Origin of the sequence: Kitasatospora sp. NPDC059160 (assembly GCF_042755465.1) — a bacterium.
Classification (GTDB): Bacteria; Actinomycetota; Actinomycetes; order Streptomycetales; family Streptomycetaceae; genus Kitasatospora.
The window spans coordinates 1-85824 of the sequence record NZ_JBHZCN010000032.1 but is presented as its reverse complement, the minus strand read 5'-3'; the positions used below and the strand labels follow the sequence as shown (position 1 = coordinate 85824).

79 protein-coding genes are annotated in these 85824 nt (G+C 74.0%); 36 read left to right on the top strand and 43 right to left on the bottom strand.

Translation table 11 applies throughout. The annotated features are described in order from the left end of the window. Window positions 1-109: 109 nt before the first annotated feature. The gene (locus ACFXOZ_RS16225; RefSeq protein WP_380528496.1) at window positions 110-331 is read right to left on the bottom strand and encodes a DUF397 domain-containing protein; all 222 of its coding nucleotides are present in this window, start codon (window positions 329-331) and stop codon (window positions 110-112) included. Next, window positions 328-1173, bottom strand: a complete 846-nt coding sequence (locus ACFXOZ_RS16220) for a helix-turn-helix domain-containing protein (protein WP_380528497.1) — start codon at window positions 1171-1173, stop codon at window positions 328-330. Before ACFXOZ_RS16220 ends, ACFXOZ_RS16225 begins: the two co-directional genes overlap by 4 nt. 312 nt (window positions 1174-1485) lie before the next feature. Between ACFXOZ_RS16220 and ACFXOZ_RS16215 the strand changes: the two genes are divergently transcribed. Genes ACFXOZ_RS16215 through ACFXOZ_RS16200 form a run of 4 tightly spaced genes read left to right on the top strand, consistent with a single transcriptional unit; the run spans window position 1486 to window position 3050 of the window. After that, window positions 1486-1878, top strand: coding sequence for an ATP-binding protein (locus tag ACFXOZ_RS16215; RefSeq protein WP_380590887.1), 393 nt, complete (start codon window positions 1486-1488; stop codon window positions 1876-1878). After that, on the top strand, window positions 1875-2051 hold the full coding sequence (locus ACFXOZ_RS16210) for a hypothetical protein (RefSeq protein WP_375890084.1): 177 nt from the start codon (window positions 1875-1877) through the stop codon (window positions 2049-2051). Before ACFXOZ_RS16215 ends, ACFXOZ_RS16210 begins: the two co-directional genes overlap by 4 nt. 55 nt (window positions 2052-2106) lie before the next feature. Then, complete coding sequence (locus ACFXOZ_RS16205) at window positions 2107-2547, top strand: hypothetical protein (protein ID WP_380590884.1); 441 nt, start codon at window positions 2107-2109, stop codon at window positions 2545-2547. 56 nt (window positions 2548-2603) lie between these two features. After that, window positions 2604-3050 carry a hypothetical protein gene (locus tag ACFXOZ_RS16200; RefSeq protein WP_380590881.1) on the top strand — a complete coding sequence of 149 codons (447 nt, stop codon included), beginning with the start codon at window positions 2604-2606 and terminating at the stop codon, window positions 3048-3050. Between the two features lie 6 nt (window positions 3051-3056). Here ACFXOZ_RS16200 and ACFXOZ_RS16195 read toward each other — a convergent pair whose 3' ends face one another. Both ACFXOZ_RS16195 and ACFXOZ_RS16190 read right to left on the bottom strand, forming a co-directional pair. Beyond that, window positions 3057-3479, bottom strand: coding sequence for a tautomerase family protein (locus ACFXOZ_RS16195; RefSeq protein WP_380590878.1), 423 nt, complete (start codon window positions 3477-3479; stop codon window positions 3057-3059). Window positions 3480-3514: 35 nt separating this feature from the next. Further along, window positions 3515-4216 (bottom strand): SDR family oxidoreductase, encoded by a 702-nt coding sequence (locus ACFXOZ_RS16190; protein WP_380528507.1) that lies wholly within the window; start codon window positions 4214-4216, stop codon window positions 3515-3517. 180 nt (window positions 4217-4396) lie between these two features. Here ACFXOZ_RS16190 and ACFXOZ_RS16185 point away from each other — a divergent pair, with 180 nt between their 5' ends. Further along, window positions 4397-5008 carry a TetR/AcrR family transcriptional regulator gene (locus tag ACFXOZ_RS16185; protein WP_380590875.1) on the top strand — a complete coding sequence of 204 codons (612 nt, stop codon included), beginning with the start codon at window positions 4397-4399 and terminating at the stop codon, window positions 5006-5008. Between the two features lie 85 nt (window positions 5009-5093). On the opposite strand, the gene ACFXOZ_RS16180 is transcribed toward ACFXOZ_RS16185, so the two are convergent. Then, on the bottom strand, window positions 5094-5516 hold the full coding sequence (locus ACFXOZ_RS16180) for an SRPBCC family protein (protein WP_380529344.1): 423 nt from the start codon (window positions 5514-5516) through the stop codon (window positions 5094-5096). A 98-nt stretch (window positions 5517-5614) separates the two neighbouring features. Continuing rightward, window positions 5615-6097: an SRPBCC family protein gene (locus ACFXOZ_RS16175; RefSeq protein ID WP_380590872.1), complete on the bottom strand. Its 483-nt coding sequence runs from the start codon at window positions 6095-6097 to the stop codon at window positions 5615-5617. 61 nt (window positions 6098-6158) lie between these two features. Between ACFXOZ_RS16175 and ACFXOZ_RS16170 the strand changes: the two genes are divergently transcribed. The 3 genes from ACFXOZ_RS16170 (at window position 6159) to ACFXOZ_RS16160 (ending at window position 8037) form a co-directional block, all read left to right on the top strand. Then, entirely contained in the window at window positions 6159-6758 is a 600-nt protein-coding gene (locus tag ACFXOZ_RS16170) for a TetR/AcrR family transcriptional regulator (protein ID WP_380529340.1), read from the top strand. Between the two features lie 65 nt (window positions 6759-6823). After that, window positions 6824-7480, top strand: coding sequence for a formylglycine-generating enzyme family protein (locus ACFXOZ_RS16165; RefSeq protein WP_380529338.1), 657 nt, complete (start codon window positions 6824-6826; stop codon window positions 7478-7480). Window positions 7481-7515: 35 nt separating this feature from the next. After that, window positions 7516-8037, top strand: a complete 522-nt coding sequence (locus tag ACFXOZ_RS16160) for a GNAT family N-acetyltransferase (protein WP_375890100.1) — start codon at window positions 7516-7518, stop codon at window positions 8035-8037. Here the strand turns inward: ACFXOZ_RS16160 and ACFXOZ_RS16155 are convergent. Beyond that, window positions 8034-8957, bottom strand: coding sequence for an aminoglycoside phosphotransferase family protein (locus tag ACFXOZ_RS16155; RefSeq protein WP_380590869.1), 924 nt, complete (start codon window positions 8955-8957; stop codon window positions 8034-8036). The genes ACFXOZ_RS16160 and ACFXOZ_RS16155 overlap by 4 nt on opposite strands. A gap of 43 nt (window positions 8958-9000) precedes the next feature. Then, the gene (gene soxR, locus ACFXOZ_RS16150) at window positions 9001-9582 is read right to left on the bottom strand and encodes a redox-sensitive transcriptional activator SoxR (protein ID WP_380590866.1); all 582 of its coding nucleotides are present in this window, start codon (window positions 9580-9582) and stop codon (window positions 9001-9003) included. A gap of 56 nt (window positions 9583-9638) precedes the next feature. On the opposite strand from soxR, the gene ACFXOZ_RS16145 reads away from it, so the two are divergent. Together ACFXOZ_RS16145 and ACFXOZ_RS16140 are read left to right on the top strand one after the other, a co-directional pair. After that, complete coding sequence (locus ACFXOZ_RS16145; RefSeq protein ID WP_380590863.1) at window positions 9639-10349, top strand: transketolase; 711 nt, start codon at window positions 9639-9641, stop codon at window positions 10347-10349. Between the two features lie 73 nt (window positions 10350-10422). Continuing rightward, on the top strand, window positions 10423-11316 hold the full coding sequence (locus ACFXOZ_RS16140) for a transketolase family protein (RefSeq protein WP_380529332.1): 894 nt from the start codon (window positions 10423-10425) through the stop codon (window positions 11314-11316). 1 nt (window position 11317) lies between these two features. Here the strand turns inward: ACFXOZ_RS16140 and treZ are convergent, their stop codons facing one another. The 3 genes from treZ to glgX all read right to left on the bottom strand — a co-directional run bounded on the left by treZ (window position 11318) and on the right by glgX (window position 17800). Beyond that, entirely contained in the window at window positions 11318-13054 is a 1737-nt protein-coding gene (treZ, locus tag ACFXOZ_RS16135; protein ID WP_380590890.1) for a malto-oligosyltrehalose trehalohydrolase, read from the bottom strand. Continuing rightward, window positions 13054-15516, bottom strand: a complete 2463-nt coding sequence (gene treY / locus ACFXOZ_RS16130) for a malto-oligosyltrehalose synthase (RefSeq protein ID WP_380590860.1) — start codon at window positions 15514-15516, stop codon at window positions 13054-13056. Before treY ends, treZ begins: the two co-directional genes overlap by 1 nt. Before the next feature lie 136 nt (window positions 15517-15652). Then, complete coding sequence (gene glgX, locus ACFXOZ_RS16125; protein ID WP_375890108.1) at window positions 15653-17800, bottom strand: glycogen debranching protein GlgX; 2148 nt, start codon at window positions 17798-17800, stop codon at window positions 15653-15655. Window positions 17801-18213: 413 nt separating this feature from the next. Here glgX and ACFXOZ_RS16120 point away from each other — a divergent pair, with 413 nt between their 5' ends. From ACFXOZ_RS16120 to ACFXOZ_RS16095, 6 genes are all read left to right on the top strand, one after another. Beyond that, window positions 18214-19488 (top strand): SAV2148 family HEPN domain-containing protein, encoded by a 1275-nt coding sequence (locus ACFXOZ_RS16120; RefSeq protein ID WP_375890110.1) that lies wholly within the window; start codon window positions 18214-18216, stop codon window positions 19486-19488. A 46-nt stretch (window positions 19489-19534) separates the two neighbouring features. Then, window positions 19535-19990 carry a GNAT family N-acetyltransferase gene (locus ACFXOZ_RS16115; protein ID WP_380590857.1) on the top strand — a complete coding sequence of 152 codons (456 nt, stop codon included), beginning with the start codon at window positions 19535-19537 and terminating at the stop codon, window positions 19988-19990. Between the two features lie 109 nt (window positions 19991-20099). Further along, window positions 20100-20858 carry an ABC transporter ATP-binding protein gene (locus ACFXOZ_RS16110; RefSeq protein ID WP_375890114.1) on the top strand — a complete coding sequence of 253 codons (759 nt, stop codon included), beginning with the start codon at window positions 20100-20102 and terminating at the stop codon, window positions 20856-20858. Then, window positions 20855-22801 (top strand): FtsX-like permease family protein, encoded by a 1947-nt coding sequence (locus ACFXOZ_RS16105; protein ID WP_380590854.1) that lies wholly within the window; start codon window positions 20855-20857, stop codon window positions 22799-22801. Before ACFXOZ_RS16110 ends, ACFXOZ_RS16105 begins: the two co-directional genes overlap by 4 nt. 330 nt (window positions 22802-23131) lie before the next feature. Further along, on the top strand, window positions 23132-23842 hold the full coding sequence (locus tag ACFXOZ_RS16100) for an exonuclease domain-containing protein (RefSeq protein ID WP_375890118.1): 711 nt from the start codon (window positions 23132-23134) through the stop codon (window positions 23840-23842). 53 nt (window positions 23843-23895) lie between these two features. Then, window positions 23896-24372: a GNAT family N-acetyltransferase gene (locus ACFXOZ_RS16095; RefSeq protein ID WP_380529323.1), complete on the top strand. Its 477-nt coding sequence runs from the start codon at window positions 23896-23898 to the stop codon at window positions 24370-24372. 78 nt (window positions 24373-24450) lie between these two features. Here ACFXOZ_RS16095 and ACFXOZ_RS16090 read toward each other — a convergent pair whose 3' ends face one another. From ACFXOZ_RS16090 to ACFXOZ_RS16080, 3 genes are all read right to left on the bottom strand, one after another. Continuing rightward, window positions 24451-24780 carry a hypothetical protein gene (locus ACFXOZ_RS16090; protein ID WP_380590852.1) on the bottom strand — a complete coding sequence of 110 codons (330 nt, stop codon included), beginning with the start codon at window positions 24778-24780 and terminating at the stop codon, window positions 24451-24453. Between the two features lie 464 nt (window positions 24781-25244). Continuing rightward, window positions 25245-26192, bottom strand: coding sequence for a polysaccharide deacetylase family protein (locus tag ACFXOZ_RS16085; protein ID WP_380590850.1), 948 nt, complete (start codon window positions 26190-26192; stop codon window positions 25245-25247). A gap of 219 nt (window positions 26193-26411) precedes the next feature. Continuing rightward, window positions 26412-27305 (bottom strand): phosphotransferase enzyme family protein, encoded by an 894-nt coding sequence (locus ACFXOZ_RS16080; RefSeq protein WP_380529318.1) that lies wholly within the window; start codon window positions 27303-27305, stop codon window positions 26412-26414. Window positions 27306-27858: 553 nt separating this feature from the next. On the opposite strand from ACFXOZ_RS16080, the gene ACFXOZ_RS16075 reads away from it, so the two are divergent. The 5 genes from ACFXOZ_RS16075 (at window position 27859) to ACFXOZ_RS16055 (ending at window position 34179) form a co-directional block, all read left to right on the top strand. Continuing rightward, a complete protein-coding gene (locus ACFXOZ_RS16075; RefSeq protein WP_380590847.1) occupies window positions 27859-29994 on the top strand; it encodes an MMPL family transporter in 2136 nt (711 codons plus the stop codon). Between the two features lie 305 nt (window positions 29995-30299). Continuing rightward, complete coding sequence (locus ACFXOZ_RS16070) at window positions 30300-30506, top strand: cold-shock protein (protein WP_196949043.1); 207 nt, start codon at window positions 30300-30302, stop codon at window positions 30504-30506. 170 nt (window positions 30507-30676) lie between these two features. Further along, window positions 30677-32428, top strand: coding sequence for a DEAD/DEAH box helicase (locus tag ACFXOZ_RS16065; RefSeq protein ID WP_380590844.1), 1752 nt, complete (start codon window positions 30677-30679; stop codon window positions 32426-32428). A 298-nt stretch (window positions 32429-32726) separates the two neighbouring features. After that, window positions 32727-33440, top strand: coding sequence for a ricin-type beta-trefoil lectin domain protein (locus ACFXOZ_RS16060; RefSeq protein WP_380529311.1), 714 nt, complete (start codon window positions 32727-32729; stop codon window positions 33438-33440). A 352-nt stretch (window positions 33441-33792) separates the two neighbouring features. Then, window positions 33793-34179: a hypothetical protein gene (locus ACFXOZ_RS16055; protein ID WP_380590841.1), complete on the top strand. Its 387-nt coding sequence runs from the start codon at window positions 33793-33795 to the stop codon at window positions 34177-34179. 13 nt (window positions 34180-34192) lie between these two features. Here ACFXOZ_RS16055 and ACFXOZ_RS16050 read toward each other — a convergent pair whose 3' ends face one another. From ACFXOZ_RS16050 to ACFXOZ_RS16000, 11 genes are all read right to left on the bottom strand, one after another. Next, the gene (locus ACFXOZ_RS16050) at window positions 34193-34939 is read right to left on the bottom strand and encodes a sirohydrochlorin chelatase (RefSeq protein ID WP_380522782.1); all 747 of its coding nucleotides are present in this window, start codon (window positions 34937-34939) and stop codon (window positions 34193-34195) included. Between the two features lie 11 nt (window positions 34940-34950). Next, window positions 34951-35868 (bottom strand): ABC transporter permease, encoded by a 918-nt coding sequence (locus ACFXOZ_RS16045; RefSeq protein WP_380590838.1) that lies wholly within the window; start codon window positions 35866-35868, stop codon window positions 34951-34953. After that, a complete protein-coding gene (locus ACFXOZ_RS16040) occupies window positions 35855-36658 on the bottom strand; it encodes an ABC transporter ATP-binding protein (RefSeq protein ID WP_375890137.1) in 804 nt (267 codons plus the stop codon). Before ACFXOZ_RS16040 ends, ACFXOZ_RS16045 begins: the two co-directional genes overlap by 14 nt. Window positions 36659-36821: 163 nt before the next feature. Then, window positions 36822-37991 carry an aliphatic sulfonate ABC transporter substrate-binding protein gene (locus tag ACFXOZ_RS16035; protein ID WP_375890139.1) on the bottom strand — a complete coding sequence of 390 codons (1170 nt, stop codon included), beginning with the start codon at window positions 37989-37991 and terminating at the stop codon, window positions 36822-36824. Window positions 37992-38231: 240 nt separating this feature from the next. After that, a complete protein-coding gene (locus tag ACFXOZ_RS16030) occupies window positions 38232-39569 on the bottom strand; it encodes a sulfate adenylyltransferase subunit 1 (protein WP_380590834.1) in 1338 nt (445 codons plus the stop codon). Next, complete coding sequence (gene cysD / locus ACFXOZ_RS16025; protein ID WP_375890142.1) at window positions 39569-40525, bottom strand: sulfate adenylyltransferase subunit CysD; 957 nt, start codon at window positions 40523-40525, stop codon at window positions 39569-39571. Before cysD ends, ACFXOZ_RS16030 begins: the two co-directional genes overlap by 1 nt. Then, entirely contained in the window at window positions 40522-41118 is a 597-nt protein-coding gene (cysC, locus tag ACFXOZ_RS16020; RefSeq protein WP_375890144.1) for an adenylyl-sulfate kinase, read from the bottom strand. Before cysC ends, cysD begins: the two co-directional genes overlap by 4 nt. Window positions 41119-41167: 49 nt before the next feature. Beyond that, complete coding sequence (locus ACFXOZ_RS16015) at window positions 41168-41872, bottom strand: phosphoadenylyl-sulfate reductase (RefSeq protein WP_375890145.1); 705 nt, start codon at window positions 41870-41872, stop codon at window positions 41168-41170. Further along, window positions 41850-42032, bottom strand: coding sequence for a hypothetical protein (locus ACFXOZ_RS16010; protein WP_375890147.1), 183 nt, complete (start codon window positions 42030-42032; stop codon window positions 41850-41852). The genes ACFXOZ_RS16015 and ACFXOZ_RS16010 overlap by 23 nt, the downstream gene beginning before the upstream one ends. A 72-nt stretch (window positions 42033-42104) precedes the next feature. Continuing rightward, complete coding sequence (locus tag ACFXOZ_RS16005; protein ID WP_375890149.1) at window positions 42105-43829, bottom strand: nitrite/sulfite reductase; 1725 nt, start codon at window positions 43827-43829, stop codon at window positions 42105-42107. Window positions 43830-44028: 199 nt separating this feature from the next. Next, window positions 44029-44112, bottom strand: coding sequence for a putative leader peptide (locus ACFXOZ_RS16000; RefSeq protein ID WP_310593185.1), 84 nt, complete (start codon window positions 44110-44112; stop codon window positions 44029-44031). A 259-nt stretch (window positions 44113-44371) separates the two neighbouring features. Here ACFXOZ_RS16000 and ACFXOZ_RS15995 point away from each other — a divergent pair, with 259 nt between their 5' ends. Continuing rightward, window positions 44372-45730, top strand: coding sequence for a YihY/virulence factor BrkB family protein (locus ACFXOZ_RS15995; protein WP_380590831.1), 1359 nt, complete (start codon window positions 44372-44374; stop codon window positions 45728-45730). A gap of 260 nt (window positions 45731-45990) precedes the next feature. On the opposite strand, the gene ACFXOZ_RS15990 is transcribed toward ACFXOZ_RS15995, so the two are convergent. Then, window positions 45991-47814, bottom strand: coding sequence for an FtsW/RodA/SpoVE family cell cycle protein (locus tag ACFXOZ_RS15990; RefSeq protein WP_380590828.1), 1824 nt, complete (start codon window positions 47812-47814; stop codon window positions 45991-45993). Between the two features lie 263 nt (window positions 47815-48077). Between ACFXOZ_RS15990 and ACFXOZ_RS15985 the strand changes: the two genes are divergently transcribed. The 4 genes from ACFXOZ_RS15985 to ACFXOZ_RS15970 all read left to right on the top strand — a co-directional run bounded on the left by ACFXOZ_RS15985 (window position 48078) and on the right by ACFXOZ_RS15970 (window position 53010). Next, window positions 48078-49109: a cytochrome c oxidase assembly protein gene (locus ACFXOZ_RS15985; RefSeq protein WP_375890154.1), complete on the top strand. Its 1032-nt coding sequence runs from the start codon at window positions 48078-48080 to the stop codon at window positions 49107-49109. A gap of 383 nt (window positions 49110-49492) precedes the next feature. Continuing rightward, window positions 49493-50614, top strand: a complete 1122-nt coding sequence (rsgA, locus tag ACFXOZ_RS15980; protein WP_380522774.1) for a ribosome small subunit-dependent GTPase A — start codon at window positions 49493-49495, stop codon at window positions 50612-50614. A 270-nt stretch (window positions 50615-50884) separates the two neighbouring features. Then, window positions 50885-52504: a DNA-3-methyladenine glycosylase 2 family protein gene (locus ACFXOZ_RS15975; RefSeq protein WP_380522773.1), complete on the top strand. Its 1620-nt coding sequence runs from the start codon at window positions 50885-50887 to the stop codon at window positions 52502-52504. Next, a complete protein-coding gene (locus ACFXOZ_RS15970; RefSeq protein ID WP_380398302.1) occupies window positions 52501-53010 on the top strand; it encodes a methylated-DNA--[protein]-cysteine S-methyltransferase in 510 nt (169 codons plus the stop codon). The genes ACFXOZ_RS15975 and ACFXOZ_RS15970 overlap by 4 nt, the downstream gene beginning before the upstream one ends. 66 nt (window positions 53011-53076) lie before the next feature. On the opposite strand, the gene ACFXOZ_RS15965 is transcribed toward ACFXOZ_RS15970, so the two are convergent. After that, a complete protein-coding gene (locus tag ACFXOZ_RS15965; protein ID WP_380590825.1) occupies window positions 53077-53586 on the bottom strand; it encodes a GNAT family N-acetyltransferase in 510 nt (169 codons plus the stop codon). A gap of 44 nt (window positions 53587-53630) precedes the next feature. After that, entirely contained in the window at window positions 53631-54149 is a 519-nt protein-coding gene (locus ACFXOZ_RS15960; RefSeq protein WP_380590822.1) for a MarR family winged helix-turn-helix transcriptional regulator, read from the bottom strand. A 144-nt stretch (window positions 54150-54293) separates the two neighbouring features. Here ACFXOZ_RS15960 and ACFXOZ_RS15955 point away from each other — a divergent pair, with 144 nt between their 5' ends. Next, on the top strand, window positions 54294-55850 hold the full coding sequence (locus ACFXOZ_RS15955; RefSeq protein ID WP_380590819.1) for an MFS transporter: 1557 nt from the start codon (window positions 54294-54296) through the stop codon (window positions 55848-55850). On the opposite strand, the gene pth is transcribed toward ACFXOZ_RS15955, so the two are convergent. From pth to ACFXOZ_RS15935, 4 genes are all read right to left on the bottom strand, one after another. Then, window positions 55837-56421, bottom strand: a complete 585-nt coding sequence (gene pth / locus ACFXOZ_RS15950) for an aminoacyl-tRNA hydrolase (RefSeq protein ID WP_380590816.1) — start codon at window positions 56419-56421, stop codon at window positions 55837-55839. The genes ACFXOZ_RS15955 and pth overlap by 14 nt on opposite strands. Before the next feature lie 173 nt (window positions 56422-56594). Further along, window positions 56595-57227 (bottom strand): DUF305 domain-containing protein, encoded by a 633-nt coding sequence (locus tag ACFXOZ_RS15945; RefSeq protein WP_375890287.1) that lies wholly within the window; start codon window positions 57225-57227, stop codon window positions 56595-56597. Window positions 57228-57355: 128 nt separating this feature from the next. Beyond that, a complete protein-coding gene (locus ACFXOZ_RS15940) occupies window positions 57356-58018 on the bottom strand; it encodes a DUF3105 domain-containing protein (RefSeq protein WP_375890169.1) in 663 nt (220 codons plus the stop codon). Window positions 58019-58118: 100 nt separating this feature from the next. Beyond that, a complete protein-coding gene (locus ACFXOZ_RS15935) occupies window positions 58119-58658 on the bottom strand; it encodes a hypothetical protein (protein WP_380522767.1) in 540 nt (179 codons plus the stop codon). 327 nt (window positions 58659-58985) lie between these two features. On the opposite strand from ACFXOZ_RS15935, the gene ACFXOZ_RS15930 reads away from it, so the two are divergent. Next, complete coding sequence (locus ACFXOZ_RS15930; protein ID WP_380590813.1) at window positions 58986-60563, top strand: hypothetical protein; 1578 nt, start codon at window positions 58986-58988, stop codon at window positions 60561-60563. 756 nt (window positions 60564-61319) lie between these two features. Here the strand turns inward: ACFXOZ_RS15930 and ACFXOZ_RS15925 are convergent. The 4 genes from ACFXOZ_RS15925 to ureA form a co-directional block, all read right to left on the bottom strand. After that, a complete protein-coding gene (locus tag ACFXOZ_RS15925; RefSeq protein WP_375890175.1) occupies window positions 61320-61919 on the bottom strand; it encodes a TetR/AcrR family transcriptional regulator in 600 nt (199 codons plus the stop codon). A 121-nt stretch (window positions 61920-62040) separates the two neighbouring features. Beyond that, window positions 62041-63087 carry an agmatine/peptidylarginine deiminase gene (locus tag ACFXOZ_RS15920; RefSeq protein WP_375890176.1) on the bottom strand — a complete coding sequence of 349 codons (1047 nt, stop codon included), beginning with the start codon at window positions 63085-63087 and terminating at the stop codon, window positions 62041-62043. Window positions 63088-63118: 31 nt separating this feature from the next. Then, entirely contained in the window at window positions 63119-64840 is a 1722-nt protein-coding gene (locus ACFXOZ_RS15915; RefSeq protein WP_380590810.1) for an urease subunit alpha, read from the bottom strand. Continuing rightward, window positions 64837-65547 (bottom strand): urease subunit gamma, encoded by a 711-nt coding sequence (gene ureA, locus ACFXOZ_RS15910; protein ID WP_380590807.1) that lies wholly within the window; start codon window positions 65545-65547, stop codon window positions 64837-64839. Before ureA ends, ACFXOZ_RS15915 begins: the two co-directional genes overlap by 4 nt. A 577-nt stretch (window positions 65548-66124) precedes the next feature. On the opposite strand from ureA, the gene ACFXOZ_RS15905 reads away from it, so the two are divergent. After that, window positions 66125-66640 carry an ATP-binding protein gene (locus tag ACFXOZ_RS15905; protein WP_375890181.1) on the top strand — a complete coding sequence of 172 codons (516 nt, stop codon included), beginning with the start codon at window positions 66125-66127 and terminating at the stop codon, window positions 66638-66640. Window positions 66641-67018: 378 nt separating this feature from the next. After that, window positions 67019-69295, top strand: coding sequence for a SpoIIE family protein phosphatase (locus ACFXOZ_RS15900; protein WP_375890183.1), 2277 nt, complete (start codon window positions 67019-67021; stop codon window positions 69293-69295). Between the two features lie 79 nt (window positions 69296-69374). Here the strand turns inward: ACFXOZ_RS15900 and ACFXOZ_RS15895 are convergent, their stop codons facing one another. The 5 genes from ACFXOZ_RS15895 to ACFXOZ_RS15875 all read right to left on the bottom strand — a co-directional run bounded on the left by ACFXOZ_RS15895 (window position 69375) and on the right by ACFXOZ_RS15875 (window position 74593). Further along, a complete protein-coding gene (locus ACFXOZ_RS15895) occupies window positions 69375-70490 on the bottom strand; it encodes a DUF2637 domain-containing protein (protein ID WP_380590804.1) in 1116 nt (371 codons plus the stop codon). Between the two features lie 230 nt (window positions 70491-70720). Next, complete coding sequence (locus ACFXOZ_RS15890) at window positions 70721-71671, bottom strand: (2Fe-2S)-binding protein (RefSeq protein ID WP_380590801.1); 951 nt, start codon at window positions 71669-71671, stop codon at window positions 70721-70723. A gap of 168 nt (window positions 71672-71839) precedes the next feature. After that, window positions 71840-72676, bottom strand: coding sequence for a hypothetical protein (locus tag ACFXOZ_RS15885; protein ID WP_375890188.1), 837 nt, complete (start codon window positions 72674-72676; stop codon window positions 71840-71842). A gap of 266 nt (window positions 72677-72942) precedes the next feature. Next, window positions 72943-73803, bottom strand: coding sequence for a hypothetical protein (locus ACFXOZ_RS15880; protein WP_375890190.1), 861 nt, complete (start codon window positions 73801-73803; stop codon window positions 72943-72945). A 175-nt stretch (window positions 73804-73978) separates the two neighbouring features. Continuing rightward, window positions 73979-74593, bottom strand: a complete 615-nt coding sequence (locus tag ACFXOZ_RS15875) for an NTP transferase domain-containing protein (RefSeq protein WP_380590798.1) — start codon at window positions 74591-74593, stop codon at window positions 73979-73981. A 141-nt stretch (window positions 74594-74734) separates the two neighbouring features. Between ACFXOZ_RS15875 and moaA the strand changes: the two genes are divergently transcribed. From moaA to ACFXOZ_RS15860, 3 genes are all read left to right on the top strand, one after another. Beyond that, window positions 74735-75730 carry a GTP 3',8-cyclase MoaA gene (gene moaA, locus ACFXOZ_RS15870; protein WP_380522759.1) on the top strand — a complete coding sequence of 332 codons (996 nt, stop codon included), beginning with the start codon at window positions 74735-74737 and terminating at the stop codon, window positions 75728-75730. A gap of 241 nt (window positions 75731-75971) precedes the next feature. Next, window positions 75972-76688: an HNH endonuclease family protein gene (locus ACFXOZ_RS15865; protein WP_380522786.1), complete on the top strand. Its 717-nt coding sequence runs from the start codon at window positions 75972-75974 to the stop codon at window positions 76686-76688. A 166-nt stretch (window positions 76689-76854) separates the two neighbouring features. Continuing rightward, window positions 76855-78438: an alpha/beta hydrolase gene (locus tag ACFXOZ_RS15860; protein WP_380590795.1), complete on the top strand. Its 1584-nt coding sequence runs from the start codon at window positions 76855-76857 to the stop codon at window positions 78436-78438. Between the two features lie 187 nt (window positions 78439-78625). Here ACFXOZ_RS15860 and ACFXOZ_RS15855 read toward each other — a convergent pair whose 3' ends face one another. Beyond that, entirely contained in the window at window positions 78626-81097 is a 2472-nt protein-coding gene (locus tag ACFXOZ_RS15855; RefSeq protein ID WP_380590792.1) for an ArnT family glycosyltransferase, read from the bottom strand. 152 nt (window positions 81098-81249) lie between these two features. Continuing rightward, window positions 81250-82371, bottom strand: coding sequence for an alpha/beta hydrolase (locus ACFXOZ_RS15850; protein WP_375890200.1), 1122 nt, complete (start codon window positions 82369-82371; stop codon window positions 81250-81252). Between the two features lie 160 nt (window positions 82372-82531). On the opposite strand from ACFXOZ_RS15850, the gene ACFXOZ_RS15845 reads away from it, so the two are divergent. From ACFXOZ_RS15845 to ACFXOZ_RS15835, 3 genes are all read left to right on the top strand, one after another. Continuing rightward, window positions 82532-83425, top strand: a complete 894-nt coding sequence (locus ACFXOZ_RS15845; protein WP_375890201.1) for a hypothetical protein — start codon at window positions 82532-82534, stop codon at window positions 83423-83425. 141 nt (window positions 83426-83566) lie between these two features. After that, window positions 83567-84463 carry a hypothetical protein gene (locus ACFXOZ_RS15840; protein WP_380522754.1) on the top strand — a complete coding sequence of 299 codons (897 nt, stop codon included), beginning with the start codon at window positions 83567-83569 and terminating at the stop codon, window positions 84461-84463. 186 nt (window positions 84464-84649) lie between these two features. Further along, window positions 84650-85824 (top strand): putative Ig domain-containing protein (locus ACFXOZ_RS15835; RefSeq protein ID WP_380590789.1); only part of this gene is annotated, 1175 nt, incomplete at its 3' end.

Here is an 85824-nt window from a genome sequence, read left to right as displayed (position 1 = left end):
TTGTTTCGTTCTCTCGGTTCCGGGCCGTCGGTCAGCCTCTCGCGCCCCCCCGCGCCGCGGGGGGCCCCGGGGGCCCCGGGGGGGCGCCCCGCCCCCCGCCCGGGGTGATTCAGGGGGTGGCGGGGAAGTCGTCGGAGCGGATGCCGGCGATGAAGGACTGCCACCCGTCGGGGGAGAAGGCGAGCGCCGGGCCGTGGGGGTCCTTGCTGTCGCGGACCGGGACGATGTCCGTGATGGCATCGGCTACTTCGACGCAGTTGTCGTTGGGGTTGCTGGCGCTTGCCTTCCTCCACTGGATGGGGAGCGCGGAGGCGACAGGGAAATGGGTCACTTGAGCATGTCTCTCTTCTGTGCGATGAGGCTACGAGACTGGTCGAGGTCCAGGGCGGTTGCCATGATCTCGTCGAACGCCGCTCGATAGATATCGACTTGGCCCGGGTCTTCAACCCAATCGCTGCTGAGCATGCCGCTGAGCAGAACCAGGTCGAGATCTCGTTGCCGGAACTCCAGGAGTGCGAACGAGCCGGTCATGCCAGGGTGCGGCGGAGCCATGGACGGCATGATCTGAATTCTGATGTTGGGGAGCTGACTGAACTGCAGCAGCTTGTCCAACTGGTCTGTCATGACCCCTGGGGCGGCGCCCATGGTCAGGGCTGCCTCGTGGATCACGGCCCACAGTTTCAGTGGGTTCTCGGACCGTGTGAGGACGGATTGCCGGTTGATCCGGACTTCCACCCGCTCTTCGACGCTGGGCTTGTTTATCACGCCGCTGGCGATGATGGCGTGGGCGTACTGGCGCGTCTGGAGGAGGCCGGGGATGTAGGCAGACTCGTACGACTTGTTGCCAACAGCCGTTTCTTCGAGCCGGATCAAGTCCGTGTAGAGCGGGTTCAGTTGCTCGTAGCCCGCCATCCAGCCCGGGCGGCGTTTGTCCCGGAGGATCTCGACGAGGACCTCCTTGAGCTCCTCGTCGCACTCGTAGAAGTCGAGCAGGGCGCGGACGACATCCGGCTTGAGCTGGACCCGGGCGTTCTCGTACCGGCTGAGCTTCACCAGGTTGATGCCGTCGACCTGGGCGGCGACCTCTTCGGCGGAGAGGCTCTTCAACTCGCGAAGCCTTCTCAGCTCGGCGGCGATGCGTCGGTACCGCACTGCTGGCACTGCGACTGCCATCTACGTAACCCCTCCATGACGTTCAAGGACCAGTGTGCATGCGAGTGGTGACGGTTCGCCACCATCGGCAACAGCCTAGAGGGCGCGCCTAGCCATCAGATCTGAAAGTTTTCATATTTCATCGACTTGCCTTGCGATCATTCGCGGCGATGCTCCATGCTGTGCGTGACGAAGTGCTGCCTGTGCGTGACATGCATGGCGTAAGGCTGTAGCGCACCCTCGTGAGGCGCTTCGTGTTGGACGCCTACGGGCGGCCGTCGTGGTCGCCCGGCCTTCTCCACTCATGTCATGTGCCTGGAAGGTGACTTCGCCATGTCTCGAACCTCCTCCACCATCTGGCTCCCGCGCAGCCGCCGCTCGCCCGCGATGGCCCGCCAGCGGCTCGCGGCCCTCCTCTCCTCCACCCCGTACGGCGAGTGCTTCCTCGACTCCGGGCTCGTCATCACCACCGAGTTCGTGACCAACGCCGTCCTGCACGGCACCCCGATCGGCCACCTCATCTACTTCTCCCTCGACGTCGACCCCACCCGCCTCCGTATCGAGGTCCACGACGCCCGGGGTGACCGGGTCCCCTCCCTCTCCTCGCCCGGTCTCGACGGCGAGACCGGGCGAGGCCTCCAGCTCGTCGACTCCCTCGCCAAGCGCTGGGGCTGCTGCCCGCGCCGGCCGATCGGCAAGATCGTGTGGGGCGAGGTGGCGGCGTGATCGACCGGCTCCGCGACCTCTGGTTCCAGCACTGCTCCCGCGCCCCCGTCGCCCGACTCCTCCGGGCTGAACGTCGGCGACTCGACGTGGAGCTGGCCCGCCGGATGCCCGGTGCCGCTGCTGCCGTCCGCCGACAGTTGCTCGCGGCGATCGGGGGCGCCGAATCCTCCTGATCGGCCCAGCCTCTCGCGTGTTACGTTTGAACGCGTTCAAAGGAGGGGTGGAGGCATGGCCGTGGTGCCCACGAGTGCGAGGTGGTTGGCCGGGGTGGCAAGTGCGGTGCCCCTGGTGCCGTTGGTGCTCATCGCGCCGACGTGCGGGGCCGGTCTGCGGCTCTTCCTCTCCGCCGTCGGGCTGCTGAGCGGCGCCGTCTGTGCCGTGCCGGTCTTCTACCGGCGCCAGGACCGGTTCCGGGTCGCGTGCGCGGCGGCCGGGTTCACGGTGGCCGCCGTGTGGGTGCCGCTGCTGATCATCGGCCTCCTGGCCGCGCTCGCCCTGGGCGGCTGGGCCTGGTTCCTGGCGTTCCTGCTCATGCCGGTAGCGGCGATCAGCGTGCTGATCGCCGCCTTCCAGCGGGCACGGGGGCTGGAGCACGGCCGGGCGGCGGTCGCCCTCGGCGGGCTCGCCGCAGCGGTCTCGGTGGCCGGCTGGTTCGCTCTGGTCCTTTAGCGGGCAGCGCTCTTCAATGACTGCCCGGTCGGGCGCTACGTGGGTACCGTCGGCCCGTGATCGATCACGGAATCGCCTTCCCCCATTTCCGGCTGCACGTCGTGCCCGCCGTCGTCTCCCTGGCCAGCCCGACCTGGCAGCGGGAAGTGTGGCTCGACCGTAGGCAGTTCGAGAACCTCGACCACATCGTGCACGTGCTCTTCGACGACTTCTGCGACGCGGACGAACCCGAGCGCCATCTCGGCCTGAGCCTCCGCACCGAGGAGGAGGTCGCGCTGATGGCCCGGCTCGGCGCCGCGTACGGCGCGGTGCAGGACGCGGTCGGAGCCCAGGCCCCGGACGAGGCCTTCCTTGACGCCCCCGGCTGGCCCGACGTGGTCTCGGCGGCGGCCCGGTTGGCCCAGGTGATGCTGGGCAACGACTACTTGGCGCTGGCGAACCTCCACGAGGCCGGTCACACCTGGCCGCCCGGCACCGGGCAGGTGCCGGGCGGCACTTCCTAAGGCCGGTCAGTACGGGATCGGGCGGTTCTCCCGGACCCACAGCTGTTCGGCCTCGCTGTTGGACGGCGGAGGGGAGATCCCGTCCATCATCCACAGGTCGCGGGGCGTCTCGTCGACGTGGAACTCGCAGTACAGGCCGCGATCGGTGGTGTGGGGCGCGAGGACGGCGGCGAGCGCCTCCCGGGTGCGCTTGCGCACGTCGGGGTCCTCGGTGTGGCGGGCGATGTGCTCGACCACGATCCGTACCGCGTCCTGGGTGGGCTGGTCGCCGACGTGGAAGTCGTCGGCGCCGATCTCGTGGAACAGCGTCATCACGTAGAACTTCGGCAGCCCGAAGCGGGTGTAGATGCCGGTGATGTCGGCGGCCATCCGCTGCTTCTGCTCGGGGCTGTAGGTGCCGCGGGGGTGGTAGACGTGCCACAGGGGCATGGGTGTTCTCCTCAGCGGTGCAGGGGTGCGGCGGCTCAGCGGCGGAAGGGGACGGTCAGGCCCTCCACCGGCCCGGCGAGTGCGGCCTTGAACGACCGGGAGACGTCGTCGACGAGCACCTCGCGGTCGCCGCGCTCGATGCCGTCCAGCACGATGCGGGCCACCTCGTCGGCCGGGAGCTTGTCGACGGGCAGAGCTGCCACCATCTCGGTGTCGGCGAAGCCCAGGTGCACGCCGACGACCTGGGTGTGCTGGGCGGCGAGCTCCAGGCGCAGGGAGTTGGTGAGCGACCACAGGGCCGCCTTGGAGGCCCCGTACGCGCCCGCGCCCGCGCCCCAGGACAGTGCGGAGTGGATGTCGACGAGTGCCCCGCCGCCCCGGGCTGCCAGCACGGGCGCGAAGGCGCGGGCGATCCGCAGCGGGCCCAGGACGTTGGTGTCGAAGGTGTCCTGGACGTGCCGCAGGTCGGCGGTCAGCAGGGCGCCGGGGTGCAGGACGCCGGCGTTGTTGAAGACGATGTCGACGTCCTGGGCCCGCTCGGCGAGGGCGGCCACCGAGGCGTCGTCGGTGACGTCCAGGGCGAGGACCTCCACCCGGCCGTCCTCGCTGGGGACGGGTGTCCGGGCGGTGGCGTAGACCTTCGTCGCGCCGCGGGCCAGCAGTTCTCCGACGAATGCCCGGCCGAGGCCGCGGAGGCCTCCGGTGACCAGGGCGGTGGAGCCTTCGATCACGGTCATGTGCGTGTTCCTCGCTCTCGGAAGGGTGGTGCCCCGTCGCCGGGGCTCCCCACTGGTTTTAGATTATGGCCATCATCTAAAATGGGCAAGGGAGCCCCGGATGGGAGAGTGGGACCGCCACCGGGAGCACCACCGGGGGCCGCCGGGACACCACCACAGGACGACGAAGGGAGCGCGGACATGCCCCGCGTCTCACGCGCCGAGGCCGAACGCCACCGTCAGGAGGTCATCGACCACACCGCCAGGCTGATCCGGGAGAAGGGCTCCGAGCAGGTCAGCGTCCCCCAGGCGATGGCCGCGGCCGGACTCACCCACGGCGGCTTCTACCGGCACTTCTCGTCCAAGGACGACCTCGTCGCCCAGGCCCTCACCGCCGCCTTCGCCGAACGCCGCGAGGCCATGGACGCGCTGGCGGACCCTGGTGCGGACGACGACCCCTCGGACGAGCGGCGCACCCCCCGCGCCGAGTTCCTCGCCCGCTACCTCTCCGCCCTCCATCGCGACCACCCCGGCCAGGGCTGCGCCGCCGCAGCGCTGGCCGCCGACGCGGCCCGGGCCGAACCCGGCGCCCCGCTGCGCACCGCCTTCACGGCCGGGCTGCGCGACCTGGTCGACGGCTTCCAGCAGCTGCCCGACGCGGCCGGGCGCGAGGCGGCGCTCGCCGACCTGTCGACGATGGTCGGCGCGCTGATGCTCGCCCGGGCGAGCGACGATCCGGGCCTGTCCGCCGAACTCCTCGCCGCGGCTCGGCGCCGCCTGACCGCGACGGGTGAGGGCGCACCGCAGGCCTAGGGTGGGGGCCTGCGCACGAGAAGTCGACCAGGTCGACTTCTCGTGCGCCGTGCACCGCCCGCCCGCCGCCCGCCCGCCGTCCGGCTCAGTTCGCGAAGCGCTCCCGCAGGGCGGCCAGACCGGCGGTGAAGACGCCGTGCACGCGCTCGGTGGACTCCTTGCGGTGCTCCGCCTCGATGTCGTACGTGACGCTCCACTCCACGAAGCTGGTGTCCAGCTCGGTCACCGGGGTGACCCGCAGGGTGGCGCGGTAGCGGTCGAAGTGGAAGGTGCCGTCGGGGAAGCTGTAGGTGTAGGCCCGGGCCTCGCCGTCGTAGGCGACCAGCATCTCGTTCAGGACGACGCCGTCGAACTCGAAGACCCGGACCGCGCCGATCGCGTTGCCCGTCAGCGCGTTGCCGAGCCGGCTTGTCGGCAGGTGGGGGTGCCACTCGCCGAGGGCGTGGAAGTCCCCGATCAGTTCCCAGACCCGCTCGGCCGGGGCCTCCACCACTGTGCTGACCGTCATGACCGCCATGGCCGTCGCCGCCTCTCGTCCGCTGATCCCGTTGGCAGGGAACCATCCTGGCGGCGCGTCGGCTGCGGACGCCAGGGGGCGTGCCGTGGTCAGCGGTGGGCCAGTCGGCGCAGCAGTCGTACGGGGGCGCTCCATCGTGCCGGGGAGTCCACGGTGGCGCCGCAGGCGCGGACGGCCCGGTCGAGGGAGTCCTCCAGCAGGGCGTCGTGCAGCCAGCGGAAGGCCAGCGGCCAGGTCAGCCGGCTCGGGCCGTGCAGGCGCATCGCGATGGTGTGGCGCAGCAGGGAGCCGCCGTTCGCGGGCTGGACGGTGAACTCGTGGAACCCGTCGAAGCCGCGCGGCCCGCTGAACCGGAACCGCACCCACCGGCTCGGCTGGTAGCCGACGACCCGGTAGCGGACCGGCCCGTGCCCGCCGGCGGCGCCGACCGCGAGCGGGCCGTCGAGCTCCAGCGGGGGCCAGTCGGGGCCGGGCCAGAGCCGGTCGTCCGGGCCGGCGAGGCCGTCGAGGAGTGCGCCGACCGTCGACTCCGGTGCCGGGATGGTGCGTTCGTGGATGTTGAGCACGGCCACAGCGGGTCCTCCTGGTTTTGGATGGGTCCCTCCAATTGAATTGGAGAGTACTCTCCATTGCATGCCCAGGCCACCCCGCCATGACGAAGCCACCCTCCTCGACGCCGCCGTGCGCCTCGCGGCCGTCGGCGGTCCGGCCGCCGTCACCATGTCCGCCGTGGCCCGCGAGAGCGGTGCGCCCAACGGCTCCGTCTACCACCGCTTCCCCCAACGCTCCGCCCTGCTGGCCGAGTTGTGGCTGCGCACGCTCGGGGAGTTCCACGACACCTACCTGCCGGTCCTCGCCGGGCAGGCCGAGCCGCGGCTCGTCGCCGGCGCGGCCGCCCGGCAGGTCGTCGCCTGGAGCCGGGCGCACCGGGAGGGGGCCGTCGTCCTGCTGCACGGCGCGGAGGCCTTCGGCCGGGCCGAGTGGCCGCAGGAGCAGCTGGGGCGCGAACGGCAGGCCGGGCGGCGGGTGCGGGAGGCGGTGGAGGGGCTCGCCGAGCGGCTCGGCGCCGTGACGCCGCTGGACCTCGACCGGGTCACCCTCGCGGTCGTCGGCCTGCCGCTCGCCGTCGTCCGGCCGCACCTGCACGCGGGCACCCCGCTGCCCGCGCACGCGGAGGAACTGGCCGAGCGCGGGGCGATCGACCTGCTGGGCGCAGTCGGGTCGAAGGGCTGAGTCGGGTCGAAGGGCCCGAGCCGGGCGGCCGGGGCGGCAAGGGCGGGGCCGTAGGATCGGCGATCATGGAGCCCCGTACCGGACCGATCGCCGTTCCGCCCGGCCGCGTGACGCTCTCCGACCGCCGCACCCAGCGGAGTTGGAGCGTCGAGGTGGCCCCCTTCGAGCTGGCGCCCTGTCCGGTCACCCGCGAGGAGTACGAGGGTCTCACCGGCGACCGCCGCCCCGCGCACAGCGTCTCCTGGCTCGACGCCGTCCGCTACTGCAACGAGCTGTCCCGGCGCGAGGGCCGCGCACCCGCCTATCGGATCGACGGCGAGGACGTCGTCTGGGACCGCACCGCCGACGGCCACCGGCTGCCCACCGAGGCCGAATGGGAGCACGCCTGCCGCGCCGGAACCGACGGGCCGCGCTACGGCCCGCTGGACGAGATCGCCTGGCACCGCGGCAACTCCGGCGAACGCCCGCATCCGGTCGGCGGGCTGCGGCCCAACGCCTACGGGCTGTACGACCTGCTCGGCAACGTGTGGGAGTGGTGCTGGGACTTCTACGACCCCGAGGTGTACGGCAGTTACCGCGTGCTGCGCGGCGGCGGCTGGTTCGACGAGCACTGGAGCTGCCGCGCCTCCGTCCGCCGCCGCAGCCATCCGACCCTGCGGATCGACGACGTCGGCTTCCGGCTCGCCCGGTCCGTCCCGGCCCCCGCCCCCGCCCCGGCCTGAGGAACGGTCAAACGATCTCCGTCGTTGGTGGCGGCATGGACCCAGAGAAGATCTTCCTCCGCCCGATAGCCGAAGCCGACCTCACCGCCCTGGGCGGGATGCTGAACGACCCCGAGGCGCTGGGCGAGTTCCAGTGGTTCGGCTGGGCGGACCCGGAGCGCTTCCGCCGCCGCTGGGCCGAGCACGGGCTGCTGAGCGAGGAGCAGTCGATCTTCGCCGTCGCCACCGAGGGTGAGTTCCTCGGCTTCGTCGCCGCCACCCGCAAGGCCGCGCGGCCGAACAACCCGTACTGGAGCATCGGCGCGCAGCTGATGCCGCAGGCGCGGGGGCGGGGCATCGGCACCCAGGCCCACCGTCTGCTGGTGGACTACCTGTTCGCGCACACCACGGCGGTACGGGTGGAGGCGGACACCGACATCGGCAACCTCGCCGAGCAGCGCGTCCTGGAGAAGCTGGGCTTCACCCGCGAGGGTGTCCACCGGTCGATGGTCTTCCGGGCCGGGGAGTGGCGCGACATGGTCTACTACGGCCTGCTGCGCACGGACCCCCGCCCTTAGGCGGTCCCGAACCACTCCTCGGCGAGGTCGTCCAGCGTCCGCGCCGATGGCCTCAACTCCCGCAGGTACCACGGCAGGTTGCTGTACACGTGCAGCAGTGTGTACGCCATCAGCAGGCGCGGCTCGAAGGGGCGGCCGTAGGCGGTGAGCAGCCGCCCGAGCAGCTGCGGGTCGGCGCGGGTGGTGAACAGGCCGACGGCGACCAGGTCGTAGGCCGGGTCGCCGACCATCGCGGGCTCGAAGTCGATCAGGCCGGTGAGCCGCCAGCCGTCGGCCGGGTCGGTGATCAGGTGCTCGCGCATGAACTCGGTGTGCAGCAGGGCGCGTTGCGGGGTGGCCGGGAGCGGGGCGGTGGCGAGGAAGTCCGGGATCTGCTCCAGCCAGGCCTCGGGCAGACCGCGTTCACGCTGCCGGGCGAGGGCGCCCGCGCGCTGGCGGGCCAGGAAGGCCGGCCAGGCGCCGGGCGGGAGGGCGTCGGCGAGCGGCTCCGCGTCCAGGGCGTGCAGGGCGGCGAGCGCCTCGCCGCAGTCACGGGCGATCCGCTCGCGTGCGCCCTGCGGGATGCGCGGCCAGGCGGGGGCCAGGCCCTCGCCGTGCAGGCGGGACATCAGGACGTAGCGCCAGCCGTTGACGTACTCGCCGGCCGCCCGGAGTGCGGGGGTGGGGACGGGGAGCCTGCCCTCCAGGAAGGCCAGGACGCGCTCCTCGGCCAGTGCCTCCCGGGCGGAGGGTGCCGGGAACAGCTTGAGCACGTGCTCGGTGCCCACCGCGTAGACCGGGACGGAGCCCTCCGCGAAGCGCTCCAGCACCGCCCCGCGGACGCCCAGTCGCGCGCACAGCGCCTCGGCTCCCGGGCGCATCACCGCTTCGTCGGCGAGGACCGCGTCCCCCTGCTCGTCCGTCTCCACCAGGGGCAGCATGCCCGCACTGTAGGCACACCAACGGCCCGTCGGCAAAGGCTTTTCAGCACCCAGGGCCCGCTGCACGCCGCTCCCGGGGGCCGCAGCCGTCCGGGAGGCCCGGCGGGGTGGGCTCCGGTCCGCTGTCCGGGTCGCGGGTGAGCAGGTAGCGGGCGCCGGGGCCGGCCTCGGCGGCGCGGTCGTCGGCGTTGTACAGGGCGCAGCGGGTGAGCGAGAGGCAGCCGCAGCCGATGCAGCCGGTGAGCTTGGCCTTGAGCCGTTCGAGTTCGGCGATCTGTTCGTCGATCCGGCCCCGCCAGGACTCGGCGACGACGTCCCACTCGGTGCCGCTGGGGGCGGGGCGTTCGGGCAGCCGGTCGAGGGCGACCCTGGCCTCGTCCAGGGAGAGGCCGACCCGCTGGGCGGCCCGGACGAAGGCGACCCGGCGCAGGGTGCCGCGCGGGTAGCGGCGCTGGCCGCCGGCGGTGCGGGTGGCGTGGATCAGGCCGAGGCTCTCGTAGTAGCGCAGCGCGGAGTGGGCCAGCCCGCTGCGGGCGACCAGCTGGCCGATGGTGAGCAGGTCGCCGGTGCGCGGGGCGGCGGTGCGCGGGGCAGCGGTGCGGGCGCTGCCGGGTATCGCGGTCATGGGCACTCACTGTAGCGGCTTGACCTCAAGTTCGCTTTAAGTTGCACGATCGACGCATGACGACGACCAGCACGGAAACCGCGGCCCGGGCCCGTTTCGCGGACCTGCCGGGCCTGATGGCCCTGATGACCGGCGACGAGAAGCACGGCCCCGCCGCCACCTCCACCCTGGACGCCCTGTGGGTGCTGTACGACCGGGTACTGCGGGTCTCCCCGGACACCGCCGACGCCCAGGACCGTGACCGCTTCCTGCTCTCCAAGGGCCACGGCCCGATGGCCTACTACGCCGTACTCGCGGCCAAGGGCTTCCTCGACCCGGCCGTGCTGCCGAGCTTCGGCGGCTACGACTCGCCGCTCGGCCACCACCCGGACCGCACCCTGCTGCGCGGCGTGGAGATCGCCTCCGGCTCGCTCGGCCACGGCCTGCCGCTGGGCGTGGGCACCGCGCTCGGGCTGCGGGCCCAGGGGCTGGCGGACCCGGCGGTGTGGGTGCTGGTCGGCGACGCCGAGTTCGACGAGGGCTCCAACCACGAGGCGATGGCCTTCGCCGGCGCGTACGGCCTGGACCGGCTCCACGTGGTGGTGATCGACAACTCCTCGGCCACCCACGGCTGGCAGGGCGGCATCGCCCGGCGCTTCGCCGCCGAGGGGTGGTCCACCGCGACCGTCGACGGCCGCGACCACGAGGCGCTGTACCGGGCGTACACCGCCGAGCACCCGGGGCGCCCGCATGCGGTGGTCGCCCGGGTCGAGCCCAAGGACTCCTGACCGCGCCGCCGGACCCCCGACCGCTAGAACCCCCGAGCGCACCGACCAGAGCGCAGCGAAAGGCACTTCACCGATGGACACCATGCGCGACCGCTTCGTCGACGTCACCACCCGACTGCTGGACGAGGACCCCCGACTGGCCGTGGTGCTCGCCGACATCACCGCCGCCGCCTTCGAGCCGGCCCAGCGGCGCCACCCCGACCGGGTGGTCAACGTCGGCATCCGCGAGCAGCTGCTGATCGGCGCGGCCGGCGGACTGGCGCTGACCGGGATGCGCCCGGTCGCCCACACCTTCGCCAGCTTCCTGATCGAACGACCCTGGGAGCAGGTCAAGTTGGACCTGGTGCACCAGGGCGTCGGCGCGGTGCTGGTGAGCGCGGCCGGCTCCTACGACTGGCCGGCCGGCGGCCGTACCCACATGTCCCCGGGTGACGTCGCCCTGCTGGACACCCTGCCGGACTGGACGGTGCACGTCCCCGGCCACCCGGACGAGGCCGAGCAGCTGCTGCGCGACGCCTACGCGGACGGTGACCGCAACGTGTACGTCCGGCTCTCCGCGCACCAGAACGCCGAGCCGGTCGCCGTCGAGCCCGGCCGCTTCACCACCGTCCGCACCGGCGGCCGCGGCGTGGTGCTGGCCGTCGGCCCGATGCTGGACGCGGTGCTCGCGGCCACCGAGGGCCTGGACGTCACCGTGCTGTACGCGGCGACGGTGCGCCCCTTCGACGCCGCCGGACTGCGCGCCGCGCTGGGCGACAAGGCCGACGCGGTGCTGGTGGAGCCGTACCTGGCGGGCACCTCGGCCAACGAGGCGCACGCGGCGCTGGGTGACCGCCCGCACCGGGTGCTGGCCCTGGGCGTACCGCGCGAGGAGCACCGGCAGTACGGGTCGATCCCGGAGCACCTGGCCGCCTACGGCCTGGACGCCGCCTCGCTCCGGGACCGGATCGGCACCTTCCTCTGGTGAGTCAGCCGGTCCGCACGACCGCCACCGCGTCCGCCGCCAGCCGCACCCCCGAGTCCTCCAGCAGGGCCGCCCCGAAGGCCGCCACCACCTCCCGCCCGGTGCCGCCCAGCGGCAGCAGGGCCTCGGCCGGGCCCAGGTTGACCGCGATCCGGTACGGCCCCCGGTGCAGCACCAGCCGGCCCGCCGCCTCGTCGACGTCGACCCGCACCGCGCCGAGGTCCGGTTCGGCGAGCTCCGGCCGCTCGCGCCGCAGCCGGATCAACGTCCGGTGCCAGTCGAGGAGTTCGGCGTGCGGGGCGCGCCGGGGCTCGGTCCAGTCGAGCACCGACCGCAGCACGGTGGCCGGCTCCTGCGGGTCCGGGACGGCCTCGGCGGCCCAGCCGTGCTCGGCGAACTCCCGCCGCCGGCCCTGCCGGACGGCCTCCGCCAGGGCCGGGTCGGTGTGGTCGGTGAAGTACTGCCAGGGGGTGGCGGCGCCCCATTCCTCGCCCATGAACAGCATCGGGGTGAACGGCGCGGTGAGCACCAGCGCGGCGCCGCAGGCCAGTCGGCCGGGGGTGAGCGAGGTGGAGATCCGGTCGCCGAGCGCCCGGTTGCCGACCTGGTCGTGGGTCTGGAGGTAGCCGAGCAGCCGGTGGCCCGCCGCATCGGCCCCGAACGGGCGGCCGTGGCCGCGCCCCCGGAAGGAGGACCAGGTGCCGTCGTGGAAGAAGCCGTGGCGCAGCGTCTTGGCCAGGGCGGTGAGCGGTGCGGCCGCGAAGTCCGCGTAGTAGCCCTGGGATTCGCCGGTGAGCGCGCAGTGCAGGGCGTGGTGGAAGTCGTCGTTCCACTGGGCGGTGAGGCCCTGGCCGCCGGCCTCGCGGGCGGCGGTGGTGCGCGGGGTGTTGAGGTCGGATTCGGCGATCAGGAACAGTGGGCGGTTGGACGAGGCCGCCAACTTCTCGACCTCCCAGGAGAGTTCCTCCAGGAAGTGGACGGCCCGGTCGTCGACGAGGGCGTGCACCGCGTCCAGTCGCAGGCCGTCGATCCGGTAGTCGCGCAGCCAGGCGAGCGCGCTGCCGACCAGGTAGGCGCGCACCTCGTCCGAGCCGGGCGCGTCCAGGTTGACCGCCGAGCCCCACGGGGTGTGGTGCCGGTCGGTGAAGTACGGGCCGTACGCGGGGAGGTGGTTGCCGGACGGGCCGAGGTGGTTGTGCACCACGTCGAGCACCACCCCGAGGCCCTTGCGGTGCGCGGCGTCCACGAAGCGCTTGAGTCCCTCCGGGCCGCCGTAGGGCTCGTGCACGGCCCAGGGCGCGACGCCGTCGTAGCCCCAGCCGTGCTTGCCGGGGAACGGGCAGACCGGCATCAGTTCGACGAGGTCCACGCCCAACTCGACCAGGTGGTCGAGCTGTTCGGCGGCCGCTTCGAAGGTGCCGCGGGCGGTGAAGGTGCCGACGTGCAGCTCGTAGAGCACCGCGCCGGGCAGGGCGCGGCCGCGCCAGCCGGTGTGCGACCAGCGGAAGGCGGTGTGGTCGACCGCCCGGCTGGGGCCGTCGGGGCCGTACGGCTGGCGGGGCGAGCGCGGGTCGGGCAGCGGTTGGCCGCCGTCGAGCCGGAAGGCGTAGTCGCCCGCCGGGGCCTCGCCGCTCCACCAGCCGTCCCGCTCCGGGCAGCGCGCCAACTCATAGGCGCTGCCGTCCACTTCGACGTCGACCCGGCGGGTCGCGTTCGGCGCCCAGACCTCGTAGCGCGACATCATCGGCCCCTCCTCGTCAGCAGCGCCACCGGGTACGTCGCCAGCAGGTCCGCCACCGGCACCGGACCGGCGGGGAAGCCGCGCAGCGACAGCTCGTCGGTCCACGGCCCGCCGGGCGGCAGCTCCAGGACGGCGTCGCGCCAGCCGCCCGCCGCCGCCAGCCCGTACGGCAGCCGGGTGACGGCGGTGACCACGTCCTCGCCGCGGGCGAAGGCGAGCAGGTGGTCGGGGGCGGCCAGCGGTCGGTAGGCGCCGAGCGGGCCGGAGCGGCGCAGGTGCAGCGCGGTGGCGGTCAGGTGCAGCTTCTCCCGGGCGAGGTCGCCGGGGCGCGGGGCGGCCGCGTCGGTGAGCCGTACGGCGAGCGCGCCGAGGTCCACCACGCCCCGGTTGTCCGGGTCGACCAGGGTGTACAGCGGCTCCTCGCTGCCCTGGAAGAGGTCCGGCACGCCGGGGACGGTCAGGTGCAGCAGGGCGGCGGCCAGGGTGTTGGCACGGGCGTACGGGGCGAGCTCCCGCACCCGGCCCTCGATCCGGGCGCGCAGCCCGGCGTCGCCGAGGACGGCGCGGGCCCGCTGCTCCAGGGCCCGCTCGTACCCGGCGTCGGGGCTGGTCCAGGAGGTGTGCAGCTTGGCCTCGCGGACGGCCTTGAGCAGGGCGGCGACCAGCCGGTCCGGGGTGATCGGCCAGGCGGCGACCAGGGTGTGCCAGAGCAGCCAGTCGGCGTCCCGGTCCAGCCCGGGGGCGGCGGGCCCGGCGGCGAGCTCGGCGGCGGCGGACCAGGCGGCGGCCTCGGCGGCCCAGGCCTGCGGCTGCTCGGCGAGGACGGCGAGGCGGGCCCGGGCGTCGGCGCTGCGCTTGGTGTCGTGGGTGGAGAGCGCCGTCATGCTGTGCGGCCAGTCGCGTTCCAGGTAGCGGCACCAGTCGTGGAAGGCGGCCGGGGACAGCCCGGGCCGGGCGGGCTCGCCGCCGACCTCGTTGAGGGCGGGCAGCGCGTTCCAGCGGTAGAAGGCGGTGTCCTCGACGCCCTTGGCGGCCACGGCGGCGGCGGTCTGGGCGAAGCGCACGCAGAACTCGTCCTTGTCGTCGCTGCGGCCCAGCCGGGCGAGGGCGAGGGCGGCGACCAGGTGCCCGGTCGGGTCGGCTGCGCCGTCCACCGGCAGCGCGGGGTCGTCGGCGGGCTCGCCGGGCCGGGCGTAGGGCCGGTACACCGGGTAGTCGGTGAGCAGCCGGCGCAGCGCCGCGCGCAGTTGCCAGGGCGCGTGGTCGGCGTGGGCGGGTTCGGCGGCGCCGATCCGCAGCGCGATCCGGACCAGCCGCTCGACCTCGGCGGTCAGCTCGCCGCCGGGCCCGGTCATCTCGGCCCGGCCGCGGCGGGCGGCGGCGACCGCCGGGTGGGGGTCCCGGCCGGAGGAGTCCACCGGTTCGTCGTCCGCGACCGCCCCGCCGCGCAGGAAGGCCTCGTAGGCCTCGGCGAGCTGGCGGGCGCCGACGGGGTCGGTGAGCACGCCGTCGATGCGGCGCAGCGCGTCGTAGCCGGTGGTGCCGGCCACCGGCCAGTCCGCGGGCAGCCGCTCCTCGCCGGTGAGGATCTTCTCGACCACGACGTAGGCGCCGCCGGTGGCGTCGGCCAGGCGGCGCAGGTAGCCGCGCGGGTCGGCGAGGCCGTCGGGGTGGTCGATCCGGAAGCCGTCCAGGACGCCCTCGGCGTGCAGCCGCAGCAGCACGGCGTGGGTGGCGGCGAAGACCTCCGGGTCCTCGGCCCGGACGGCGATCAGCTCGTTGACGGTGAAGAAGCGCCGGTAGTTGAGCTCGGTGCGGGCCAGCCGCCACCAGGCGAGCCGGTACCACTGCCGGGCCAGCAGTTCCGGGAGCGGGAGCCGTTCGGTGCCGGGGCGCAGCGGCAGCTCGTGCCGGTGGTAGCGCAGCACCCCGCCGTCGACCACCAGCTGGTCGAGGACGGCGCCGAGCCGGTCGCCGAGCAGCGGCAGCAGCACCCGGCCGCGCTCCGGGGCGTCGGCGGGGCCGGGCTGGGCGGTCCAGTCGATGTCGAACCAGCGGGCGTACGGCGAGTCGGGTCCGTCCCGGAGCACCTGCCGGAGCGGTTCGTTGAGCCGCTCGGGGACGGGCACGGCCATGTGGTTGGGCACCACGTCGGCGAGCAGCCGCAGGCCGTGCCGGTGGGCCTCGGCGGCCAGGGCGCGCAGCGCGCCCTCCCCGCCGAGCTGTTCGCTGATCCGGGTGTGGTCGACGGTGTCGTAGCCGTGGGTGGAGCCCGGGGAGGCCTCCAGCAGCGGGGAGAGGTGCAGGTGGGAGACGCCGAGGGCGGCCAGGTAGGGGACGGCGGCGGTGGCGTCGCGGAGGGTGAAGCCGGGCTGGAGCTGGAGGCGGTACGAGGCGGTGGGGGCGGGGGTGGGAGGGGTAGCGGCCGGGCGGGGCTGCGCGGGCTCGGCGGCGGAGGTCATAGCTCCATAGGTACCCGGCCGGGCCCGCCGCCAAGACCCGCTGCTGACCCGAACAGGTGAGCGCAAGATCCCTATGAGCGCCCGGCGGGCCCTGGCACGGCCCGTGCACGGCCCGTGCACGGCCCCTGCGCGGTCGCTAGGCCGGTCGTTGCAGCACCATCAGCGAGCGGTCGGTGAGCCATAGGGCGTCCCCGGCCTTGACCCGGGCCCCGGTCCCGGGGGCGGGCAGCCGGGGCTGCGCGGTGTCGACCACGACCTGCCACTCCTGCCCGTGGTCGGCGGGGACGGTGAACTCCAGCGGCTCGAAGTGGGCGTTGAACATCAGCAGGAAGGAGTCGTCGACGATCCGCCCGCCGCGCCGGTCCGGTTCCGAGATGGCGTAGCCGTTGAGGAAGACGGTGAGCGACTTGGCGTAGCTGGCGCCCCAGTTGCGCTTGGTCATCTCCTCCCCGGCGGGGGTGAACCAGGCGATGTCGGTGAGGTCGTCGTAGCCGTCCGGGGCGGGGGCGACCGAGCCGTGCCGCCCGGGGACCGGCCGTCCGTGGAAGAACCGGCGCCGCCGGAACACCGGGTGGTCGCGGCGCAGCCAGATCATCCCCTGGGTGAACTCCAGCAGCCGGGCGGCCGGGCCGTCGCCCTCGGGCCAGTGCACCCAGGCGAGCTCGTTGTCCTGGCAGTAGGCGTTGTTGTTGCCCTCCTGGGTGCGGCCGAGCTCGTCGCCGTGGGAGAGCATCGGGGTGCCCTGGGAGAGCATCAGGGTGGCGATGAAGTTGCGCTGCTGGCGCGCCCGCAGCTCCTCCACGGCCGGGTCGGTGCTGGGGCCCTCGGTGCCGCAGTTCCAGGAGCGGTTGAAGGACTCGCCGTCCCGGTTGTCCTCGCCGTTGGCCTCGTTGTGCTTGTCGTTGTAGGAGACCAGGTCGCGCAGGGTGAAGCCGTCGTGGCAGGTGACGAAGTTGATGGAGGCGATCGGGCGGCGGCCGTCGTCCTGGTAGAGGTCGGAGGAGCCGGTGAGCCGGGAGCCGAACTCGGCCAGGGCGGCGTTCTCGCCGCGCCACAGGTCGCGCACGGTGTCCCGGTACATGCCGTTCCACTCCGTCCACAGCGGCGGGAAGTTGCCGACCTGGTAGCCGCCCTCGCCGAGGTCCCAGGGTTCGGCGATCAGCTTGGCCTGGGAGACCACCGGGTCCTGCTGCACCAGGTCGAAGAACGAGGACAGCCGGTCGACCTCGTGGAACTGCCGGGCCAGGGTGGCGGCGAGGTCGAAGCGGAAGCCGTCCACGTGCATCTCGGTGACCCAGTAGCGCAGCGAGTCCATGATCAGCTGGAGCACGTGCGGGCTGCGCATCAGCAGGCTGTTGCCGGTGCCGGTGGTGTCCTCGTAGAAGCGCTGGTCCCGGGCGAGGCGGTAGTAGGAGACGTTGTCCAGGCCGCGCAGCGACAGCGTCGGCCCGAGGTGGTTGCCCTCGGCGGTGTGGTTGTAGACGACGTCCAGGATCACCTCGATCCCGGCCGCGTGCAGCGCCTTGACCATCGACTTGAACTCCTGCACCTGCTGGCCTCTGTCGCCGGTGGAGGAGTAGGAGGAGTGCGGGGCGAAGAAGCCGACGGTGTTGTAGCCCCAGTAGTTGGCCAGCCCGAGGTCGCGCAGCCGGTGGTCGCGGACGAACTGGTGGACCGGCATCAGCTCGATCGCGGTGACGCCCAGCTTGGCCAGGTGCTCGATCACCGCCGGGTGGGCCAGGCCCGCGTAGCTGCCGCGGATCTCCTCGGGGATGCCGGGGTGCAGCCGGGTGAGGCCCTTGACGTGGGCCTCGTAGATGACGGTGCGGTGGTAGTCGGTGCGCGGCGGGTGGTCGGTGCCCCAGTCGAAGTACGGGTTGATGACCACCGAGTGCATGGTGTGCGGGGCGGAGTCGAGGTCGTTGCGGCGCTCGGGCGCGCCGAAGTGGTAGCCGTAGACGGACTCGTCCCAGTCGATGTGGCCGCTCATCGCCTTGGCGTACGGGTCCAGGAGCAGTTTGGCGCTGTTGTGCCGCTGGCCCAGGCCCGGGTTGTACGGGCCGTGCACCCGGAAGCCGTAGCGCTGGCCGGGCTGGACGCCCGGGAGGTAGGCGTGCCGGACGAAGGCGTCCGTCTCGCGCAGTTCGACGGCGGTCTCCGAGCCGTCCTCGTCGATCAGGCACAGCTCGATCCGGTCGGCACTCTCCGAGAACACCGCGAAGTTGGTGCCGGCCCCGTCGTAGGTGGCGCCGAGGGGGTAGGGCTTACCGGGCCAGACCTGCATGAGTCCTCAACTTCCTTGTGGCATACGGAAACTGATCTGTAGTCCGACACGCGGTCCGGCCGGGCGGCCGGCCCGGACGCTCTCTTCCCGGCCGGGCGGCCGGGCATGTGCGGCCCTGGGGTCCGTGACGCACGGCACAGTCCGCACACTCCCCGAGATACTCCCCGAGCCCTTCCCCGGCGGCCGGGAGGTACCGCCGGGGTTGCTCCGAACGGGTGTCCGGCGGGCATTCGTGTGAAAACTGTTGCCACCGGTGCGGGAGGGGCGCCGGAGGGCCCCTGGCCGATCCGGCTGCGGGCGGCTCGCGGCGGGCAGTACCCTTGATCGTCCGGCCGCTCCGGCCGACCGGTGCTTGTCAACGGTCCGTCAACGGCCCCCGCGACCGCGGGGGTCAGCCGCAGATGAGGTGGCGCATGGTGTTCCCTGCTGGCGGCCGCGGCTCCGGGCCCGACGGCCCCGACCGGGGCGGCGTCCGCAGCGAGGCGCCCACGGTGGTCATGCGGCCCACCATGACCGGCCGCGCCCTCGTCCCCGCCCAGGGCGGCCCGGTCGAGGTCCCCGCGCTCGCCTGGTCGGCCGCCGAGTGGGAGGACTCCTACCAGCGGGTCCGGCTCTCCGGCCGCGCCTACGTCTGGCTCAACCTCGTCGAACAGCGGCTGCGCTCCCTGGTCGACGAGGTGCTGCACCCCATCTACGCCCCCGCCCACGGCGAGGACTGGGTCACCGCCGCGGCCGGCCCGGCCGGCGAGGAGTGGGCCCACCGGGCCGGCGCCGTGCGCGAGGTCAGCCGCCGCAAGGGCTACCTCCTCGACCCGGCCGACGACGACCCGCTGGTCTTCCTCACCCTGCCCCAGCTGCGCGAGCTGATGGTCCAGCACTGGCCCTGCTTCGAGCCCTACCTCGCCGACCGGCGCGAGATCGAACTCGCCCTGGACGAACTGGAAGTGGCCCGGCACGTGGTCTCCCGCAACCGGGTGCTCACCCAGACCGTGCTGGCCCAGACCGAGCGCGCCGCCGCCCGGCTGCTCGCCGTCCTCGACGGCGGCGCGGGCGGGGTGCCCGCCGACGTGGTCGAGTCCCTGGTCGCCGGACGCTACGCCGACGTCGTCGCCGTGCACGCCGACCGGGTCCGGCTGCAGCGCGACCTCCCGGTCGAGGACCTGCTCGACGGCGCCCGGCGGCTGGACGCGCTCGGCATCGGCCTCGGCATGCTCTGCCAGAACTACACCGGCAAGCGCCTGGTCCGCCTCGCCGGCGAAGGCTGCCGGGTGCGGCTGCTGTTCCTCAACCCGGCGAGCAGCGCCACCCGCCGCCGCGAACGCGAACTCGGCCTCTCCCGGGGCGAGTTGTCCCGCTCCATCGAGATGAACATCATGCACGTGCGGCGGGTCCGGGCCCGGCTGCGGGACCAGGGCGGCTTCGAGATCAGGGTCTTCGACGAGACCCCGCGCTTCACCGCCTACCTGGTCGAGGGCCCCCGCCCCACCGGCCCGGTGGCCGGCCGCCGGGCCGGCCGCGACCTCGGCGTCATCCAGCCTTACCTGCGCCGCTCGCGCGGCATGGAGTCCCCGGCACTGATCCTGCGCGGCGGCGCCGGCCAGCAGCCCGGCGGCACCGAGCCGGGGCTGCTGGAGGTCTACCGCGAGGAGTTCGAGGGGGTCTGGGCGGACGCCCGGAACGTGTCCTGAGATATTCGCTGGTCGGCGGTGCCGTCCGGGTGTGACACTGCGCGCCGTGAACAGCCTCCCCGTCTGGACCCTGGAGCCCGCCGGGCCCGAGGACCTCGAACCCGTCGTCGAGCTCAAGGCCCGGGTCATGCGCGCCGACCTGGAACGCCTCGGGCGCTGGGACCCGAACCGCTCCCGGGAGCGGGTGCGGAAGTCCTTCTCCACCCGGCACACCTCGGTGCTGCTGGTCGAAGGCGCCTTCGCGGGCTCCGTCACGATCCGCCCCGACGGGCGCGGCGGGCGCGAGCTGGAGCTCTTCTACCTGGCCCCCCACCTCCAGGGCCGCGGCCTCGGCACCGCCGTCCTGCGCCACCTCCTCGCCGAGGCCGACGCCGTCGGCGAGCCCGTGCGCCTGACCGTCCTCCAGGGCAGCGCCGCCCGGCGGCTGTACGAACGGCACGGCTTCACGGTCGTCGAGGAGGATCCGGTCGACGTCACCATGCACCGGGAGCCGGCCCGCTGACCCCGACGGCGTCCGGCGCCCGGCGGCTGGCCGGGGCCCTCGGCGGGGCGTAACGATTCCCCCATCACCCCTGGTCAGGGCGGTCGTGGCCGTGGTAGGTGTAGCCCCCGTGAAGATCACGGGGGATGACGGGGCCGTACTGCGCCTCGAAGACGTACACCGCACCTACGGCACCGGCCCGGAGGCCGTCCGGGCACTCAGGGGGGTGGACGTCGGCTTCGACCGCGGCACGTTCACCGCCGTCATGGGGCCCTCCGGCTCCGGCAAGAGCACCCTGCTGCAGTGCAGCGCCGGCCTCGACCGACCCGACCGCGGCCGGGTCGTGCTGGACGGCACCGACCTCGCCGGGCTGACCGAGACCCAGCTGACCGTCCTGCGCCGACAGCGGCTCGGCTTCGTCTTCCAGGCGTTCAACCTGGTCGGCTCGCTCACCGCCGAACAGAACGTCGGCCTGCCGCTGCGCCTGGCCGGGCGCCGCCCCGACCGGGCCGAGGTCCACCGCGCGCTCGCCCAGGTCGGCCTCGGCGAGCGGGCCGGCCACCTGCCCTCCCAGCTCTCCGGCGGCCAGCAGCAGCGCGTCGCCATCGCCCGCGCCCTGATCACCAAGCCCCGGATGCTGTTCGCCGACGAACCCACCGGCGCCCTCGACAGCTCCAGCAGCCGCGACGTGCTCGCCCTGCTGCGCGACCTGGTCGACCGCGAGGGCCAGAGCACCGTCATGGTCACCCACGACCCGGTCGCCGCCGCCCACGCCGACCGGGTGCTCTTCCTCGCCGACGGCCGGATCGTCGACGACCTGCCCCGCCCGACCGCCCAGCAGGTCGCCGAGCGGATGACCGCCCTGGAGACGGCGGGGACGCCGGCATGACCTCGCTCGGGACCCTGCTGCCCGTCGCCGCCGCGAGCCTGCGCCGCCGCAAGGCCGCCTTCGCCGGCTCCTACGTCGCCCTCACCCTCGGCGTCACCCTGGTCGCCACCACCGGCAGCCTCCTCAACGAAACCGCCGGGGACGACTCCCCGCTCGGCGCGCCCTCGCTGCACAAGGTGCTCCAGTTCACCTCCGCGATGGCCGCCTTCGTCGCCGTCTTCGTGGTCGCCGGCACCTTCGCCTTCGCCGTCGCCCAGCGCCGCCAGGAGATCGCGATGCTGCGCGCCGTCGGCGCCACGCCCCGCCAGATCGTCCAACTGATCACCGGCGAGGCCGTCGTCGTCGCCCTCGCCTCCGCCGTCAGCGGCTGCCTGCTCGCGCTGCCCGGCGCCCCCGCCCTCGCCTCCTGGCTGGTCGCCCGCGGCGCCGCCCCCGAGGGCTTCACCGCCCGGCCCGCCGCCGGCCCGATGCTGCTGGCCGCCGCCGTCGGCCTGGCGGTCGCGCTGCTCGGCGCCGTCACCGCCGCCGTCCGCGCCGGGCGGGTGCGCGCCGTCGAGGCGCTCGGCGACGCCGCCGCCGACCGCACGGTGATGACCGGGGCGCGCTGGGCCTTCGCCGTCCTCGGACTGCTCGGCCTGGTCGGCGTCGTCTCCTACTACCTGTCGGCGGCGTCGCTGCCGCCCGCCCCCGGCGACCAGCCGGACGACCCGCAGCTCGCCTCCCAGTGGGTGATGGGCGCCGACCTGGCCACCATCACCACCCTCGCCCTGTTCGCGCCCGTCGTCGTGCCCCTGCTGGTCCGACTGCTCAGCGCCCCGCTCGCCCGGCTCACCGCCGCCGCCCCGCTGCTCGCGCGGCAGAACGCGCTCACCGCCGTGCGCCGCACCGTCTCCACCGCCACCCCGGCCTTCCTCACCATCGCGCTCGCCGGCACCGCCGTCGGCTCCACCGCCGCCTTCGCCGACGCCATGACCGCCCAGGCCGGGGCCACCGCCGCCGCCCGCTACGTGCTGCGCCCCGGCGCCGCCCCGCTGCCCGCCGACGCCGCCCACCGGCTCACCGCCAGCCGGCCCGACCTGCACGCCACCGCCACCACCTCCACCGTGGTCACCGGCCTCGGCGCCGACCGGCCCGCCTTCGACGACCACGGAGAGGACTCGCCCGCCAGCGCGCCCTCCGCCGCCACCGTCGTCGACGGCGACCTCGCCACCGCCTGGACCCTGCCCGCCGTCGACGGCACCGCCGCCGACCTGCACGGCGCCACCCTCGCCGCCTCCACCGACCAGGCCCGCGGCCACGGCTGGAAGGTCGGCGACCAGGTCAACCTGCGCCTCGCCGACGGCACCGTCACCGGCCTGCGGCTCGCCCTCGTCTACCGCACCCAGCTCGGCCTGGACGAGGTCCTGCTCAGCGGCGACGCCGTCACCGGCCACCTCGACGGCGCCCGCCCCGGCGCCGTCCACCTCAGCGCCGAACCCGCCGACCGGCTCGGCGGCGTCCTCACCGACGCCCGCGACCCCGGCCCCGACCCGAACGCCCACTACGCCTGGATCGCCACCACCACCATCCTCGGCCCCGCCCTGCTCTACGCGCTGATCGCCATCGTCAACACCATGGTGATGAGCGCCGCCGACCGCCGCCGCGACTTCACCGTGCTGCGGCTGGCCGGGACGGTGCGCCGCCAGGTGCTGGGGATGGTGGCCCTGGAGGCCGCCCTGGTGGTGGCCACCGCCGCGGTCCTCGCCCTCGCCGTCACCGCGCTCACCCAGTACGGCACCACGGCCCTGCTCAACCACCGCGTCCTGGCCGGGCAGGCGAGCGTCGCCCTGCGGCTGCCCTGGCTGCCGCTGGCCGGCGGCGCGGTGCTCTGCCTGGCGCTCGCCGTGGCCGCCAGCACGCTGTCCGCGCGGGTCGCCCTCGCCGGCCGGGCGGCGGCCCGGTAGGCCGTCCGGCCGGCGACCCACCGGTCGTCATCCGTCTCGGCCGCTCGGCCGCTCGGCCCCGGTGCGCACCTGCGCGCGCCGGGGCCGAGCGGTCGTGGCGTCCCGCGACCTCCTCACCTCCGGCCCGGTCGACCGGCCAAGCGGGCTCCGGGCAAACGGAGTTGGACCTTCCGCCGACCCCCGCAGCCGGCGACCGGCACCCCGCAGCGCCCCCGGAAGCCCCCCGGAAGTCCCCCGGCCACCCCCGGACCGGCCGCCCTGACGGCCGGGTTGTCGGTGGGGCGGGTGATGATAGGGGCTGTTTCGCCGGAGGACGGAAGGACACACCTGATGAGCTGGTGGCAGCAGCCACTGGTCGGCTTCGACCTGGAGACCACGGGCACCGACCCGGCCGTGGACCGCATCGTCACGGCCGCCCTCGTGGACACCGTCGGCGCCGTCCGGGTGGATGCCGCCAACTGGCTGCTCGACCCCGGGGTGCCGATCCCCGCCGAGGCGGAGGCGATCCACGGCATCGGCGACACCCTGGCGCGCAGCAGGGGGCGGCAGGCCAAGGAGGCGGTCGAGGAGATAGCCGCGGCGCTCTGCGCGCGGATCGCGGACGGGCGGCCCGTGGTGGCCTTCAACGCCCCGTTCGACCTGTCCCTGCTCGACGCCGAGTTGCGCCGCCACGGGCTGCCCACGCTCGCCGAGCGCCTCGGCGCCCCGGTCGGGCCGGTGCTGGACGCGCTGGTCATCGACCGGGCGGTCGACAAGTACCGCAAGGGCTCGCGCACCCTCCAACGGGTCTGCGAGGTGTACGGGGTGGAGCTGACGGACGCCCACGAGGCGGGCAGCGACGCGCTGGCCGCCGTCCGGGTCGCCGTCGCACTGGCCGGGCGCTACCCGGCCGAGGTGGGGGAGGTGGCCCCGGCCGAACTGCACCGGCGCCAGATCGACTGGTACCGGGACTGGGCCGAGGGCCTCCAGTCCTGGCTGCGCCGCGGCAAGGACCCGCTCGCGGTGGTGGACCCGCGCTGGCCGTCCAGACCGTCCGGATGACCGGGGCCGCGGACCCGGTACGCCCGGACCACCCCGTGCGTCCCGTCCACCCCGTGCGTCCCGTCCACCCCGTGCGCCCGGCGGTCCCGGCGGACCTGCCCGGCTTCCTGGCGCTCGCCGCCGAGGTCGAGCACTGGTTCGGCCCGATGGTGGCCGAGCCCGGCTTCCGCCGCGCGGTGGAGAAGGCCGTCGCCCGGGGCACCGCGACCGTCGCCGAGTCCACCGGGGGCCTGCTCGGCGGCCTGCTGTTCGGCCCCGCGCAGGACGGGCCGCACCACCTGCACTGGCTGGTGGTCGCCGACCGCGCCCGGGGCACCGGCGTCGGCCGGGCTCTGGTCGAGGACGCGCTGCGCCGCCACGTCCGCGCCCCGGGCACCGTCGAGGTGGTCACCTTCGGCCCGGACCACCCCGGGGCGGTGGCCAGCGGTGCCCGGGTGTTCTACGAGCGGCTGGGCTTCACCCCGGCCGCGGCCGCGGCCCCCGGGCCGGAGGGCGGCTCCCGGCAGGTCTACCGGCGCCGGTTCGGCTGACGGGCCCGGCTGAGGGGCTCGGCCGACGGGTTCGGCCGCGGTCCGACCGAGCGGTCCGGCCGAGCGGTCCGATGTCCGTCACTGGAGATCCAGTCCGACCGGGTGCGTCACGTCCACCGGGCAGGCGAACACGTGCAGTTCCCCGTGCCGCCCGACCGACAGGTCCGGATCCCCGCCGCTCTCCACCGTCAGCAGGTGCGCCATCCGCGCGCCGCAGCGGCCGCAGTCGACCGGGACGAGGTCGGTGAGGTGCCAGGACGGCCAGCCGCCCAGCTTCCAGCCGTCCGCCCGGCCGAGGTCCCGCTGGTACCCGATGCCCCGCCGCTCGGCGAACTCCTCGACGGCGCGGGCGAGTTCCGGGGGCAGGTCGTCCCGGTCGGGCAGGTCGAGGAGCTGTTCGGGGCGCACCGCGCACGGGCGCGGCAGGTACTCCGGCGCGCTGCCAGTGGAGTTCGACGGCGGGGCCGTAGTAGTAGCGCTCGCCCTGGATGTCGTCGTGGTCGTTGGGGCACCAGAGCACCTGGAGCAGGTCGGTGCCGTGCGGCCGGGGCAGGTGCGGGGCGTCCTCGGCGCGGATCCGGGCGAGCGGGACCAGCGCCGTCGCGGCGGCGGGTGGTTCCGGGGTCCTGCGGGGGAGGACGTCCTCCTCCTCGGGGTGGCGCGCGGTGCAGTGCGGCCAGGGCTCGCCGGTCGGCCACTGGGCCGGGCCGCCGATCCGGCTCGCCCCGGGGTCGGCGGGAGCGCCGCCGGGGGCGGCGTACGGGTGCAGCAGGGTGGCGGGCCGCAGGTGGCGGGCCAGGCCGGGGACGGCGGCGACGAGGGCGGCGGTGTCGGTCACGGCCGCCCACCCTACGGGCCGCGGTCCAACGGCCTTACGCGGCGGGGAAGTCGAAGGTGTACCCCTGGGCGACGAGCCAGGGCAGCAGCTGCTTGAGCGCGGCCACGGTCTGGCTGCGGTCGCCGCCGCCGTCGTGCATCAGGATCACGCCGCCGGGCTTGAGCTGGCTCTGCACGGTGGAGACGATCGCGGCCACGCCCGGGCGGGACCAGTCGCGGGGGTCGACGGACCAGCCGAGCGAGTCCATCCCGAGCCCGGCGGCGATGTGCTCGTTGTCGGCGTTGAAGCCGCCGCCCGGGGCGCGGAACCAGCCGACCCGGGTGCCCGGCCCGCCGGCCTTGACGATCATGTCGCGGGCGGCGGAGATCTCGTACACCGCCTTGTCGTGCGGGAGCTTCTCGAACGGCTGGGGGTGGTGGACGCTGTGGTCGCAGAGCCGGTGGCCCTCGGCCAGCACCCGCTTGACCAGGGCCGGGTTGGCGGCGGCGTTCTGGCCGATCTCGCAGAAGGTGGCCTTGACGTGGTACTGGGCGAGCAGGTCGAGGACCTGGCCGGTGGCCGGGCCGGGGCCGTCGTCGAAGGTGAGGGCGACGGTGCGGCCGCCGGAGGCGGTGGAGCCGATCACCTTGGTGGCCTGGCCGGGGTGCGCGGGCGGCGCGGCGGGGGTGCCGGTGGTGGCGCCGGGGGTGGTGCCGACGGGCTTGCCGGTGGCCGTGGCCCGGCCGGGGTCGGCCGGAGCGGTGGGCGTGCGCGGCTGGGCGGCGTCCGAGCCGGGGGCCGGAGCGGTGCCGGCCGCGGTGCCGTTCCCGGTGCCCGGGGTGTTCGCGGCGCCCGGGGTGGTGGCGGTCGCGGTGGGCTGGAGCGCCCCGCTGGCGGTGCCGCACGCGGACAGGCCCAGGACGGCGGCCACCGCGATGCAGCCCGCGATCAGCCGGTTGCGGTGGGGGCGGAGGGGGCTGCGACGGGTGGGGGTCCGGTGCATGGCGGCGGCTCCTGAGGGGCGAGAAGGGGGCCGATCCCGGAGGCCGATCCCTCGGTCAGGATGACTGTGCGATAGGACGCCGATCGTACGTGTCCCGGTTGCGCGCCGGACCGTTCCGCCTTAAGAGTCTTCTCACACCCGCCGGGGTCGGCCTCCGCCGCCCGGAGGAGGTATCGGGGAGGCGGCGGGGGCAGCGGCGGAGGAGGCGGCGGCCCGCCGTCAGAACGGGTACCAGCGCACCCCGGTGGCCCCCTCCCGGAGCGAGTCGACCCGGCGCCGGAACTCCGCGAGCGCCGCCGGGTTCCCGGCCGCCTGCTGGGCGACCCAGGAGGCGCTGGCGGTCTCCCGGGCCCCGCGCAGCACCGCGAAGCCGGACCAGTCGCGCACGTCCCGGCCGTAGGCCGCGGTGAACGCCAGGTAGTCCTCCTCGGGCACCCCGTAGCGGTCGTGGGCGAGCGCCAGGACCACCAGGTCGTGCTCGCGCAGGTCCCGGGAGAAGGTCTCCAGGTCGAGCAGCACCGGCCCGTCCGGTCCGACGTGGACGTTGCGCGGCAGCGCGTCGCCGTGGATCACTCCGGGCGCGAGCTCCGGCACCAGGCCGGGCAGGGCGGCCGCGAAGGCGTCCCGGCGCTCGCGCAGGAAGGCGACGTCCGCCGGGTCGACCTGCCCCTCGGCGGAGGCCAGCCAGCGCTCCACCGGCGCCAGCAGGTCGCGCCCGTCGAGCGGGAAGGGCGGCAGCGGCAGGGCGTGCAGGGCGCGCAGCAGCGGGGCGAGGTCGGCCGGGCGGGAGGGCCGGACGGCGGGGGCGAGCCGGTGCCAGAAGGTGACCGGGTGGCCGTCGGCCCGGTGCGGCCCGGCCTCGACCCGCTCGTACGGGCGGACCACCGGGATGCCCTGCCCGGCCAGCCAGTGCGCGACGGCCAGTTCGCGCCGGGCCCGGTCGTACAGTCCGGGGCCGCGGCCGACCTTGGCGACCACGGCCGGGTCGCCGAGGTCGAAGACGGCGTTCTCGCCGAGCGCGAGCAGCCGCGCCCCGTCGGGGGCGGGCAGTCCGGCGGCGGCGCAGGCGCCGGTGAGCAGCAGCCGGGCGCGGGCCTCGTCGAAGGGGATCATGGCTGGGCTCCGTTCCGCCGGTGTTCATCCGGGGGATTCCGGACGGTGATCATCATGACGCACGGAGCGGCGCGCCCCGCGGCGGCCGGGCGAGCGGGCCCCGCAGCGGCGGGGGGAGCGCGCCCCGGGGCGGCCGGGCGGTGCCGTGGGGGTTTCCCCTGGTTCGCTACCCCTAGGCCTCCTCCTCCGAGGTAGGGGGTGGACTCCACCCTGAGGGGGAGAAGGCTCCACCCGGAGCACGAGGCCAACGGCAGCGCGGCCGGGAGAGACTGGGGCGGGGCCGGTTCGGGGTGGCCCCGCAACGGGGGTTGGACCACGGGGGCTTTCTTGCCGCACGGCGAGCACGTACTCGTAGGATGACGCCCAGACCTACTTACCTGCCGACCGGCTAGTGGACGCCAGTGCGCGTCCGGCCCGGTCCTGCCGTCGCCCAGCGTCCCGTCCCCCAAGGGCTGCGGTGAACCATGCCCAGGAGGCATCGAGCATGTTCCACCGACTAGGACAATTCGCCGTACGCCGTGCGTGGTGGGTGATCGCCGCGTGGCTCGTCGCCATGGTCGCGATCTTCATATCCGCGCCCAAGGTGAGCTCCCAGACGGACGAGGCGTCGTTCCTGCCCAAGCACTACGAGTCCATCCAGGCCGCCGAGGTGCAGGCCAAGGCCTTCCCGGCCGCCTTCACCCCGGACGCCCTCATCCTCTTCGAGCGCAACGACGGCGCCGCGCTCACCGACGCCGACACCAAGGCCATGGGCAAGCTGACCCAGGACCTCGCCGGCAAGAAGATCGACGGCGTCGAGGCGGTCAACCCGCCCGCCGACAAGCTCGGTTACTCCGAGGACCACAAGTACGCGCTGGGCACGGTCGCCATCGCCAAGGACAAGCAGCAGGACCCGAAGGCGGTCGCGGACGTCGCCAAGGCGCTGCGCAGCGACGGCAAGGACCTGGCGGGCCCCACCGGACTCAAGTTCCAGCTCGGCGGCTCCGCCGCCCAGACCCTGGACCAGCAGGAGTCCTCCAGCGACACCGAGGGCCTCATCACCATGGCCACCCTGGTGCTGGTCATCGTGATCGTCGGCATCATCTTCCGCAGCGTCCTGGCCGGCCTGCTGCCCATCCTGGTCTCGCTGATCATCGCCCTGCCGACCTCCATGGGACTGATCAACTACGCCACCAAGGCCTTCGACCTCAAGAGCACGGCGATCCTCACGCCGATCCTGATCGTCGTCGTGCTCGGCGTCGGCACCGACTACTTCCTCTTCCTCGCCTTCCGCTACCGCGAACGACTGCGGGCCGGTGAGGACCGCAAGTCCGCCGTCGTCAACGCCGTCGGCCGGGTCGGCGAGGCGATCGCCTCCGCCGCCGGCGCCGTCACCATCGCCTTCGCCGCGCTGGTCCTCTCCAGCCTCGGCATGTTCCAGGCCCTCGGCCCGGCGCTGGCCATCGCGGTCGTCGTCACCGCCCTCGCCTCCGTCACCCTGGCCCCGGCCCTGCTCGCCGTCATCCCCGCCCGGGCCGTCTTCTGGCCCGGCAAGAAGTGGATGCGGGAGCCCGGCGACGCGCGCTTCACCGCGCTCGGCCGGGTCGTCGAGAAGCGCCCGGCGCTCACCGCCCTCGCCTCCGGCGGCGTGCTGGTCGCCCTGACCCTCGGCGCCCTCGGCTACAACGGCCTGTTCGACATGACCAGCGGCTCGATGCCGAAGACCGTCGAGTCGATGGTCGTCCAGGACACCATGTCCACCGCGTTCTCCAAGGGCGCCGCCTCCCCCAGCCAGGTCTTCCTGAGCAGCACCGACGGCAGGAAGCTCGACCCGGCCTCCTTCCCGGCCTACGCGGACAAGCTCCACGTCGCCGGCGTCGCCCAGGTCTTCGCACCCGCCCCCACGACCGCCGCGAGCCAGAACAAGACCATCAGCGACGACGGCACCACGGCCCAGTTCACCGTGATGCTCAAGGACGAGCCCTCCAGCAACGAGGCCATCGCCACCGTCACCGAACTGCGCGCGGTCGCCCACGCCCAGGCCCCGGCCGGCACCGAGGCCAAGGTCGGCGGACTCAGCTCGGTGTTCAAGGACATCAACCTGGCGATGACCCACGACTACAAGCTGGTCTTCCCGATCGCCGGGCTGCTCATCCTGCTCATCCTGGCGCTCCAGCTGCGCAGCGTCGTCGCCCCCTGGTACCTGATGGCCTCGGTCGGCCTCGGCTTCGGCGCCACCCTCGGCGCCGCCACGCTGCTCTTCCAGAAGATCGGCCACGAGACCGGCCTGATGTTCATGATGCCGATCCTGATCTACCTCTTCGTGGTGGCGATCGGGACCGACTACAACATCCTGATCATCGCCCGCCTGCGGGAGGAGGCCCGCGCGGGCCGCACCCCGCGCGAGGCGGCCCGCGAGGCGCTGCGCCACGCCGGTCCGACCGTCGCGGCGGCGGGCTTCATCCTGGCGGCCTCGTTCGGGACCTTCATGCTCGCGGGCAACAGCTTCATGCTGGAGTTCGGCTTCGCCATGGCCTTCGGCATCGTGCTGGCGGCCTTCGTGATGGCGATGTTCTTCACCCCGGCGCTCACCGCGCTGATCGGCAACAAGGCGTGGTGGCCCGGCCACGGCGGTGACGCCCGTCCGAGTGAGGGCCACGCCCCGCGGGTCGGCAGCACCATGCCGCCGGAGCCGGTCGGCCGGCACTGACCCGAGGGCCCGGCGACGGGCCGCACAGCAGACGGCGCCCCGCTCCGGCGGGGCGCCGTCCCCTCTTTCCAGGGGGGCCAAACGTGATCTGTCGAGCAGAAAAGTCCCCGGTCAATCGGGGTGCGACCGTGCTACAGTCGAAGCAGTTGCAGTTTTGGTTCCCATGAACGTGTGTGTGCGCCTGCTGGTACCAACCAACAGGCGCATTTGTTTTGTCCGGTGTTTCAGTCTCCGGATGGGGATCGCGGCTACTTGGGGACTCACGAGGTGTGGGTCCCTGATGCCCCAAGTATGAGGAGACGGTTATGGCTACCGGCACCGTGAAGTGGTTCAACAGCGAAAAGGGCTTCGGCTTCATCGAGCAGGACGGCGGCGGCCCGGACGTCTTCGCCCACTACTCGAACATCCAGGCCAACGGCTTCCGCGAGCTCGTCGAGGGCCAGCGCGTCGAGTTCGACGTCACCCAGGGCCAGAAGGGCCCGCAGGGCGAGAACATCCAGGTCATCGCCTGACGTTCAGCCTCTCAGCTGACACGTGATCCTGTGATCTCGTGAAGCGGGGGCCCGTACCGCTCGGCGGTGCGGGCCCTCGTTCATGCCGCAGTACGGCCGGGGCGGCGCACTCCACTCAGACGGCCGACCAGTCCGCGAACGCGGGCTGCCGACCGACGTACGGAGAACCCGTGACCACCCCTGCCCGCACGCCCCGCGACCGAGGCGACCGCACCACCGACCGTTCCGCCGCACGCACCGGCGACCGCACGGCCGAAGGCCGCACCGGCCGCCCCCGCCGCACCGGCGACAACCCCGAGCGCGCCCGCCGCACCGGGGACGGCGCCGCCGCCGCCGACCGCACCCGCAAGCCCCGGGGCCGCACCGGCGCCCCCAAGGCCACCCGCACCGCCGTGGCGGAGCCCGCCGACTTCACCGTCGTCGAGGGCACCCCGGCCCGGCCCCCGGCAGCCTCCTTCGGCGAGCTCGAACTGCCCAAGGCGATCCTCTCCGCGCTCACCCGCGAGGGCGTCACCGAGCCGTTCCCGATCCAGGCCGCCACCCTGCCCGACTCGATCGCCGGGCGCGACGTCCTCGGCCGCGGCCGCACCGGCTCCGGCAAGACCCTCGCCTTCGGCCTGCCGCTGCTCGCCCGCACCGCCGGGCGCCGCGCCGACTCCCGGCACCCGCTGGCGCTCGTCCTGGTGCCCACCCGCGAGCTCGCCCAGCAGGTCACCGACGCGCTCACCCCGTACGCCACCGCCGTCAACCTGCGGATCACCACCGTCGTCGGCGGCATGGGCATCAGCCGGCAGGCCAACGCGGTGCGCCGCGGCACCGAGGTCCTGGTCGCCACCCCCGGCCGACTGGACGACCTGATCGGCCGCGGTGACGTCAACCTGTCCGACGTCGCCATCACGGTCCTCGACGAGGCCGACCAGATGGCCGACATGGGCTTCCTCCCGCAGGTCAGCCGGCTGCTGGAGCAGGTCGCCGAGGGCGGGCAGCGGATGCTGTTCTCCGCCACCCTGGACCGCAACGTGGACCGGCTGGTCAAGCGCTTCCTGACCGACCCGGTCACCCACTCGGTCGACCCCTCGGCCGGCGCGGTCACCACCATGGACCACCACGTCCTGCAGCTGGAGCCCACCGACAAGGCCTCCGCCACCGCGCACATCGCCTCCCGCGACGGCCGGGTGATCATGTTCGTGCACACCAAGCACGGCGCCGACCGGCTCGCCAAGCAGCTGCGCGCCACCGGCGTGATGGCCGCCGCCCTGCACGGCGGCAAGTCCCAGCCGCAGCGCAACCGGGTGCTGGACCAGTTCCGCGAGGGCGAGGTCACCGCGCTGATCGCCACCAACGTGGCCGCCCGCGGCATCCACATCGACGGCCTCGACCTGGTCGTCAACGTCGACCCGCCGATCGACCACAAGGACTACCTGCACCGCGGCGGCCGCACCGCCCGGGCCGGCGAGTCCGGCACCGTCGTCACCCTCGTCCTGCCCGAGCAGCGCCGCGAGGTCAACCGGCTGATGACGGTCGCCGGGATCCGCCCGACCGTCACCAAGATCCGCCCCGGCGACGCCGAGCTGTCCCGGATCACCGGCGCCCGCACCCCCAGCGGCGTCGCGGTCGCGCTGGTCGTCCCGGCCGCCGCCCAGCCCGCGGCCCCGGCCGCCTCGGCCGACGGCAAGGGCGCCGGCAAGTCCGGCAACCCGCGCCGCCGCCCCGCCAAGCGCTCCGGGCTGCCCGCCGACGTCGACATGAACGGCAACCCGCGCCGCCCGCGCCCCAAGCAGCGCCTCGGCGCCGCCACCCAGGGCGAGCGGCCGCAGGCCGCCGGGTTCATCGGGCGCTCCTCCGGCCGGGCCCGGCCGGGCAGCGGCTCCCAGTCCGGCGGCAACTACGGGACGGGGCGCCAGCGCCGCAAGTTCGACTGACGGCCGTCCCGGCCTCCCGGCCCCCGGCCCCGGTTTCGCCGAACGGGCCCCGTGCTCCCCTGTGGTGGGGAGCGCGGGGCCCGTTCCGCGTTTCCGGGCCGCCCGTTTCCGGGCCGTCCGAGCGCCTGCCGACCGAACAGCTGGCGTGAATCCGTTGAAGCTCGCCTTGAACGAGAGCTTGACGGTGACCCGGCGAACCCCGATTCTTCTACACGGCCCACACAACTGCCGCACAGTCACCACCAGTGCACAGACGTCGTGTTGACGCGATTCGCCGACCGGAAGGACCACCGTCCCGATGCGCCGAACCTCCGCCCTGCTGACCACCGCCCTGCTCGCCGGGGCCGCCGCCCTGGCCGCACCCGCCACCTCCGCCCAGGCCGCGCCCTCCTGCGGCGCCTACGTCGCGGGCTGGAGCGCGATCGGCAGCTGCAGCGGCCTCGACCCGATGCAGACCTGGACCGTCGCCGCCACCTGTTACTACTGGAACTCCACCCACACCGTGCAGTTCACCCGCCCCGCGATCGGCGGCGTGGCGATCGGGGACGGCAGCGTCTCCGCGGCCTGCGGCATCGGCGACAGCGTCATGTTCCCGCGCGTCATCCTGGGCGCCACCCCGCCGGCCGGCCCGACCGGCCAGATCACCGGCTACGCCAACAAGTGCGTCGACGTGAAGGGCGCCAACCTCGGCAACGGCACCCCCGTCCAGATCTACGACTGCAACGGCTCCGTCGCGCAGAAGTGGCGGATCGGCGTCGACGGCACCGTCCGCGCCCTCGGCAAGTGCATGGACGTCGCCGGCGGCGGCACCGCCAACCACACCATGGTCCAGCTCTACGACTGCAACGGCACCGGTGCCCAGCAGTGGCAGGCCCGCTCCGACGGTTCGCTCTACAACCCGCAGTCCGGCCGCTGCCTGGACGACCTCGGCTTCGCCACCAACAACGGCAACCAGCTCGGCATCTGGGACTGCAACGGCGCCGCCAACCAGAAGTGGAACCTCCCGGCCTGACGCACCACCACCGCAGCCGGGTCCGCCGCCCGCACCCCCGTCGGGTGGCGGACCTCCCCCTTTGCGGGGCCCGGGACGGGATCCCCGCCCGCCCCGACGGCGCCCTCTACCAGCTCTCCGGAGGCCTCGCCGATGCCGACGCCGACGCCGGCCACCCGGGCGACACCTCCACCCTCCGCCGGGTCCGACCCGGCCCCACCCCGAGGGCGCGCACGCCACCGGCCGTGCGTGCCCTCGGTGCTGCCGCGAGCCGTCACCCGCCCGAGTGGGTGCGGCTGGCCCGGCGTGCGGGCCGCTGGCACGCTGCGGCCCAGGAGACGGGAGAGGCCCGGTGGCTCGATGGGAGTGGTGGATGGCCGACGAGCCGGAGCTCGAAGCGAGCGCCGAGTACGGCGGGACGCGCGAACTGGCCGGGGGCCAGCTCATGGACGCCGAGCCGCCGGCCCCGGAGCCGGCGATGATCACCACCTGGCTGCGGCTGCCCAAGCCGGTGATGGACGAGGTGCGACGACGGGCGCAGGAGCGGGAGACCGAGCCGGGCGTCCTCCTCCGGGAATGGGTCGAAGCCACCGTCGTGGACCCGGGCGGGACGGTGCCACTGAGCGTGATCACCGCCGCCGTCGCGCGTCACCAGCAGGAGCATGCGGCCCGGACCGGTCGGCACCTCGAGCGGGCGCGGCACTGGGAAGCCGTCGAGATCGCCGCGTACGTGCACCGGGCGGAGACGGAGGCACGCTGAGCCGGACTCCGGCTCAGGCGCTCAGCGCCGGAACCGTTGCCGCCGCCCGACGGGCCTCGTCGTAGCGTTCCAGCAGCAGTGCGGCCAGCTCCGGGGCGGCGCCGAGGACGTCGGCGACCAGGTCCGCGCCCGCCGCAGCCGCCGCGATGCGGTCCGGCAGCAGGCCTGGGGCCAGCAGGTACGGGGCGACGGCGGTCCGCTCGGCGCCTGCCGCGCGCAGGGCGGCGAGGGCGTCGGGCACGCGCGGGCCCGCCGCCGAGGCGTACGCGACCTCGACGGCGGCCCAGCCGCGGGTGCGGCGCCACTCGGCGGCGACCCGGCGGGTGGCCGCGTCGGCGGCCGGGTCGGAGGAGCCGGCCGCGGCCAGCACCACACCCGTACGGGCGCGGACCGCCGCCGAGCCGACGTCGAGCCCGGCCCCGGCCAGGCGGCGGTCCAGGGCGGCGAGCAGCAGCGGGGAGGGGCCCAGCACGTCCGCCACCGGCAGGCCCGCGCCGGTGGCGCGCAGCGCGGCGGGGATGTCGTGCTTGGCGTGGAAGGCCCGGTTGAGCAGCAGCGGGACGGCCACCGCGTCCGCCGCCCGCCCGAACCGGCCGGACCGCCCGACCAGCTGGGGGATCCGCGGCGCGCAGTGGTCCAGGTAGGCGGTGGCGACCTCCAGGGCGGGCCGCTGGGCCCGCACCTCCCGGACCAGCGCGGCCACGGTCGCGGCGTGCCGCGGGTCGCGGCTGCCGTGGGCGATGAGCAGGAGGGCGGGCACCGGCGGCCGCCTCACTTGCCGGAGGCCAGCAGGCCGCGGTTGCGCAGCACCCGGCGTTCGACCGGGGTGAAGACGAGCAGTTCGATGGCGATGCCGACGAACAGGATCAGGATGATGCCGAGCAGCACCCCGGACATGTCGGAGAACTCGCGCTGGTCCTCCAGGAACCGGCCCAGGCCCCGGCCGAGGTCGGGGGAGGAGGCGACGAGCTCGGCGGCCATCAGGGAGCGCCAGGAGAACGCCCAGCCCTGCTTGAGGCCGGCCAGGTAGCCGGGCAGCGCGGCGGGGATGAGCACGTGGCGGGCGCCGGTCAGGCCGGTGGCGCCGAGGGTGCGCCCGGCCCGCAGGAACAGCGGCGGGACCTGGTCGATGCCGGCCACCAGCCCGTTGGCGATGGACGGGACCGCGCCGAGCAGGATCACCGCGTACATCATCTGGTCGTTGATGCCGAGCCAGATGACGGCGGCCGGCACCCAGGCGACCGAGGGCAGCGACTGGAGGCCCTGGAGGACCGGGCCGATCGCGGTGCGCACCGGCTTGACCCGGGCGACGACCAGGCCGATCGGGGTGCCGATGACGACGGCGAGCAGGAAGCCCGACAGGCCGCGCCAGACGCTGGTCCAGATGATCGAGAACAGCGTGCCCTGGTACCAGAGGTCCTGGAGGGAGTGCCACACGTCGGTGGGGCTGGGCAGCTTGTACGAGGAGGTGAGGTGCAGGCTGTACGCGCCCTGCCACAGTGCCAGCACCACCAGCACGCCGATCAGCGGCGGCAGGGCCTTGCCGCGCAGCACCTCGCCGAGCGAGCTGCGCCGGGCGGTGACGGAGTCGAGGGCGTCCAGGCCGGCGCCGACGTCGGCGCTGTCGGAGACGCCGTCGGAGACGGGGTTCTTGTCCAGGACGACGGGAGCGGTGTCAGTGCTGGCCATGGCGACGGATCTCCCCACGCAGTTCTTCGGTGATCTCGATGGACAGGTCGGCGACGCCGGAGGACTCGATGCGGCGCGGCTGCGGAAGGTCGATCCGCCACTCCCGGGCGACCCGGCCGGGGCGGGAGGAGAGCAGCACGACGCGCTGGGCCAGCCGGACGGCCTCGCGCACGTTGTGGGTGACGAACAGGACGGACAGCTGCCGCTCGGCCCAGATCCGGGTGATCTCGTCGTGCAGGACGTCCCGGGTGATGGCGTCGAGGGCCGCGAAGGGCTCGTCCATCAGCAGCACCTTGCTGCCCTGGGCGAGGGCGCGGGCCATCGCGACGCGCTGGCGCATGCCGCCGGACAGCTCGTGCACCCGCTTGCCGTACGCGCCGTTCAGGCGGACGAGTTCGAGCAGGCGCTCGGCCTCGGCGCGGCGCTCGGGGCGGGGGACGCCGGCCAGCTTGAGGGCCAGTTCGATGTTCTTCCCGGCGGTGAGCCAGGGGAACAGGGCGTGTTCCTGGAACATCAGGGCGGGGCGGCCGCCGGACACCTCGATGCTGCCGCGGGTGGGCGCGTCGAGGCCGGCGACCAGGTTGAGCAGGGTGGACTTGCCGCAGCCCGAGGCGCCGAGCAGGGTGACGAACTCGCCGGGCGCGACGTCGAGGGTGATGTCGTCCAGCACGTGGGTGGCGGCGCCCGGGCGGCCGAAGGACTTGTGCACGTGCGAGATCCGGACGGCGGGGGTGCCGCCGGTGGCGTCGGCGCCGGGGGCGTCCGCCGAGGTGGTCAGTGCCGGGGTCATCCGGGCACCTCCTGCGTGAGTGGTCTGGCGGTCTGGCGGGGCTGGCGGGGCTGGCGGGGCTGCGGAGCGGGAGGCCGGGTCCGGCCCCGCCCGGCCCGGTGGGCATCGATCGGGGATCGACCGGGCGGGCGGGGGCCGGACCGCGGAGCTGCGGGGCGCCGGGCTACTTGGCGCCGAGTCCGGCGTCCGCCACGGGCGCCTGGCCCTTGGCCGCGAGGACCTTGTTCAGCAGGGTGAGGTCGTAGATGCCGTTCAGGTTGGGCTTCTTGAGGAGCCCGGCGGTGACGGCGTGGTCGGCCTCGGCCTGGAGGGTGTTCGCCAGCGGGTCGTCCAGGAAGTCGATGTCGGACCAGGCCGGGTCGAGGACGGCCGGCTCCAGCGCGTTGCCGGCCTCCTTCTTGATCGCCTCGTTGGCGTCGGCCTTGGCCTTGTCGGGGTTGGCCTTGATGAAGGCGTTGGTGTTCACCGAGCCGCGCAGCACGGCCTCCACCACGTCCGGGTGCTCCTTGAGGAACTTCTGCGAGACGATGATGTTGGTGATCACGAACTTCTTGTCCGGCCAGACGTCCTTCTCGTTGAGCAGGACCTTCGCGCCGAGGGTGACCAGCTTGGAGGCGGTGGGCTCGGGCACCCAGGCGCCGTCGATGGAGCCCTGCCGGTAGGCGTCGGGGGTGACCTTGTTGTCGGTGCGCACCACCGAGACGTCGCCCGCGCCGGACGCCGCGTCGACCTTGTAGCCCTTGCCGGCCAGGTAGTTGAGCAGCGCCACGTCCTGGGTGTTGCCCAGCTGCGGGGTGGCGATCTTCTTGCCCTTGAGGTCGTCCAGCGAGCCGATCTTCTCGGGGTTGACCACCAGCTTGACCCCGCCGGAGGCCGAACCGCCGATGATCTTCAAGGACTTGCCGTCGGACTTGGTGTAGCCGTTGATCGCCGGGGAGGGGCCGATCCAGCCGATGTCGATCGATCCGGCGTTGAGCGCCTCGATCTCCGCCGGGCCCGCGTTGAAGACCTGGGTCTTCACCTGGGTGGCGCCCAACTCCTTCTGGAATATGCCTTCCTGGAGCCCGACCAGCGGGGTGCCGTGGGTCAGGTTGGCGAAGTAGCCGATCTTCACCGTGTCCGCGGTGAGCTTGGGGCCGGACGCCGAACTCCCCACGGTGGCCGCGGTGTCGGCCTTGGTGTCGGCCTTGGAGCCGTAGCTGCAGGCCGACAGCAGGGCGACGGCGGTCAGGCCGGCGGCGGCGGCCGCGGCCGTGCGTCTGATCCGGCCGGCGTTGGGGCGGGCGGGCCGATCGGAGGGGGTGCGGTACGAGGGTGCCTGGTGCGGTGCCATGGTGGGTCCTGTTCGCGGACGGACCGTCAGGAAGCGGTCCCGGGCGGACGGTGGGAAGGTGGCGCTTGCGGCAGGGGGTGTGCCGGGCAAGCCGGGCGGCCGTGGGGAGCGGCCCGGTGACGGGGCGTTCTCAGCCCCGTCGGCCCGCACATCGGGTCAAGCCGCCCTGGCCGCTGCCGAGGACGCCGCTGCCGATGCGGCCGCCTTCCTTGTCCATGCCCGAGAACGCCTCGCTGGGCATCAGACCCAGTCCTCCTCTTCGGGCGCGCCGGGCGCGCCGTCGGTGCGTACGGTGGCGAAGGCCTCGCCCGCCATGCCGGCGGTGAGGGTGGTGCCGTCGGCCGGGTCGATCAGCAGGAACGAGCCGGTGCGGCGGTTGTCGGTGTAGTCGTCGAGGGCCAGCGGCTCGGCGGTGCGCAGCTTCACGTGGCCGATGTCGTTGACGTTCAACCCCTCGGTGCCGGAGCGCTGTTCGAGGGTGTCGATGTCGATGCGGTAGGTGATCTCCTTGACGAGGGCGCGCACGGTGCGGGTGGTGTGCTTGAGCAGCACCTTGTCCCCGGCGCGCAGCGGCCGCTCGTTGAGGTGGCTGACGGTGGCCTCGATGTCCTTGGTGGGGGCGGGGGAGGCCCCGGCGGTGATGAGGTCGCCGCGGGAGATGTCGAGGTCGTCGGTGAGGCGGACGGTGACCGACTGCGGGGCCCAGGCGAGGTCCGTTTCCCGTCCGAGGGCGTCGATGGCGGCGACGGTGGTGGTGTGGCCGGAGGGCAGCACGGTGACGGGGTCGCCGACGCGCAGCACGCCGGAGGCCAGCTGGCCCGCGTAGCCGCGGTAGTCGGGGTGCTCCTCGGTCTGCGGGCGGATCACGTACTGGACGGGGAAGCGGGCGGGCTCCGCGCCGGGGTCGCTGCCGACCGGGACGGTCTCCAGGTGCTCCAGCAGGGTCGGGCCGCCGTACCAGTCCATCTGCGCGGACGGCTCGACGACGTTGTCCCCGGCGAGGGCGGAGATCGGGACGGCCAGCACGTCCTTGACCCCGAGCGAGGCGGCGTAGGCGGTGAACTCGGCGGCGATCGCGGCGAACACCGGCTCGGCGTAGTCGACCAGGTCCATCTTGTTGACGGCCAGCACCACGTGCGGCACCCGCAGCAGGGCGGCGACGGCGGCGTGCCGGCGGGTCTGCTCGACCACGCCGTTGCGGGCGTCGACCAGGACGACGGCGAGTTCGGCGGTGGAGGCGCCGGTCACCATGTTGCGGGTGTACTGCACGTGCCCGGGGGTGTCGGCGAGGATGAAGCGGCGCCGGGGGGTGGCGAAGTAGCGGTAGGCGACGTCGATGGTGATGCCCTGCTCGCGTTCGGCCCGCAGGCCGTCGGTGAGCAGCGCGAGGTCGGGTGCCTCCTGGCCGCGGCTGCGGGAGGCGTGCTCGACGGCCTCCAGCTGGTCGGCGAGCACCGACTTGGAGTCGTGCAGCAGGCGGCCGACCAGGGTGGACTTGCCGTCGTCGACGGAGCCGGCGGTGGCGAAGCGCAGCAGGGAGGTGGCGCTGGTCCCGACGGTCGTGCTGGTGGTGCTCATTAGAAGTACCCCTCGCGCTTGCGGTCTTCCATCGCGGCCTCGGACAGCTTGTCGTCGGCGCGGGTGGCGCCGCGCTCGGTGAGGCGGCTGGCGGCGATCTCGGCGATCACGGCCTCGATGGTGGTGGCGTCGGAGTCGACGGCGCCGGTGCAGGACATGTCGCCGACGGTGCGGTAGCGCACCAGGCGCCGCTCGACGGGCTCGCTGTCCTTGGGGCCGCCCCACTCGCCGGCGGTCAGCCACATGCCGCTGCGGGCGAAGACGTCCCGCTCGTGGGCGTAGTAGATCTCGGGGAGTTCGATGCCCTCGCGCTCGATGTACTGCCAGACGTCCAGCTCGGTCCAGTTGGACAGCGGGAAGACCCGCACGTGCTCGCCGACGGCGTGGCGGCCGTTGTACAGCGACCACAGCTCGGGGCGCTGGCGGCGCGGGTCCCAGGCGCCGAACTCGTCGCGCAGGGAGAAGACGCGCTCCTTGGCGCGGGCCTTCTCCTCGTCGCGGCGCCCGCCGCCGAACACCGCGTCGAAGCGGTTGGTCTCGATGGCGTCGAGCAGCGGCACGGTCTGCAGCGGGTTGCGGGTGCCGTCGGGGCGCTCGCGCAGGCGGCCGTCGTCGATGAAGTCCTGGACGTGGGCGACGTGCAGGCGCAGGTTGTGCTCGGCGACGGTCCGGTCGCGGTAGGCCAGGACCTCGGGGAAGTTGTGGCCGGTGTCGACGTGCAGGAGGGAGAAGGGCACGGCGGCCGGCGCGAAGGCCTTGAGCGCCAGGTGCAGCATCAGGATGGAGTCCTTGCCGCCGGAGAACAGGATCACCGGGCGCTCGAACTCCCCCGCGACCTCGCGGAAGATGTGCACCGACTCGGCCTCCAGCGCGTCCAGGTGGGACAGCGCGAAGGGCCCCCCTGAATCCTGGCCGGCGTCCTGGGTGCGGACCGGGCTGTCGGTCGCGGTGGTCATGCCAGACCCCTCTCGGTCAGGAAGGCGTGCAGCTCGGCGGCGGACTCGGCGACCGCGCGGCCCTGCGTCTGGAGGCGCAACTCCGGTGCGGCCGGGGCCTCGTACGGGTCGTCGACGCCGGTCAGGCCGGAGATCTCCCCGGCGGCCTGCTTGGCGTACAGGCCCTTGACGTCCCGTTCGGCGCACAGCTCGACCGGGGTGGCGACGTGGATCTCCAGGAACTCGGTGCCGGCCGCGGCGTGCCGCTCGCGCACCGCGGTGCGGGAGTCGGCGAACGGGGCGATCACCGGGGCGAGCACCTTGACGCCGTTGGCGGCGAGCTTCTCGGCGACGAAGCCGATCCGGGTGACGTTGGTGTGCCGGTCCTCGCGGGAGAAGCCGAGGCCCTTGGAGAGGAACTCGCGGATCTCGTCGCCGTCCAGCACCTCGACCTTGTGGCCCTCGGCGCGCAGCCGCCCGGCCAGTGCGAAGGCCAGGGTGGTCTTGCCCGCGCTCGGCAGCCCGGTCAGCCACACGGTGGCGCCGCGCTCGCAGGGGGCGGCCGCGGGGGCCGCCTCTGCGGCTCCGTCGGCGGCCGGGGTGTGAGCTGTCACGGTTCTTTCCTTACACGGTGGTTGACGGACGGTCAGGAGGCCGGGGGCCTCAGAGGTGGATGCCGCACTCGGTCTTGCCGGAGCCGGACCAGCGGCCGGCCCGGGCGTCCTCGCCCTCGCCCGGCTTGCGGGTGCAGGACAGCGGCGAGCAGCCGATGGACGGGTAGCCCTCCCACAGCAGCGGGTTGAGCAGCACGCCGTTCGCGGCGACGTAGGCGTCCACGTCCTGCTGCGTCCAGCGGGCGATCGGGGCGATCTTGACCTTGCGGCGCTTCGGGTCCCAGGAGACCACCGGCGTGTTCGCCCGGGTCGGGGACTCGTCGCGGCGCAGCCCGGTCGCCCACGCGTCGTAGCCGGCCAGGCCGCGGTTGAGCGGCTCGACCTTGCGCAGCGCGCAGCACAGGTCCGGGTCGCGGTCGTGCAGCCGCGGCCCGTGCTCGGCGTCCTGCTCGGCGACCGTCCTCAGCGGGGTGAGCGTGATGACGTTGACCGGCATGGTCGCGGCGACCGCGTCCCTGGTCCCGATGGTCTCCGGGAAGTGGTAGCCGGTGTCCAGGAACACCACGTCCACCCCCGGGAACACCGAGGACGCGAGGTGGGCTACCACCGCGTCCTCCATCGAGGAGGTGACGCAGAACCGCTCGCCGAAGGTGTCGGCGGCCCAGCGCAGCACCTCCTGCGGGGTGGCCTCCTCCAGCTCGCGGCCGGCCCGGACGGCGAGCTCCTCGTGGTCAGTCGTGGCCCGGTCGGTCATGCGACGCACCCCCGTTGGTCGGTGACAGCAGGCCGAGGAACTTCAACTGGAAGGCGCGGCGGCAGCCGTGGCACTCCCAGGCGCCGTGGCCGGCCTCGGACGGGCGCAGGTCCTCGTCCCCGCAGTACGGGCAGAAGAACGGCGCGGCTCGCTCACTCATCGCCCACCTCGCTCCGCTCGGCGTTCGCTTCGCGAACAACGCCCTGCCTACCGGTTCGCTCGCTGCGCTCGCTCACGACAGCTGCTCCTCGGTGGCGCGGGCCGTCCACTGGGCGAAGCGCTCGCCCTCGGCGCGGTCGGCCTGGTAGCGGGTCAGCACGCGCTCGACGTAGTCGGGCAGGCCGGCGCTGGTGACCTTGAGGCCGCGGACCTTGCGGCCGAAGCCGGCCTCCAGGCCGAGCGCGCCGCCCAGGTGGACCTGGTAGCCCTCGACCTGCTCGCCGTGCTCGTCGGTGACCAGCTGGCCCTTGAGGCCGATGTCGGCGACCTGGATCCGGGCGCAGGCGTTCGGGCAGCCGTTGATGTTGATGGTCAGCGGCTCGGCGAACTCCGGCAGGCGCTGCTCCAGTTCGTCGATCAGGGTGCGCCCGCGCTCCTTGGTCTCGACGATGGCGAGCTTGCAGTACTCGATGCCGGTGCAGGCCATGGTGCCGCGGCGGAACGGCGAGGGGGTGACCCGCAGGTCGAGCTCCTCCAGGCCGGCCACCACCGAGTCGACGTGCTCCTCGGCGATGTCGAGGACCAGCATCTTCTGCTCGGCGGTGGTGCGCAGCCGGTCGCTGCCGTGGGCGGCGGCGAGGTCGGCGATCCGGCCGAGCAGCTTGCCGTCGACCCGGCCGACGCGCGGGGCGAAGCCGATGTAGTAGCGGCCGTCCTGCTGCTTGTGGACGCCGACGTGGTCGCGCCAGCGGGCGGCGGGCTCGGCCGGGGCGGGCCCGTCGACGAGGCGGTACTTCAGGTACTCGTCCTCCAGGACCTGACGGAACTTCTCCACGCCCCAGTCGGCGACCAGGAACTTGAGCCGGGCGCGGTTGCGCAGGCGCCGGTAGCCGTAGTCGCGGAAGATGCCGATGACACCGCCGTAGACGTCGGCGACCTCGTCCAGCGGGACCCAGGCGCCCAGGCGCACGCCGAGCTTGGGGTTGGTGGACAGGCCGCCGCCGACCCACAGGTCGAAGCCGGGCCCGTGCTCGGGGTGGACCACGCCGACGAAGGCGACGTCGTTGATCTCGTGGGCGACGTCCAGCTGCGGGGAGCCGGAGACCGCGCTCTTGAACTTGCGCGGCAGGTTGGAGAAGTCCTTGTTGCCGATGAAGCGGCGCTGGATCTCCTCGATGGCCGGGGTGCCGTCGATGATCTCGTCCTCGGCGATGCCGGCCACCGGCGAGCCGAGGATGACGCGCGGGGTGTCGCCGCAGGCCTCGGTGGTGGACAGGCCGACGGCCTCCAGCTTCTGCCAGATCGCCGGGACGTCCTCGATCCGGATCCAGTGGTACTGGATGTTCTGCCGGTCGGTCAGGTCGGCGGTGCCCCGGGCGTACTGCTCGGAGACCTCGGCGACCGCGCGCAGCTGGGCGACGGTCAGCCGGCCGCCGTCGATGCGCACCCGGAGCATGAAGTACTCGGCGTCCAGCTCGTGCGGGTCCAGGATCGCGGTCTTGCCGCCGTCGATGCCCTCCTTGCGCTGGGTGTAGAGCCCCCACCAGCGCATCCGGCCGCGCAGGTCGGCGGGGTCGATCGAGTCGAAGCCCCGGTGCGCGTAGATCGTCTCAATACGTGTCCGCACATTGAGACCGTCGTCGTCCTTCTTGAACTGCTCGTTGGCGTTCAGCGGGGTGAAGTGCCCCATGCCCCACTGGCCCTCGCCGCGGTGGCGGGTCACCTTGCGAGCCGCGGCGGGGCGGGGCGCGACCGGGCGGTCGGCCGTGGGCTCGGCAGTCTCGGGAGAGGTGGCCATGGTGAAGTCCTTCTGGGCAGGTGGCGCTGGCGCCGGGTGGGTCGCGGGGCGTGCTCGGCCGTGCGATCGCTGCTGTGACCTGCGGGTTTCTCAGGGCCGGGAGAGCAGCTGACCGGGCCGGGCGGGCGCCTGCGCATCCGCTCGTGCGGGGATGGCGGGGTGGACGGCGCCGGGTGCGGTGGTGCGGCGGGGTGGGAGCTCAGGTCACCGGACAGATGGCGCTGGACACGCGAAGGAGATCGACGTGGAGTCGACCTACTAGGGTGGTTCCGGCGCTAGGCATGGCAAGAGATTCGCACGGCGCGGGACTCGCGGTCCACTAACATCCGCATACTGGACTCCGGAGTTTCGGCATCTGGGACGCCCGGGCGTTCCCGCCGCTCCCGGCCGGGCCTCCTGACGGGCGCTCGGACCGCGGTCCGGTGCGGCGGCCGACGCGGCGGTGCGCACGTGCCCGGACGGCAGCCCGCACGGCCGGGGCGCACGCGCCCGCACCCCGGGGGAGATCAACCGGAGCGACCCGGCCCGATACCGTTAGCCCTGTGCAAGCAGCAGGCGATACGAGCAGACCGAACCCCGAACGGCCCTCCCGGCGCCGGGGCAAGGGCTCCCGGCGCGCGGCCAAACAGGGCCTGTGGCGCCGCACGGCGTGGGACTTGGTCAAGGACACCACCAACACCTGCGTCGAGTACCGGGTCACCGGCCTCGCCGCCGAGGCGGCCTTCTTCACCCTGCTGTCCATCCCGCCGCTGCTGCTCGGCCTCGCCGCCACCCTCGGCTACCTCGACGGGTTCCTCGGCGCGGGCACCATCGAGCGGCTCAAGCACGACATCGTCTCGGCCTCCGGAACGGTCCTGTCCGACTCCTCCGTCAACGAGGTCGTCAAACCGCTGCTCAGCCAGGTCTTCGACCAGGCCCGGCCCGACCTGATCTCGATCGGCTTCCTGCTGTCGCTGTGGTCCGGCTCCAGGGCCCTCTACATCTTCATCGACACCATCACCGTCATGTACGGGCTGGACGGCAAGCGCGGCATCGTCAAGACCCGGCTGCTGTCGCTCGGCCTCTACCTCGGCGCCCTGGTGATCGGCTCACTGGTGCTGCCGCTGCTGATGGCCGGGCCCGGACTGGTCGAGAACGCCGTCCCCGGCGCCGCCGGACTCGTCGGCGCCGCCTACTGGCCGGTCGCCATCCTGCTGCTGATCGTCTCCCTCACCACCCTCTACCACCTGGCCGTGCCGGTCTCCACGCCCTGGCGCGAGGACATCCCCGGCGCGCTGGTCGCCCTGGTGGTGCTCGTCTTCTGCAGCGTCGGCCTGCGGCTCTACCTGGTCAGCTCGGTCGAGGGCCCCTCGGTGTACGGCTCGCTGGCCGCGCCGGTGGCCGTCCTGCTGTGGATCTTCGTGGTGGCCCTCGCCGTACTCATCGGCGCCGCCATGAACGCCGCCATAGACCGCCGCTGGCCCACCCTGGAGACCGCCGACGCCCGCGCCGAGAACGAGCGCGCCCACGAGGAGGCGGCCGCCGCGGTGGTCCGCGAGGTCGCCGCCCGCCGGGCCGTCGAACGGGCCCGGCGCGCCCGCGAACTCGGCCTGGCCGAGGGCGTCGAGGAGGAGTGGGGCGAGGAGGACGGCGACGACGTCGACGTGCCCGCCGAGTACCCCGAGCGGTGGGCCGACGTGCTGGCCGCCGACAACGTGCGCGCGCGGCTCACCGCTCGGCCCGGGCCGCACCACCGGCCCGCCCCGCCGCCGCCGGACAGCGACCGGCCCTCCCCACCGCCGCCGGAGCGGCCGGGGGCGGGTGCGGGACCGGGTGCGGGGCCGGGGGCGGGGCCGGGGGCGGGGCCGGGGGCGGAGCAGGTGCCGGGGTACCCGCCGCGGCCGCCGTGGGAGCAGCGGTAGCGGCGCGCTAGTGGCACGGCCGTGGCGGCGGCTTCGTACGGGCAGGGCCTCCCTCGCGGGTGCGGGGGAGGCCCTCCGCGTTGCCGGCCGCGTTGTCGGTTGCGCTGACGGCGGTCGGCCGGTGTTCGACTTGTGTACGAATCGTGCCGAGGGCGGTCCGGGCCGGTCGGCGGGGGCCTGGGGCACCTTGACGGCACCTTGACGGCCGGCCGGCGGGGTGTGCCGGTGGGTGCCGGTGGGGCCGGGGTGTGCCGGTGGGGTCAGCCGATCGTCGGGTTCTGCGGGTACGGGGGCTGCTGCGGGTGGCCGTAGCCGTGGGTGGACTGCTCGTTGATCGGCGGGTAGCCGTACGACGCCTGCGCTCCACCGTGCTGCGGACCGCCGAACTGCGGACCGCCGTACTGGGGGGTGCCGGGCAGCGTTCCGCCGTGCTGCGGTCCGTCGGGCCGGGGCGCGCCGGGCGCGTGGCCGAAGGAGGGGCGCAGCTCGGTGGGGGCGCCCGGGTCCGCGTGGCCGGGGCCGGGCGGCGCGGACGGCGCGGACGACGGGCCCGCCGGGTCGGGCCCGGTGCCCGGCAGCGCGTCCAGGCCCGCGGCCAGCGGTTCGCCCGCCCCCAGGGTCCCGCCCGGGGCGGCGGAGGCCGGGGTGCCGGCCGCCGCCCGCTCGGCCGGGACGGCCTGCGCCGGGAGCGGCTCCGGGCTGGTCGGGGCCGGGTCCATGGCGGTGCGCCCCGAGGAGTCGCTCAGCTTGATCAGCAGGGCGACCATCAGCCAGTTCGCCAGTAGGGAGGAACCGCCGGCCGCCAGGAAGGGCAGCGCCTTGCCGGTCAGCGGGACCAGCCCGCTCACGCCGCCGACCACCACGAACACCTGCAGTGCGAGGGCCGCCGACAGGCCGGTGGCCAGCAGCTTGCCGAACGGGTCGGTCAGGCCGACCGCGGTGCGCAGCCCGCGCTGGATCAGCAGCACGTACACCAGCAGGATCGCGGTCACCCCGGCCAGGCCCAGTTCCTCGCCGATGGTGGTGAAGATGAAGTCGCTGCGCCCGGCGAAGCCGATCAGCCACGGCCGGCCGGAGCCCAGGCCGGTCCCGGTCATGTGTCCGGTGCCGAGGCTGAACAGCGCCTCGGCGGGCTGTGCGGAGATCGCCTGGTTGTTGACCGGGGGGAAGTAGTCGAGCGGGTGCAGCCAGGCCTCGACGCGTCCGTGCACGTGCGGCTCCACGGTGCCGACCACGGCCGCGCCGCCGACCGCCATCAGCAGGCCGAGCACCACCCAGCTGGTGCGCTCGGTCGCCACGTACAGCATCACGACGAAGACGCCGAAGAAGATCAGCGAGGTGCCCAGGTCGCGTTCGAAGATCAGCACCATCAGGCTGACCGCCCAGATCGCCAGCACCGGTCCGGCGTGCCGCCCGCGCGGGAGGGTCATCCCCCAGACCTTCCGCCCGGCCAGTGCCAGGGCGTCCCGGGAGGCCATCAGGTAGCCCGCGAAGAAGATCGTGATCGCGACCTTCACGAACTCGTCCGGCTCGAAGGAGGGCAGCCCGGGGAGCTTGATCCAGCGCTTGGCGCCGAAGCTGTCGGTCGGCGAGAAGATCGGCGCGGTCAGCAGGATCAGCGCGCCCGCCATCAGCACGTAGACGTAGCGCTGGAAGAAGCGGTGGTGCTTGACGAAGACGATCAGCGCGAGCGCCGCCGCCACCGCGATGAACGTCCACATCAGCTGGCCCGGCGCGGCCGGGAGCTTCTGGTAGTCGCCCTTGGCGGCGTGCGCGGCCTTGTAGCTGAAGTCCAGCCGGTCCAGCAGCACCAGCCCGAAGCCGGTCAGGAACACGCCCAGCGGCAGGATCAGCGGGTCCGCGTACGGTGCGAACCGGCGCACCGCCAGGTGCGCCACCGCGACCAGCGCGCCGAGGGACAGGCCGTGGACGAGGAGCCCGGGCGGCAGCTTGTCGGTCATCGCCAGCGAGGCGTCGATGTGTCCGGCCAGGCAGACGGCCACCGCGAGCGCCAGCAGGCCCAGCTCGATGTTGCGGTGGCGCGCGGCCAGCCGCCGGCCCTCGCCGCGTGCAGTGCTTTGCACCTCTTGTCGTCCCCTTGCTGTCACCCACGTGGCCGGTATCGCCGACGGTGCATCCTGCCAGACGGGAGCGGGCTCGCGCCGGTTGCGCCTCCGGGGTCGCCATGGGCAGAACTTTGCCTGGGCAAAGCTTTGTTCGGCTTTGGCAAAGCTTTGTTCAGGTCCGGGTATAGAGGTGGGCCCCGGCTGCGGCGGACGGCGTCGGGAAGGCCATCATGGCCGGGCGCCGCGGCCCCTGCGGCGGTAGGGATGAGGTGGGCGGACGGATGAACGGCGCGGTGGACGGCGCGTTGGCCGGCGGGTTGGCCGACGGGGCCCGGGTGCTCGCGTACGGCGGACCGCCCGCGTGGCAGTGGTCCGACCTGGCCACCTCCTGGACCTTCGAACCGGTGGTGCTCGCCCTGTCGCTGCTGCTCGGCGGCTGGTACCTGGCCGCGGTGCGCACCGCGAACCGCGGCGACGGCGCCCGCTGGCAGCCCACCCGCACCGCGGCCTTCCTCGGCGGGCTGCTGCTGTGGATCTGGTGCACCTGCTCCGGCCTCGGGGTGTACGAGCGCGTCCTGTTCACCGACCGGGCCGTGCAGGTCGTGCTGCTGCTCATGGTCGTCCCGCTGCTGCTCGCGCTCGGCGCCCCCGTCTCGCTGCTGGTCCGGTCCTCGCCGGAGCACCGGCGGGAGCGGATCCTGCGGGCGCTGCGCAGCCGGCCCTCCAAGGTGCTGATGTTCCCCGCGGTCTCCACCGCGCTGCTGATGGCGCCGCCGTGGCTCCTCTACTTCACGCCCTGGTACGAGTGGTCGGTCTCCAGCGGCGTCGGCAACCTGGTGCTGCACCTGGCGCTGGTGCTGCTGGGCCTCGCCTACTTCTGGCCGCGACTGCAGCTCGACCCGGTCGGGCACGAGTACCCGCACCTGGTCGGGCTGTTCATCACCTTCGCCGAGGTGATCTTCGACGCGGGGCTCGGGATCGTGCTGATCTACGGCGGGCACCTCGTCGCCGAGCACTACTACGTGGCGCTCGGGCGGCCCTGGGGGCCGAGCCTGGCGCAGGACCAGACCTGGGGCGGCAACGCCTTCTGGGTGCTGGGCGACCTCGTCGGCCTGCCGTTCCTGGCCGCGCTGGTGCGGCGGATGGTGGTGCAGGGGCGCGAGGAGATCAAGGCCGTGGACGCCGAGCTGGACGCCCGCTTCGAGGCGCAGGCCGCGCAGGACCGGGCGGCGGGGCGGCCGGAGGAGGACGAGGGCGGGATGCGGCCGTGGTGGCTGGACGACCCGAACCTCAAGCACCGCTACGGGGGGTAGCGGCGGGTCGGTGCGTCGTGCGTCGTGCGTCGTGGGTCCTCTGTCGTCCGTCGTGCGTCGTCTGTCGTCCGTCGCGCATCGTCCGTCGTGCGCCGTCCTGCGGCCGGGCCAATGTTGGCCCGCTGCAACCCCTCCCTGCCGCATTTCCGCAGGTCAAAAATAGGTTGGCCCCAACCGCCCGCCCCGCTAGCGTGTGACACATCGGTTCGGGGGCCATTGGGCCGCCCGAGGAGTAGAGAGCAGGAGGTGAACCCCGTGGTCGTTGTCGCCCCGATAGCTGCCCTGGGCAGCACGCGCGTTCACCTCCTCTTCCCGGCCGCCGGCTGAGCCTTCCGCGCCAGCCGTAGCCCGCCGGGACCATCTCCTCCCGAAGGGCCACTGCGTTGTTCAACGCTGCCTCCACTTCGCTGTTCTCCTCCTCCTTCCCCACCGAGAGTTCCCCGCTGGCCCGCTACGGCTGGACGCCCGAGCTCGACGAGCTCTTCGTCCCGCTCGCCGAGGCCGGCCTGCTCCCCGCCCGCATCACCCGGGTCGACCGCGGCCAGTGCGACGCCGTCCTGGCCGACCCGGAGACGGGCGAGCTGCGCACCGTCCGGCTCGACACCCGGCCGGTGGGCGACGCCGACATGATCAACTGCCCCTGCACGGGCGACTGGGCCGCCGTCGACCTGCACGCCCAGCCGATGGCCGCCGTCTCCGCGCTGCTGCCGCGCTCCACCGCGATCATCCGCAAGGTGGCCGGCAAGCGCTCCGACGGCCAGGTGCTGGCGGCCAACGTCGACACCGTACTGATCGCCGCCTCGCTCGCGGCCGATCCCGACCTCGGGCGGATCGAGCGCTTCCTGGCCCTGGCCTGGGAGTCCGGCGCTGAACCGCTGGTCGTCCTCACCAAGGCCGACCTGGTCGACGACGCCGAGTTCATCCGGGCCGACGTCGAATCCGTCGCACCGGGCGTCACCGTGCTGGTGGTCAGCGCGGAGAGCGGCGAGGGCATCGACGTGCTCCGTGCCTGCGCCCCCGGCACCACGGTGCTGATCGGCCAGTCCGGCGTGGGCAAGTCCACGCTCACCAACGCGCTGGTCGGCGCCGACGTGATGACCGTCCAGGAAGCCCGCGAGGTCGACCAGAAGGGGCGCCACACCACGACCACCCGCGAGCTGATACCGCTGCCCGGCGGGGGCGTGCTCATCGACACCCCCGGGCTGCGCGAGGTCGGCCTCTACGGTGGCGAGGGGGTGGACCTGGCCTTCGCCGACATAGCCGAGCTGGCCGAGGGTTGCCGCTTCCACGACTGCAGCCATCACACCGAGCCCGGCTGCGCGGTCCGCGCGGCGCTGGAGGACGGCACCCTGCCGCAGCGCCGGATGGACAGCTACCTCAAGCTCCAGCGCGAGAACGAGTGGATCGCCTCGCGCACCGACGCCCGGGTCGCCAAGGCCCGGCTGAACAAGTGGAAGGCGATCACCAAGTCGATGCGTGCGGCAGGCGGTCCGGTGAAGCGCTGACCGGATCCGTCCTCGGCGCAGCGGTTCAGCAGCTCCATGGCCCAGCGTCCGCCCGGCGAGCCCGGGCGTGACGCCCCGCACTGACCGGTCGGCTGGCGGCCGGCCAGTGCGGGGACGGGCCGAGGCGGAGCCGTGCGAGCCGGGCGGGGCCGGGCGGGGCCCGGTATGGAGCCGGGTATGGAGCCGGGCCCGGTGGTGGGTGTGTGGGTGGGTGGTGGGTGGTGGCGGCGGGAGGGTGGGGGAGGGGGGAGGGGGAAGCCCCCAACGGCAATGTCCGATTCCCGCCAGTCACCCCTCGTCCGATCCCGCAAACTGGACAACGTGATCGACGACGACATTCGGTACCGAGCCGTGGACAGCCGCGACGCCCGCTTCGACGGCATCTTCTTCACGGCGGTCACCTCCACCGGCATCTACTGCCGGCCGAGCTGCCCCGCCGTGACCCCCAAACGTGCCAACTGCCGCTTCTACCCCAGCGCCGCGGCCGCCCAGGGCGCAGGCTTCCGAGCCTGCCGCCGCTGCCGCCCGGACTCGGTGCCGGGCTCCCCGGAGTGGAACCACCGCGCCGACCTGGTCGGCCGCGCGATGCGCCTGATCGGCGACGGCGTGGTGGACCGCGAGGGCGTCGCGGGCCTGGCCGACCGCCTCGGCTACAGCGCCCGGCAGCTCCAGCGCCAGCTCACTGCCGAGCTCGGCGCCGGCCCGATCGCGCTGGCCCGGGCCCGCCGCGCCCAGACCGCCCGGCTGCTCCTGCAGACCACCGAACTCCCCGTCACCGACATCGCGTTCGCGGCCGGCTTCGCCTCCGTCCGCCAGTTCAACGACACCGTGCGCGAGGTCTACGACCGCACCCCCAGCGGCCTGCGCGCCGAGGTGGTGTCCGGCCGCCGCACGGCGACCCCGGCCGGCGGGCTCACCCTGCGCCTGGCCTACCGCGGCGCGCTGGACAGCGACCACCTGATCGACTTCCTGGAGCTGCGCGCCGTCCCCGGCGTGGAGGAGGTGGTACCCGGCGCGCGCCCCGGTGTGCGCACCTACCGGCGCACCCTCGCGCTCCCGTACGGGCACGGCATCGCCGAGGTCGACGGCCTGGCACCGCAGGACCCGCGCACCCGCGGCTGGCTCGACTGCCGCCTGCTGCTCGCCGACCTGCGCGACCTGCCGACCGCCGTCCAGCGCCTGCGCGGCCTGTTCGACCTGGACGCCGACCCGGACACCGTGGACGAGCAGCTCGGCGCCGATCCGGTGCTCGGCCCGCTGGTCCGCGAGCGCCCCGGCCTGCGCTCGCCCGGCCACGTGGAGCCGCACGAGCTCGCCGTCCGTGCCGTGCTCGGCCAGCAGATCACCGTCGGCGCCGCCCGCACCCTGGCGGGCCGGCTCGCGGAGAAGTACGGTGCCGCGCTGCCCGAGCCGAGCGGCGGACTGCGACTGCTCTTCCCCTCGGCAGCGGTGCTGGCCACCGCCGACCCGGAGGACTTCGCGATGCCCGCGGCCCGCCGCCGGGCGCTCACCGGCCTGTGCGCCGCGCTGGCGGAGGGCGTGGTGCGCCTGGACGGCGGCGTCGACCGGGAGGAGGCCGCCACCCGGCTGCTGGCGCTGCCCGGCATCGGCCCCTGGACGGTCGGCTACCTGCGGATGCGCGCCCTCGCCGACCCCGACGTCTTCCTCCCGACCGACATCGGCGTCAAGCACGGCCTCCTCCGGCTCGGCGCCCCCGGCGACGCCAAGGCCGCCGCCCACGCCGCCGAGGCCTGGGCCCCGTGGCGCTCCTACGCCGTCCACCGCCTGTGGGCCGGTCCCGCGAGCGCCGACAGCACCAGCACCATCCTCAGCACCAGCACCAGCACCAGCACCAGCACGAACACCGGAACGGAGAACGACCCGGCATGAGCACCACCGTCTACACCACCATGGAGAGCCCGTTCGGCCCGCTGCTGCTCAGCGGCGTGCTGCCCGAGGACGGCGGTCCCGCGGCCCTGGCCACGGTCACCGCGCCCGGGCAGAAGTACGCGCTGGCCGAGCCCGCCGACGACTGGGAGTACGACCCCGAGGCCCTGGCCGAGCCGGTCGCCCAGCTGACCGCCTACTTCAAGGGCGACCGCACCACCTTCGACTTCCCGCTCGCCCCCGAGGGCACCGAGTTCCGCCGCCGGATCTGGGCCGCGCTGGACGAGATCCCGTACGGCACGACCGTGACCTACGGCCAACTCGCCGAACTGGCCGGGCAGTCGCCGCGGACGGTCCGGGCGGTCGGCGGCGCGGTGGGTGCCAACCCGCTGCTGATCGTGCGCCCCTGCCACCGGGTGCTCGGCGCCGGCGGCGCGCTCACCGGGTTCGCCGCGGGTGTGGACCGCAAGCGCTGGCTGCTGGAGCTGGAGAGCGGCACCCTCTTCTGAGACACCCGTGCCCGGAGGCCTCAACCCCGCAGGCCCCACCCCCCGCAGGTCTCAACCCCGCAGGTCTCAACCCCGCAGGTCCACCCGCCAGTTGTTGCTGCGCATGAACCGACCGGGCGGGAACTCGAACTCCGTCTCGCCGAGCAGCGTGAACCCGGCCTTCGCGCAGACCGCGTTGGAGGCGGGGTTGTCCACCGAGGGGAAGGCGTGCAGGAAGCGGTGCGCGGCCTCGCGCCGGGCGGCGGCGACGGCGGCCCGGGTGGCGGTCACGGCGATGCCGCGCCCCTGGTGCTCGGGCAGCACGTTCCACCCCATCTCGTGCACGGTCCCGCCGTCCCAGCTGCGGGTGCCGTAGCCGACCGTGCCGACGGCCTCGCCCTCGGGCAGCAGCACGATCCGGTACATGCAGCCCAGCCCGGACGGGACGAAGTCCAGGTAGCGCCCGTGCCGGACGAGCAGCTGCTCCTCCGTCTCCGGCCCGCCGACGTGCTTCTTCATCTCCGGGGTGTTCACCCGGCGCAGCAGCGCGAGGTCGGCGTCCGTCCAGGGTTCGAGCTGTACCTCGGTGATGGTCATGCCGGGGACGGTAGCGCCCGCCGGACCCCGTCCACCAGCGGTTTTCACCCGCCCGCGGGCCCCTCGGGGCCGACCGCCCCGGGCTGGGCGAGGGCGCGGGCGAGCCGGTCCAGCGCGGGCAGGGCGTGGACGACGGTCGCGCGGTCGGCCGGGTCCAGGGTGCTGAGGGCGGTGGCGATGCGGCGTTCGTGGGCGTGCTGCCAGTCGTCGAGCTGGAGCCGTCCGGCGGGGGTGAGGGCGATGCGGGCGGTGCGCCGGTCGCCGGGGTCGGCCTGGCGGTCGACGAAGCCGGCTTCCAGGAGCTTGCCGACCAGGCCGCTGACGGTGTTGGGGGCGAGCCGCTGGCGGGCGGCGAGTTCGCCGACCCGGAGCGGGGCGGCGGCGAGCGTCTGGAGGAGTTCGACCTGCGCCATCGGCAGGGACTCCCAGGGGTAGTCGGTGCGGATGCTGCTGCGCAGGGCGCGGCGCAGCCGGGTGACGGTGTCGGTCAGCCGCCGGGCGTGCTCGACCGCCGGGTCGGGGCTTTCGGTGGCGGGGTCGGGAACGTGTGGTGACGACGGCATGGCGGACAGCGTATCGCCTGGTACGGGGCGTTCCCGGGGCGCTGTCCGGTCCTCGGACGCGGGGTGGGCGCCCTGCGAGATGTTTCGTATCGCAGGGCGAGCAAGTCGTAGCAAGAACATATCTGCATCCGATATATTCGTGGCATGAACGCCACCGCCTTCACCGCGCGCCTGCTCACCGAGCGGGCCCGGCCCCGCGGCATAGCCGGCTGGCGCCACGCCCACTGGCTGGCCGTCGGCACGGTCTGTCTCGGTGCCTTCCTCGGCCAGCTCGACGCCAGCGTCATCGCCCTGGTCTTCCCCGCCCTCGGCCGCCACTTCGGCGCGGGTTTCGCCGCCGTCGAATGGGTCGCCCTCGCCTACCTGCTCGTCCTGGTCGCCCTGCTGGCACCGGTCGGCTGGCTGTCCGACCTGGTCGGCCGCAAGACCATGTACATCGGCGGCTTCGCCGTCTTCGGCCTCTCCTCCCTCGGCGCCGGACTCGCCGGCAGCCTGTGGATCCTGGTCGGCTGCCGGGCCGTACAGGCCGTCGGCGCCGCGATGATGCAGGCCAACAGCGTCGCCCTGGTCGCCCGCGGTGTCCCCGAGCACGCGATGCGGCGCGCGCTCGGCATCCAGGCCGCCGCCCAGGGGCTCGGGCTGGCACTGGGGCCGAGCCTCGGCGGGCTGCTGGTGGAACACGCCTCCTGGCAGTGGGTGTTCTGGGTCAACGTGCCGATCGCGCTGTTCGGCATCGTGGCCGGCTGGTACCTGCTGCCCCGCACCCGGACCGCGGCCGACGGGCCGACCACCGTCCCCACCACCGTTCCCGCACCTCGCGGTTCCGTACCCCGAGGCTCTGCACGCCGCACGCCCTCCGAGCCCCGCTTCGACCTGCCCGGCATGCTGCTCCTCACCGGCGCGACCACCTCGCTGCTGCTCGCCCTCTCCACCGCCTCCGGCCTGCCGCTGCCCGGCTGGGCCGTGGTCGTCCTGCTGGCGGCCGCCGCGGTGCTCACCCTGGCACTGGTGCGCCAGGAGCGGCGGGCGGCCAGGCCGGTCCTGGCACCCGGGCTGGTCAACACCCGGGGTGTGCGGTCCGGGCTGGTGGTCGCGCTGATCGGCTACCTGCTGCTGTTCTGCCCGCTCGTACTGGGCCCGGTGCTGCTCACCGGCGCGGGCGTCTCGACGGCGGCCGCCGGCCTGGTGGTCACCCTGCTGCCCGCCGCGTTCGCGGTCGCCGCGACGGTCGGCGGCGGATTGCTGCCCCGGGGCTGGTCGGACGTCGCCCGGTGCCGCGCCGGGGCCGGCCTCGCCGCCGCCGGACTGCTGCTGTTCGCCGTGCTGCCCGCCTCGGGCGCGGCGGTGGCGGCCCCGCTGCTGGTGGCCGGCTACGGGCTGGGGCTGCTGCTGCCGGCCAACAACGCCCTGGTGATGCGGGCGGTCCCGGCGGAGTGCTCGGCCGTCGGCGGCGGCATGGTGAACATGGCGCGCAGCCTCGGTACGGCGCTGGGCATGGCGCTGTCGGTCCTCGGTGTCCACCTGGCGGGCGCGGCGTCCGGTGGGCGGACGGTGCTGGTCGCCCTCGCGGCGGTCGCGGTGGCGGCCGTCGCTCTGACCCGCCCGACCGCGCGCCGGGACGGCCCGGACCGAGCGGGCTTCGACCCGCACGGCCCCGGGCGGAGGGGCCCCGGCGGCCCGGAGGGCCTCAGGGCGCGCTGATGTTCAGGGCATCCTGGGCCCGGTTCAGGCCGAGCCGCACCAGCGTCTCCAGGGCGTTCGCGCAGCGCTCCAACACCTCTGGCATCGCGGCCAGTTCCTCGTCCGTGAACTTCTTGAGCACGTAGTCGCCGACACTCTGTCCCTTCGGTGGGCGGCCGATGCCGAAGCGCAGCCGGATGAAGTCCCGGGTGCCGAGCACGTCACCCACCGAACGGACCCCGTTGTGCCCGCCCGGCCCGCCGCCGCGCTTCAACTTGCCGGAGCCGTAGGCGAAGTCCAGGTCGTCCTGGACGATCACCAGGTGCTCCACCGGTACCCCGTACCGGCGCATCAGGCCGGACACCGGCCGACCGGACAGGTTGATGAACCACTGCGGCTTGGCCAGCAGCACCCGCCGCCCGTCCAGTTCGATCTCCGCGACCGTGCCGCCGATCCCGCGCCGCCGGAACCGGGCGCGGTGCCGTTCGGCCAGCCGGTCCACGGTCAGGAACCCCGCGTTGTGCCGGGTCGTCCGGAACCAGGGGCCGGGGTTGCCCAGTCCGACGATCAGCCAGGGCGCTTGAGGGGTCATGCGGGAACTCCAGGTGCTGTGGAACGGCGGACGGCCGGGGCGCGGTGCGGGCCGGTACGGGACCGCCCGCGCGCCCCGGCCGTCCGGGAGAACGGAGGGAACGTGACAACGAGGGAACAGCGGGACCGACGGGAACAGCGGGAACAGAGGAACAGCAGCAGGACCAGCGGGTGTCAGGACGCGGGGACGCCGGGGGCGGCGCCGCGCTCCTTGAGCATGTCGGTCATCAGCTCCACCTCGGAGGTCTGGGCGACCACCATCGACTGGGCGAGCCGCTTCTCGACGTCGTTCTTCGCCATGTCGACGTACCCCTGGGCCATCTCGACGCCGCCCTTGTGGTGCTCGATCATCAGCTGCAGGTAGTACACCTCGGCGTCCCGCCCGCTGAGCGAACGCAGCTTCGCCATCTGGGTGTTGGTGGCCATGCCGGGCATCAGCGAACCGTCGTGGGCCTGGTAGTCGTGGCCCATCCTCATCCACGCCATCGGCTTGGCCGGCGAGTGCTGCGACAGCCCCCACTGGTCGATCCAGCCCATCATCATCCCGCGCTGGTTGGCCTGGGTGTTGATGATGTCGAAGGCGAGGGTGCGGGTCGGCTCGTCGCTGGTGCGGTCCCGGACGATGAACGACAGGTCGACCGCCTGCTGGTGGTGGGTCGCCATGTCACGGGCGAACCCGGCCTCGGGCGAGTCGTCGGCCGGGACGGCGACCGAGGAGGAGCCGGAGGCCGTGGTCGAACCCGCCACCAGGGCCGGCACCCCGAGCGCCAGCGCCACCGCGGCGGCCAGCGCGGCCGGCCACCACATCCGCCGACGGCCCGGCCGGCCGGTCGGCTCCGTCGTCCCGGCCCCGGCCCCGGCCCCGGCCGCGTCCGCGACCCCGGCCGATTCGGCCTCCGCCGCCGGGACGTCCTCCGGGCGGGCCCCCTCGGCGGTCACATCTGCCCCATCGTGCAGGAGGCGCCGGGCTCCTGGGTCTGCTTGCCCTGGACGTACTTGGTGAAGAACTGGCTGACCCGCGGGTCGCTGGCGCTGTCCACGATCAGCTGGGTGCTCCAGGCGTTCAGGGTGATGGTGCCCTGCTCGTCCGGGTACGGGCTCATCAGCGAGTACGGGGTGTTCTTGACCTTGTCGGACAGGGTCTTGATGTCGTCCGGCGTGGCCTTGCCGTTGTACGTCACCCAGACCGCGCCGTGCTCCAGCGAGTGGACGGCGCGCTCGTTCTCGACCGGCTGGTCGTAGACGTGGCCCATGCAGTCCAGCCAGACCGCGTTGTGGTCGCCGCCGACCGGCGGGGTCATCGGGTAGTTGACCTTCTCCTTGACGTGGTTGCGGCTCAGGTCGCCGAAGGTCTTCACGCCCGGGATGTCCGCGTTGGCGGCGGCCACGCGGTCCTTCTTCTTCTGGTTCTGGTCCATGACGAACCAGGTGGCGGTGCCGATCGCACCGACCACCAGCACACCGGCGGCCACCGAGGCGATCACCTTGTTGCGGCGGTCGCGGCGCTGCTCGGCGGCGCGCAGCTCGGCGATCCGGGCGCGGCGGTCGACGTTGCCCTTGGCACCGGGCTTGTTGGACTGCTTGGAGGCGGAACCCATGATGGTCGTCCTTGTCCCCGCCGCGCACGGCTGTGGCGGCGGTCGGCTGTAGTGGGGGTAGGGCGGACCCGCCGACGGGAGCGTCGGCGGTGGGTTCCGCTCAGGACCGGTGGACCTGGAGTTCGTGCAGATCCGGCGCGGGGCGCGGACCGTCCAGCAGACCCGCGGGCACCGCCCGGGGCAGCGCCTCGGGCGTCGGCACGGCCAACGGCAGTACGGCGGGCTGCGGATGCGGCGGCGGGTTGGGCAACTGGGCGTCCTGCGGGCAGAACGGGTGGCTGGAGCAGCCGTTGTTGCGCGGTGGCTGGCCGTCGGCGGTGCACAGGATCCAGTGCTCCTGCGGTTCCCCGAACCAGTGGTGGTCGGACGCCCGGACGACGTCGCGGGCGTCGCGGGCGTCGTGGGCGTGCGGTGCCGGCGCGACGGCGTCCGCCGCGCTCACCAGCGACACGGCGCTCACCAGGGACACGGCGCTCACCGGGGCCGGGCCGGGGCGGACGGGGGCGTCCGCCTTCGCCAGGCCCGAACACGGCAGCGCGGACAACAGCGCGACCAGCAACAGGACCAACAGCACACCCGCCGGGCGGCCCGCCGGTGCGGCCCTCCCCGGTCGGGGCGAGCTCGGGGCCGACGCGGTCATGCGCACATTTAATCAGCCGAACGGGTGAAGCGATGCCCCTCCTCGGACCTCATTTTCGGCCGCCAACACCCCCCAATGTCCAGGAAACGCCCTGCTCGGGGCACATCCGGCAAGCAGGGACGGAACGGGAGCGAACGAGTCGGTGACACCCGTCCCACCCAGCTGCCCGGACGGCCGTGAACCGGCAGGTGAGCGCGGTGGCCGGGATGATCCGATCGGTGACCGGTTGTCGCCGAAACCCGGACACGGTCGTTGCACTTGGAGACAATGACGCCAGTCCGGCCCCGCCGGGGGCGGCGCGACCACGGACCGACCAGGAGCCGCCAGATGAGCAAGCAGGGTGCACCCGCACAGCCGCCCCGGCCCGACGACGGCTGGTGGGACACCGTCTACGACGGTCCGGCGGGCACCCTCCCCGACACCCCGCACGCCGACCCGGGCGACGGCAGCGTCGACGACTGGTTCGACACGGCGGCCGGACTCATCGGGCCGCAGCGCACCGCTCCGCCGGTGCCGGAGCCCGCGGCGGAAGCTGTGGAGGCGCCCGTGGACGAGCCCGCGGAGGCGCCCGCGGCCGAACGGGACAGCATCGACGACTGGTTCGACGACGCGCTCGGCGTCATCGAGGGCGCCGGCGGCATCGGGCGCCAGCGCAGCTCGACCGAGACCCAGCGGGCCCCCGAGCCCCCCGCGGCGGAGCCCGAGCCCGAGCCCGAGCAGCCGCCCACCCCGGTCTCCCCGGTCTCCCCGGTCCCCCCGGTCTCCCCGGTCCCCCCGGTCTCCCCGGTCCCCCCGGTTTCCCTGGAAAAGCCCGTCCCCGAGCTCGCCCCCGCCCCCACCCCTCCCCCCGCCGCAACCCCCGAGCCCGAGCCCGAGCCCGAACCCGACCACGCGCCGCAGCCCGATCCCGAACCCGTGGCCCCCGTCCCCGTCCCCGCCTCGGTCCCCGACCCGCGCCTCGCCATCCGCACCCCGCTCGCCGAGACCCCTCCCACCGTCCCCCACGTCGGCGAACGCCCCCCGACCTACGGCCCCGAACCGACCGCCGTACCGGAGGCCGACCCCGACACCCTCGACGCCGTCGTGCCGGACACCGCGCTCGAAGGCGCCCAGTACGGGGCGACCGTGCTGCGCGCGGTCTCCGTCCGCGGCGACTCCGCCCGCTACCGCGGCGAGCCGCGCCGGGACAGCCTGCTGGTCACCAGGTTCGGCGACGGCCCCGACGGGCTGCTGCTCGCCGTCCTCGCCGGCTACGAGCGCACCGGCGGCGCCGAGGACGAGTCACTCACCCCGCAGGCCGTCGCCGCGGGGACGGGCGAGGCCTGCCGCCAGCTCGCCGCCACCATCGGACGCAGCCGGACCGGCCTCGCCGCCGACCTGCGCGACGGTGCCCGCGACCGGCTGCGCTACGGCCTCCAGCGCCTGGCCACCGGCGCGGCCGCCCCGCTGCGGGCCCTCGCTTCCCAGACGGAGGGGGACGACAGCCCGTCCCCGGCCTCGCTGCACTGTCTGCTGATGTCGCTGGACCCGGCGGCCGGCTACCGCGCCGCCTTCGGCGTCGGGCCCGGCGGGCTCTACCTGCTGCGCTCGGGCCACTGGATCGACGCCTACGCGGCCCGGCTGCTCCACCACCCGGACGGCCAGCCGCCCGTCCCGGAGGCCCCCGTGCCGGACCCGCGCCCGTTCCGCTTCCGGCTCGTCCCCGCCACCCCGGGCGACATCCTGCTCCTCTGCACCCCGGGCCTGTCCCGCCCCATCGCCGACGAACCGGCGGTCGCCCACTTCCTCTCCTCCCACTGGGCCCACCCCCACCCCCCGGGCACCGTCGACTTCCTCCGCCAGGTCCAAGTCCGCGCCAAGGGCTACGCCGACGACCGCACCGCCGCCGCCATCTGGACCGAATGACCAAGCCCCATCGCACCAGAAGTCGGCCCGCCCGACTTCCAGCGCAGCCCCCCACGGCGCCCGCCGCCCATCGGGCCGCCCCCTTCCCGACCCGGAGCCGGCCGGGCGGGGCAGCAAGCCCCGCACACCAGAAGTCGATCCGCCCGACTTCTGGTGCACAGTCCCCGTGCGAGTGCTCGGTGCTCATCGGGGGCGTGGCACTCTCGGGCAGGCGGGTCGGGCTGAGAGAGCAGGCCCCGCGTAGCCAGAAGTCGACCCGGCCGACTTCTGGCTCAACCGGATCTGTGTTCGCCCCCCGGTGCACCGGGTGCCGTGATGCCGTGGCCCTCCCGCATCTGGTCGGGCGAGGGCCGAGGACCGAGGGGCGAACGCCCTGCCGGCGGGCCGCAGCTCAGTTCTCCCTGGCCCCGACCCCGACCCCGACCCCGGCCCTCCGGACACCAGAAGTCGGCTGGGCCGACTTCTGGTGCGGGAGCGGCGAGTGCGCTGGGGGAAGAAATCTATAGACCGGTCGGTCTACTTCTGCGCGCGCTGCATGGGAAGTCGGCTGGGCCGACTTTTGGTGCGGGCAGGGTGGCGGCGTGGTCGAGAAGCCCGATGAATCTGTAGATCGATCTACATATTCTCCGGGATGGCCAGCCAGTAGATCGGTCTACATATTTCCCCCGAGAGGCACGCCGCGCGCGGGGCCCGACCCCCGGCGGGCCGGGGGTGCTGCACCGGAAGAGGCGGCCAGGGCTCAGTGGCCGGGGTGCCTCAGGTGCGGAGCAGGATGGTGGCGACGGCGGTGGCCTGGGTGAGGGCGGTGGGGTGGTGGGCGCCGGGGAGGCCGATGGCGATGGGGACGGCCAGGCCGTCGAGGAGGGCGCGGAGTTGGCCGGCGCGGTCGGCGGCCGGTCCGGGGGTGAAGTGGCCGGTGCTGGTGCCCTGCTCGATGAGGGTGACCAGGTCGGCCTGCCAGGGCGCCTCGATCTCCTGCTGCCCCTGGCGGAGTTCGGCGCTGGCCGGGGAGCGGCCCCAGACTTCCACCCAGAGGATCCAGCGCGGGTCGCCGGGGCCTTCGGCCAGGTAGAGCCGCAGGTAGGCGTCGAGGCGCTGCCAGGGGTCGAGGGCCGGGTCGGTGAGGGCTGCGCGCCGGCGGGCCCCCAGCTGGTCCTCGCTCCAGCGGAGGGTTTCGAGCAGCAGCTGGTCCTTGCTGCCGAAGTAGTAGAGCAGGTGTCCAGCGCTCATCTGGAGCTGTTTGCCGAGTCCGGCCATGGTGAGTTTGGCGAGTCCGTGTTCGGCGATCGCGGCCCGGGCGGTGGCGTAGACCTCCTCGCGGGGGCGCGCCGGGCGGCGCGGGCGGGGGTCGGCCATGGTGGAGCTGCTTCCTGACGCGGGAGACGGGCGAGACGGGCGAGACGGGGAGACGGCGGCGCTGGTGGAAGTCCGAACGGTACCGGAGCGGGGAAGGCTCCCCGCTCCGGTACCCCCGGCGTCAGGCCTTGGGCTGCTGCTGGGTAATACAGTGGATTCCGCCCCCGTTGGCGAAGATCCCGCGGGCGTCGACGAGTTCGACGGTGCGGCCGGGGTAGGCCTTGGCGAGGATGTCGGCGGCCTCCTGGTCGCGCGGGTCGTCGAAGGCGCACAGGACGACGGCGCCGTTGGCCACGTAGTGGTTGATGTAGGAGTAGTCGACCGGCTCGCCGTCCTCGTCGAACAGGACGGTGGGGGCGGGCAGTTCGATGACCTCCAGCTGTCGGCCCTGCGCGTCGGTGGCGGCGCGCAGCACGGCGACGAGCTCCTGGCAGACCTCGTGGTCGGGGTGGGCCGGGTCGGGCTGGACGTGGGCGACGACGACGCCGGGGCGGACGAAGGAGGCGACGATGTCGATGTGGCCGCGGGTGCCGAACTCGTCGTAGTCGCGGGTGAGTCCGCGGGGCAGCCAGATGGCCTTGGTGGTGCCGAGGTGGGCGTGCAGTTCGGCCTCGACGTCCTCCTTGGTCCAGTCGGCGTTGCGGCCCTCGCCGAGCTGGACGGTCTCGGTGACGAGGACGGTGCCCTCGCCGTCGACGTGGATGCCGCCGCCTTCGTTGATCAGTCGGGAGGCGAAGCGCTGGACGCCGGTGAGTTCGCTGATGTGCTCGGCGACGTGCTGGTCCTTGTCCCAGCGGGCCCAGGACTGGGCGCCCCAGCCGTTGAAGATCCAGTCGGTGGCGGCCAGCGAGCCCTTGCCGTCGATCACGAACGAGGGGCCGATGTCGCGCATCCAGGCGTCGTCGAGCGGGCGTTCGACGATCTCGACGGCCTCGGAGACGTACCGGCGGGCGTCGGCGGTCTCGCCGGTGTTGACGATCAGGGTGAGCGGCTCGTACCGGACGATGGTGTCGGCGACGGCGGCCCAGGCCTCGCGGCCGGCGTGCAGCTGCTCGGGGGTCTCGAAGGTGGGGTTGGTGGTGGGGAAGGCCATCCAGGTGCGCTCGTGGGGGTGCCACTCGGCGGGCATCCGGTAGCCGAGGGAGGCGGGCGTGGGGGTGGTCATCATCGGGTCCTTGAGGAAGAAGTGAGCAACGGGGTCAGAGGAAGTAGAGGCGGCTGAGCGAGACGCTGTCCGCGGGTTCGGAGCGCAGGGGTGCGCCGTCGAGCGAGACCAGTCCGGTCTCGGTGACCTCGACGTGGCCGGTGCGGGCGTTGCGGACGAGGTCGCGCGGCCCGATGCCGCGGGTGCCGCGGACGCCGACCCGGCGGCGGCGGGTGGGGAGTCCGTCGGCGGCTCGGTGGGGGTGGGCGCCGTCGGCGGCGGCCTGGGCGACGAAGGCCACCGAGAGGTCGGCGGCGGTGGCGCCGTGGGCGCCGAACTGGGGCCCCAGGACGAGGGGTTCGCAGCGGTCGGTGGCGGCGTTGGGGTCGCCGGTGACGCCGTACGCGGGGAAGCCGGCCTTGAGGACGAGTTGCGGTTTGGCGCCGAAGTGGTCGGGGCGCCAGAGCACGATGTCGGCGAGCTTGCCGATCTCGATCGAGCCGACCTCGTGGGCGAGTCCGTGGGCGATGGCGGGGTTGACGGTGAGTTTGGCGATGTAGCGCAGCACGCGCTCGTTGTCGTCGCCGCTCTCGGTGGTCCCGTACGAGCCGTTGCCGTCCATCGGTCCGCGTTCGGCCTTCATCTTGCCGGCCATCGCGAAGGTGCGGCGCACCGTCTCGCCGGCGCGGCCCATGCCCTGGGCGTCGGAGGAGGTGATGCCGATGACGCCGAGGTCGTGCAGCACGTCCTCGGCGCCCATGGTGCCGGCCCGGATGCGGTCGCGGGCCATGGCGGCGTCGCCGGGCAGGTCGGTCTTGAGGTCGTGGGCGGAGACGATCATGCCGAAGTGTTCGCCGAGGGCGTCCCGGCCGAAGGGCAGGGTGGGGTTGGTGGAGGAGCCGATGACGTTCGGCACGCCGGCCAGCTTGAGCACGTTGGGGACGTGTCCGCCGCCGCAGCCCTCGATGTGGAAGGCGTGGACGGTCCGGCCCTCCAGCACCCGCAGGGTGTCCTCGACCGCCAGGCACTCGTTCAACCCGTCGGTGTGCAGGGCGACTTGGACGTCGTACTGTTCGGCGACGCGCAGCGCGGTGTCCAGTGCGCGGGTGTGGGCGCCCATGTCCTCGTGTGCCTTGAAGCCGCAGGCGCCGCCCTCGGCCAGCGCCTCCACCAGCGGGGCCTCGTCGGAGGACGAACCGCGGCCCAGGAAGCCGATGTTGACGGGCCAGGCGTCGAAGGCGTTGAAGGCGTGGCGCAGCGCCCAGGGCGAGTTGACGCCGACGCCCCAGACCGGGCCGAACTCCTGGCCGATGATCGTGGTGACGCCGGAGGCCAGCGAGGCCTCCATGATCCGCGGCGAGAGCAGGTGGACGTGGGTGTCGACGGCGCCGGCGGTGGCGATCAGGCCTTCGCCGGAGACGATGGTGGTGCCGGTGCCGACGACCACCTCGACGCCGTCCAGGGTGTCCGGGTTGCCGGCCCGTCCGATCGAGGCGATCCGGCCGCCGATCAGGCCGATGGACGTCTTGCGGATGCCCTGGATCGCGTCGATCACCAGGACGTTGCTGATCACGACGTCGCAGGTGTCGCGGACGGCGGCGGGCTTGAGGTGGAGGCCGTCACGGGCGGTCTTGCCGAAGCCGGCCAGGAATTCGTCGCCGGGGGCCTGGGAGTCGGATTCGACGCGGACGATCAGTCCGCTGTCGCCGAGCCGGATCCGGTCGCCGGCCCGGGGGCCGTGCACGGAGATGTAGTCGTGGGCGGTGAGGGAGCTCACGAGGGCACCTCCTGGTCGTCGAAGTCGGTGAGGTAGCCGGTGGCGCGGGCTTTGGCGAGGGCGGCGTCCTTGGCGCCGGGGGCGTCCAGGGGGCCGTCGACGAGTCCGGCGAAGCCGATCGCGACGCGTGCGCCGCCGATCGGGACGAGGCCGACCTCGACGGTGGCGCCGGGGTCGAAGCGCACCGAGGAGCCGGCCGGGACGGCCAGGTGGGTGCCGTAGGCGGCGGCCCGGTCGAAGGCCAGGCGCGGGTTGGCCTCGAAGAAGTGGAAGTGGGAGGTGACCGAGATCGGCACCCGGGAGGTGTTGTGGACGGGGATGAGCAGGGTCTCCTCGACCGGGTCGTAGCCGGCGCCGTCGCCTGGCAGCGCGCGGCCGGGGGCCTCGTCGCCGAGCGAGCCGGCGCCCCGGAAGGGGTCGTCGACGACGGCGAGCCGGGTGCCGTCCTCGAAGACGGCCTCGACCTGGACGACGGTGACCACGTCGGGCACTCCGGGCAGGACGTCGGCGGCGGTGAGGACCGAGCGGCCGGCCTCGACGGCCTCGGCGAGGCGGCGGCCGTCGCGGGCGGCTTCGCAGACGGTGTCGGCGATCAGGGCGGTCGCCTCGGGGATGTTGAGGCGCACGCCCCGGGCGCGGCGGGCGCGGGCCAGTTCGGCTGCTGTGAAGATCAGCAGCCGGTCCCGCTCGGTGGGGGTCAGTCGCACGGTTCCTCGCTCGCGGTCGCCGGGGAGGGGGTGGGTTCGGGGCCCTGGGCTTCCGGATGATGTTAGAACGGCGTTCAAACATCTCGGTTCATTGAACCCGCACCGGGGCTCTGTGTCCAGCGTTGCCGCTCCCGGAGCCTTCGGCCCCTCGGGCGGGCGGCGGGGCGGGCGGCGGGGTGAGAAGCGGGACGGGCGGCGGGGCGAGCAGCGGGACGGGCGGCGGGGCGAGCAGCGGGGCGGGTGGCGGGGGCGAGCGGGCCTGCTCGCCGGGCGGCGCACGGCGGTGGTGCGGGTGGGGGCGCGCGGCCCCGCACGCGGTCCGTACGGGCGCCGGGTGTGCGCGGGATCGGGTGGGGGCGGTCTCGAAAACAGCCTCTGCGCTTCGCAAACCTGTCCGGCGCGGGCAGTTGGATCACGTGAACCTCCCCGTGCCCCTTTCACCCCACGTGATCGGACGCACACTGTTGCAAACGCCGTCAACTGGGCATGAGGATGGTGGTTCAGTACGAGGGGGCCACCCGGCCGGCGGGGGATCCGGAGGCGGGGGCCCGGATTTTGAGGGCGGGGGCATCTGTTGATGGACGGTCAGTCGCGATTCCCGCGGCAGCGGACGAGTTCGGGCGACGCCTACCGGTCCGGGCCGGTCCAGGGCCCGGTCGTCGGCGCCGGAACGGCCCTGCCGGGTGCGTCGGCCCCGGGGTGCGCGCTGCACCGCCGGCTGCACCTGACGCTCGAACCGGCCGACCTGGTCGGGGTGGGCGCGGTGCGGCACCGGCTGCGTACGGCGCTGAGCCACTGGGGGGTGCCGGAGCTGTCCGACACCGCCGAGCTGCTCTCCTCCGAGCTGGTCACCAACGCGTTGCAGCACACCGGCAAGGGCGCGGTCTTCGACGCGGTGCTCGGTACGGACAGCCGGCTGCGGGTCGAGGTGCAGGACGGCGCGAGCCGGCTGCCCGGGCGGCGGCGCGAGCCGGACGCCGAGTACGCGACCTCGGGGCGCGGGCTGCTGCTGGTGGAGGCGCTGGCGGACTCCTGGGGCGTGCAGCTGCGCGGCGACGGCAAGGTCACCTGGTTCGAGCTCGCGATGCCGTGACCCGCCGAAGTCCGCCGAAGTCCGGCGGAGCCCGCCAACGTCCGCCGAAGCCCGCCCATGTCCGCCAACGTCCGCCGAAGCCCGTCGGCGAACCCGAACGCGACACCCGTACGATTGTTCGTCTCCGATTGATCCGTTCCCGAAGCAAGCCCTGAACACAAGGCGGAGCGCAAGATTTCCGGCCCGTTGCCATTGCCGCTCGGCCGAACATTGGACAGGATGGTGGGAATGTGTGTCCACGTGCGGGAAGCAGCGGGGAGACCGAACCTCGACTGACCACCGCCCGTCGGCACCGCCCGATCCAGCACGACCCATCACACCGCCACGCGGCCCGTCCGGACGGTCGGCGCGGTCCGCCACGGCAGCGGCAGGAGCAGCATGCCCACTGAGCCCGAGTCGCCGGGGCCGACGCTTCCTCCCGGCGTGTCCGCCGCGGAGCGGCACCTGCCCGCCGCGGAGCCGCACCCGCCCGCTCCCCGCACGCCCGCGCAGGCCACCCGCCGCAACTCCGTCCGCACACCGCCGGTGCTCGCCTCCGGGCGGCTGGCGCCCGTGCTGTCCGGCGGCCTGCCGCCCTCCTCCGCCGACTCCATGCCGGACTGGCTGGAGCCCGCGATGGCCGCCAACGGCATCGGCTCCTTCGACTGGGACATCCGCCGCGACGTCCTGGAGGGTGACCAGCGGGCCTGCGCGATCATCGGACTGGACTCCGTCGAGCGGGACCGCTTCGACCGCACCGCCGCCTCCTTCCTGTCCCTGCTGCACCCCGAGGACGCGCCGGTGGTGCGCCGCCGGGTCGAGCGCGCGGTGGCCGAGCTGGGCCAGTGCGGCGCCTACTACCGCACCGTCGGGCCGAACGGCACGATGCGCGCGGTGCGCTTCCGCGGCCGGGTGCTGGCGGACGCCTTCGGCCGGGCCTCGCGGATGGTGGGCTTCGTCTGGGACGCCACCGTCGAGCTGCACAAGCGCGACCACGCCGACCGGATGGCCCTGCTGCGCGAGGAGCGCTCCCGGTTCATCAAGGAGGCCGCGCGCGCCCTCTCCGAGGCGGTCACCGTGCGTGACGTGGCCCGGGTGTTCACCGAGCTGCCGCTGCCCGGACTGCCGCCGGACGGTCTGGTGCTGGCCTCCTTCGAGGCCGGCCGGGCCCGGATCCTCGGCGCCTCCGGCTACCGTTCGCAGGCCCTCGCCGTCTGGGACCGCGCGGTGCTGCCCGCCGGCCACCCGGCCGCCGAGGCGCTCAGGCACCGCACCCCGGTCTTCATCTCCAGCCGGGAGGACTTCCGGGACCGCCACCCCGACGTGTGGGAGCAGACCAGCCGCACCGGCCGCGGCTCCTGGGCGTACCTGCCGCTGGTGGCCAGCGGCCGGGCGATCGGCGTCTGCGTGGTCAGCTTCGACGACGAGCGCGAGCTGGACGCGGACGAGCGCACCCTGCTGTCCACCCTGGGCGGGCTGGTGGCCCAGTCGCTGGCCCGGGCCCGGCTGCACGACGCCGAGCACGAGCTGGCGGCCGGCCTGCAGCGGGTGATGCTGCCCCGCACCGTCCCGTCCGTGCCCGGGGTGACCACCGCGGTGCGCTACCTGGCGGCCGGCTCCGGGCTGCAGATCGGCGGCGACTGGTACGACGTGGTGCCGCTGCCCGGCGGGCACGTCGGCCTGGTGATCGGCGACGTCCAGGGCCACGACGTGCACGCGGCCGGGATCATGGGTCAGCTGCGGATCGCGCTGCGCGCCTACGCCGCGGAGGGCCACCCGCCCGCCGCGGTGATGGCCCGCGCCTCCCGCTTCCTCGCGGACCTGGACACCGACCACTTCGCGACCTGCACCTACGCCGAGGTCAACGTGGACTACGGCGTGGTCTACGCCGTCCGGGCCGGCCACCTGGACCCGGTGGTGCGCCGCGCGGACGGCACCGCCGCCGTCCTGCCGGTGGCCGGCGGGCTGCCGCTGGGCATCGACCCGGACCAGGAGTACCGGGTGACGAGGTTCAGCCTGGACCCGGGCGAGACGGTGCTGCTCTGCACCGACGGCCTGGTCGAGGCCCGCGGTACGGACCTGGACGAGGGCATCGGCCGGCTCACCCGGACCATGGCCCGGCCGCTGCCGGTGGCCGGCGAGGCGGCCCGCGACCCGCTGGAGGAGCTGGCCGACCGGATCACCTCCCAGGCCGCCGACTCCAGCGAGCGCGAGGACGACATAGCGCTCCTGCTGCTGCGCTGGGACGGTCCGGAGGGCGGCCTGGCCGCCCAGCAGCTGCGCCGCCGGATCGGCCAGGCCGACCTGGCCAGGGTCGCCGAGGTGCGCGCCGAGCTGCGGGACGCGCTGCGCCGCTGGGGCGTCGCCGAGTTCATCGACACCGCCGAGCTGCTCTCCTCCGAGCTGGTCACCAACGCGATCCGGCACACCGACCGGGACGCCATGTTCACCGCCCGGCTCTACCGGGAGACGGTCTCGGACGGCGGCCGGGCCCGGCTGCGGGTCGAGGTGGAGGACGAGTCGGACCTCTGGCCGACCCGCCGGACCCCGGGGGAGCAGGCCTCCTCCGGGCGCGGGCTGATGCTGGTCGAGGCGCTGGCGGACGCCTGGGGCGTGGAGCCGCGCGGGTCCGGCAAGCGGATGTGGTTCGAGCTCAGCGGGACGAGCGCGGCCTGACGGTTTCCCGCCCCCGCCCCCTGGGGCCCGGGTGACGCGGGGCCCCAGGGGAACGGTCGGGCCGGGGCCCGGTGACGGGTCAGCCGAACTGCTGCTCCAGGTCCTTCAGTTTGCGCTCCAGCGAGTCCAGCCGGGGGAGCGTGACGGTGTCCTCCTCGGCGGTGAGGTCGATGGTGCGCCGCTCCGGACGGGCCGGCAGGCCCGGCTGGGCGACGGTGCCCTCGGCGGCCTCGACCTCGCGCGCGCGCGTCCTGGCCCCGCGCGCGCCCGACCCGGCCTCCCGGGCGCCCGCCCCGGCGGAGCCGAGGGCCCCGGCCTCCCGGGCGCCCGCCGGGAGCTCCGCCCCGGGCCCGCCGGCTATCGCGGACTCCGGGCCGGCCGACTCCAACTGCCGTGCGGCGCCGCCGCGTCCGCGCCAGTGGCCGCTGCTGCGGTTGATCGCCCGGATCTCGGCCCGTTCTCGGCGCCCGGCGAGCTTACGGCGCTCCTTCTCCATGGCGCGCTCGCGCTTCTCGTCGCGGACCTCGTCCACCGCCTCGTCCAGGCTGCGGACACCCTCCAGGAGCATCAGCGACCAGGCCGCGTAGGTCTCGCGCGGGGCGCGCAGCCAGCGGACGATGCGGATCTGCGGCAGCGGACGGGGCACCAGGCCCTGTTCGCGCAGCGCGGCCCGGCGGGTCTGCTTGAGCGCGCGGTCGAACAGGATCGCGGCGGACAGCGACATGCCGGAGAAGAACTGCGGGGCGCCGGCGTGGCCGAAGCCGCGCGGGGCGTGCACCCAGTTGAACCAGGCCGAGGCGCCGGCGAAGAGCCAGACCAGCAGCCGGGAGCCGAGCGCCGCGTCGCCGTGGCTGGCCTCGCGGACGGCGAGCACCGAGCAGAACATCGCGGCGCCGTCCAGGCCGAACGGGACGAGGTACTCCCAGCCGCCGGACAGTCCGAGGTTCTGCACGCCGAAGCCGACCAGGCCGTGGAAGGAGAGCGCGGCCGCGACACCGGCGCAGCAGAACAGCAGCGTGTAGGAGGCAGCGCCGTACAGGGATTCCTTGTTGCGGCGCCGTTCCTCGGAACGCTCCCAGGAATCCGCGCCGGCGGCGGATCCCCGGCTTCGGGCCAGGGCCACCAGGAGGGCGCTGACCAGCAGCCCCACGACCCCGGTGACGGCCCAGCCGAGCGGTATGTCGGACAATTTCATTGCCGGAACCAGCCTCGCTTTCTGCGTCGCGTTCCTGCGCCGGTCGCTGCGTTCCAGCAGCGCGGCGGGGACCATCATGACGGATGCCCGGCGGGCGAAAGGCGGATTCGCCGTCAATGCGCTGAGGAGAGGGATTTCTGACCCGTCGCCAATCACATGGTCATATGAATTCGGCGCTGGACATTCCCGGAATCACGGGCTTTTCGAATCCCGGGTCGTACGGATTTCCGTCAACGTCGCGTGACGCGGGGGCAGCCGTTGCACATTTCCGCGGATTCCACGGTGTAGACGAGGCAACAGCTGGCCCGAGCCCGGTCCGTACCCGAAGCACCGCCGCACCCGGGCGCCGGGGGTGCGAAACCGGCGCCCGGGGTGAAGGGGGCCGGGGCGGGAGCGGGGCCCCGGCCCGCGCCGGGCGTGCGCGCCGGTCCGGAGAGGGATGGCCCGGAGGAGGGCTCCCCGGGCTCCCCGGGTGCCAGCAGGGCGGACAGCTCGTCGCGCGCCCGTTCCTGCTCCCCGAGCAGCCCGCCCGCGTACCAGAGCCCCTCCACCACCGCGTCGGTGGCCATCGCCCACAGCACCCGGGGCCCGCGCCGCGCCTCCGGTCCGAAGGTGGCCAGCACCGGGGTCAGGAACTCGGCCAGGGCGCACCGCAGTTCGGCGCCGAGCGCGTCCTCGTCCGGCACCGTGCGGGCCCCGGCCGTGCGGGCCGCGGGGTCGTCCGGCAGGCAGACGAAGGCCTCCGGGCGCACCGTCAGCCCCATCGAGGCCGGGGCGCGGTGCACCGAGACGTCGCCGGGGCCGAGCAGCGGGACGCGCCGCTCCAGGAACCACGGCACGGTGAACAGCAGCGAGACCGGCCAGACGAAGCGGTGCAGCCCGAAGCCGGCCGCCACGTCCGGGCGCAGCGGCCGCCCGTAGCGGGTCAGGCCCTGCCGGGCGTCGTGGGCGACCAGTTCGCGCAGTGCCGCCGGGTCGGTGGTGAGGGTGGCGACCGGCAGCCAGCCGTCGCCGTGCCGGGGTGGGGCGCAGCGCAGGTCCAGCATCGGGGCGAGCGCGGTCAGTCGGTGGTACGAGGGGGCGCAGGGGGTGGGGGTGTCCGGTGCGTGGGCGGGGTCGTGCGCCCGGGTGGTGCGGGGGGCGCGCGGCGCGGGGCCGGGCCGGGTGCTGCTCGCGGTCATGGGCGGGCCCCATCGGGTCGACCGGGGCCGCCGGTGGACCGCCCGGCGGGGCCGGTCGCGGACGGTCCGCCGCGGCCGGGCCCGGCCGGTCCGGGGCGTGGCGGTGCCCGGGGAACAGCAAGGCGACCTGTCCGGGGCGCTGCTCACCCCGGACAGGTTAGGCTCACCTTAGCTGATAGTTCCCCGGGTCTCGCTGGTGATGCGTCCGTCCGGGGGAGGCCCCGGCGCACGTCCGAGCTGGCGTGCGAGCCAGACCGGCACCCCGCCCAGGGCGTGCACCAGGCGGGTGGCCTCGGCGCGCAGCCGCACCGCCTCGGCGGGTTCGGACACCTCGGCGAGCGCGGCGAGCGCCGGCGCCACCCCCACCGTGAAGCCGAGTTGCTCGCGCAGTCGCAGTGAGGCGTCGAAGCCCTCCCGGGCGTTGCCGCGGTCGCCGCGGGAGAGCGCGAGCGCGCCCAGGTGCCGCCAGGTGTAGGAGCGGAGCAGTTCGTCCCCGCGTTCCCCGGCGCCCTCGTGCGCCCGGCGGTAGGCGATCCAGGCGGCGCTGCGGTCGCCGAGCAGGTTCTCGGCGACCAGTCCGCGCCGGAAGTCCAGCAGGGGCCGGCCCGGTGCGTCCGGCGGCAGCAGCGCCGAGGTGCGGCCGAGCGCGGCCTGGGCCTCGTCGAGGCGGTCGCGCGGGCCGAGCACGCTGGCCAGGTAGGCGAGGAAGCCGCGGGCGCAGCCGGCGGCCGCGCGCTGCTCGGTGCCCTCCGCCAGGGCCTCGGCCAGCCGTAACGCCTGTTCCGCCTGGGTCCAGTGCGCGGCGGTGAACAGGCATTTCTCGATGAGGAGTTCGGCCCGTGCGAGGGCCGCGGCCGGGTCGTGTTCGGCGGCGGGTCGCAGTAGTTCGGCGGCCTCCTGCCAGCACCCCCGGGATCGCAGCCGCCACACGGTGTCGCCCGGTTCCTCCGCTGCCGCCCGCCCCCGTTCGTCCGGGCCGCTCGGGCTCCATCCGTGCTCCGACAACGCCACCTCCTTGTGTGCGCCATCCAGCAAGGGCGCGGACCTGCCTGGGAGCCCTGCCGTCACGGCCCGTTCGCATGGCGGCGGCAGGGTGAACGGCACGGCGAAAGGCCCGCGCTGTGGCGGCAATTCAACACGGGGGTGAGCTTGTGCACCAGATCACGAGCGGAGGTTGTTGCTTTTGTCGGGGAGATGATCTAGTGGGGCGCCGGGTGTGCGGCGCCGGGCGCCGGGGTGTCGGGGGAGGGGCGGGGCAGGGGCGGGTCGGGTCAGGAGGTCCAGCCGGTCTCCATCAGGGCCTCGGCGGCGCCGTTGGCGGGTTGGGGCACGCCGGCCAGGTCGAGGCTGAACAGGGCGACCAGCAGTTGTTCGCCGCGCACGGTGGCCTGGTGGGAGTAGCCGGCCAGGGTGAACATGGCGGCGGCCATCTCCTCGGCGTGCAGGGTCTGCAGCCACAGGCACTCGACCGACTTCACGTCGGCGGGCTCGGTCCAGGTGTCGACCTGGGCGACCATCCGGCCGCCCAGCAGGGTGACCCCGTCGCGTTCCTGGGCCTCGGTCAGCTCCAGGTCGTCGAAGCCGAGCCACTCCAGGTAGCGGGCGGCGGTGAACACCGCGTCCTGGGAGGTGCGCACCGGGTGGGGGCGGAACGGGGCGCGGTGGCGGAACGGCCTGGGGCGTCCGGCGGGGCCGCCGCCCTGCGCGGGCGGGGCGGGCACCGGGGCGTTCACCGGGTGCGCCGGGTAGGGGCGGGCGCTCTGCGGGCCGGGGGCGGCGAGCGGGCCGGCGGTGCCGCCGCCCAGCCGGGTGGTGCGGTCCACCGGGAGGCGGACGGTGGCGCCGCAGTTGCAGGTGAACTCGGGCTGCGGCCACTGGTCGGAGCGGCCGCAGTGCGGGCAGCGCATGCTCAGCCAGGAGTCCTCCCAGGAGCGGAACCGCACCTGGACCGGCACCCCGCCGCGCAGCAGCGGGACCTTCAGCGAGGCGCCGCACGGACACGGCAGCGACGGCGGCTCGTACAGGTGCTCGCGGCGGCAGGCGGGGCAGCGGATCGCCCGGGCGCCACCGCCCGCCCCCGGCCCCGACCGCGCGGGGTCGTGTCCGGTGAAGTCGTCGGGCAGTCCTGCCATCGCGGGCTCCGTCCGTCGGTGTCGGGTCGGGGTGGTTGGTTCCCATGCTCCCCGAAACGTCCGGCTTCGGGCGCGGAATGGGGCAATCCTCAGGGACGGATCAGGGACGGATCAGGGGCCGGTCGCCGGTACGGGCGAGGCCGGGCCCCTCCGCGGGGAGGATGCGCGGCCGGCGTCAGCGGGGCGGTCGGTCGACGGACCAGCGGGCCAGGTCGGCGGGGGTGTCCAGGTCGTCGGGGACGGCGACGTCCGCGCACTCGACCAGGACGAGTTCCCCGGCGTGCGCCGCCAGCAGGGCGCGGGCCCCGGCGTCCCCGGACGCGCCCTCGGCGGCCTCGGCGAAGTGCCGCGCGCCGATCAGCACCGGGTGTCCGCGCCGTCCGCCGTACGCCGCGGCGGCCAGGTCGGCGCCGGCCCGGTGCGCGGCCAGCAGCCGGGCGACCGCGGCCGGGGTGACGCCGGGGGTGTCCACCAGCATCACCAGCACCGCCGGGGCCCGCGGCGGCAGTGCGGCCAGTCCGGCCCGCAGCGAGGAGCCCATGCCCTCGGCCCAGTCCGGGTTGGCGACCAGCCGGCAGCCCGGCAGGTGCGCGGTGGAGCGCACCTGCTCGCGGTCCGCGCCCAGCACCACGGTGACGTCGGGGCAGCCGCCGGCCCGGACGGTGGCCACCGCGTGCTCCACCAGCGGCCGACCCGCGTACCGGATCAGCGCCTTGGGCCGCCCGCCGAGCCGGCGTCCGCCCCCGGCGGCGAGGACGAGGGCCGGGACGGCGGGCGGTGTGGTCTGCATGCGCCCAGCCTGCCCGGTCGGGGCCCGGTCGCGCAGCCGTTCGGCGCTTGTACGAATCCACAAGGCGAAGGCGCAGGTCGCGGGCGGTCCCCGGCGGTTCGGCCGCTGGTCCCGCGGCCCGCTTGCCCCTGTACTGGGGCGATGAACACCGCACCGCGCCCGCTGGTGGACCGCTTCGGACGGGTCCACACCGATCTGCGGGTCTCCCTGACCGATCGCTGCAACCTGCGCTGCACGTACTGCATGCCGGCCGAGGGGCTGGACTGGCTGCCCCGGGCGGACACGCTCGGGGACGACGAGGTGGTGCGGCTGGTGCGGATCGCGGCGCAGCGCCTGGGGGTGCGCTCGGTGCGGCTGACCGGCGGGGAGCCGCTGCTGCGGCGGGGGCTGCCGGGCCTGGTCGGGCGGCTGGCCGCGCTGGGCGTGGAGCTGTCGCTGACCACCAACGGGATCGGTCTGGCCCGGACCGCGGTCGCGCTGCGGGAGGCCGGGCTGGGGCGGGTGAACGTCAGCCTGGACACGCTGCGCGCGGACCGGTTCGCGGAGCTCACCCGGCGGGACCGGATCGCCGACGTGTTCGCGGGCCTGGCGGCGGCCAAGGCGGCCGGGCTGGACCCGGTGAAGGTCAACGCCGTGCCGGTGCGCGGCGTGAACGACGACGAGATACCGGAGTTGGCGGCCTTCGCCGTCGAGCACGGCTACCGGATGCGCTTCATCGAGTCCATGCCCCTGGACGCGCAGGGGAGTTGGGACCGCGCCGCGATGGTGACGGCCGAGGAGGTGCTGGCCCGGCTCGGCGAGCGCTTCGACCTGGTGCCGGTCGGGCGCAGCGGCAACGCCCCGGCGGAGGAGTGGCGGGTCGCCGGGACGGACACGGTGATCGGGGTGATCGCCTCCGTCACCCGGCCGTTCTGCGGGGGCTGCGACCGGGTCCGGCTGACGGCCGACGGGCAGTTGCGCAACTGCCTGTTCGCGACCGAGGAGTCGGACCTGCGCGCGCTGCTGCGCGGGGGCGCGGACGACGGGCGGATCGAGGAGGCCTGGCGGGCCTCGGTGACGGGCAAGGGGCCCGGACACGCCATCGGCAGCGCCGGGTTCGTCCGGCCGGACCGGCCGATGTCGGCGATCGGGGGCTGAACTCCCGGGCGCGGACGGGGATGTGGGCGGGGATGCGGACGGGGACGGGGACGCGGGTGGGGCCCGGGCGGCCGGAGTCGACGGAGTGTGAGCTTCGACATGCTCCTGGGCTCCCCGTGGCGTCGGCTTGACCTTCTCTTGGGGTGGCTGGTCTGCTGGTTCGCCGTCAACCCGCCCCTGATCCCGGGAGTTCTCCGTGCCCGCCCGCCGTACCTGGCTGTCCGCCGCCACCGTGTTCCTGATATGCCTGCTCGCCCTGGTCGGCTGGCTGGTCGAGGGCCGCGGCGGGAAGTCGCCGGGCGGGTCCGGACCGTCCGCCGTCGGCACCGGCACCAGCCCGCTGCAGAACCCGGACGGCACCAAGCCCGGCCTGGCGCCGCTGACCACCCCGGAGGAGCAGAAGGCGGGCCGGGAGCTGATCGCCAAGGTGGCCACCGCCCGTACCGGTCCCAAGGACGGCTACGACCGCAACGAGTTCGGCCCCGCCTGGACGGACAGCGTCGAGGGCGTCCCGTACGGCGGCAACAAGTGCGACACCCGCAACGACCTGTTGGCCCGCGACGGCAGCGGTGTCGAGCGCAAGGACGGCTCGGACTGCGTGGTCACCGCGATGACCATCCACGACCCGTACACCGGCCGGACCGTCGAGTGGACCAAGCAGCAGGCGTCGAAGATCCAGATCGACCACGTGATGCCGCTGTCCTACGACTGGCAGATGGGCGCTGCCACGTGGGACAAGGCCAAGCGGGTCCGGATCGCCAACGACCCGCTCAACCTGATCCCCGCCGACGGCTCGCAGAACGCCTCCAAGGGCGACTCCGGCCCGGCCGACTGGCTGCCCGCCAGCACCGAGATCCGCTGCTCGTACGCGGTGCGCTTCGCCCAGGTCTCGCTCAAGTACCAGCTGCCGGTCACCGAGGCGGACAAGAAGGCGATGCTCCAGCAGTGCGGCGGGTGAGGAAACGATCCTCCTTCGCCGGTCGTACCGCGAGGCGGCGAGGCCTCGTGGCGGCGCAGCGGCGCGGCGGCGCGGCGGCGCTAAGGAAGTGCCAAGGAGGCGGCCGGGGGCAGCGGGCGAGATGCCCCGGCGGTGCCCCGGATGGTATTCGTGGGCGGTGCCCCCGATGACCCCCCGCCTGCGGCGACGCGCCCTGCCCGCCCTCGCCGCCCTGCTCCTCGCCCTGGCCGCCGGCTGCTCCGGCCCCGGCGGCGCACGCCCCGCGGCCGCGCCGACCAGCCGCCCGCCGCTCGCCGAGCGGGCGCCCACCAGCGCCTCCCCGGCGCTGCAGGCGTACTACGACCAGCGGCTCGCCTGGGCACCCTGCGACGGCGCGGGCGGCGACGCGGGCGCCGACGGCGCGGAGGCGGCCGCAACCGCCGTCCAGTGCGCCACCCTCAAGGCCCCGCTGGACTACGCCGACCCCGGCGGCCGCAGCATCGACGTCGCCGTCGCCCGGGTGCCCGCCGCCGACCCCGCCCACCGGATCGGCGCCCTGCTGGTCAACCCCGGCGGGCCCGGCAACTCCGGTGCCAACATGGCCCGGGGCTGGAAGGACGGCCAGGGCCCGATGCGCGACCGCTTCGACGTGGTCGGCTTCGACCCGCGCGGCTCCGGCGCCACCCTGCCGATCGACTGCCTGGACGACCGCACCCGCGAGCAGTCGATGCGCACCGACGACCCGGCCTACGACCGAGGCCGGGTCCTCGCCGACGCCTGCCGGGCCAAGTACGCCGACATCCTGCCGTTCCTCGGCACCCGCAACAGCGCCCGCGACATGGACGTGCTGCGCAGCGCCCTCGGCGAGCGCAAGCTCGACTTCCTCGGCCTCTCCTACGGCACCTACCTCGGCGTCCTCTACGCCGAGGAGTTCCCCGACCGCACCGGTCGGCTCGTCCTCGACGGCGCCGTCGAACGCAGCACCGACCTGATGCACCTCGACGTCGAACAGGCCGCCGCCACCGAGGCCGGCTTCCGCGCCTTCGCCATCGCCTGCACCGCCGAGGGCGCCGACTGCCCGCTCGGCACCGACCCGGCCGCCGCCCCCGGGCGGCTCGCCGACTTCCTCGACGGCCTCAAGGACCACCCGCTGCCCACCCACGACGGCCGCACCGTCACCGCCTCCCTCGGCTGGGGCGTCGTCATCGACACCCTCGCCGACGGCCACGGCAGCTGGTCGCGGCTGCGCTCCGCCCTCGACCCCGCGCTCACCCGCGGCGAGGGCGACGAACTGCTCCGGTTCTCCGACGGCAACGCCGGCCGCGACGACGACGGCCACTACGAGAACTCCGCGGACGCCTTCGCGGCCATCCACTGCGCCGACGCCCCGCTCGCCCCCAGCGACGCCGACCTGCGCACCGCCCTCGCCGACCTCGCCGCCCGGGCCCCGCTCACCAGCCGCCACGACACCCGGATCACCCTGCTCGAACCCGACTGCCGCCCCTGGCCGTACCGGTCCACCGAGCGGCCGCACACCGTGACGGCGCCCGGCAGCGCCCCGGTCCTGGTGATCGGCGGGACGGAGGACCCGATCACCCCCTACGTGTGGGCGCAGCGGATGGCGGCCGGGTTGCAGCACGGCGTGCTGCTCACCCGCGACGGCGACGGGCACATGTCCTGGTACCACAGCTCCTGCGCGCGCGACGCCGCCGAGGCCTACCTGGTGGACGGGGTGCTGCCCGCCGCCGGGGCGCGCTGCGGCTCCGACTGACGGGGCGTCGTGCCGGGCCCGTGGGGGCCCGTGGGACGGGCCCGTGAAAGGGACCCGTGAGAGGGGCAGGCGAAGGGGCAGGCGAAAGGGGCACGCGAAAGAGGGCGTACCGCGCGAACGCGGCACGCCCCCTGGGGAGTTCGGGCTCCGGGTCAGGGTTCCCGGAGCCCGGGTCGGACCGACCGGATCAGGCCTTCGGGGCCGTCAGGTCGTAGAAGGTGGTGCCACCGACCGTCTTGGCGGTGAAGTGGCTGGTCACCCAGGCCTCGATCTGCGCCGACTCGGTCTGCTGGTCGCCCTCGGCGCCCTCGCCGCCCGCCCCGCCGGCGCCGCCGAAGCCGCGGTGCGAGCCGCCGCCGATGAACCAGTGCACCTTGCCCTCCTGGACGTACTTCTGGAAGCCCGCCAGGCTGAGCGAGGGGTCCGTGCCGTTGAAGCCGCCGAGCGCCATCACCGGCTTGCCGGTGGCGAGTTGGTAGCTCGCGGCGTTCTGCGAACCGGTGGTGGCGGCCGCCCAGGTGTACTGGCCGGAGTCCTGCGAGAGCAGGGACTTCGCCTCGTCGCTCACCTTGGTGCCGCCGAGCAGGCCGCCCATGCCGCCGCCCATGCCGCCGCCGAAGCCGCCGGGGCCGCCCGCGCCCTCGGGGTCCTGGCCGCCGCCGGGGAACCCGGGGAAGCCGGGCGTACCGGAGGCGCCGCCGGAGCCGGTGGACCCGCCCGCGCCGCGCTCGTGGCGGCCGCCGGGGGCGGTGCCGTCGGCGCCCCGGCCGGAGCCGCCGTTGAAGCCGCCCTGACCGCCCTGGCCGTTCTGACCGCCCGGGAAGCCGTGGCCGCCCTGGCCACCCCGCCCGCCGAAGCCGCCCTGACCACCCTGACCACCTTGGCCGGCCTGGCCGCCCTGACCCTGGCCGCCCTGGCCGCCGCCGAAGCCGCCCGGGAAGCCCCGGCCGCCCTTGCCGCCCTTGCCGAAGGAGCCCGGCCCGAAGCCCGCGCCCTTCACGGACGGACCGGCCGTGATGATCGAGCCGTTGTGCGCGGTGCCCACGGTGTCCACCGCGTACGCGGCCGGACCGCCGAGCGCCGCCGCCAGGCCCACCAGGCCCGCCACCGAGGCGATCCGCGCGCCCGTCCGTCCGGAGACCCGGCCTGCCACCTGCCCGGCGACCAGCGCCCCCGCGGCCGCCAGTCCGCCGACCAGCACCGCCCAGCGCAGCCAGGGCAGGAAGTCGGAGCTGCGCCCGAGCAGGACGAACGCCCACCCGGCCGTCACCGCGAGCACGCCGGCCAGCAGCAGTGCGTACGGCAGCCGGTGCCGGGCCCGCCACAGGCCGTCCACGCCCATGCCGAACAGCGCCGCGACGGCCGGGGCCAGCGCCACCGTGTAGTACTGGTGGAAGATCCCGGACATGAAGCTGAAGATCAGCGCGGTGGAGACCAGCCAGCCGCCCCAGACCAGGAAGGCCGCGCGGGCCGTGTCCGGACGGGCGTAGCGGCGGGTCGCCCACAGGCCGACCACCAGCAGGATCAGCGCTGCCGGCAGCAGCCAGGCGATCTGCCCGCCGATGTCGCTGCCGAACAGCCGGGTGATGCCGGTCTGGCCCCAGCCCCGGCTGTGCCCGGCGCCGCCCGGCAGGTCGAGCCCGGCGGGCATCCGGCCGCCGCCGCCCACGCTGCCGCGCTCGTTGCCGTCGACCCGGCCGAGGCCGTTGTAGCCGAAGGTCAGCGACAGGAAGTCGTTGTCCTGCGAGCCGCCGACGTACGGGCGGGCCGAGGCCGGCAGCAGCTCCACGACCGCCACCCACCAGCCGCCGGCGACCACCACGGCCACGCCCGCGAGCAGGGTCTGCCGCAGCCGCCGCCAGAAGCCGGTGGGCGCCACGACCAGGTAGATCACCGCGAACGCGGGCAGGATCAGGAAGGCCGCCAGCGTCTTGGTGAGGAAGGCGAAGCCGAACATCGCGCCGGTGAACAGCAGCCAGCGGGTGCTCGCCGTCTCGACCGCCCGCACCATCCCGTACGCGGCCAGGGTCAGCAGCAGCACCAGCAGCGCGTCCGGGTTGTTGAAGCGGAACATCAGCGCCGCGACCGGGGTGAGCGCCAGCGCGGCGCCCGCCAGCAGGCCGCCGAGCGGGGAGAAGCGGCGGCGCACCGTCGCGTACAGCGCGCCCACGGTGGCGGCGCCCATCAGCGCCTGCGGGGCCAGGATCGACCAGGAGGAGAGGCCGAACAGCCGCACCGACAGCGCCATCGGCCACAGGGACGCCGGGGGCTTGTCGACGGTGATGAAGTTGCCGGCGTCGGAGGAGCCGAAGAAGAAGGCCTTCCAGCTCTGGCTTCCGGCCTGCACGGCCGCCGAGTAGAAGGCGTTGGCCCAGCCGGAGGCGCCCAGGCCCCACAGGTAGAGCACGACCGTCGCGGCCATCAGCGCCAGCAGGGCCGGGCGCACCCAGCGCGGGTCGTCCGCGCGCCCGCGCCAGGCGCGGGCCGGGAGGGTGCGCAGCCGTCCGGACCAGGAGGCCGGGCCCTTGGGGCCGGTCGTCGGCAGGGGCTGCTCGGGGAAGAGCGGCGCCGGGTCCGGCCGCGGCGCCTCCGGTGGCGGGTAGTTCGCGGCCTCGGGCCACGGATCGCCGGCCGGAGGGGAGTAGCTGCTCGTGGTCATGCGCCATACCGTGCGTGGCGTGGCTGAGAGAACCGTGAGATACGGCTGTGAGGCGGGTGTGATCTGCCCGGTTTCACCCGTCCGGAGGCGGAGTCAGGGGGCTCTCGTCCGGTCGGGCTCGGGCGGTCGGGCCGCTGGTCCCGTCGGGCCGCTCAGGCGGCGGCCGGCATGGTGATGTGCTTGCCCAGCCACTCCAGGGCCGGGGGGATCTCCCGGGTCCAGGTGTGGAAGTTGTGGCCGGCGGTGTCCAGGGTGATCGTGGACATCTTGGTGGGCGCCTTGAAGGCGGCGACCATGGCCTTGGTGTCGTCGTAGTTGTTCTCGTCGTTCGCGGTGGTCAGCAGCAGCGAGACCGGGGCGGCCGGCTGGTTCTTGAGCCGCCACAGCAGGTCGTTCTCCTGCTTGAGCTTGTCGTTGCCGCCGAACAGGTCGCCGGTGGTCGGGTCGTGGGCGGCGCTGTAGTAGCCGGAGAGCGCGACCGCGGCCGGGTAGGAGTCGGGCTTGCGCAGGGCGAACTTGAGCGCGCAGTAGCCGCCGGTGGAGTTGCCGATCACGGCCCGGTTGGAGGGGTCGGTGCCGATCCGGTAGGTGGTGGCGAGGGCCTTGGGCAGGTCGCTGGTGAAGAAGGTCTCGACCTGGGGGCCGTTCGGCACGTCGACGCACTCGGTGTCCCGGTTGTCGACGAGGGTCGGGCGGGTCATCACCAGGATGGTCGGCGGCAGCTTCTTCTGCTCGATGGCGTCGAGGGTGGACGCCGGGTACTGCATCAGCGAGATCAGCTTCTCCGGGGTGCCCGGGTAGCCGGTCAGCACCACGGCCATCGGGAAGCGCTGCTTGGCGAAGCCCGGCTGGAAGTACTGCGGCGGCAGGTAGACGTACGCCTCGGTGCTCAGGCCGGTGCCGGCCCCTTTGACGTCGACCTTCTGGATCATCCCGGAGCGGTCCGGCTCCGAACCCTGGGACGAGTAGAACTTCTGCTCGCCGGTGACGGACACCCCGGAGGCGTTCGGCTGGTGGTCGACCACCGTGCCGAGGCCGCCGCTGGTGCCGAGCAGGTCGGTCCAGGAGCTGTAGAAGCCGAAGTAGCTGTTGGCGATCAGGCCCATCGCGGCCAGCACCGACAGCTGGGTGGCCAGGAAGGCGCCGATCCGGCCCAGCCAGGACTTCCAGCCCTTGCCGCCGAACTTGGGCCAGAACCACATGGTGGCGGCGAAGACGACGATCGCGATGACCGACGTGATGACCTGGAGGGGGAGTCCGGTGAGGCTGAGCACGTGCCCGATCGTAGTTGACCCCGGCGTCGACCCCGCCGGGCGGGGCGGGACGGCCCCCGCAGGTGGTCGCCGGAAACGGATTGACCGGGGTGGTTCGTACTCGGGACCATGTCGCGGGGTGTGCGCGCGGTGCGCGTGCCGGGTGACATGGGGTGGGGTCATGAAGTCCATCGGCAAGGCCGGTCTGGCCATCGGTTCGGCGCTGCTGCTCGCGGCGTGCTCGGGCGGAACGACGGCGGGCAGGCCCGGGCCCGGGGCCACGACGAGCGCGGTGGCGTTCGGCCCGGTGCTCAGCAAGAACATCGAGCCGGTCGACAACGCGCTCGCCCGGATCCCCGGGGCCAAGAACCTGAGCGACCTCGAGGCCGTGATGAGCGCCCTCAGCACCGCCGCGCACGACGCCTCCAGGGCGCTGAACGTGGCGGACGCCCCCGCTGCGGTCACCGGGGACCGGCACGACCTGGCGAACGCGCTGAGCGTGCTCCAGTCCGACGCGACGGATGTCCGTCTCGGCATCAAGTCCCGGAACGTCTGCGCACTGGACTCGGCCGAGGCCCAGCTGGGCGCGGGCGAGGGCTTGAAGTCCGTACCGGCGGTCCTGGCGAAACTGACGGCGGCCGGCTACGCGGCGAACCTCACCGTCCCCCAGCTGCCCAAGCAGCAGTCCCGCTCGCTGGACAACGGCACGATGATCAGCAAGGGGAAGCTGCACGGCTACGGCGAGTTCAAGGTCGACAACGGCAGCAAGGCGGACGCGGTCGTCTCGCTCGTGCTGGGCGGCAAGGCGGTGCACTCGATGTTCGTGGCCAAGGGACAGAAGGCCGCCGTCCAGGGCGTGGAGGACGGGACGTACGACGTCTACGTCTCCCAAGGGGCGGACTGGGACTCCGCGGCCAAGTCCTTCACCCGGAGCTGCGCGTTCACCAAGTTCGAGGACACCTTCCCGTACGAGACCGGCCGCACCTCGACGTCCTGGTCGATCACCCTCCAGCCGGTGGTCGACGGCAACGCCGAGACCAACGACGTGGACCCGAACTCCTTCCCGCAGCTGTAGCGTCCGGCCGGACGGCCCCTTCCGGCGGCCGTCCGAAACCGCTTGACCAGGGCGGTTCGTGATCGGCACCATGGCGCCCCGTGTGCGCGCGGAGTGCGCGCCCGGCAGCGTTGAGGTGGGGTTGTGAAGTTCTCGGGGTCCGTGGGCAGATCCGGTCTGGCCGTTGGTGCGGCGCTGCTGCTGGCGGCGTGCTCGGGCGGGGGCGGCGGCGCGGCTGTGTCGAGCGCCTCGCCGTCCGCCGCGGCGACGCCGTTCGGGACGGCGCTCGACCAGGCCCTGGCGCCGGTCGGAGCCGACTTCGGCAAGGCGGCCTCGGCCAAGAGCGCCCTCGACCTCGACACCGCGCTCACCCACCTGGCGTCCGACACCAACCGGGCCGTGCGGAACGTGAACGCCACCACCGCGCCCTCCGGCGCCACGGCGGCGCGGGCCGACCTGGCCACCGCCCTGGCCACGCTCGCCACCGACACCGAGCCCGTCCGGAAGGACATCTCGGAGCACAAGGTGTGCTCCGCCGGTGGCGGACTGGCGCAGTTCGGCGCCGCCCAAGGGGTGGCCGGGGTCTCGGCGGCCCTCGCCAAGCTGGCGGCGGCCGGCTACCGGACCGCCTTCGCCGTGCCGGAGCTGCCCAAGCCGCAGACGCAGGCGCGCAGCCTGGACAACGGCACCGTGGTCCAGGAGGGCGGCAAGGGCGGCAAGGGCGTGGTGAAGGTCGACAACACCGGGCAGACGGACGCGGTCTTCACGCTCGCCGCCAATGGCACCGCGGTGGCCTCGGTGTACGTGGCCAAGGGGCAGCAGGCCACCATCGAGGGCATCGCGGACGGCGTGTACGACTTCTACTACACCACCGGCGTGGACTGGGACTCCGGCGCGAAGCAGTTCACCCAGGGCTGCGCGTTCGCCAGGTTCACCGGCACGCACGACTTCACGCCGGACCGGGGCGGCACGATCTGGACCCTCACCGTGATCTCGCCGGACGGCAAGGATCGGCGCGACGTCCAGTGGATGAAGTCCGATCCCCTCGCTCAGCCGTAGCGTTCATGGGTTCGTCCCGTAACGGGCATACCAGGACGGGTTGTTGCCAAACGATGGCACAACCCGGCCCCTGGGGTGGCGAGTTGTGCGGGAACTGTTGACCGCTTGAAGTGACCATGGCACTTTCGTGCGGGCGTGGGCCTCGGCGACCAGCCGGGCGGCCCGCGATCCCCCACAAGGAGAGCCATGTTCAAGAGACTTGTCGCGATGGCCGGTGCGAGCGCCGTCGTCGCCGGAGGGCTGGTCCTCGCCGCCGCCCCCGCCCACGCCGTCCAGGCCGCCGACCTGACGTCGACCATCGCCCTGGACGACTGCTCCGCCTCGCTCGTCCGGTTCCCCACCTCGGCCTCCGGCGACCGGGCCATGATGCTCACCAACGGGCACTGCTTGCCGTCCATGCCCCCCTACGGCCAGGTCATCCAGAACGTCAGCGCCAGCCGCAGCGGCACCCTGCTGGACGGCGCGGGCAACAGCCTCGGCACCGTCCAGGGCGACAAGGTGATCTACGCGACGATGACCGGCACCGACGTCGCCCTCTACGAACTCACCGACACCTTCGCCTCGATCACCTCCAAGTACGGCGCCACCGCCCTCACCATCAACGACGCCCACCCGGTCGACGGCTCGTCGATGTACATACCGTCCTCGTACTGGAAGCAGGTGTGGAACTGCTCCGTCAACGGGTTCGTGCCCACCCTGCGCGAGGACCAGTGGAGTTGGCACGACTCGCTGCGCTACAGCTCCGGCTGCAACACCACCCACGGCACCTCCGGTTCGCCGATCATCGACTCCGCGAGCGGGCGGATCGTCGGCATCAACAACACCGGCAACGACGACGGGGAGATGTGCACCCTCAACAACCCCTGTGAGGTCGCCGCCGACGGCTCCACCAAGGCCTTCAAGGGCCAGAGTTACGGCGAGGAGACCTACTGGTTCACCACCTGCGTCAACTCCGCCCGGACCGTCGACCTCACCGTGCCCGGCTGCCTGCTCACCAAGCCGGCCGGCGCCGCCGTCTCGGTGGGCAACCCCGGTGACCAGTCCACCGCGGTGGGCGGCTCGGTCAACCTGCAGATCAACGCCTCCGGCGGCACCGCCCCGCTGTCCTACAGCGCGACCGGGCTGCCGGCCGGCCTGTCGATCAACTCCTCGACCGGTCTGATCTCCGGCACCGCCTCCGCCGCGGGCAGCTCCAACGTGACGGTCACGGTGAAGGACTCGGCCGGCAAGTCCGGTACGGCCAGCTTCGCCTGGACGGTCACCGGTGGTGGCGGTGGTTCCTGCACCCCGGCGCAGCTGCTCGGCAACCCGGGCTTCGAGACCGGGACGGCGTCGCCGTGGACGGCTTCGAGCGGTGTGAT

Bases quoted from the DNA above. Each gene is read 5' to 3' on its own strand.
- ACFXOZ_RS16220 (WP_380528497.1), bottom strand. From the start codon at position 1,173: ATGGCAGTCGCAGTGCCAGCAGTGCGGTACCGACGCATCGCCGCCGAG.
- ACFXOZ_RS16215 (WP_380590887.1), top strand. From the start codon at position 1,486: ATGTCTCGAACCTCCTCCACCATCTGGCTCCCGCGCAGCCGCCGCTCG.
- ACFXOZ_RS16205 (WP_380590884.1), top strand. From the start codon at position 2,107: ATGGCCGTGGTGCCCACGAGTGCGAGGTGGTTGGCCGGGGTGGCAAGT.
- ACFXOZ_RS16195 (WP_380590878.1), bottom strand. From the start codon at position 3,479: ATGCCCCTGTGGCACGTCTACCACCCCCGCGGCACCTACAGCCCCGAG.
- ACFXOZ_RS16190 (WP_380528507.1), bottom strand. From the start codon at position 4,216: ATGACCGTGATCGAAGGCTCCACCGCCCTGGTCACCGGAGGCCTCCGC.
- ACFXOZ_RS16185 (WP_380590875.1), top strand. From the start codon at position 4,397: ATGCCCCGCGTCTCACGCGCCGAGGCCGAACGCCACCGTCAGGAGGTC.
- ACFXOZ_RS16180 (WP_380529344.1), bottom strand. From the start codon at position 5,516: ATGACGGTCAGCACAGTGGTGGAGGCCCCGGCCGAGCGGGTCTGGGAA.
- ACFXOZ_RS16170 (WP_380529340.1), top strand. From the start codon at position 6,159: ATGCCCAGGCCACCCCGCCATGACGAAGCCACCCTCCTCGACGCCGCC.
- ACFXOZ_RS16165 (WP_380529338.1), top strand. From the start codon at position 6,824: ATGGAGCCCCGTACCGGACCGATCGCCGTTCCGCCCGGCCGCGTGACG.
- ACFXOZ_RS16160 (WP_375890100.1), top strand. From the start codon at position 7,516: ATGGACCCAGAGAAGATCTTCCTCCGCCCGATAGCCGAAGCCGACCTC.
- ACFXOZ_RS16155 (WP_380590869.1), bottom strand. From the start codon at position 8,957: ATGCTGCCCCTGGTGGAGACGGACGAGCAGGGGGACGCGGTCCTCGCC.
- soxR (WP_380590866.1), bottom strand. From the start codon at position 9,582: ATGACCGCGATACCCGGCAGCGCCCGCACCGCTGCCCCGCGCACCGCC.
- ACFXOZ_RS16145 (WP_380590863.1), top strand. From the start codon at position 9,639: ATGACGACGACCAGCACGGAAACCGCGGCCCGGGCCCGTTTCGCGGAC.
- ACFXOZ_RS16140 (WP_380529332.1), top strand. From the start codon at position 10,423: ATGGACACCATGCGCGACCGCTTCGTCGACGTCACCACCCGACTGCTG.
- treZ (WP_380590890.1), bottom strand. From the start codon at position 13,054: ATGTCGCGCTACGAGGTCTGGGCGCCGAACGCGACCCGCCGGGTCGAC.
- treY (WP_380590860.1), bottom strand. From the start codon at position 15,516: ATGACCTCCGCCGCCGAGCCCGCGCAGCCCCGCCCGGCCGCTACCCCT.
- glgX (WP_375890108.1), bottom strand. From the start codon at position 17,800: ATGCAGGTCTGGCCCGGTAAGCCCTACCCCCTCGGCGCCACCTACGAC.
- ACFXOZ_RS16120 (WP_375890110.1), top strand. From the start codon at position 18,214: ATGGTGTTCCCTGCTGGCGGCCGCGGCTCCGGGCCCGACGGCCCCGAC.
- ACFXOZ_RS16105 (WP_380590854.1), top strand. From the start codon at position 20,855: ATGACCTCGCTCGGGACCCTGCTGCCCGTCGCCGCCGCGAGCCTGCGC.
- ACFXOZ_RS16100 (WP_375890118.1), top strand. From the start codon at position 23,132: ATGAGCTGGTGGCAGCAGCCACTGGTCGGCTTCGACCTGGAGACCACG.
- ACFXOZ_RS16085 (WP_380590850.1), bottom strand. From the start codon at position 26,192: ATGCACCGGACCCCCACCCGTCGCAGCCCCCTCCGCCCCCACCGCAAC.
- ACFXOZ_RS16080 (WP_380529318.1), bottom strand. From the start codon at position 27,305: ATGATCCCCTTCGACGAGGCCCGCGCCCGGCTGCTGCTCACCGGCGCC.
- ACFXOZ_RS16075 (WP_380590847.1), top strand. From the start codon at position 27,859: ATGGTCGCGATCTTCATATCCGCGCCCAAGGTGAGCTCCCAGACGGAC.
- ACFXOZ_RS16070 (WP_196949043.1), top strand. From the start codon at position 30,300: ATGGCTACCGGCACCGTGAAGTGGTTCAACAGCGAAAAGGGCTTCGGC.
- ACFXOZ_RS16060 (WP_380529311.1), top strand. From the start codon at position 32,727: ATGCGCCGAACCTCCGCCCTGCTGACCACCGCCCTGCTCGCCGGGGCC.
- ACFXOZ_RS16055 (WP_380590841.1), top strand. From the start codon at position 33,793: ATGGCCGACGAGCCGGAGCTCGAAGCGAGCGCCGAGTACGGCGGGACG.
- ACFXOZ_RS16045 (WP_380590838.1), bottom strand. From the start codon at position 35,868: ATGGCCAGCACTGACACCGCTCCCGTCGTCCTGGACAAGAACCCCGTC.
- ACFXOZ_RS16040 (WP_375890137.1), bottom strand. From the start codon at position 36,658: ATGACCCCGGCACTGACCACCTCGGCGGACGCCCCCGGCGCCGACGCC.
- ACFXOZ_RS16035 (WP_375890139.1), bottom strand. From the start codon at position 37,991: ATGGCACCGCACCAGGCACCCTCGTACCGCACCCCCTCCGATCGGCCC.
- ACFXOZ_RS16030 (WP_380590834.1), bottom strand. From the start codon at position 39,569: ATGAGCACCACCAGCACGACCGTCGGGACCAGCGCCACCTCCCTGCTG.
- cysD (WP_375890142.1), bottom strand. From the start codon at position 40,525: ATGACCACCGCGACCGACAGCCCGGTCCGCACCCAGGACGCCGGCCAG.
- ACFXOZ_RS16015 (WP_375890145.1), bottom strand. From the start codon at position 41,872: ATGACCGACCGGGCCACGACTGACCACGAGGAGCTCGCCGTCCGGGCC.
- ACFXOZ_RS16010 (WP_375890147.1), bottom strand. From the start codon at position 42,032: ATGAGTGAGCGAGCCGCGCCGTTCTTCTGCCCGTACTGCGGGGACGAG.
- ACFXOZ_RS16005 (WP_375890149.1), bottom strand. From the start codon at position 43,829: ATGGCCACCTCTCCCGAGACTGCCGAGCCCACGGCCGACCGCCCGGTC.
- ACFXOZ_RS16000 (WP_310593185.1), bottom strand. From the start codon at position 44,112: ATGCCTAGCGCCGGAACCACCCTAGTAGGTCGACTCCACGTCGATCTC.
- ACFXOZ_RS15985 (WP_375890154.1), top strand. From the start codon at position 48,078: ATGAACGGCGCGGTGGACGGCGCGTTGGCCGGCGGGTTGGCCGACGGG.
- ACFXOZ_RS15975 (WP_380522773.1), top strand. From the start codon at position 50,885: ATGTCCGATTCCCGCCAGTCACCCCTCGTCCGATCCCGCAAACTGGAC.
- ACFXOZ_RS15970 (WP_380398302.1), top strand. From the start codon at position 52,501: ATGAGCACCACCGTCTACACCACCATGGAGAGCCCGTTCGGCCCGCTG.
- ACFXOZ_RS15965 (WP_380590825.1), bottom strand. From the start codon at position 53,586: ATGACCATCACCGAGGTACAGCTCGAACCCTGGACGGACGCCGACCTC.
- ACFXOZ_RS15960 (WP_380590822.1), bottom strand. From the start codon at position 54,149: ATGCCGTCGTCACCACACGTTCCCGACCCCGCCACCGAAAGCCCCGAC.
- ACFXOZ_RS15955 (WP_380590819.1), top strand. From the start codon at position 54,294: ATGAACGCCACCGCCTTCACCGCGCGCCTGCTCACCGAGCGGGCCCGG.
- pth (WP_380590816.1), bottom strand. From the start codon at position 56,421: ATGACCCCTCAAGCGCCCTGGCTGATCGTCGGACTGGGCAACCCCGGC.
- ACFXOZ_RS15945 (WP_375890287.1), bottom strand. From the start codon at position 57,227: ATGTGGTGGCCGGCCGCGCTGGCCGCCGCGGTGGCGCTGGCGCTCGGG.
- ACFXOZ_RS15940 (WP_375890169.1), bottom strand. From the start codon at position 58,018: ATGGGTTCCGCCTCCAAGCAGTCCAACAAGCCCGGTGCCAAGGGCAAC.
- ACFXOZ_RS15935 (WP_380522767.1), bottom strand. From the start codon at position 58,658: ATGACCGCGTCGGCCCCGAGCTCGCCCCGACCGGGGAGGGCCGCACCG.
- ACFXOZ_RS15930 (WP_380590813.1), top strand. From the start codon at position 58,986: ATGAGCAAGCAGGGTGCACCCGCACAGCCGCCCCGGCCCGACGACGGC.
- ACFXOZ_RS15925 (WP_375890175.1), bottom strand. From the start codon at position 61,919: ATGGCCGACCCCCGCCCGCGCCGCCCGGCGCGCCCCCGCGAGGAGGTC.
- ACFXOZ_RS15920 (WP_375890176.1), bottom strand. From the start codon at position 63,087: ATGATGACCACCCCCACGCCCGCCTCCCTCGGCTACCGGATGCCCGCC.
- ACFXOZ_RS15905 (WP_375890181.1), top strand. From the start codon at position 66,125: ATGGACGGTCAGTCGCGATTCCCGCGGCAGCGGACGAGTTCGGGCGAC.
- ACFXOZ_RS15900 (WP_375890183.1), top strand. From the start codon at position 67,019: ATGCCCACTGAGCCCGAGTCGCCGGGGCCGACGCTTCCTCCCGGCGTG.
- ACFXOZ_RS15895 (WP_380590804.1), bottom strand. From the start codon at position 70,490: ATGAAATTGTCCGACATACCGCTCGGCTGGGCCGTCACCGGGGTCGTG.
- ACFXOZ_RS15890 (WP_380590801.1), bottom strand. From the start codon at position 71,671: ATGACCGCGAGCAGCACCCGGCCCGGCCCCGCGCCGCGCGCCCCCCGC.
- ACFXOZ_RS15880 (WP_375890190.1), bottom strand. From the start codon at position 73,803: ATGGCAGGACTGCCCGACGACTTCACCGGACACGACCCCGCGCGGTCG.
- ACFXOZ_RS15875 (WP_380590798.1), bottom strand. From the start codon at position 74,593: ATGCAGACCACACCGCCCGCCGTCCCGGCCCTCGTCCTCGCCGCCGGG.
- moaA (WP_380522759.1), top strand. From the start codon at position 74,735: ATGAACACCGCACCGCGCCCGCTGGTGGACCGCTTCGGACGGGTCCAC.
- ACFXOZ_RS15860 (WP_380590795.1), top strand. From the start codon at position 76,855: ATGACCCCCCGCCTGCGGCGACGCGCCCTGCCCGCCCTCGCCGCCCTG.
- ACFXOZ_RS15855 (WP_380590792.1), bottom strand. From the start codon at position 81,097: ATGACCACGAGCAGCTACTCCCCTCCGGCCGGCGATCCGTGGCCCGAG.
- ACFXOZ_RS15845 (WP_375890201.1), top strand. From the start codon at position 82,532: ATGAAGTCCATCGGCAAGGCCGGTCTGGCCATCGGTTCGGCGCTGCTG.